General features: G+C 69.0%; 93 protein-coding genes, 3 tRNA genes and 3 pseudogenes (1 of these 99 running past the window's edge). 39 read left to right on the top strand and 60 right to left on the bottom strand.

Features of this window, described 5'->3' with window-relative positions; all coding sequences use genetic code 11:
• Nucleotides 1–483: 483 nt before the first annotated feature.
• The 4 genes from LAJ19_RS03185 to LAJ19_RS03170 all read right to left on the bottom strand — a co-directional run bounded on the left by LAJ19_RS03185 (nucleotide 484) and on the right by LAJ19_RS03170 (nucleotide 3,887).
• Nucleotides 484–1,749 (bottom strand): NAD(P)/FAD-dependent oxidoreductase, encoded by a 1,266-nt coding sequence (locus LAJ19_RS03185; protein ID WP_225476868.1) that lies wholly within the window; start codon nucleotides 1,747–1,749, stop codon nucleotides 484–486.
• Between the two features lie 121 nt (nucleotides 1,750–1,870).
• Nucleotides 1,871–2,707, bottom strand: a complete 837-nt coding sequence (locus LAJ19_RS03180) for a cytochrome c oxidase assembly protein (RefSeq protein WP_225476867.1) — start codon at nucleotides 2,705–2,707, stop codon at nucleotides 1,871–1,873.
• A complete protein-coding gene (locus tag LAJ19_RS03175) occupies nucleotides 2,704–3,378 on the bottom strand; it encodes an SCO family protein (RefSeq protein WP_225476866.1) in 675 nt (224 codons plus the stop codon). Before LAJ19_RS03175 ends, LAJ19_RS03180 begins: the two co-directional genes overlap by 4 nt.
• Nucleotides 3,375–3,887 carry a copper chaperone PCu(A)C gene (locus LAJ19_RS03170; RefSeq protein WP_225476865.1) on the bottom strand — a complete coding sequence of 171 codons (513 nt, stop codon included), beginning with the start codon at nucleotides 3,885–3,887 and terminating at the stop codon, nucleotides 3,375–3,377. Before LAJ19_RS03170 ends, LAJ19_RS03175 begins: the two co-directional genes overlap by 4 nt.
• Nucleotides 3,888–4,040: 153 nt before the next feature.
• Between LAJ19_RS03170 and LAJ19_RS03165 the strand changes: the two genes are divergently transcribed.
• The 3 genes from LAJ19_RS03165 to LAJ19_RS03155 all read left to right on the top strand — a co-directional run bounded on the left by LAJ19_RS03165 (nucleotide 4,041) and on the right by LAJ19_RS03155 (nucleotide 6,907).
• Nucleotides 4,041–5,042, top strand: a complete 1,002-nt coding sequence (locus tag LAJ19_RS03165; protein ID WP_225476864.1) for a LacI family DNA-binding transcriptional regulator — start codon at nucleotides 4,041–4,043, stop codon at nucleotides 5,040–5,042.
• 89 nt (nucleotides 5,043–5,131) lie between these two features.
• Complete coding sequence (gene trpS, locus LAJ19_RS03160; protein ID WP_225476863.1) at nucleotides 5,132–6,130, top strand: tryptophan--tRNA ligase; 999 nt, start codon at nucleotides 5,132–5,134, stop codon at nucleotides 6,128–6,130.
• A 6-nt stretch (nucleotides 6,131–6,136) separates the two neighbouring features.
• The gene (locus LAJ19_RS03155; RefSeq protein WP_225476862.1) at nucleotides 6,137–6,907 is read left to right on the top strand and encodes a segregation and condensation protein A; all 771 of its coding nucleotides are present in this window, start codon (nucleotides 6,137–6,139) and stop codon (nucleotides 6,905–6,907) included.
• 21 nt (nucleotides 6,908–6,928) lie between these two features.
• On the opposite strand, the gene LAJ19_RS03150 is transcribed toward LAJ19_RS03155, so the two are convergent.
• The 7 genes from LAJ19_RS03150 to LAJ19_RS03120 form a co-directional block, all read right to left on the bottom strand.
• A complete protein-coding gene (locus LAJ19_RS03150) occupies nucleotides 6,929–7,747 on the bottom strand; it encodes a shikimate 5-dehydrogenase (RefSeq protein ID WP_225476861.1) in 819 nt (272 codons plus the stop codon).
• A 66-nt stretch (nucleotides 7,748–7,813) separates the two neighbouring features.
• Nucleotides 7,814–8,770 carry an N-acetyl-gamma-glutamyl-phosphate reductase gene (argC, locus tag LAJ19_RS03145; RefSeq protein WP_225476860.1) on the bottom strand — a complete coding sequence of 319 codons (957 nt, stop codon included), beginning with the start codon at nucleotides 8,768–8,770 and terminating at the stop codon, nucleotides 7,814–7,816.
• The gene (locus tag LAJ19_RS03140) at nucleotides 8,767–9,093 is read right to left on the bottom strand and encodes a hypothetical protein (RefSeq protein ID WP_225476859.1); all 327 of its coding nucleotides are present in this window, start codon (nucleotides 9,091–9,093) and stop codon (nucleotides 8,767–8,769) included. Before LAJ19_RS03140 ends, argC begins: the two co-directional genes overlap by 4 nt.
• On the bottom strand, nucleotides 9,086–9,604 hold the full coding sequence (locus tag LAJ19_RS03135; protein WP_225477943.1) for an NUDIX hydrolase: 519 nt from the start codon (nucleotides 9,602–9,604) through the stop codon (nucleotides 9,086–9,088). Before LAJ19_RS03135 ends, LAJ19_RS03140 begins: the two co-directional genes overlap by 8 nt.
• A gap of 2 nt (nucleotides 9,605–9,606) precedes the next feature.
• The gene (locus LAJ19_RS03130) at nucleotides 9,607–10,125 is read right to left on the bottom strand and encodes a GNAT family N-acetyltransferase (RefSeq protein WP_225476858.1); all 519 of its coding nucleotides are present in this window, start codon (nucleotides 10,123–10,125) and stop codon (nucleotides 9,607–9,609) included.
• Nucleotides 10,126–10,175: 50 nt separating this feature from the next.
• Nucleotides 10,176–11,099, bottom strand: a complete 924-nt coding sequence (gene argF / locus LAJ19_RS03125) for an ornithine carbamoyltransferase (protein ID WP_225477941.1) — start codon at nucleotides 11,097–11,099, stop codon at nucleotides 10,176–10,178.
• A 298-nt stretch (nucleotides 11,100–11,397) separates the two neighbouring features.
• A complete protein-coding gene (locus LAJ19_RS03120) occupies nucleotides 11,398–13,392 on the bottom strand; it encodes a M14 family zinc carboxypeptidase (protein ID WP_225476857.1) in 1,995 nt (664 codons plus the stop codon).
• Between the two features lie 185 nt (nucleotides 13,393–13,577).
• Here LAJ19_RS03120 and LAJ19_RS03115 point away from each other — a divergent pair, with 185 nt between their 5' ends.
• From LAJ19_RS03115 to LAJ19_RS03100, 4 genes are all read left to right on the top strand, one after another.
• Nucleotides 13,578–14,447: an EamA family transporter gene (locus LAJ19_RS03115; RefSeq protein ID WP_432804234.1), complete on the top strand. Its 870-nt coding sequence runs from the start codon at nucleotides 13,578–13,580 to the stop codon at nucleotides 14,445–14,447.
• Between the two features lie 49 nt (nucleotides 14,448–14,496).
• On the top strand, nucleotides 14,497–15,489 hold the full coding sequence (locus LAJ19_RS03110) for an MBL fold metallo-hydrolase (protein WP_225476855.1): 993 nt from the start codon (nucleotides 14,497–14,499) through the stop codon (nucleotides 15,487–15,489).
• Nucleotides 15,490–16,123: 634 nt separating this feature from the next.
• Nucleotides 16,124–16,909 carry a histidinol-phosphatase HisJ gene (gene hisJ / locus LAJ19_RS03105; RefSeq protein WP_225476854.1) on the top strand — a complete coding sequence of 262 codons (786 nt, stop codon included), beginning with the start codon at nucleotides 16,124–16,126 and terminating at the stop codon, nucleotides 16,907–16,909.
• Nucleotides 16,902–18,620 (top strand): helix-hairpin-helix domain-containing protein, encoded by a 1,719-nt coding sequence (locus LAJ19_RS03100; RefSeq protein WP_225476853.1) that lies wholly within the window; start codon nucleotides 16,902–16,904, stop codon nucleotides 18,618–18,620. Before hisJ ends, LAJ19_RS03100 begins: the two co-directional genes overlap by 8 nt.
• Nucleotides 18,621–18,690: 70 nt before the next feature.
• Here the strand turns inward: LAJ19_RS03100 and LAJ19_RS03095 are convergent, their stop codons facing one another.
• Nucleotides 18,691–19,869, bottom strand: coding sequence for a tetratricopeptide repeat protein (locus tag LAJ19_RS03095; protein WP_432804226.1), 1,179 nt, complete (start codon nucleotides 19,867–19,869; stop codon nucleotides 18,691–18,693).
• A 217-nt stretch (nucleotides 19,870–20,086) separates the two neighbouring features.
• Here LAJ19_RS03095 and coaE point away from each other — a divergent pair, with 217 nt between their 5' ends.
• The gene (gene coaE / locus LAJ19_RS03090; RefSeq protein ID WP_225476852.1) at nucleotides 20,087–20,683 is read left to right on the top strand and encodes a dephospho-CoA kinase; all 597 of its coding nucleotides are present in this window, start codon (nucleotides 20,087–20,089) and stop codon (nucleotides 20,681–20,683) included.
• Nucleotides 20,684–21,013: 330 nt separating this feature from the next.
• Here the strand turns inward: coaE and pyrG are convergent, their stop codons facing one another.
• Both pyrG and recD2 read right to left on the bottom strand, forming a co-directional pair.
• Nucleotides 21,014–22,669, bottom strand: a complete 1,656-nt coding sequence (gene pyrG, locus LAJ19_RS03085; RefSeq protein WP_225476851.1) for a CTP synthase — start codon at nucleotides 22,667–22,669, stop codon at nucleotides 21,014–21,016.
• A gap of 305 nt (nucleotides 22,670–22,974) precedes the next feature.
• Nucleotides 22,975–25,110, bottom strand: a complete 2,136-nt coding sequence (gene recD2, locus LAJ19_RS03080; RefSeq protein ID WP_225476850.1) for an SF1B family DNA helicase RecD2 — start codon at nucleotides 25,108–25,110, stop codon at nucleotides 22,975–22,977.
• 669 nt (nucleotides 25,111–25,779) lie between these two features.
• Between recD2 and LAJ19_RS03075 the strand changes: the two genes are divergently transcribed.
• The gene (locus tag LAJ19_RS03075) at nucleotides 25,780–26,958 is read left to right on the top strand and encodes an exonuclease SbcCD subunit D (RefSeq protein WP_225476849.1); all 1,179 of its coding nucleotides are present in this window, start codon (nucleotides 25,780–25,782) and stop codon (nucleotides 26,956–26,958) included.
• The gene (locus LAJ19_RS03070) at nucleotides 26,955–29,690 is read left to right on the top strand and encodes an AAA family ATPase (protein ID WP_225476848.1); all 2,736 of its coding nucleotides are present in this window, start codon (nucleotides 26,955–26,957) and stop codon (nucleotides 29,688–29,690) included. Before LAJ19_RS03075 ends, LAJ19_RS03070 begins: the two co-directional genes overlap by 4 nt.
• A gap of 99 nt (nucleotides 29,691–29,789) precedes the next feature.
• On the opposite strand, the gene LAJ19_RS03065 is transcribed toward LAJ19_RS03070, so the two are convergent.
• Complete coding sequence (locus LAJ19_RS03065; RefSeq protein ID WP_225476847.1) at nucleotides 29,790–30,818, bottom strand: PIN/TRAM domain-containing protein; 1,029 nt, start codon at nucleotides 30,816–30,818, stop codon at nucleotides 29,790–29,792.
• Nucleotides 30,819–30,872: 54 nt separating this feature from the next.
• Nucleotides 30,873–31,196, bottom strand: coding sequence for a hypothetical protein (locus LAJ19_RS03060; protein WP_225476846.1), 324 nt, complete (start codon nucleotides 31,194–31,196; stop codon nucleotides 30,873–30,875).
• A gap of 267 nt (nucleotides 31,197–31,463) precedes the next feature.
• Here LAJ19_RS03060 and LAJ19_RS03055 point away from each other — a divergent pair.
• Nucleotides 31,464–32,472, top strand: a protein-coding gene (locus LAJ19_RS03055; protein ID WP_225476845.1) for an IS630 family transposase whose coding sequence is annotated in 2 segments (ribosomal slippage) — nucleotides 31,464–31,931 and nucleotides 31,933–32,472 — 1,008 coding nt in all. Because the reading frame shifts where the segments join, the coding sequence is not laid out codon by codon here.
• Between the two features lie 229 nt (nucleotides 32,473–32,701).
• Here LAJ19_RS03055 and LAJ19_RS03050 read toward each other — a convergent pair.
• Nucleotides 32,702–33,094: a hypothetical protein gene (locus tag LAJ19_RS03050; RefSeq protein ID WP_225476844.1), complete on the bottom strand. Its 393-nt coding sequence runs from the start codon at nucleotides 33,092–33,094 to the stop codon at nucleotides 32,702–32,704.
• A gap of 657 nt (nucleotides 33,095–33,751) precedes the next feature.
• Here LAJ19_RS03050 and LAJ19_RS03045 point away from each other — a divergent pair.
• Nucleotides 33,752–34,312, top strand: a complete 561-nt coding sequence (locus tag LAJ19_RS03045; protein WP_225476843.1) for a hypothetical protein — start codon at nucleotides 33,752–33,754, stop codon at nucleotides 34,310–34,312.
• 56 nt (nucleotides 34,313–34,368) lie between these two features.
• Here the strand turns inward: LAJ19_RS03045 and LAJ19_RS22030 are convergent.
• Nucleotides 34,369–35,332 (bottom strand): annotated as a pseudogene (locus LAJ19_RS22030) (transposase).
• 233 nt (nucleotides 35,333–35,565) lie between these two features.
• Nucleotides 35,566–35,850 (bottom strand): annotated as a pseudogene (locus tag LAJ19_RS22025) (minor capsid protein); the annotation flags it as partial.
• A gap of 314 nt (nucleotides 35,851–36,164) precedes the next feature.
• On the opposite strand from LAJ19_RS22025, the gene LAJ19_RS03030 reads away from it, so the two are divergent.
• Nucleotides 36,165–36,419 (top strand): tyrosine-type recombinase/integrase, encoded by a 255-nt coding sequence (locus tag LAJ19_RS03030; RefSeq protein ID WP_225476841.1) that lies wholly within the window; start codon nucleotides 36,165–36,167, stop codon nucleotides 36,417–36,419.
• 83 nt (nucleotides 36,420–36,502) lie between these two features.
• Here LAJ19_RS03030 and LAJ19_RS03025 read toward each other — a convergent pair.
• Nucleotides 36,503–36,577 (bottom strand) — tRNA-Val (locus tag LAJ19_RS03025).
• A 12-nt stretch (nucleotides 36,578–36,589) separates the two neighbouring features.
• Nucleotides 36,590–36,663: transfer RNA gene (locus tag LAJ19_RS03020), tRNA-Cys, on the bottom strand.
• Nucleotides 36,664–36,814: 151 nt separating this feature from the next.
• On the opposite strand from LAJ19_RS03020, the gene LAJ19_RS03015 reads away from it, so the two are divergent.
• A complete protein-coding gene (locus LAJ19_RS03015; protein ID WP_225476840.1) occupies nucleotides 36,815–37,837 on the top strand; it encodes a DsbA family protein in 1,023 nt (340 codons plus the stop codon).
• Nucleotides 37,838–39,058: 1,221 nt separating this feature from the next.
• Here LAJ19_RS03015 and thrS read toward each other — a convergent pair.
• Both thrS and LAJ19_RS03005 read right to left on the bottom strand, forming a co-directional pair.
• A complete protein-coding gene (gene thrS, locus LAJ19_RS03010; RefSeq protein ID WP_225476839.1) occupies nucleotides 39,059–41,008 on the bottom strand; it encodes a threonine--tRNA ligase in 1,950 nt (649 codons plus the stop codon).
• Nucleotides 41,009–41,654: 646 nt separating this feature from the next.
• Nucleotides 41,655–42,269 (bottom strand): hypothetical protein, encoded by a 615-nt coding sequence (locus tag LAJ19_RS03005; RefSeq protein WP_225476838.1) that lies wholly within the window; start codon nucleotides 42,267–42,269, stop codon nucleotides 41,655–41,657.
• A 636-nt stretch (nucleotides 42,270–42,905) separates the two neighbouring features.
• Between LAJ19_RS03005 and LAJ19_RS22020 the strand changes: the two genes are divergently transcribed.
• Entirely contained in the window at nucleotides 42,906–43,001 is a 96-nt protein-coding gene (locus tag LAJ19_RS22020; protein ID WP_432804233.1) for a phosphotransferase, read from the top strand.
• 265 nt (nucleotides 43,002–43,266) lie between these two features.
• Here LAJ19_RS22020 and LAJ19_RS03000 read toward each other — a convergent pair whose 3' ends face one another.
• The gene (locus tag LAJ19_RS03000; RefSeq protein WP_225476837.1) at nucleotides 43,267–43,710 is read right to left on the bottom strand and encodes a DUF805 domain-containing protein; all 444 of its coding nucleotides are present in this window, start codon (nucleotides 43,708–43,710) and stop codon (nucleotides 43,267–43,269) included.
• A 53-nt stretch (nucleotides 43,711–43,763) separates the two neighbouring features.
• Between LAJ19_RS03000 and LAJ19_RS02995 the strand changes: the two genes are divergently transcribed.
• Nucleotides 43,764–44,807 carry a metallophosphoesterase gene (locus tag LAJ19_RS02995; RefSeq protein WP_225476836.1) on the top strand — a complete coding sequence of 348 codons (1,044 nt, stop codon included), beginning with the start codon at nucleotides 43,764–43,766 and terminating at the stop codon, nucleotides 44,805–44,807.
• A 61-nt stretch (nucleotides 44,808–44,868) separates the two neighbouring features.
• Here the strand turns inward: LAJ19_RS02995 and LAJ19_RS02990 are convergent, their stop codons facing one another.
• Both LAJ19_RS02990 and infC read right to left on the bottom strand, forming a co-directional pair.
• A complete protein-coding gene (locus LAJ19_RS02990; protein ID WP_225476835.1) occupies nucleotides 44,869–45,114 on the bottom strand; it encodes a glutaredoxin domain-containing protein in 246 nt (81 codons plus the stop codon).
• A gap of 129 nt (nucleotides 45,115–45,243) precedes the next feature.
• On the bottom strand, nucleotides 45,244–45,846 hold the full coding sequence (infC, locus tag LAJ19_RS02985; RefSeq protein WP_225477935.1) for a translation initiation factor IF-3: 603 nt from the start codon (nucleotides 45,844–45,846) through the stop codon (nucleotides 45,244–45,246).
• Between the two features lie 123 nt (nucleotides 45,847–45,969).
• On the opposite strand from infC, the gene LAJ19_RS02980 reads away from it, so the two are divergent.
• The 4 genes from LAJ19_RS02980 (at nucleotide 45,970) to recR (ending at nucleotide 49,877) form a co-directional block, all read left to right on the top strand.
• Nucleotides 45,970–47,958, top strand: coding sequence for an amylo-alpha-1,6-glucosidase (locus LAJ19_RS02980; protein WP_225476834.1), 1,989 nt, complete (start codon nucleotides 45,970–45,972; stop codon nucleotides 47,956–47,958).
• Between the two features lie 97 nt (nucleotides 47,959–48,055).
• The gene (locus LAJ19_RS02975) at nucleotides 48,056–48,733 is read left to right on the top strand and encodes an NUDIX hydrolase (RefSeq protein WP_225476833.1); all 678 of its coding nucleotides are present in this window, start codon (nucleotides 48,056–48,058) and stop codon (nucleotides 48,731–48,733) included.
• A 150-nt stretch (nucleotides 48,734–48,883) separates the two neighbouring features.
• Entirely contained in the window at nucleotides 48,884–49,174 is a 291-nt protein-coding gene (locus tag LAJ19_RS02970; protein WP_225476832.1) for a YbaB/EbfC family nucleoid-associated protein, read from the top strand.
• A gap of 97 nt (nucleotides 49,175–49,271) precedes the next feature.
• Nucleotides 49,272–49,877 (top strand): recombination mediator RecR, encoded by a 606-nt coding sequence (gene recR, locus LAJ19_RS02965; protein WP_225476831.1) that lies wholly within the window; start codon nucleotides 49,272–49,274, stop codon nucleotides 49,875–49,877.
• An 82-nt stretch (nucleotides 49,878–49,959) separates the two neighbouring features.
• Here the strand turns inward: recR and LAJ19_RS02960 are convergent, their stop codons facing one another.
• Both LAJ19_RS02960 and LAJ19_RS02955 read right to left on the bottom strand, forming a co-directional pair.
• Entirely contained in the window at nucleotides 49,960–50,580 is a 621-nt protein-coding gene (locus LAJ19_RS02960) for a polysaccharide deacetylase family protein (protein WP_349774837.1), read from the bottom strand.
• 86 nt (nucleotides 50,581–50,666) lie between these two features.
• On the bottom strand, nucleotides 50,667–51,878 hold the full coding sequence (locus LAJ19_RS02955; protein ID WP_225476830.1) for an MFS transporter: 1,212 nt from the start codon (nucleotides 51,876–51,878) through the stop codon (nucleotides 50,667–50,669).
• A 50-nt stretch (nucleotides 51,879–51,928) separates the two neighbouring features.
• Between LAJ19_RS02955 and LAJ19_RS02950 the strand changes: the two genes are divergently transcribed.
• Nucleotides 51,929–52,603 carry a glycosyltransferase family 2 protein gene (locus LAJ19_RS02950; RefSeq protein WP_225476829.1) on the top strand — a complete coding sequence of 225 codons (675 nt, stop codon included), beginning with the start codon at nucleotides 51,929–51,931 and terminating at the stop codon, nucleotides 52,601–52,603.
• Here the strand turns inward: LAJ19_RS02950 and LAJ19_RS02945 are convergent.
• A complete protein-coding gene (locus tag LAJ19_RS02945; RefSeq protein WP_225476828.1) occupies nucleotides 52,563–53,744 on the bottom strand; it encodes a glycosyltransferase in 1,182 nt (393 codons plus the stop codon). The genes LAJ19_RS02950 and LAJ19_RS02945 overlap by 41 nt on opposite strands.
• Nucleotides 53,745–53,941: 197 nt before the next feature.
• Between LAJ19_RS02945 and LAJ19_RS02940 the strand changes: the two genes are divergently transcribed.
• A complete protein-coding gene (locus LAJ19_RS02940) occupies nucleotides 53,942–54,964 on the top strand; it encodes a YkoP family protein (protein ID WP_225476827.1) in 1,023 nt (340 codons plus the stop codon).
• Nucleotides 54,965–54,993: 29 nt separating this feature from the next.
• The gene (locus LAJ19_RS02935; protein ID WP_225476826.1) at nucleotides 54,994–55,545 is read left to right on the top strand and encodes a VOC family protein; all 552 of its coding nucleotides are present in this window, start codon (nucleotides 54,994–54,996) and stop codon (nucleotides 55,543–55,545) included.
• A gap of 15 nt (nucleotides 55,546–55,560) precedes the next feature.
• Here the strand turns inward: LAJ19_RS02935 and LAJ19_RS02930 are convergent, their stop codons facing one another.
• The 3 genes from LAJ19_RS02930 to LAJ19_RS02920 form a co-directional block, all read right to left on the bottom strand.
• The gene (locus tag LAJ19_RS02930) at nucleotides 55,561–58,461 is read right to left on the bottom strand and encodes a sensor histidine kinase (protein WP_432804225.1); all 2,901 of its coding nucleotides are present in this window, start codon (nucleotides 58,459–58,461) and stop codon (nucleotides 55,561–55,563) included.
• 16 nt (nucleotides 58,462–58,477) lie between these two features.
• A complete protein-coding gene (locus tag LAJ19_RS02925) occupies nucleotides 58,478–59,164 on the bottom strand; it encodes a response regulator (RefSeq protein ID WP_225476825.1) in 687 nt (228 codons plus the stop codon).
• A gap of 75 nt (nucleotides 59,165–59,239) precedes the next feature.
• Nucleotides 59,240–60,982, bottom strand: a complete 1,743-nt coding sequence (locus LAJ19_RS02920; RefSeq protein ID WP_225476824.1) for an ABC transporter substrate-binding protein — start codon at nucleotides 60,980–60,982, stop codon at nucleotides 59,240–59,242.
• 382 nt (nucleotides 60,983–61,364) lie between these two features.
• On the opposite strand from LAJ19_RS02920, the gene hslO reads away from it, so the two are divergent.
• Nucleotides 61,365–62,273: an Hsp33 family molecular chaperone HslO gene (gene hslO / locus LAJ19_RS02915; RefSeq protein WP_225476823.1), complete on the top strand. Its 909-nt coding sequence runs from the start codon at nucleotides 61,365–61,367 to the stop codon at nucleotides 62,271–62,273.
• Nucleotides 62,274–62,308: 35 nt separating this feature from the next.
• Nucleotides 62,309–63,649, top strand: a complete 1,341-nt coding sequence (locus LAJ19_RS02910) for a nucleotidyltransferase family protein (protein WP_225476822.1) — start codon at nucleotides 62,309–62,311, stop codon at nucleotides 63,647–63,649.
• Here LAJ19_RS02910 and LAJ19_RS02905 read toward each other — a convergent pair.
• Together LAJ19_RS02905 and LAJ19_RS02900 are read right to left on the bottom strand one after the other, a co-directional pair.
• Complete coding sequence (locus LAJ19_RS02905; protein WP_225476821.1) at nucleotides 63,588–64,478, bottom strand: hypothetical protein; 891 nt, start codon at nucleotides 64,476–64,478, stop codon at nucleotides 63,588–63,590. The genes LAJ19_RS02910 and LAJ19_RS02905 overlap by 62 nt on opposite strands.
• Nucleotides 64,475–64,726: a PqqD family protein gene (locus LAJ19_RS02900; protein ID WP_225476820.1), complete on the bottom strand. Its 252-nt coding sequence runs from the start codon at nucleotides 64,724–64,726 to the stop codon at nucleotides 64,475–64,477. The genes LAJ19_RS02905 and LAJ19_RS02900 overlap by 4 nt, the downstream gene beginning before the upstream one ends.
• 174 nt (nucleotides 64,727–64,900) lie before the next feature.
• Here LAJ19_RS02900 and LAJ19_RS02895 point away from each other — a divergent pair, with 174 nt between their 5' ends.
• Nucleotides 64,901–65,086 carry a hypothetical protein gene (locus LAJ19_RS02895; protein ID WP_225476819.1) on the top strand — a complete coding sequence of 62 codons (186 nt, stop codon included), beginning with the start codon at nucleotides 64,901–64,903 and terminating at the stop codon, nucleotides 65,084–65,086.
• Nucleotides 65,073–68,444, top strand: a complete 3,372-nt coding sequence (locus LAJ19_RS02890; protein ID WP_225476818.1) for an ExeM/NucH family extracellular endonuclease — start codon at nucleotides 65,073–65,075, stop codon at nucleotides 68,442–68,444. The genes LAJ19_RS02895 and LAJ19_RS02890 overlap by 14 nt, the downstream gene beginning before the upstream one ends.
• A 44-nt stretch (nucleotides 68,445–68,488) precedes the next feature.
• Here LAJ19_RS02890 and LAJ19_RS02885 read toward each other — a convergent pair whose 3' ends face one another.
• Nucleotides 68,489–69,502, bottom strand: a complete 1,014-nt coding sequence (locus tag LAJ19_RS02885) for a hypothetical protein (RefSeq protein WP_225476817.1) — start codon at nucleotides 69,500–69,502, stop codon at nucleotides 68,489–68,491.
• A 62-nt stretch (nucleotides 69,503–69,564) separates the two neighbouring features.
• On the opposite strand from LAJ19_RS02885, the gene LAJ19_RS02880 reads away from it, so the two are divergent.
• From LAJ19_RS02880 to LAJ19_RS02870, 3 genes are read left to right on the top strand one after another with little or no spacing between them, the layout of a single operon-like run.
• Nucleotides 69,565–70,842, top strand: coding sequence for a S1C family serine protease (locus LAJ19_RS02880; RefSeq protein WP_225476816.1), 1,278 nt, complete (start codon nucleotides 69,565–69,567; stop codon nucleotides 70,840–70,842).
• Complete coding sequence (locus LAJ19_RS02875; protein ID WP_225476815.1) at nucleotides 70,839–71,957, top strand: tRNA nucleotidyltransferase/poly(A) polymerase family protein; 1,119 nt, start codon at nucleotides 70,839–70,841, stop codon at nucleotides 71,955–71,957. The genes LAJ19_RS02880 and LAJ19_RS02875 overlap by 4 nt, the downstream gene beginning before the upstream one ends.
• Nucleotides 71,958–71,968: 11 nt before the next feature.
• A complete protein-coding gene (locus LAJ19_RS02870) occupies nucleotides 71,969–72,580 on the top strand; it encodes a site-2 protease family protein (protein ID WP_225476814.1) in 612 nt (203 codons plus the stop codon).
• Between the two features lie 122 nt (nucleotides 72,581–72,702).
• Here the strand turns inward: LAJ19_RS02870 and trhA are convergent, their stop codons facing one another.
• Both trhA and guaB read right to left on the bottom strand, forming a co-directional pair.
• Nucleotides 72,703–73,347 (bottom strand): PAQR family membrane homeostasis protein TrhA, encoded by a 645-nt coding sequence (trhA, locus tag LAJ19_RS02865; protein WP_225476813.1) that lies wholly within the window; start codon nucleotides 73,345–73,347, stop codon nucleotides 72,703–72,705.
• Nucleotides 73,348–73,421: 74 nt separating this feature from the next.
• Nucleotides 73,422–74,921, bottom strand: coding sequence for an IMP dehydrogenase (guaB, locus tag LAJ19_RS02860; RefSeq protein WP_225476812.1), 1,500 nt, complete (start codon nucleotides 74,919–74,921; stop codon nucleotides 73,422–73,424).
• A gap of 125 nt (nucleotides 74,922–75,046) precedes the next feature.
• On the opposite strand from guaB, the gene LAJ19_RS02855 reads away from it, so the two are divergent.
• Nucleotides 75,047–75,122, top strand: a tRNA-Ala gene (locus LAJ19_RS02855).
• An 806-nt stretch (nucleotides 75,123–75,928) separates the two neighbouring features.
• Here the strand turns inward: LAJ19_RS02855 and LAJ19_RS02850 are convergent.
• Entirely contained in the window at nucleotides 75,929–77,659 is a 1,731-nt protein-coding gene (locus LAJ19_RS02850; protein ID WP_225476811.1) for an outer membrane protein assembly factor BamB family protein, read from the bottom strand.
• An 86-nt stretch (nucleotides 77,660–77,745) separates the two neighbouring features.
• Here LAJ19_RS02850 and LAJ19_RS02845 point away from each other — a divergent pair, with 86 nt between their 5' ends.
• Entirely contained in the window at nucleotides 77,746–78,279 is a 534-nt protein-coding gene (locus tag LAJ19_RS02845) for a hypothetical protein (RefSeq protein ID WP_225476810.1), read from the top strand.
• 121 nt (nucleotides 78,280–78,400) lie between these two features.
• Here the strand turns inward: LAJ19_RS02845 and LAJ19_RS02840 are convergent, their stop codons facing one another.
• Both LAJ19_RS02840 and kamA read right to left on the bottom strand, forming a co-directional pair.
• Nucleotides 78,401–79,762: an acetyl ornithine aminotransferase family protein gene (locus tag LAJ19_RS02840; RefSeq protein WP_225476809.1), complete on the bottom strand. Its 1,362-nt coding sequence runs from the start codon at nucleotides 79,760–79,762 to the stop codon at nucleotides 78,401–78,403.
• Nucleotides 79,763–79,920: 158 nt separating this feature from the next.
• On the bottom strand, nucleotides 79,921–81,333 hold the full coding sequence (gene kamA / locus LAJ19_RS02835) for a lysine 2,3-aminomutase (RefSeq protein WP_225476808.1): 1,413 nt from the start codon (nucleotides 81,331–81,333) through the stop codon (nucleotides 79,921–79,923).
• Between the two features lie 169 nt (nucleotides 81,334–81,502).
• On the opposite strand from kamA, the gene LAJ19_RS02830 reads away from it, so the two are divergent.
• Both LAJ19_RS02830 and LAJ19_RS02825 read left to right on the top strand, forming a co-directional pair.
• Nucleotides 81,503–81,964: an Lrp/AsnC family transcriptional regulator gene (locus LAJ19_RS02830; RefSeq protein ID WP_225476807.1), complete on the top strand. Its 462-nt coding sequence runs from the start codon at nucleotides 81,503–81,505 to the stop codon at nucleotides 81,962–81,964.
• 380 nt (nucleotides 81,965–82,344) lie between these two features.
• Nucleotides 82,345–82,776 (top strand): DinB family protein, encoded by a 432-nt coding sequence (locus LAJ19_RS02825; RefSeq protein WP_225476806.1) that lies wholly within the window; start codon nucleotides 82,345–82,347, stop codon nucleotides 82,774–82,776.
• Nucleotides 82,777–83,433: 657 nt separating this feature from the next.
• Here LAJ19_RS02825 and trpD read toward each other — a convergent pair.
• From trpD to LAJ19_RS02765, 12 genes are all read right to left on the bottom strand, one after another.
• Nucleotides 83,434–84,438 carry an anthranilate phosphoribosyltransferase gene (gene trpD / locus LAJ19_RS02820; RefSeq protein ID WP_225477929.1) on the bottom strand — a complete coding sequence of 335 codons (1,005 nt, stop codon included), beginning with the start codon at nucleotides 84,436–84,438 and terminating at the stop codon, nucleotides 83,434–83,436.
• A 2-nt stretch (nucleotides 84,439–84,440) separates the two neighbouring features.
• Nucleotides 84,441–85,052 (bottom strand): anthranilate synthase component II, encoded by a 612-nt coding sequence (locus tag LAJ19_RS02815; protein WP_225476805.1) that lies wholly within the window; start codon nucleotides 85,050–85,052, stop codon nucleotides 84,441–84,443.
• On the bottom strand, nucleotides 85,052–86,476 hold the full coding sequence (gene trpE / locus LAJ19_RS02810) for an anthranilate synthase component I (protein WP_225476804.1): 1,425 nt from the start codon (nucleotides 86,474–86,476) through the stop codon (nucleotides 85,052–85,054). The genes LAJ19_RS02815 and trpE overlap by 1 nt, the downstream gene beginning before the upstream one ends.
• Before the next feature lie 177 nt (nucleotides 86,477–86,653).
• Entirely contained in the window at nucleotides 86,654–90,013 is a 3,360-nt protein-coding gene (locus LAJ19_RS02805; RefSeq protein ID WP_225476803.1) for a DEAD/DEAH box helicase, read from the bottom strand.
• Between the two features lie 148 nt (nucleotides 90,014–90,161).
• Entirely contained in the window at nucleotides 90,162–91,280 is a 1,119-nt protein-coding gene (locus LAJ19_RS02800) for a PQQ-dependent sugar dehydrogenase (RefSeq protein WP_225476802.1), read from the bottom strand.
• 58 nt (nucleotides 91,281–91,338) lie between these two features.
• Complete coding sequence (locus tag LAJ19_RS02795) at nucleotides 91,339–91,617, bottom strand: YiaA/YiaB family inner membrane protein (protein ID WP_225476801.1); 279 nt, start codon at nucleotides 91,615–91,617, stop codon at nucleotides 91,339–91,341.
• A gap of 247 nt (nucleotides 91,618–91,864) precedes the next feature.
• Nucleotides 91,865–93,190 carry a 3-phosphoshikimate 1-carboxyvinyltransferase gene (aroA, locus tag LAJ19_RS02790; RefSeq protein WP_225476800.1) on the bottom strand — a complete coding sequence of 442 codons (1,326 nt, stop codon included), beginning with the start codon at nucleotides 93,188–93,190 and terminating at the stop codon, nucleotides 91,865–91,867.
• A gap of 53 nt (nucleotides 93,191–93,243) precedes the next feature.
• A complete protein-coding gene (locus LAJ19_RS02785; RefSeq protein ID WP_225476799.1) occupies nucleotides 93,244–94,239 on the bottom strand; it encodes a 3-oxoacyl-ACP synthase III family protein in 996 nt (331 codons plus the stop codon).
• Nucleotides 94,229–95,554, bottom strand: coding sequence for a F390 synthetase-related protein (locus LAJ19_RS02780; RefSeq protein ID WP_225476798.1), 1,326 nt, complete (start codon nucleotides 95,552–95,554; stop codon nucleotides 94,229–94,231). Before LAJ19_RS02780 ends, LAJ19_RS02785 begins: the two co-directional genes overlap by 11 nt.
• Complete coding sequence (locus LAJ19_RS02775) at nucleotides 95,551–96,387, bottom strand: MBL fold metallo-hydrolase (RefSeq protein ID WP_225476797.1); 837 nt, start codon at nucleotides 96,385–96,387, stop codon at nucleotides 95,551–95,553. Before LAJ19_RS02775 ends, LAJ19_RS02780 begins: the two co-directional genes overlap by 4 nt.
• Nucleotides 96,380–97,360 (bottom strand): NAD-dependent epimerase/dehydratase family protein, encoded by a 981-nt coding sequence (locus LAJ19_RS02770; protein ID WP_225476796.1) that lies wholly within the window; start codon nucleotides 97,358–97,360, stop codon nucleotides 96,380–96,382. The genes LAJ19_RS02775 and LAJ19_RS02770 overlap by 8 nt, the downstream gene beginning before the upstream one ends.
• Before the next feature lie 71 nt (nucleotides 97,361–97,431).
• The gene (locus LAJ19_RS02765) at nucleotides 97,432–97,812 is read right to left on the bottom strand and encodes a hypothetical protein (RefSeq protein ID WP_225476795.1); all 381 of its coding nucleotides are present in this window, start codon (nucleotides 97,810–97,812) and stop codon (nucleotides 97,432–97,434) included.
• A 53-nt stretch (nucleotides 97,813–97,865) separates the two neighbouring features.
• Here LAJ19_RS02765 and LAJ19_RS02760 point away from each other — a divergent pair, with 53 nt between their 5' ends.
• Nucleotides 97,866–99,083, top strand: a complete 1,218-nt coding sequence (locus LAJ19_RS02760) for a saccharopine dehydrogenase family protein (protein WP_225476794.1) — start codon at nucleotides 97,866–97,868, stop codon at nucleotides 99,081–99,083.
• A 66-nt stretch (nucleotides 99,084–99,149) separates the two neighbouring features.
• Nucleotides 99,150–99,446, top strand: a complete 297-nt coding sequence (locus tag LAJ19_RS02755; RefSeq protein WP_225476793.1) for a YciI-like protein — start codon at nucleotides 99,150–99,152, stop codon at nucleotides 99,444–99,446.
• 12 nt (nucleotides 99,447–99,458) lie between these two features.
• Here LAJ19_RS02755 and LAJ19_RS02750 read toward each other — a convergent pair whose 3' ends face one another.
• The 6 genes from LAJ19_RS02750 to LAJ19_RS02725 form a co-directional block, all read right to left on the bottom strand.
• A complete protein-coding gene (locus tag LAJ19_RS02750) occupies nucleotides 99,459–101,033 on the bottom strand; it encodes a putative ABC transporter permease subunit (RefSeq protein ID WP_225476792.1) in 1,575 nt (524 codons plus the stop codon).
• Between the two features lie 112 nt (nucleotides 101,034–101,145).
• Entirely contained in the window at nucleotides 101,146–101,922 is a 777-nt protein-coding gene (locus LAJ19_RS02745; RefSeq protein WP_225476791.1) for an ABC transporter ATP-binding protein, read from the bottom strand.
• A gap of 49 nt (nucleotides 101,923–101,971) precedes the next feature.
• Complete coding sequence (locus LAJ19_RS02740; protein ID WP_225476790.1) at nucleotides 101,972–103,207, bottom strand: glucose-1-phosphate adenylyltransferase family protein; 1,236 nt, start codon at nucleotides 103,205–103,207, stop codon at nucleotides 101,972–101,974.
• A 64-nt stretch (nucleotides 103,208–103,271) separates the two neighbouring features.
• On the bottom strand, nucleotides 103,272–104,021 hold the full coding sequence (locus LAJ19_RS02735; protein ID WP_225476789.1) for a hypothetical protein: 750 nt from the start codon (nucleotides 104,019–104,021) through the stop codon (nucleotides 103,272–103,274).
• A 55-nt stretch (nucleotides 104,022–104,076) separates the two neighbouring features.
• Complete coding sequence (locus LAJ19_RS02730) at nucleotides 104,077–104,595, bottom strand: DUF402 domain-containing protein (protein WP_225476788.1); 519 nt, start codon at nucleotides 104,593–104,595, stop codon at nucleotides 104,077–104,079.
• Nucleotides 104,596–104,701: 106 nt separating this feature from the next.
• Nucleotides 104,702–107,275, bottom strand: a complete 2,574-nt coding sequence (locus tag LAJ19_RS02725) for a U32 family peptidase (RefSeq protein WP_225476787.1) — start codon at nucleotides 107,273–107,275, stop codon at nucleotides 104,702–104,704.
• Nucleotides 107,276–107,456: 181 nt separating this feature from the next.
• Here LAJ19_RS02725 and LAJ19_RS02720 point away from each other — a divergent pair, with 181 nt between their 5' ends.
• The 3 genes and pseudogenes from LAJ19_RS02720 (at nucleotide 107,457) to LAJ19_RS02710 (ending at nucleotide 112,320) form a co-directional block, all read left to right on the top strand.
• On the top strand, nucleotides 107,457–108,254 hold the full coding sequence (locus LAJ19_RS02720; RefSeq protein ID WP_225476786.1) for a TIGR00282 family metallophosphoesterase: 798 nt from the start codon (nucleotides 107,457–107,459) through the stop codon (nucleotides 108,252–108,254).
• Nucleotides 108,255–108,286: 32 nt separating this feature from the next.
• Nucleotides 108,287–110,781 (top strand): annotated as a pseudogene (locus LAJ19_RS02715) (phosphoenolpyruvate carboxylase).
• 84 nt (nucleotides 110,782–110,865) lie between these two features.
• On the top strand, nucleotides 110,866–112,320 hold the full coding sequence (locus LAJ19_RS02710; RefSeq protein ID WP_225476785.1) for an alpha-amylase family glycosyl hydrolase: 1,455 nt from the start codon (nucleotides 110,866–110,868) through the stop codon (nucleotides 112,318–112,320).
• Between the two features lie 71 nt (nucleotides 112,321–112,391).
• On the opposite strand, the gene LAJ19_RS02705 is transcribed toward LAJ19_RS02710, so the two are convergent.
• Both LAJ19_RS02705 and LAJ19_RS02700 read right to left on the bottom strand, forming a co-directional pair.
• A complete protein-coding gene (locus LAJ19_RS02705) occupies nucleotides 112,392–112,781 on the bottom strand; it encodes a hypothetical protein (protein WP_225476784.1) in 390 nt (129 codons plus the stop codon).
• 390 nt (nucleotides 112,782–113,171) lie between these two features.
• On the bottom strand, nucleotides 113,172–114,293 hold the 3' portion of the coding sequence (locus LAJ19_RS02700; RefSeq protein WP_225476783.1) for an AAA family ATPase. 2,184 nt of this gene lie beyond the right edge of the window; the window shows 1,122 of its 3,306 coding nt (coding positions 2,185–3,306); its start codon lies beyond the right edge, outside the window — the gene reads right to left on this strand; the stop codon is at nucleotides 113,172–113,174.

Here is a 114,293-nt window from a genome sequence, read left to right as displayed (position 1 = left end):
CCCTGGAACGCCGGAGGGTGGTTGTGCTGGGGCGCTGTACCGGAAGGAGCGACTGGTGCGGACGCCCCCACAGACGCGAACACGTTCAGTGTTCCGGTCGTCTGCGCTCCGCTGCGGACGGGAAGCACTCCGGAAAGCGTGGAATCAAAGGCCGGCGTCTGGGCTAGGATGGCGTGATGTGCATCGAGTGGTCCGGTCACGGCCTGACCGTCCAGGCTCCCCCGTTCCGGCAGTGGGCTGTTCCCGGCTGGGGCAGCTGGCGGTGAAAATCAGATCCACCCCGGCGGTGGCGCCTGTTGAGCCGGCTGTGAGTGTGCTGGTTCAGGTGCCGGTGAGCATGCAGGAGTCTTTGCTGACCCTGACGACCGGTGGCGTTTGTACGCGGCCGGCCAGGTCAAGGCCCGTCACGGAAAGAAGAACCCGGTGCATCACTGTCTTACGGTGTGGTCACGCGTGAAAGGCGGCGTGCCGGTTGACCGTCGTCTACGCGCCGCGGGGGCGGCTCATGCCGGCAGGGTCGTTCAGGATGATGGCCGCTGCCTTCTCGCCGCTTTCCATGGCGCCCTGAATGCCGCTCATGGCGGTGATCTCCCCCGCGAGAATCACGCCGGGCAGGGGCGTGGCGTGCCCGGGCAGGTGCGCGGCGTACCCGGCGGGCTGCGGGTACTGCGCATGCTGGATGCGTTCCACGCGCAGGGTGCGCAGGGCGGCCACAGGTGCGGGGCCGTACCACCGGGCCAGTTCCTGGCGGACCTGCGCGTCCAGGGCAGCGTCACCCGGGTCGGGCGTGCCCAGGACGGTGACGGTCAGGAGGTGCTGCCCTTGGGGGGCGCGGCCAGGGACGGCGTTGCTGAGCCAGTGGGCGTTGTTGATGAGCCCGTCTTCGGCGTTCAGGAGCAGGCGGGGCTCACGGTCGACCCGGTGGGCCGTGGCGTAGTGCAGGTACGTGCCGCCGAGGCTGCCGGGGAGGGTGGGCGCGCCGGTCAGGCGGGCGGTGGTGCTCGGGTCGGTGGCCACGATCACCTGCCGCGCGTCAAGGTCGCCGGCGCTGGTGTGCACGGTGACGTGCCCGGCGTGGACGCTCAGCCGTTGGGCGTGCACGTTCACGGTCACGTCAAGGTCCCGGGCGAGCTGGTCGGGAATGGCACTCATGCCGGCGCGGGGCAGGGCGGCGCCGCCGTCGATCAGCATGCGCAAGTAGTACCGGAACAGCCGGGCGCTGGTGCTCAGGTCGCGCCGCAGGAAAATGCCGCCGAAGAACGGCCGGAAGAAGTGATTCAGGGCCGCGTCGCTGAACCCGAACCGGCGCAGGTACTGCTCCGTGGATTCGTCCGGGCCGCGCAGCAGGGCGTGCGGGGCGGGTGTGCGCAGGCGCAGGGCCAGGGCCGCCACGCGGGCCTTATCGCTGAAGCTCAGGGCGGTGGCCCGGAGCGTGGCGGGCAGCGCGCCCGGGTCGCCGAGGGGACTGCCGAGCGTGTCGGTGCGTGCGCCGCGGCGGATCACGGCGGCCGACGGAATGGGCACGAGGTCCAGGGCGGCGAGGTTCAGGTGACGCTGCGCCGCCGGGTAGGCGGGAAACAGCACCTGGTACCCGGCGTCCAGCGTGAAGCCGTCCGTGACGCGCGAGCGGACGCGTCCGCCGGCTGCGGGCGCGGCTTCGAGCACGCGGACGCGCTGCCCGGCGCGTTTCAGGACCCGCGCTGCGGTGAGGCCCGCGAGGCCGCCGCCAATCACCAGAACGTCATGCATGCGTGCAGGCTAGCGCAGGGTCCGGGGCGGGGTGTGCCCGCTGACGATCCGGAGCGCCCCTGAACGGCACGCGGCCCCTGCCTTCCCCGGCAGAGGCCGCGTGCCGGGTTTCGGGTGCCGTTCAGGGGCGGGCGCCGCCCTGGGGAGGCTGGGGCGGCATGCCCTGCGATTCGGAGAGGTTCACGAGCCACGCGAACAGCTGAATGAAGGCCAGGGCCAGGGCGGGCAGGCCGGCGAGCATCATGACCCAGCCGCTCAGCTGCTGGTTTTGCAGGGGCGTGAGGTTCCACAGGCACAGCGCGTTCACGTACGGGGTGTACAGGACGCGGGGGGCGTACAGCCACACGCTGGCGACGGCCATCATGGGCAGCGCGGCCAGCAGCCCGAACCAGCCGCGTGAGCCGATGTCGGCGGGCTGCACGCTGGGCAGGGGGCGCAGGATGACGCTCCAGACGAGCAGGCTGCTCAGCAGGTACAGGCCGGGCAGCAGCGCGGCGGCGGAATTGGACACGACGCTGGCGTTGAAACCGGCGGGAACGTTCCAGAAGATGATCACGGCCGTCCAGAGCGCCAGCGCGACCCAGGGGTCGAGCAGGACGTTCAGCAGGCGGCCGGCACCCCGCTGCGGGTTGAGGGGCAGGCGCGGCAGGCCCAGGACCATCAGGGGCGGCACGAGTTCGGCCAGCAGCATCAGGCGGCCCATGTAGAGCGCCATGCTGCTCTGCGTGAGGGTCGCGGCGCGGCTCTGCGTGGTGAGGAGCAGCGCAATGACGCCCGCAGCGAACAGCGCGGCCTTCCAGGCGGGCCACAGCACCCGGCCGTCCGGGGTGCGGTGGGCGCGGGCGTACCCCCAGGCGTACGCGGCGGCCGCGAGCAGGGTGGGCACCAGGAACAGCAGGTCCGGGTGTGGGGTGAGCAGGTCGGCGAGGGTGGGGTTCAGGTTGACAGGCGCGGTCATGAGGCCTCCAGGACGTGCTGCAGGTCGGCTTTCACGCGGTCCACCTGTGGCAGCTGGGTGTAGTCCCACAGCACCCGCAGCTGGCCCTGGGCGTCCACAAGGTACGTGGCGGTCGTGTGGTTGATCTGGTATTCGGTGCCCTGCACGTCCGCCTTCTGGTAGGCGACGCCGTAGGCGCGGGCCACGCGGGCAAGCTGGGGCTCGGGAATGCGGACCCCCACCCCTTCCCGGCCGAAGTACGTGACGTACTTGTTGAGGCGCGCCGGCGTGTCACGGTCGGGGTCCACGCTGACCAGGATGATCCGGAAGCGCTGGCGCTGCTCGGCGGGCAGCGCGTCACGCACCTTGTTGAGGTACGAGAGGGTCAGCGGGCAGATGCTGGCGCAGTGGGTGAAGCCAAAGAACACCGCCGTGACCTGTCCGTTCTGCCCGGGCGTGAACGTGAAGGGCTGCCCGCCGAGGCCCTGCCCGCTGAAGGGCGCGGCGGCCGTGCCGGCGGGCAGCGCCGTCCCGAAGAACGGGTAGGGGCTGCGCACGCGGGCGACCACCCAGGCGCCCAGCAGCAGCAGCGTCACGGCCACCAGGGCCAGCACCGCGGACACGTACCAGGGCCGGGCCGGCGGCGCCGGGGGCCCGGCGGGAACCCCAAGGGGTGGCGGGACCGACGTCACGGTTTCACCACCGGCGCGTCGAAGGTCAGGGTCCGGCCGCCAGGGTCCGTGAAGGTCAGGCTGATCCGGTCGCCGTCGCGGAGGGCTCCGCGCAGGCCCGTGAGCATCACGTGGTCGCCAGCGTTGCTGAGTGTCAGGGTGCCGCCGGCGGGAACGGTGAGGGTCCGGGTGCGGCTCATGCCGGTCATGCCGTCATGGGTGTGCGTCTCCATCAGCATGCCGCGCGCCGCGGCGGGGCTGCTCACGGCGCTCAGCTGCAGGTCCTCCGGCCCGGTACTGGTGAACGTGCCGAACACGCTGGTCTCCTGAATGCCGGGCGGTACGGCCACCACCCGGACGTCCTGCACGGTGAGCGGCAGCGTGCCGGTGGCCGGCAGAGCGCCCGGCGCGGCCGGGTGGTCCGTGCGGGCCTGCATCAGCAGCGGGGCCGCGAGGGCCAGGGCGAGCAGCAGCAGGGCGGCGGTCAGCAGGGGCCGTGCGGGTCCGGTGGCGGGACGGGGTGAGGTCATCAGGGGCACTCCTTGTGCGGCGGGGTACCGGGGGTGGGCACCGTCAGGGGGCAGTCTAGGGCGCCGTGGGGGGCTGCATTGTCCCCGCGGTGACCGGGGGCTGCGCCCGCTGTGGAACCCGTTCCAAAAAAAGGGTACTCTGGAGAACAAATCATGCGGAAACCCACCATCCAGGATGTAGCCCGGCACGCCGGGGTTGGCGTCGGCACCGTCTCACGGGTGCTGAACAACCACGTGGCCGTCAAGGGGGCCACACGCGAAAGCGTGCTGAAAGCCATTGCCGAGCTGGAGTACACCCCCAACCCCCACGCGCGGCGCATCGCGGGCGGCCGCAGTTACACCATCAGCGTGCTGCTGCCCGTCCTCACCACCGAATTCTACGTCCGCCTGCTCGACGGACTGGAAACCGCCTTTCAGGAAGCGCGGTACGACGTGGCGATCTTCCCGCTGCTGGACCGCTCCCGCCTGGAACGCTACCTGGGGTCGCACACCCTTGCCTACCAGGCCGACGGGCTGGTCATGGCGACCTACAACCTCACGCAGATGTTCCATGAGCGGCGCCTGCGCACCCAGCAGCCCACCGTGCTCGTCGACGCGTACGCGGAGAATGTCGACTCGTCCTTCATGGATAACGTGGCGGGCGGCCGGCTCGCCGGGGAGTACGCCGCGCAGTTCCCCGGTGACCTGTACGCCGTGTGGGTGGAGACGGAACTCGACCAGCTGTTCACCACCCGTGTCTTCGAGGACCGCCGCAGCGGCTTCATGGGCGCCCTGCAGAGCGCGGGGCGCAGCGTGCGCACCGAGTACACCAGCAGTTTCGACTCCCTTGCTGCGCGCAACACCGCCGCCACCCTGCTGGACCAGGCCCTGGCGGGCGGCCTGCCGTGCACGGTCTTCGCGTCCGCGGACATGCTGGCCGGCGCGCTGCTTGACGAGATCCGCCTGCGCGACCTGAAGATCGGGCAGGACATCCGCGTGATCGGCTTTGACGACCAGCCATGGGCCGCCGAGCGGGGCCTGACCACGCTGCACCAGCCCGTCGAGAGCATGGGGTACGAAGCCGCGCAGCTGCTGCTCTCCCGCCTGAACGGCTTCAAGGGACCCGCCCGCGCCCGGCGGTTCGAGCCCCGGCTGGTGGTGCGCGGCAGCGCCTGAACCGGCCCGGGTGTCCCTCTCCAGCCCGGGCGCGTCTCGCGCCCCGGCAGGACCCTGACCAGGGGCTGGTGCTCTAGAATTGCGGGGTTATGCCGCGCGTCTTTTCAGGAATCCAACCGACCGGTGAACCGCACATCGGAAATTACTTCGGCGCCATGCGCAACTACGTGAACCTGGGCGAGGAGTACGGTAAGAATTCCCTCTACTGCGTGGTGGACCTGCACGCTATCACCAACCCCGCGGCGTTCGACCCGCAGCGGCTGGCGCAGCGGACCTTTGAGATGGCCGTGGCGAACTTCGCGGTGGGCCTCGACCCGCAGAAGGTGACGTTCTTCGTGCAGTCGCACGTGCCCGAGCATCAGGAACTCTCGTGGATCTTCACGACGCTGACCCCGGTCGGTGAGCTCGAACGCATGACGCAGTACAAGGACAAATCCGCGCAGCTCGAGAGTGTGCCCGCGGGCCTGCTGATGTACCCGGCCCTCATGGCGGCTGACATCTTGCTGTATAAGGCCGACACCGTGCCCGTCGGCGAGGACCAGACGCAGCACATCGAACTCACCCGCGAAATTGCCCGGAAGTTCAACCACGCGTTCGGGGAAACCTTCCCGGAACCCCGGGCCGTGTACAACCGCGACGCCCTGCGCATTCCCGGCGTGGACGGCAACGGCAAGATGGGCAAAAGCAAGGGTGAGACCAGCACCATCGGCATTCTGGAACCCCTGGACTCCATCTGGCAGAAGCTGCGCGTGGCCCCCACCGACCCTGCGCGGGTGCGCCGCACGGACCCGGGCGACCCCGAAAAGTGCCTGATCGGCGACTACCACAAACTGTTCAGCGACCTGGACACCATTGAACTGGTGTACGCGGGGTGCCGCACCGCCGGGATCGGCTGCATCGACTGCAAGAAGAAACTCATGGAGGGCGTCACGGCGCACCTCACGCCCATCCAGGCGCGCGCAGAGGACTTCAAGGCCGACCCGGACTTCGTGCGCGACGCCATCGCGCAGGGCGCCCGGGAGGCCCGTGCCCTGGCGCAGCCCATCATGGAGGAAGTGCGCGAGAAGGTCGGCTTCCTGAAACTCTAGAGGCCCGTGACTGCCGCGCCCGCCCGGCCTGCCTCTGCCCCGCCGTCCGGGAGCGGGGCGGTTGGCTTTACCGTGGCCTTGCCGGTCTTCACGGGCACACTGACGGAACTGGCGGCCGCCCTGCGCGCCGGGCGGATCCTGCCCGGCGAAGTGCCGCTGCTGACCCTCACGCGGGACGTGCTGCGCTGGGCGCAGGCGTTCACGGGGGCGGGCGCCGCGCAGGCCCACCCGGACCTGCTGCCCACGCTGGCCGCCGTGATTGCCCTGAAGGCCCGGCTCCTGCTTCCCCAGCCCGAGGAGGACGAAGCGCTGGCCGACGCGGACTTCGGTGATCCCCTTGACGATGTGCTGCAGGGTGTGGAAGCGCTGGCCGAACTGGACGCCCTGGTGGGATTCCTGTCCGCCCGGCGCCGCGAGCGGGAGGGCCTGATCCCGGCGCGGCCGGTTCCCGTGACCCTGCCGCGCCGCGAGCGCCCCCGCAACCCGCAGGGCAGCCTGTCGAAACTGGTGCAGGCGGCGCAGAACGCCGTGCGGCAGGTCGAGGTGCCCCTGCTGGCCCGCGAGCGGCTGTCGCTGGCGGACGCCCTGGGCGCCCTGCGCGCATTCGGGCGGCGCCTGCGGACCTTCACGTTCCGCGGCATTCCCACGCAGGACTGGGGCGAGCAGACCACCTACTTCGCCGCGCTGCTCGAGGGCGTCAAGGAAGGGAACTTCAGCGTGCAGCAGGACGAAACGTACGGGGACATCGCCGTCACGTCACACGTCACTGACGACTGACGCTTCTCCCGGAGGCGCGGCTCACGTGCGGGCGTACTGCACGGCCGCGGCCACCTGCTCGTCGGTGGGCCGCACGCCGGTGTACAGCACGAACTGCTCGAGCGCCTGCAACGCCACCACCTCCAGACCCGTGATCACGGGTCTGCCCTGCCGCCGCGCCTCTACGATCAGGGGCGTTTCGCTGGGCAGGGCCACCACGTCAACGACCGTGCCTGCCGCGGCAATGGCGGCGGGCGTGAACGCCAGCATGCCTGCGTCGGGGCCGCCAGCCATGCCGACCGGGGTAACGTTCACGAGCACGTCACCTGGCTGCACCGGGGGCGTGTCCGGCAGCCACTCCCACCCGCAGCGCGCCGCCAGTTCACGCCCGGCCAGGGCGTTGCGGGCCACGATCACGCCACTCGTGAACCCCGCGTCCCGCAGGGCGCTCGCGACGGCCTTGCCCATGCCGCCGCTGCCGCGCAGCACCACCCGCGCCGACCGGTTCAGCGCGTGCCGGACGATCAGGCGCTGCACCGCCGTGTAATCCGTGTTGAACGCCCTGAGGTGACCCTGCGTGTTCACGATGGTGTTGACAGAGCCGATCGCGGCTGCGGAGTCGTCCAGTTCATCAAGCAGCGGAATCACGCTTTCCTTGAACGGCATGCTGACCGCGCATCCCCGCACGCCCAGCGCGCGGATGCCGGCCACGGCGCCCGCGATGTCCGACACGCGGAACGCCTTGTACACGAAGTCGAGCCCCAGTGCTCCGTACAGGTGATTGTGAAACCGCGTGCCGAAATTACCGGGGCGGGCCGAGACGCTCATGCACAGCTGCGTGTCCTTGGTGATTCCAGGCATGCCTGACAGCCTAGCCCGGCACCGTCCGGCCAGGCCGCGACCCAGGGCGGGCAGTCTGGAACCGGTCTATTCCAGCGCTCCGTCGGCCCGCGTGCCGGCCTGGCCGTCCAGGCCCAGCATGAGGTTCAGGTTCTGCACGGCCGCGCCCCCTGCGCCTTTGCCCAGGTTGTCCAGCCTCGCGGCCAGCACCGCCCGCTCGCCATCCGCGGAGGCGTACACGAACAGCTCCAGCTCGTTGGTGCCGTTCAGGCTCTGCGGGTCGAGAATCTCGGGGTTGTCGGCCGGCTCGAAGACCCGCACGAACCGCTGTCCGGCGTAGTGGTCCCTGAGCGCGGCGTGAAGGGCGGCGGCCGTGGTGCCCAGGTCCTGCAGGTGCAGCGGTACGGTGACGGTCATGCCCTGCGCCCAGACGCCCACGTTCGGCGTGAAGATCGGGGTGCGGCTCAGCCCGCCGTACCGCATGGTCTCCGGAATGTGCTTGTGGCCCAGCCCAAGCGCGTAACTCAGGAACTCACCCTTCATGGGGTGCGCCGCGCCCTGCTCGTGGGCGTCGACCAGGGCGCGCCCGCCGCCGGTGTACCCGCTGTAGCCCTGAATGCTCACCGGGAAGTCCGCGGGAATGAGCCCCGCACCGGTCAGCGGGGCCAGCAGCGCAATGGCGCCGGTGCTGTAGCAGCCCGGGTTGGCGACGTAGCGCGCCGTGCGAATCCGTCCGGGCTGCGCGGCATTCAGTTCCGGGAACCCGAACACCCACTCCGGGTTGACGCGGTGCGCGGTGCTGGCGTCCAGCAGCCGGGCGGCCGGATTGGTGGTGAGCCTCACCGCTTCGCGCGCCGCGTCATCATGCAGGCACAGGATGCTCACGTCCGCTGCGTTCAGCAGTTCCGCCCGCGCCGCACTGTCCTTGCGCCGCGCCGGGTCGATACTCAGCAGTTCGATGTCCGCGCGGCCCTGAAGCCGCTGCCGGATCTGAAGACCGGTCGTTCCGGCCTCACCATCAATAAACACCTTGGGGACTGTCATGCTTGATTCTCCATCAGGGACTGCGTGACCTGCGCGTGCAGGTCTTCGGGTGTCATAGCCAGGGACGTTCCGGGCTTCAGGTGCGTCCAGAAGTCCGGCGTCTTGGGCACGATGCGGATCACCCCGTGCCTGCCCCGCCCGATGACCTCCGGGGTAAGGGTCTCCCACCACGCGTATGCGTTGACCGGCTCTCCGGCACGCTGGAAGCTGAAGATGCTGCCATCCATCGCACCGACGTTGTCCCCGAATCGCCGGTAGAGGAACGGGGTTGCTCGTTCGAACGGCAGGTGAACGCGGGCCAGCAGGAACGGCGCATCACGCATGGCCCACCCCGTAGCACCGCTGCACCAGGCGCCGGAGGTCGCCTTTGGCCGTGTCGCCCTGCTCTATCTGCGTGACGAGTTCGGCGGGCGTGAGCCACTGGGCACTGCTGAAGTCGTCCGGGTTGAAGTGGGGGGTGGCGTCACTGTGAATCTCGTACACGTGCATGAAGGCGCTCAGGCCGTCGCGGGGGGTGAAGGTGGCGATCTGCTGCCAGGGCAGATCGTTCACGTTCAGCCGCAGTTCCGCCTGCGTTTCGCGGCGGAACGCCTGCTCGTACGTTTCGCCGCGCTCAACGTGCCCGCCGACGCTCATGTCGAGGCAGCCGGGGAACATCCGCTTGTGCGTGGTGCGGCGCGGAATCCACAGTCTTCCTGCGCTGTCCTTCAGGAAGGCGTTGATGACCCGCACCGGGAGGCGCTGCGCCCAGGCCGCCCCGCGCGTGACCGCGCCCACGACCTCATCGTGCTCGTTCACGAGGTCGAGCCATTCCACCTCCCGCGCCGCGTGCATGGTCACGCCCTCCATTCTGCTGCGAGGACGGCGTACACGGCGTCGTCAGTCCACTGACCGCGGTGCCAGCAGCTCTGGAGGAAGGTGCCTTCGTGCCGGAAGCCCAGGCGGGTCAGGAGGGCCGTGACGGGCGTATTGCGCGGGTCAATGCTGGCGTGCAGGCGGTGCAGGCCCAGGCGGTGAACGGCGTAGCTGATCACGGCCCGCAGGGCCTCCTGTGCGTACCCGCGGCCCTGGGCGTGCCGGGCGAGCGTGACGCCCAGTTCGCCCTGTGGCCCGCGGGTGTTCAGCGCCACGTCACCCAGCAGGGTTCCGTCGTGGAGCGTCACGGCGCGCTGCACCCAGCCGGGCGCACCGAGAGGAGCGTCCGTGACGAGCCCCGCGGCGTTCGCCTGCGTGGCGGGAAGCGGCCACGCCTGGTACCGGGCGACGTCCGGATCATTGCGGTAGGTGATCACGGCGGCCAGGTCAGCCGGGGTGAGGGGCCGCAGGATCAGGTGGGGGGTCTGCAGGATGGTCATGGGGGTTCAGGGTGTCATGGGAACGCAGGAAGGGGCATGCGTGCGGTGGCTTACCAGCGGGGTCTGAGGTTGCCCATCAGGTGGTACAGGAGGGCTTTTTGCGCGTGCAGGCGGTTTTCGGCCTGGTCGAACACGCGGCTTTTGGGGTGCTCGGTGGCTTCAGGCACGGTTTCCTCGCCGTAGTGGGCGGGCAGGCAGTGCAGGAAGATGCCGTTTGCGGCAAGGGTGTCGAGCATCTCGGGGGTGACCTGGTAGCCGCGGAAGGCGCGGCGGCGGATGTCGGCTTCGGCTTCCTGGCCCATGCTGATCCACACGTCGGTGTACAGCACGTCGGCCCCCTGAATGGCGGCGAGGTCGTTGGTGAGGGTCACGTTCACGCCGGCGCGCACGGCGTCCATGAGGACGCCCGCGTTGGGTTCGTAACCGACGGGGGTGACGATGGTGACGTCGGTGCCGGTGAGGATGCCCATGTGAATGTGGCTGTTGGCGAGGTTGTTGCCGTCGCCGATGTACACGACGCGCCGGCCGCGCAGGTCGGTGCCGAATTCCTCTTCGATGGTCTGGTAGTCGGCCAGGAGCTGGGCGGGGTGCAGCATGTCCGACAGCCCGTTGATGACGGGGATGGTGGCGTGCTGGGCGAGTTCCTGAAGGGTCTGCTGGAGGTACACGCGGCCCATGACGCCGTCCACCCAGCGTTCGAGGTTCCGGGCGACGTCACTGACGCGTTCGCGGGTGCCCAGGCCAATCTCCTGGTTGGAGAGGGTGATGGCGTGGCCGCCAAGCTGGTACATGCCGACGTCGAAGGTGGTGCGGGTCCGCAGGGACGCTTTTTCGAACACCAGGGCGAGGCTGAGGCCGGCGAGGGGTTTGACGCCGCGCCACTCACCACGTTTCATGGAGTGGGCGGTGTCGAGCACGGCGCGCAGTTCGGCGGCCGTCATGTCGAGGTTGCTGAGGAAGTCGCGCCCGGCCATGACGGGGACGGGCAGGGTGTCCGTGGTGAGCAGCGTGGATGGAGCAACCGGCGCGGCTGCATCTTTTTTCGTGCCATTTTTTCGGCCCCTGGCGTCCGGCTGAGGCGCGGCGCTGGCTTTGGGCTTGGTTTTGGCTTTGCTGGCGACTTTCGTCATAGACGAGGAGTATACCGGCTCGGCATCAGGACAGGGCCGCGCCCCTAAGGAACGCATGATTATTCATCCGGAGTGGTTGGACATGCAAAGGCGCCCCTGCCCTGCCCGGTCAATGGGCAGAGCAGGGGCCCACCGCGCCCACCTACCGGGTTTCGGTCAGGGTGTAGCTGCCACTGCCGCTGTAGCCGTACACGCGCCAGCGGTAGGTGCCGCTGGTGGCCGCGTAATTGATGGCTTCGGCGCTGCTGCTGCCTTCACTGGCCGCCACCTGCGCCCAGCTGCTGCCGTTGTACTTCTGGAGGTACAGGTCAAAGTCGGTGCCCGACGGGCCACTCAGGTTGCCCTGCAGGGTGCCGCCAGCGTACGTGAAGCCGCTGCTGCTGGGCTGATAGGAGCTCGCGCCGCTGCTGACACTGCCGGTGTAGGTGGTGGTGCCGCTGCTGGCACCCACGGTCACGAACAGCGCGGAGACCGGCCCGTACGTGCCGCTGGCGTTCTTCGCGCGGACGTAGAGGGTGTGCCTGCCGGCACTCAGGCCGCTGGTCGACACGCTGGCCTGCACGCTCTCCCGCGTGCCGTTGAAGGCGCCGTCCGTGGCCGTCATGGCGCGCGCCGTACCGCCCGCCCAGGGGGGCGTATCGATGAAGTACTCCGCGCCGGCGACCGTGCGGGCGGGTTCCGCTCCGTTGCTGGTGTTGAAACGGGTGTTGTCGGCGCTGGCACCCAGCGTGAAGCTGGCGCCCGTGGCGACACTGGCGGGGGCATTCAGGCTCACGCTGTCCGGACCGCTGCCCATGGTGTACGGCTGACGGGCGACCCGCAGGGCGTACAGCAGCGCCGCCTGGTTCTGCGGCAGGGTGGTGCCCGTGAAGGTGCTGCACGGCTCGAAGAACGCGGTGCCCAGTTCGATCGTGAACGACGCGACGCCCAGTTCCCCGTACGCGAAGTCGTCGGTGGTGCCGCTCGTGGGGTACAGGCCGACGCTCTGCTCGGGGGTGTAGCCGTTGAAGTACGCGAGTTTACGGCCCAGTGACTGCATCTGCGTGCCGTTCGGCGCGACGGTGGTCGTGTCGCCCCAGGGCCACAGGACCAGCTGCGAGTAGCTGTGCACGTCGATGTACACGCCGGACGTGGTGTTGGGCGCGGCGTCGGTGCGGGCCGGGCCGCGGTTGCCGGCGAAGGTCGCCTTGATGAGGTTCTGGAGGTTCTGCGTTTCGGGTTCGGACCCGGCGCTGACGCCGCGGTACGTTTCGTTGCAGGGATCGGTGCTGGAGCCGCCGGTTCCCCACGCGTACGTGAAGTTGCGGTTGAGGTCGGCGCCGTACAGGCCGTTGCCGCACGCCTGCGTGTCGTTCACGTTTTTGCGCCACGACGCCCCGGCTTCAGCCTTCTTGCGGCCATCCGGGTTGCTCTGCAGGACCAGCCAGACCTCCTGGCTGTCGAGCATCCAGGTGACGTCGGCGTCCTTGCCGTAGTTGCTCAGCAGGTACTCCGCGAAGCGGGTGCTGAGTTCGGCGGGGGTGTACTCGCGCGCGTGAATGGACGCGGTGATCAGCAGGCGGGGTTTGGTGCCGGTCACGTTCCTGTTCGTGAGTTTCAGTACGTTCATGTCGTACCCGCCGCGGGCCTTGGTTTTCAGCCAGGTGGGCCCGATGGAGCTCCAGCTGGCGAGGTTCGGGTACTGCGCGGCGAGGTTCTGGGCGCTGGCGTACGTTTCCTCGACGGTGCGGTAGCAGCTGTACCCGCTGATGCTGAGCGCCCCCAGGGGGTTTTTCAGGCTGGCGCTGTGCCGCTCGGTCTGCGCCTGATCAATCCGGACGGTCCAGCCGCGGGAGAGGCCGGTCACGCGCAGCCGTTCGAAGTCGTCCCTGCCGACGTCGAGCAGCACGAAGCCTTCCTCCAGGCTCCCGCCAACGGGCTCGAAGGTCTTGACGATGTCCAGCCAGTCACGTTTCGTCTTGAAGTCCACGCGGGACACCACGACCGGATACTGCTGGAAGGTGCTGCACTCATCGGCGGTGGCGACGAGGGTGCCGCTCCCGGCGGTGGGTGGAACGGCCTGGGGTGAGGGGGTCTGCGAGCAGGACGCAAGCAGCAGGGCGGCGCTGAGCAGGGAGACGGACAGACCTCTGTTCATGGGACCTCCGGGGGGAGCGGCCGCAGGGTTCAACCTGGGTCAGGTCGCGGCGGCCGGTCGCTGGGTTGTGTGGTGCGGCTCCACTGTACCCCGTCCCCCTGCCAAGAGTGAAGTTGTTCACGATTGCCGGACATGGCCGCCTGCCGGGGCGTACACTCCCGCGCATGACGGCCGCCCCCGCTCCCCTGAACACCCGCGCCCTGCTGCTCGCGCTGCTCATCACGGGCATCTGGGGCGTGAACTTCATCGTGATCAAGTGGAGTGTGGCCGGCGCTCCGCCCCTGCTGGTCGCCGCGCTGCGCTTCCTGGTGGCGGCGCTCCCCGCGGTGTTCTTCGTGCCGCGGCCGCGCGTCCCTGCGCGCCTGCTGTGGGGCTACGGCCTGGCGGTGGGCGTCGTGCAGTTCGGGCTGCTGTACCTGGCCATTCAGCTGGGCATGAGCGCCGGACTGGGCTCGCTGCTGATGCAGATGCAGGCGTTCTTCACGGCGCTGCTGGCCGCGCGTGTGCTGGGCGAGCGTATTCAGCCGTGGCAGGTGCTGGGCATCACCCTGGCGTTCAGCGGCATGGGCGTCATCGGGGCGCTGTCCGGCGGGGACCTGACCCTGCTCAGCCTGGCGCTGACCCTGCTGGCTGCGCTGGGCTGGGCGGTCAGCAACCTGCTGGTCCGGGCGTCGGGCGGCGCGAACATGTTCTCCCTGGTCGTCTGGAGCGCCCTGATTCCGCCGGTACCCCTGGCCCTGCTCGCCGGACTCACGACCGGCTGGGACGCCGTGACCCGCACCATCACCCACAGCGGCGCCGGGTTCTGGGCCGCGGTGCTGTTCATGGGCCTGGGCAACACCGTCCTGGGGTTCGGGGTGTGGGCCGCGCTGATCCAGCGGCACGGCGCCGCCCGCGTCGCGCCCCTCTCCCTGCTCGTACCGGTGTTCGGCCTGCTTGCCAGCGCCCTGGCGTACCACGAGGCCTTCCCGCCCGGGAAGGTGCTGGGCGCGGCGCTGGTCTTCGCTGGCCTCGTGCTGCACGTGTTCGGCGGGCGGTGGTGGCGGCGCGCGTAGGCCAGCCGGCCCATGCCGGACGGCGTGAACGGACGCCATACTGCCCGGCATGTTACAGGCACGCGTGCTGGGCCGGCCGGCAGAGGACAACGCCCTGTGGGTCACGGCCGACCGCGGGCAGGGACAGACGAGGCTGCTGCTGGACTGCGGCGCCGGGACGCTGGACAGCGTGCCGTTCACGGAGGTGCAGGCCACCGACCACCTGCTGTTCTCGCACCTGCACATGGACCACGTGGGCGGCTTCGACGACTTCTTCCGCGTCACCTTCGACCGCCCGGGCCTGAATCAGGTGTGGGGCCCCCCGGGCACGGCCCGCATTCTGGGGCACCGCTTTCAGGGCTTCTGGTGGAATCATGCGCCGGACCTGCGCGGCTCGTGGACCGTGCATGACGTTACCGAGCACGAGATCCGGTCCTTCCGCTTCGAGGCCCATGAGGCGTTCGCCGTTGCGCACGACGCCGGCATCCGCCCGCACGACGGCGTGATTCTGAGCACGCCGGACGTGACCGTGCAGGCTGTACCACTCGAACACCACGGACGCACGCTGGGGTTCGTACTGCGCGAACCGGACCGCGTCACGGTCAACCCCGCGGCCCTCGCCGCCCTGGGGGTCCGGGCCGGACCATGGCTCGCCGCGCTCAAGGGCGGCGCGGCCGGGCCGCTCGACGTGAACGGCACCCTGCACGACGCCGCCACACTCCGCAGCACCCTGCTGAGACAGGAAGCCGGGGACAGCCTCGCGTACTTCACGGATTTTGTGCTCACCCCGGGCGAACATACCCGGCTCGCCGTCGCCCTGCGCGGCGTGCAGACCCTGTACGCCGAGGCGCAGTACGCGCCGGAGGACACGGCGCTGGCCGAGCGTCACCAGCACACCACGGTCACGCAGGTGGCCGCCCTGGCGCACGCCGCGGCCGTCAAGCACCTGACCCTGCTGCATCTGTCGCGCCGCTACCGCCCGGACCGCTGGCCGGAACTGCTGGGCGCGGCCCGCGAAACATTCCCTGCGGCGACCTTCCCGGACGGCTGGCTGCCCCGCTGAGCCGCATGTGCCCAGGCGGCCCACGCCCTCCCCACCCTCCGCGTGAGGTCCCGGCCTGTGGGGCACGCTGGTTCTCCTGCGTCTGGCCAGAATCGCCCTGCCAGCCACGTCGCCGAACCCACCATCGACTCTGCCGCCCGTGCTCCTGACGTACCGTCTGAAAGCGTGGCTGCACGGCGTTCAGACTGGAGGTGACGTGCCCGGGCGGCCTCTCCCTCGCGTGGGCGCTGTCCGGGGGGCTGCTGCCGGGTCTCGGGGGGGTAGAGGGTTGACGCAGGAACACTCTGGGGTGAATGGGGCCGTCTGTGCGGCTGGCCTGGGCTTTCTGGCTGTCGCGTGGCCGTGTCGCGGCCTGTGTCTCACGCCGGTTCAGCCCCGCACCGGCGCAGCCCTGAACCGATAGATGTAGGCAGCGGGCGCCCCGCAGGCCACTTTTCTGCTGGGCAGCGTGCCGCTGGCGCTGAGTCTCCTCTGGAGGAACATTCAGGGAACCGCCGGAACCATGCTGCCCGCGGGCCTGGAACCTGCTCAGCGGTTCATGGGGCGCCACGCACAGCCGTAACCTGCGCGCAGATGGCCTGAGCTGGGCGTCTGGCGCGGCGCACGCAGGCCATCCCTCGCTTAGGCTGGGGGCATGACATCGCCGCTGTTCGATTCGCACATGCACACCCCCCTGTGCGGGCACGCGACCGGTTCTCCCCGGGAGTACGCCCAGGCCGCGGTGGACGCCGGACTGTCGGGCATCTGCTTCACGGATCACATCCCCATGCCCGCGTGGTACGACGCTCCCTGGCGCATGCGCCACGACCAGCTCGGGCAGTACGTGCAGGACGTGCAGGAGGCTCAGCAGGCGTTCGCGGGCCGTCTGGAGATTCGCCTGGGTCTGGAAGCGGACTACCACCCCGGCACGGAACGGTTCGTGGAGGACGTGCTCAGCGCGCACCCATGGGATTATGTGATTGGCAGCGTGCACTACCTGGGCGCGTGGGGCTTCGACAACCCGGAGTTCGTGGCGGAGTACGACGCGCGCGACCTGCGGGAGCTGTACACCCAGTATTACGCCCTCGCTGAAGGCGCCGCGAAAACCGGGCTGTTTGACAGCATCGGCCATCTGGACCTGCCCAAGAAGTTCGGGCACCGCGACCCGGACGGATACGCAGCGCTGCACGCGCTGGACGTCATTGCCGAACGGGGCCTGAGTCTGGATTTCAATACGGCCGGATGGCGCAAACCGGTGGCGGAGGCGTACCCGGCGGCTGACCTCACGCGGGCGGCGGCGGAGCGCGGCATTCCGTTCGTGCTGGGCAGTGACGCGCACCGCCCTGAGGAAGTGGGGTTCCACTTTACGGAGGCGATCAAGCAGATTCATGACGTGGGTGGCCGCATCGTGACCTTCCAGGGGCGGGTGCGGCATGGCTGACGTGACCCGCAAGGACCTCGTGAACGTCCTGAAGACCACCGCGGACCTGCTGGACCTGCTGGGGGCCGGGGATGATCCGTTCCGCGCACAGGCCTTTCGCAGCGCGGCACGCAGCCTGGAGGGCCTGACTGAGGAGGTGGATACCCTGAGCGCGCGGGCGTTCGCGGGCGTGCCGAAAGTGGGCCGGGCCATCGCGGCCGACCTGCTGACCTTTATGCAGCACGGCGCGTTTGGGCCGCTGGAGGACGCGGCGAGCCTGATCCCGGCGGGCGTCCTGAGTCTGTTCCGGGTGCGGGGGCTGGGCCCGAAGAAGATCCGGGCCCTGTGGGACGCCGGCATTGATTCCCTGGAGGGCCTGCGGGAAGCGTGCCGGGACGGCCGGGTGGCGGCGCTGAAGGGCTTCGGGGCGAAAAGTGCCGCGTCGTTCCTGGCGGCGGTGGAGTTCGCGCTGAGCGCGCAGGAACGGCAGCACCTGAGCACCGCGTCCGAGATCGCCGGGGCACTGTGCACCCGCCTGGAGGGCCTGCACCCCCGCGTGGCCGGCGACGTGCGGCGCGGACTGGACACCGTGCGCGTGGCGCGCGTCACCGTGACGGCCCACCCTGACGAGGTGCGGGCGCGCCTCGCGGGACTGGTGGAGGACCTCGCGCCGGTGGGCACCAAACCGCTGTTTGCCGGGCGGATGGACGGCGTGCCCGTGGAGATCGCGTACGCGCCAGCCCCGGAGGTACGGGGTGCGCTGGACCTGATGATGGGGGGCGGCGCCGGGTACCGCGAGGCGCTGCGCGCGGACGCGACCGCCAGAGGGTTCAAGTTGAGCGGCCACGGCCTGACCCGCGGTGACGTGACGCTCCCCACGCCGCGTGAGGAGGACGTGACGGCCGCGCTGGGTGTGGCGCTGCGCCCCGCCGAGTACCGGGAGCCTGAGCACGACGACGTGTGGCAGACCCTCCCGCCCCCGGACGCGCTGGTCAGCCTGCGGGACCTGCGCGGCATGCTGCACACCCACTCCGTGTGGTCGGACGGCGCGGCCAGCATCGCGGACATGGCCGCCGCCGCAGTCCGGCTGGGGCATGAGTACCTGGGCACGGGCGACCACTCCGGCGCGGCGCACTACGCCAACGGGCTGAGCACCGACCGGCTGCGCGCCCAGCTGAAAGAAGTGCGGGAGTTGCAGGCGGCCGGACTTCCCCTGGTGGCCGGGGCAGAGGTGGACATCCTGGACGACGGTCGCCTGGACTACCCGGACGACGTTCTGGCCGAACTGGATTACGTGGTGGCGTCCGTGCACAGCCTGTTCACGCTGGACGCCGCGCGGCAGACCGAGCGGCTGGTGCGCGCCGCGGGCCACCCGCTGGTCACGGTTCTGGGGCACCCGACGGGCCGACTGCTGCTGCGCCGCCCAGGGTACGCTCTGGACCTGGACGCGGTGCTCGGCGCGTGCGAAGCCAACGGCACGGTCGTGGAGATCAACGCGAACGCCTACCGGCTGGACCTGGACTGGCGGGTCGCGTTGCGCTGGCGTGACCGGGTGAAGTTCGCGGTGAATACCGACGCGCACGTGCCTGCCGGGCTGGGTGACGCCCGGTACGGTGTGATGGCCGCCCGCAAGGCCGGCCTGACACCCGCGCAGGTGGTGAACACCCTCTCCCGCGAGGCGTTCCTGGCGTTCGTGCAGACCCTGCGCGCCCGGCGCGGCGTCACGGTCTGAACCCGGCGCCGCGAACCCACAGAGTGCGCCCCGGCCCCTCAAGTGAAGGGCCGGGGCGCGAACGTGACGCTCAGCGGACGCGGGCCAGGGCGTCCTGAGCGGCCTTGTACGCAGGGTTGAGTTTCAGCGCCCGTTCGTAGTTCTCGCGCGCTTTCAGGCGATCAGGGGCGATGGCCCCGGCGCCTCGTTCATAGCTGAGCCCCAGGTAGTACACGTACTCGGGCGTGGTGCTGCCCAGCGCGGCAGCGCGCGTGAGCTGCTCCCGGGCGGTTTTCAGGTCCCCGCTGTCCAGCGCGAGGCGGCCCAGGTAGAAGTAGAACTCCGGGTAACGCAGCGGATCGAGGGTTACGGCCTGGCTGAGTTGTGCGCGGGCCGTGACGTTGTCCTTGGCGAGGTAGCTCACCACGCCGTACTGCCCGACTGCGTAGGCGTTCTTCGGGGCGAGGCGCGCCGCCTGCGCCGCTTCAGGTTTCGCGGCGCTCACGTTGCCACTGAGGGCCAGCAGCTTGGCGTAGTAGGCGCGGTTGTACGCGTCACGCGGATCGAGAATCACGGCCTGCTGAAGGCTGTCGAGGGCCATGGGGATATTCCCGGTGGCGTAGTACATGTCTCCGAGGTTGTACAGCAGGATGGCGTTCTCGCTGTTCAGGGTGATGGCCTGCTTGAAGGCGTTGATGGCCCGGGTTCCGTCGCCCTGGAGTTTGTACACGTAGCCGCGTTCGTTCCAGACCCGGCTGAGCTGCACGTCCCGGCCCTGCGTCTGCACCTGCGCGATGGCCTCGGCGTCGGTCAGGACGCGCAGGGCCTCGTTCAGGTTGCTGCTGACGCTGGCGCGGTCACCGGCGCCGATGTACTGCTGCACGTACGCCTGTGACAGGGAGATGTAGCCGTCGAAGTTCCGGCTGTCCACACTGATCAGGCGCTTGAGCGTCTCGATTCCCGCAGCGTACAGGCGCAGCTTGACCTGGGAACGGCCCAGGCCGAGCAGCGCAGCCGGGTTACTGGGTTCAAGTTCAGCTGCGGCGCGGTACGCCACGTACGCCTGATCGAACTGCCCCTGTTCGTAGTAGTACACGCCCACTGCGACGTAGTTCGCGGCCGGAATAGGCCGGGCAGCCGGTGCCGCGGCGGGGGTGGCCGCCGGAGCGGGCGTGGGGGCAGGTGTAGCGGGCGCTGTGGTCTGTGCAGCGGCCAGGCTGAGGGTGGTCATGAAGCCCAGCAGGGCCACTGTCGTCTTGCGTCGATTCACTCGGAAACCTCCGTGGGGACCGCTCCGGCACTGTACGTCCGGGGTGACCTCACCCTGCCAGTAATGGGCATAAGTGCATAATACGTGAGAACGGCAACAGTCAGGGTGAAGTGCCTGTGAGAGCGGAAAATTCCGGGCGACCGGCAGCGTACACCTCCCAGTGTCCCGCTCGGGCGTGACGCGCGTCTGACCACCGGGCGCTGCTACAGTGCCGGGCGTGAGCCCCTCCAGACGCATCGGCCTGACCGGTAGTATCGGCGCGGGCAAAAGCACCGTCGCGGCCCTGCTGCGCGCCCGCGGGTACCCTGTGCTGGATGCGGACCAACAGGCGCGGCTGGCTACGCAGGAGCCCGGCACCCTTGCGGCGCTGGACGCCCTGTTCCCGGGCGTCGTGGTTGTCGGCGTGCTCGACCGGGCGGCCCTGGCGGCGCGGGTGTTCGGCGATCCGCAGGCGCTGGCCGCGCTGAACGCCGTGGTGCACCCACGCGTGCGTGCCCGCATGGCCGCGCTGGAGGAGCAGGCCGTGCGGGCCGGCGCCGCGGTGACGGTGCATGACGTTCCCCTGCTGTTCGAGGGCGGGCTGGACGCCAAGATGCACGGCGTGCTGGTCGTGGACGCTCCGCTGGCTGTGCGCGTGGCGCGCGTGATGGCCCGCAGCGGCCTGACGGAAGCTGAGGTGCTGGCCCGGGACGCCCGGCAGCTCTCCCCTGCCGAGAAACGCGCCCGGGCCACGGCCGTCATTGAGAACAGCGGCGACCTGAACGAGCTGGAAGTGCAGGTGACTGCCGCGCTGGCCCAGCTGGGACTGAAGTAAGGCCCGGGCGCGCGCAGGCGCCGCGAGTCGGCTCCGTTCCTGCTCCGCCGACCTCCAAGCAGCGCCCTCAGCGGTCCGTTGAGGGGAAGGCGAACAGACCGGGCCGTCAAGGCCGCAGGAGCCATCAGGTCGCACACAACGCAGTGATCACACGCACCGTCACCACGCCCCCAGGCCAGCGGGCCTGTCGAGTCCGCAGGGTGCCGTCCCGCCGGGCGATCACTCTGCGCCCGGAACGGTAAGGCGGCCGCGCTGCTCCAGGCCCCGCTCGACCGGCGCGGCACTGCAAACGGCGCCCCGGCCAATGCCAGGGCGCCGGAGTGAAGGAACTCAGGAATCCAGGGTGCTGTGCTGCTGGGCGTTCAGTGCAGCCTTGATGAACCCCGCGAAGGGCGGGCTGGGGCGCATCGGGCGGCTCTTGAACTCCGGGTGCGCCTGGAGGGCCACAAAGTAGGGGTGCTCGGGAATCTCGATGGTTTCCACAAGGCCGGCGCCGCGGCCGGCCACGCCGGGGGTGACGCCGCTGATCACCAGCCCGGCGTCCTGAAGCTGCCGGGTGTAGGCGGGGTTCACCTCGAAGCGGTGGCGGTGGCGTTCCCGGACGGTGCCGCCCTGGGGGACGCCGTACAGTTCGGCGATGGTGGTGCCTTCGCGCAGATCCATGGGCCAGTCGCCCAGGCGCATGGTGCCCCCCATGCCGGCAACCTCAAGCTGCTCGGGCATCAGATCGATGACCTTGTGCGGGGCGTACTCGTCGAACTCGGCGCTGTTCGCGCCGGTCAGGCCGGCCTTGTGGCGGGCGTACTCGATCACGGCGATCTGCATGCCCAGGCAGATTCCCAGGTAGGGGGTGCCGCTTTCGCGGGCGTACTGCGCGGCGCGGATCTTGCCTTCAATGCCGCGGATGCCGAAGCCGCCTGGGACGAGAATGCCGTCCGCGGCAGCCAGCTGGGCCTGAACGTCCTCGTTGGTGACGCTGGGGTCGGCGAGGTCCTCAGCGTTCACCCACTGGATGTTCACGCGGGCGTCGTTGGCAATGCCGGCGTGCGTGAGGGACTCCATGAGGCTCAGGTACGCGTCGGGCATGGCGGTGTACTTCCCGGCGATGGCAATGGTGACCTCGCGGGCAGGCTGCTTGATGGTGCGCACGGCGTTCTGCCACACGCCCAGGTTCGGGTGGATGCGTTCCAGACCCAACAGGTCCTCGACCACCTTCCCGAGTCCCTGTTCTTCCAGGGCGAGGGGCACCTCGTACACGTGAGAGACGTCAAAGGAGGAGAACACGCGGTTCTCGCGCACGCTGGTGAACGCCGCGATCTTGCGGGTAATTTCGGGCGGAAGCTTTTCCTTGCTGCGCACCATGACAATGTCGGGGCTGATGCCGACACTACGGAGTTCCGCGACGGAATGCTGGGTGGGTTTGGTCTTGAACTCGTTGCTGGTCCCCAGGTACGGCACGAGCGTCAGGTGCAGGTACAGGACGTTCTCGTCGCCCTCGTCGAACTTGAACTGCCGGATGGCTTCCAGGAACGGCAGGGACTCGATATCGCCCACGGTGCCGCCCACCTCAATCAGGACGATCTCGGCGCCTGCCGTTTCGCCGGCCGCGCGGATGCGGCGTTTGATTTCGTCCGTGACGTGGGGAATAACCTGCACTGTCTGCGAGAGGTAGTCCCCGGCGCGTTCCTTGCGGATCACTTCCTGATACACCTGCCCGGTGGTGATGTTGCTGCCCTGGGGAATATCAAGGTCCAGGAAGCGTTCGTAGTTGCCGATGTCCAGGTCCGTTTCGGCGCCGGAGGCGGTGACGAACACCTCGCCGTGCTCGTAGGGCCGCATGGTGCCGGCGTCGATGTTGATGTACGGGTCGATCTTGACGGCCGTGACTTTGTAACCCCGGGCGCGCAGCAGCGCGCCGAGGGAGGCGCTGGCCACGCCTTTCCCGAGGCTGCTGACCACGCCGCCTGTAACGAAAATGTATTTCATGTCTGACCGCGAGCGCCTGATTCCCACCGGGGAACCAAAACGAAAAACCGGGGCGCTCGGCCTCCGGGATTTCAGGATAGCACGCCTGGCTCCACGGACCAAATGGCAGAGGGGCCGGCCCAGGCGGGAGGCGGGCAAAACCGTTGCCACGCGCAGGCCAGGAAAACGGTGCGCCTTCCGGCAGGCAGGGCAGTGAGGTGAGGTGCCAGACAGGCAGCGCCTCAACCAGAGGAACAGCTGGCCGCTGCACCTGTGGCGGCCGTGATCAGCATGGTCAGAGGCAGGGTTTTTTCACGCTGGTGGGCCTAGCGGCCGCGAATGCGTTCCAGCAGGGCGGTGCAGCGCTCCTCGCGCTGCCGCCCGGCAGCGCGCTGCCACGCGGTGGTGGACCCCACCGCGTAGAAGCGCTCGCGGGCGCGGGTCAGGGCGGTGTACACCAGGTTGCGGGACAGCATGGGCATGTGCGCTTCGTGCAGGACGCCCAGCACCGTGCCCCACTCGCTGCCCTGCGCGCGGTGCACGGTCAACGCGTACCCAAGCTGCAGGTTGAACAGTTCTGCGCCGGCCAGTTCGACGACGTTGCCGTCGAAATCCACGGTGAGGCGGCTGCCGTCGGCCTTCAGGACCGTGCCCACCGTGCCGTTGAACACCTCGTTGGTGTAGTCGTTCTTGGTCTGCACGACCACGTCTCCCGGCCGGGCGTGACTGTCCCCGATCCGCACGCCACCCTCGCCAGGGTTGAACAGGGACTGCAGGTGGTGGTTCAGGGTTTCTACCCCCAGGGGGCCCTTGCGCATCGGGGTCAGAACCTGCACCTGCGTGGGGCCGCCCAGGTCCCGGACGAGCAGGGCCACGCGGCGGGCGCCGACATCCGGGTCGGTTTCGGTCAGGTTCAGGCGCGGATCGCCCCACATGGGCGCCCGCCCATGCAGCAGGTCATGCGCGGCGCGGATGATGGGGTTCTCGGCCGCCTGGCGGTACACCTGCGTGAGGCGCACGGTGGGGGCCGTCTGCGTCAGGGCGTGCAGGGGAAGTCCGGCGTCCACGGGAGGCAGCTGATCGGTGTCCCCGACGAGCAGCACGCGCGCGCCCGGGGCCACGGCCGACAGCAGCGAGAGCATCAGGCCGTCGCCGCACATGCTGACCTCATCAACAATCAGCAGGTCGTACGGAGCGGGTTCGAGATGATTGTGGCGGAAGCCGGCCGGACCGTAGCCCAGCAGGCGGTGGATGGTGCTGGCGGTGCGGCCGGTCAGCTCGCCCAGGCGGCGGGCGGCCTTGCCGGTGGGGGCGCACAGGCCGACTTCCAGACCGAGTTTCTCCGCGAGGTCCGCGACCGCGCGGGTGGTGGTGCTCTTGCCGGTGCCGGGGCCGCCGGTCAGGACCACCAGGCGGTGGTCGGTCAGAAGGTCCAGAACGCCGCCCTGCTCGGCGGACAGGCCCTTGGCGGCGCCTTTGGGGACGGTCCATTCGGTGCCGGCGGGGGGCGTGGCAATCAGGGTGCGGATCAGGCCGGCGAGTTTCTTCTCGGCGCGCAGCACGGGCGGCAGGTAGATGCGACTGGGGTCGTGCAGGGCATCTTCGGTGTCCAGGAGGGGCGGGGTGTCGTCGGCCAGCCGGCCGAGTTCCACGGCGGTGTCCACGGCCAGCCGGGCCTGCGCGGCGGTGACGCGGGTGTAGTGCGTGACGCCTTTCTCAGCGCGGGCGCGCGGCAGGTAGGAGTGCCCGCCCTGCTGCGCCGCCTGCTGGAGGGCGTACACGGCGGCGGCGGTCAGGCGGCGCGGGTCGTCCAGGGCGCCGCCCTGGGCCTGCCAGAGTTTGTCGGCGGTCACGAAGCCAATCCCTTCGACCTCGGTGAGGGCGAACAGGTCGGCCTGCAGGCGCTCCAGGGCGGTTTCTCCGAAGTGTTTTACGGCCCGCTGCGCCTGACTGATGCTCAGACCCAGGCCCTGCAGGCCCGCGAGCAACCGGCGTTCCAGACCCTGCTGTGACCAGCTCTGCACCATCTTGTGCAGCGTGGACGCTGTGACGCCCGGCACCTGAAGCAGCCGGTCCGGGTCCTGTTCGAGCACCTCGAAGGTGGCGGGCCCGAATGTCCGGGCAATACGGCCGGCGAGGACCTTGCCCACGCCGCCCACGCGCGCTTCGAGGTACGCGGCCACGCCCGCTTCGGTCAGGTCGGCAGGCTGCGCTTCGAGCACGAGGTTCAGCACACGGTACTGGTAGCCGTACTCGCGGTGTTCTTCCATCAGGACGTCGGCGCTGAAGGTGTCGCCGGCTTCCAGGGGTGGCATCACGCCGATCACGGTGGCGTCCGGGTCCTCACCCTCAGCGTTGCGGAGGCGGGCGGACATGACGGTGAAACCGGATTCGGCGCGGAACCGGACTTTGTTCACGCCGCCGGTCACGCGGAACGCCTCGGTGGGAGCGGCAGCAGACATCGACTGGCAGCATAGCGCGTGCCGGCTGCTTCGTCCGTGACGGAATACCGGGAGTGCGTTCAGCCGGCGGGCGGCCCTGTGGGGGCATGCCTGGGGCTGCACCGCTGAGGGTGTCCTCTTGACCGCCTGGGCGCGGTTTTCTGCTGGACACGGCAGGCCTTAGCCTGAGGACAAGAGAAGCAAGCAGCGGACAGGGAGGAAAAGATGGGGAGGAAGTAGGGCAGCGGCAGGATGAGGTGACGCTCCCTCACAGGTGAAAGACCGTGGACGAGCGTCAGGTATTGAGACCGGCCAGGCGCGCCAGCCGGCGAACCCAGCGTGGGGTGCGGTGGACGCGCGGATTGGAGGTGGTTTCATTAGCGTTCAGATGACTTTTTGTGATGAGGTCAAGGTCACTGCTATACATGAGACCAGGATTGACTTCCAAAGGTTTTTTAATATGTCAAATGGCCTTTTGAATATTTATCCAGGCTGCTGCTTTTTTACAATCAAACACAGTTAAAGCAATAAAAATACAGAGCGTTTAATCAGCCATACCCCGTTCTGCTTGATCATCTGACAGTCCCGCTGTATCACTGTCCAGCCCGCATCCGCGCAGGTGCTCATCCCGCTCTCTCTGCAGCGCTGGTGCGGCGGGCTCGGCTGACCCAGCGTGCTATTTTTTCCGTTATGCGCGTACTTCACACCGCTGATTTTCACGCGGGACGTTCCCTGCGGGGCTTTGACCGCACTCCGGAAGTACACGACGCCCTCGTGGAAATTGCCGCGCTGGCCCGCACCGAACGTGCCGATGTCGTCCTCGTGAGTGGCGACCTCTTTGACACAGCCAACCCCAGCGCCGAAGCCGAGCACGCCGTGTTCGACTTCTTCCTGCGCCTGCGTGACCAGGGCGTGCCCAGCATTGTCATCGCCGGAAACCATGACAGCGCCGCGCGACTCGCCAGCGTCACCGGCCTGCTCGGCTGGGTGGGCGTGCAGGTCGTCGCGCAGCCCAGCGCGAACCCAGCGCACATGATCCGCACGGTCGAGACGCCCAGCGGCGAGCGGCTCGTGGTTGGCGCCCTGCCGTACCTCTCTGAACGGCGGCTCGTGAAAGCGGCGGACCTGCTGGGAGGGGACACCGGCGCGTGGCGGCAAAAATACCGTGAGGGCATGGGCTTCTTCCTGCGTCGCCTCGGGGAGGGGTTCAGCGCGGGCAGCGTAAACATGCTCATGAGTCACGCCACCATGGACGGCGCCGTGCCCAGCGGCAGTGAGCGCACCATGCAGTTCGACCTGACGAACAGTTACACCCTGTCCGGCCTGCAACTGCCGCCCGGCGCGCAGTACGTGGCCCTGGGTCACGTGCACAAGCCGCAGCAGGTGTCCGACGCGCCACCCGCGTACTACCCGGGGAGTGTCATCCAGCTGGACTTCGGCGAAGGCGGCGAGAAGAAGCAGGTGAACCTTGTCGAGGTTGAGCCCGGGCGGCCCGCGCAGGTTCACGCCGTGCCGCTGGCCAGCGGCAGGGAATTGCGGACCGTACGGGTCGACCTGGAGCACGTGGAGTCCCGCCTCGCTGCCCTGACCGGGTTCGGCGGCCTGCTGAAGGTGGTGGTGCGCGCCCCGACCGGCACGGCCCTGCCGGGCCTGAAGGACCGCGTGCTGAAACTTGTGCCGAACACACTGGCTGTCGATCTGGAGGCCGTGCAGGAGGACCTGGCCGCCCCGGAACTCAAGCGTGAGGGGCTGAGCCTCATGGAGCTGTACGAACGGTACCACCACGAGAAACGGGGAGAGCTTCCGGATGACCTGCGCGCCGCGTTCCGTGAGGCCAACGAACTGGCCCGCACGGAGGAACCCGCGTGAAGCCCCTTCGACTGGATCTTCAGGGTTTCACGGCGTTCCGGCAGTACACCACCCTGGAGTTCGGGGACCTGGAACTGTTCGCGCTGGTGGGACCCACCGGCAGCGGCAAGAGCAGCCTGCTGGACGCCATGACCTTCGCGCTGTACGGGCAGACGGCGCGGCTGGGTGCGTCAGGGCTCGACGCCCTGATCTCGCAGGGTGAGCGGGGCCTGTCGGTCAGCCTGACCTTTGAGGTGGCTGGCCTCACGTACCGCGCCTCGCGCACCAAGGGCCGCAGGCAGGCGGAGAATGAGGTGCGTTTCGAGCGCCTGGATGAGGACGGCCGCTGGTCGAACCTGTCCGAAGGGGGCGCCAGGGACATCAACGAACGCATCCGGCGGGTGGTGGGCCTGGATTTCCGGACGTTTGCGCGCAGCGTCATGCTCCCGCAAGGTGAGTTCTCCCGGGTGCTGCACGGCACCGGCAGGGAGCGGCAGGCGCTGCTGGGGGAACTGACCGGCCTGGATCACGTTGCCGCCATGCAGCGCGTCGCGTCCGACCGGGCGAAGGAACTGAAGCACGAGGCGCAGAGCCTGAACGCCGTCCTGACGGGGGAGTACGAGGGCGTGACGCTGGAGGCGCTCGGCGCCCTGCGCAGCGAGCGGGAACGCACCGACGCGGACGCCGAACGCCTCACCGACGAACGTGAGCGTCTGCAGACCGCGCAGGCGCGCCTGCGCGAACAGGAACGCATCTGGAAGGCCCGCGAGGAGACCGCACGCCGCCTGACCGCCCTGGAGGCCCGCGCGGCCGGCGTGCAGCAGGGCGCGGAGCAGGCCGCGCAGGCGCGCCGCGTGGCCGGGGTGCTGCCGCTACTGGACGCCGCCGAGCGTGCCCGCATCGCCGCGGAACGCGAGGCGGGGGACCTGCGCGGCGCGCAGGGCGCCGTGACGGCCGCGCAGCAGCGCGTCACAACTGCCGCTGCCGCCCTGGAAGCCGCACAGGCCGCCGAGACCCGCATTCCCGACCTGGAGGCGCGCGCTGAGGCGCTGCGTGACGCAGAGGGCGATGTGGCCCGGCTGCGCCGCGCCGGCGGCAACGTGAACCTCACCCACGCCCGGCCTCTGCCCTGGGATGAGGACGCGTTCCTCACGGCGCGCGAAGGAGCGCAGCGGGCCGAGAAGAACCGGCAGGAACGCGTGCTGCTCCAGACTGAACGCGTGAGCCTGAAAGCTGCGCAGGACCGCTTCGCGGCCGAGGAACGCAGCCAGGTGCAGGAAACAGCCGAACTGGAGCGCGTAAAACGCGACGGCACCGACGGCAAGGTGGCCCTGGAAGCCACGCAGGCCGCGCTGGACGCCGCGCGGATCGAGGCGGGTCTGGCGTCGTACCGCACGCACCTGCACGTCGGGGACGACTGCCCCCTGTGCGGGCAGGTCGTGACCGCCCTGCCCGCCGCGCCCCGCGCGGACCTCGGCGAGCACGAACGCCGGGTGGACGCCCTGCGCGCCACGCTTGAAGAGCGCCGCGCCCGCTTCACGGACCTGCGCGCCGCACTGAAAGCCCGGCAGACGTGGCTGGACGAGAAACGCGCCGAGTACCGCAACTGGGAAGAGCAGCTCACCGCCCGTGAAACCGACCTGCGCGCCGCTGAAGCGCTTGTCACCGGCGATCCGCAGACCGACATGCAGCGCCTCCTGGCTGATCTGGCGGCCCGGGTGCGCGCCGCCGGACCCGACCCTGCCCGCGCCCGGCAGATCACCCTCAGTGAGATTCAGACGCTGAGGTCGCGCGTGCAGGACGCCCAGGCGGCCCTGTACCGGGCGCAGGGGGACCTCGCCGCGGCCGACGCGACGCTGCGTGGCGTTCAGGCCAACGCCACGCGCCGCACGCAGGAAGCCCAGGACGCTCACGCCACCCTGAACGCCGCCCTGACCACCCTGGGGTTGAACGCCGCCCAGGCCCGCGCGGCGGCTCTGCCCGAACCGGACATTGCAGCGCTGGAAGAAGCGGCGCGCACGTACGCCGCCAGCCTCGCCCAGCTGCGCGCGGCCCTCACCGACCTGGACCGGCAGCTGGGTGCCGCGCCGTTCGACCCGGCCGAGCTCGCCCAGGTGACCCGCGACCTGATCGCCACCGACGCGGCCCTCACGAACACCCGCGAGCAGGCCGGACGGCTCGCAGAGCAGGAACGGCACCTGCGTGAACGCCTGGACCGCAAGGCAGACATCGAGGCGCGCGCCCTGGCCGCCTCACGCACCTTCGACACGTGGCAGACCCTCACGAACAGCCTGAAGGCCAACGAGTTCCAGCAGTTTCTCCTTGCGGAAATCGAGGCGCAGCTTCTCACGCGCGCTGGCATTCTGCTGCACGAAATCAGCGACGGCCGCTACCGCCTGGCCCTCCAGACCGGCGAGTACGTGGTGCAGGATCTCTGGAATGCCGGCGAGGTTCGCGGCGTGAAAACCCTCTCCGGCGGGGAGACGTTCCTGGCGTCCCTGGCGCTCGCCATCGCCCTGAGCGATTACCTCGCGGGCAACAAGGTGCTCGGCGCCCTGTTCCTCGATGAGGGCTTCGGCACGCTGGACCCCCAGGCCCTTGAAGCCGTGGCGAACGCCCTGGAGAACCTGCGCACGCAGGGCCGTATGGTGGGCGTCGTTACGCACGTCGAAAGCCTTTCGGAGCGGCTGCCCAGCCGCCTGCTGGTCACCAAGAGCGTGGCGGGCAGCAGCATTCAACGCTTCGATCTGTAGCCGTCATAGACATCCGGCGCCCCGCAGGTGCAGGGCGCCGGAACCGTCCATCGATGCTCAGAGGGAACGTGGGACGCAGGCGCCCGGAGTCCCCGGGACTCAGGCCGCGCCTTCCTCGCGGTCCAGTTTCGCGAAGATCATGCGCCCCACGTTCGTCTGCACGTTGTTCACCACCAGGACACGCGCCGCCTTACCCCTCACCCGGATGCCGTCCTCAACCACCACCATGGTACCGTCCTCCAGGTACCCCACACCCTGATCCTTCTGCTGCCCGCCCTTGGTGATGGTGACCGTCAGGTGATCGCCCGCCTGCACCTGAGGTTTCAGCGCCACGGCCGCCTCGTGAATACTGAGGATCTCCACGCCATGCAGGCGAGCAATCTTGCCGAGATTCCCGTCGTTCGTCACGATCCGCGCGCCCGTCTCGCGCGCCAGACGGATCAACTTGTCGTCCGTGGTGGGCAGCGCCGCGTCATCCCAGTCCTCCACGCGCAGGGCCCGCAGCTCCCGCAGTTCCTCCAGAACGCTCAGGCCCCGCTTGCCGCGCGTGCGCTTCTGACTGTCGTGACTGTCGGACAGCACCTGCAGTTCCCTCAGAATGAACGCCGGTACCACCAGTTCCCCTTCCAGAAACCCGGCCTGCACCAGCTGCACGATGCGCCCGTCGATGATCACGTTGCTGTCCAGGAGCTTGCTGCCCGGCTTCCGGCGCACCTGCGGAAACGCCAGCAGCCCGAACGCCTCAGCATTCCGCACGGCGTACGAGACGAAGAACACACTGAGCACGCCCGTGATCACCAGGTTCCAGACCCAGGTGTAGAGCGGCAGGGTGCGCAGCAGACTGCTGAGCAGCACACTGACCAGCAGCGCCACAATCAACCCGAACGTCGCGGCCGCCACCGTCCGGGGTGACAAACCCGCGTACCAGTGGGTGAAGCGCCGGCTCCACCCACTGCTCAGCGCCTCAATGCGCGGAGCCAGCAGCAGCGCCATCAGGGTTCCGGCCAGCATCAGGCTCAAGGTATTCACCAGGCCCAGTTCACCAGGCTGCACGGCACTCAGGGCACGCCCGGCCGCGAGCCCCAGCAGCAGCCCCAGCAGCATGGTAAACAGCCGAATCACAAGCACATCACTTAGTGTAGCTGCTCCCCGGCTCCCCCCGTCTGAAGACGGCGTGAGGCCTTAAGGTCGAGACGGTCGGTCCGCCCCCCGGTGCGCCGCCTGAAGCAACCGGCGGGGGTTCAGGTTCATCCACCAGGCCACGCCCGCATTCACAGCGCCCAGTACCAGCGCGCCCCACAGGACGGCACTGCCCGTCTGCCGGGTCACGCCCCAGATCACCATTCCCAGGCTGAGCAGCGCCGGAATAAGAAGGGGGGCCGCCGTGCGCCAGAACCGGGGCCGGTCCCGGTAATGCATTCGCCGCGCCGTGCTTCGCATCGTCACCGCCATGAAGATCAGGGCTCCTATAGCAAGCGCCGCGAGAAGGAATTTCAGTTCACTCATGTTTGCAACCATTGTAAACCGACTGCTTCAGAGGCCGGCATACCCGGCGTACAACGCGAAGAGGGCGGTCCTCCCGCCGCTGCAGAGTGCCTCCTGACGGCCGCCCAGACGAAGGAACGCCCGCTGCCTCTTCGGTCCACGACCGGGAGAGCTCCCCCTGCCTGAGCAGGCAGCCGAGGCGGTCAGGTACGCCGCACACCCCTTACCCTACGAGGACGCACAGCGCTTATTGATAACGACGTAAATACGAGCTGGTATGCTGGAGGTGTGGCTGAATGGCATCCATCCAAATACTCCCGAGCGCAGCTGGAGGAACGTCGACTGGCGGCGACCCCCTGGCTTCAAGGGGGCCAGCATTCACAGCAGGTGATTGCCCAGCACTTCGGCGTGTCCGTACACACCGTCAGCAACTGGAAGAAACGCCTGAAGCGCACCGGCAGTCTCCAGGCAACGGTGACGACAGGACGCCCCTCCCGACTCACCACCGCCCAGCTCGAACAGGTCCGCACCCTCCTGAGGGAGGGTGCGCTGCACCATGGCTTCCCTGACCCGACCTGGAGCACCAGACGAGTCGCAGACCTGATCGGGCGGCACTTCGACGTGTGGTACCACCCCGATCACGTCCGGAGAATTCTTCGTCAGCTGGGGTTCACGCCCCAGATGCCGGATGGACGGGCAGCAGAACGCAATGAACTCCGGATCGCGTCCTGGAAAGAACAGGTGGCGCCGGAGTTGGGAAAAAAAGGTCGCGCAGGGCGCCACCCTGGTGGACCTGGATGAGGTTGGCTTCTCGCTGAACGGTGTGCGAAGACGAACGTGGTCGACCAGGGGCGTCACGCCCCTGGTCACACTCCCGGCCAACTGGGAAAAACGCTCGATTATCGGGGCGATCACTTCGGACGGTCGATTCTTCCAGCACACGAAGCATGGGGCGATCCGGGGTGGGGACGTCACCCGGTTCTTCCAGCATCTGATGCGCCATGTGCAGGGGGAGATCGTGGTGGTGCTGGACAACGCGGGCATTCACCGAGCGAAGGCAACTCAGGCGTTCGTGGATCTCCACGAACGCCTGTCGCTGGTGTTTTTGCCGCCGTACGCTCCGGAGTTGAATCCCATCGAGCTGGTGTGGGCGTACGTGAAGCGCAATGTGCTGGGGAACTTCTGTGCCCGCTCAGTGGGCGTGCTGAAAGCGAAGCTGACGACGGCCTGGCAACGGGTTCGGTACATCGACCTGCCTCAACGTTTGATGGACTTTAACTTATGCCGTTATCAATAAGTGTGGCGGGACACGCTCGCGAACATCATCGACAATGCTGATACCCGCGCTGGCAGGACATTCGATGTTCTGCTAATCGGCGCCATTCTCCTGAGGGTGTTGGCCGTCATGGTCGGCAGTGTCGGCCAGTGACACCTGTGATGCGAGAATGAACATGAAGGCCACAGTGCATGTCGATCCCGTTGGTTACCCCAGCTTCCGTAAAACACCTGTGCTTCTGAAAAGGCGGTCAGGATTGAGTGGTCAGTTCTAATCGTGGCGTACAACCGTCTTGCGTGATGGAATTAAAATAGTACGTGCCAGGCTTGAGGTCCTTCACAGTGAGCTGCGTGGTCTGCACGTTCCAGGTGAATTCCTCAACGACGTCTTTGCTCTCGTATCGCATCAGGGCCAACGACCCGAAGCAGCCACCGGGCAGGTCCTTGAGGACGGCGACGTAAGTGCCTCCCTCAAGGGTGAAGTACGGCGAGTCACCGGGAGGAACCTTCCCCAAGCTGAGCCGCTCGATCTTCTGTCCGCCCTCCGCGGTGCCCACGATCTCAGGTTTGACCTCCGTCGCGGCCGGTGCAGGCTTCTGGCAGGCGGTCAGCAGCAATCCAATCAGGAGCAGGGGCCATCGCATACCAGTAGCGTAAACCCCTGTGCAACCAGGATTCACTTCAAAATGTGGATTACCCCTGGGCGCGAACGTGCAATCAACCGGCCGCGCCTGTGTCCAGCAGCACGCCATTACCATGCCGGGCTCCAGCACCTGCGCACCAGGAGGAACACCATGAACTCAGGAGGCTTCCTCCAGTCACTTCTCTGCCTGCCACCTGCTGTCCTGGTTTCCCGGTTCTGCAACGCGAACAAGAGGTGCACAAGCCTCAGCGGCCAAGTGTCTCTTCGGAGGTCAGGCAGACAATGAGGAGCCTGGGCGCAAAATTTAGCCTGGGTGGCCCAGCAGGACACGACAGTCTCGATTGCCTCAACTGATCAGTGCCGCCTCAGCTCATATGTTGCCTCAGTGGTTCGCGCGGCGTGCAGAAAGGTCTCCACAGCGGATGCGTCGGCGCCGGTACTGAGGGAACGTTGGCGAGTCGAGCAGTCAGGAAGTTTTTGAACATAGAGCCTCCCTCCGTTGACGATTCATATCTCTCATCTCCCAATTACAAGGCCGATGGGTGGGCCACAAAAAACCGCCCATTGCGGAGCGGAAGGGATAGGAAGCGAAAACTGCTGCACGACTGGCCTTGGTTCTCATCCATATATTCATGGAATTCCTATACATTTCTTAGGAATGATGAAAGCCGAAAGCTGGAAATATGTGATTTCTGCCGTACTGATCACAGTGGTCCCAAACGTTTTCCTCAGCATCCCAGGTAAGGATCTACCCGGAGGCGGCGTATGGGCTCCTCTCCTGGCACTCCTTGGAGTACCCGTGTACTGGTGGCTGATCTGGAAGCTCGCACAACTGCCTGATCGCTCTCGATCGACCCTACTCCTTGGTACTATGCCGGTCCTTGGGCCACTTCTCCTTGGACTCACCTGGGTGGACGACTCGTCAAAATCTACGATGCGAGCTCTTGGAACGGCTCTCGTGGCACTTCCCCTTCCCCTCCGCATTCTCGGAATTAGTGCTTTCCCCGAGGCCAATGGAGAAGCCAGTTTGTTTACCTCACTTTTCCTTGTCGCCGCCATCCTCTTCGGCCTGAATGGTGGAGTGCTGTATGCCCGAAGCAAGCATCAAAGTCCGCTTACAGGGTTGCTTGGTGTATTCAGCCTTGTGGGGTTGATTGCCTTGTTTCTTCTTCCTGATAAGAGTCTGCCCACACAACGCGTGCCTGCCAAACCCACGTGACGCCAGCCCTCGTTACCCATTAAACCTTTCAGGTTTCTGTACCGGACATCTCACCTTCAAGCCGCGCCTGGCGCTTGAAATGGCGTGCTGAGCAGCCTCATCAGTTCGGGTAACTCGGGCAGTCCCCAGCGCAAGGCATGACAGAGCTGTTTGGCGCCGTATCGCACGAGGCTCATGGCCGGTCGGCCATGAGCCTTCACCTTGATCGGGCCGTGCGCCTGGAGCCACACGCCCACCCGCAGGTAGCTGACCCACGCCAGGATGAACAGCCCGAACAGACGTTCCAGACGTTCAGGTTAGGTGATGCCGGTGCGCATAAGAATCGAACCCACGGACCTTGAGGCTGGCGAACGTGCGCTCTACCGACCAGCGCGCCCGGTACAGCACACACGTGTCCCAGACGCTGAAATCGGTGGCGATCGCGACCAAGTCACCTGCAGGTGACCTGGTCGCCACGGGCGTGCATGACCTCACCGTAGACGTTGGCCCGCTCGGCGAGGCACCGCGCTTCCCCGATCTTCAGGTCACCGAACCACGCCTCCACGCGCAGCTCATCGACAACGGCAGTCTTCCGGATGCGGATGTTACGTTTGATGCCCTTGCGTCTCAGGAACTGGAACCACTCGCCGCCAATGAACTCTCGGTCGGCGACCAGGCCCTTCCAGCGTGCCGCTGGAAGGGCCTTCAGCATCCTGGAGACCAGTTGGATGCGCCGCACCGTGCCGCTGTTGCGGTCGTGATCCAGAGCGGTCCAGACGAGTGGCACTGTGGACCCGTGGAGGACGACGCCAAGGACCAGGAGATTCACGGGCGACTCGCCGCGCTCCCAGGTGGTGCGGTCTATGCGGAGCAGCAATGTCCCTGGGGGCAGCAGCGCCAGCAGGCAAGTCAGGAAGACGGATTCGGTGAACTGGGGATCACGGCACCCTCGTTCCATCCGGCGTTTCTTTACGTCGACGGAGCTCCCCAGGGGAGGTGAGCGCACAGATCACTGTGATTCACGCTCCTGGCGGTGACCATCGCGAAGATCACGTCCACGACACGCTGCAGCGTGTCGTGGCGCAGGAAAGGCACGCAGGCTGAAGTAGCGGTTGAGTTCGGTCCGCTGGAGATCGGCGGGTTTTGGAGTCGTCACACCCCCGAAACACCGCCGTGTGTCGTGCCGGTTCGCGACCGCTCACACGTTCAGGGAGTTCCCGTCCAGCACAGCTCCAACCTGAAGATGTCCGGTACAGCGCTTTCAGGCAATACCGTCAGCGCATCACACCGGCAGAGAATGGGCTGGCTAGGGTGCCCATCTGGGGTGGATCGTTGCAAGCGAAAGTCTTGCCGTGACGCGCCCGACGCGCGTCACGGACGCGGAAGTCTTGAGCGGTCAGCCAGATGTAGTGGGTGACGCCCGCCTGCCGCTGACCTTTCCGCTGGGCGTACACGCTGGCGTTGCCCAGTTCATTCCGGACGATTGTGGCCGCACAGTTGCGGCTTACGTCGACCAGGTCTCGCAGGCCGGCCACTATCTGCGGCGAGCTCTGTCCGGACTCCCGGCCTCTAGCAGAGCGGCCTGCACTTCGGCAGGCGCTGTGCTCAACTCCCTATTGATGACGACGGAGCTTTGAATCGGTTGCCGTCAGACTTCAGGTGTCTGGGTGAGTTTGATCGCTGCCGGGTCTGGACGGGAGCAAGGCGAACCCGTGTCGTTATCAATAGTACCACTCGAGGCGCTGGACGGTATGCTGCGTGAACTGCGTCTCGGCATCCGGGCAGACGCGGTCGGTGAGGACTGGGAAGAGAGCGGCCTGGTATTCACGACGGCCGTTGGGACCCTCTACCAGCCCCGTAACCTCCTGCGGGATTGGTACGCCCTGCTGGGTCGAGCCCAGGTCGCCGCATCCGCATTCATGACATCCGGCACACTTACGCCTCGCTGGCCATCTACCAGGGCCTGGACCCCAAGGCGCTGGCAGACCGCCTCGGGCACAGCCGCGCGAGCCTCACGCCGGACGTGTACGGGCACGTGTTCGAAGAGCAGCGCGAGAAGGCCGTGCTGATCCTCAAGAACCTGAGCACCCGGCCGGACCCGTTGGACCTGGATCCACTGGAGTTGTAGACAGTTGCTATCAGCGCTGCTACCAAGCGCCCTCAGTGATGAACATGCAAAAGAAAAAACTCCCGCCTAGACGAGAGTTCTGCTGGTAGAACCGAGGGGATTTGAACCCCTGACCCCTACCGTGTCAAGGTAGTGCTCTACCCCTGAGCTACGGTTCTACGGGTAAAGTTTGGAGGCGCTGACCGGACTCGAACCGGTGGTGGAGGTTTTGCAGACCTCTGCCTTACCACTTGGCTACAGCGCCGTGCCGTCTGGCTTTTGCTGTCGCCTGCGGGCGGCTGGTGGGTCCTTCCTCTCCAGCGGAAGGAATGTTAGCACGGACGTTCAGACCTGTAAACAGGGGTGGGGCTCTTCTCCTGCTTTGCTGGCCCCGCGCGCACTCTAGACTGCTTTTCATGAGCAGCACTCTGCGTGGACCAGCCCGCATCATGATCCTCTCTGTCCTGTTGGGAACAGGCGCTTCCGCCCAGCTGATGGCGACGCCCGGCGCGACGGCCGCGCAGCCACTGCTGTCCGGGTTTAACCTTCAGGGCCTCACGTTTCACAGCGCCAGTTCCACGGTGACCCTGGACGTTGTGGGCGGGCTGGTGGTTGGTGTACTGACTCAAACCGACTCGATTGAAGGGTTGGCACGGGGCATTGGCGCCGGTTGGGGGCTGGAGGCAGCCAACCTCCCAAAGTTGCAGCAGAGCCTGTCCGACCCAAAACTGCTGACGGCGGCCCGCCAGGGGTTTGTGGACGTGACTGATGAGGGCGCGACCGACCTGATCGCCCTGAAAGTCACTGGGGACGCCAGTGCGCCGCGGTACCTGGGGTATGTGGCCATGAAGGTCTGGCCGGACAGCGCCTTCCCACCCGCCTGGGCCGTCACTGGAAGTGCCGAGGCGCCGAATGTGCTGCGGATCTTCAGTGATTTCCAGTGTCCGTACTGCAAGCTCATGTGGGACAAGGCGATGCCGGCGTGGCGCAAGGCCAGTGGCACCTACCGCGTGGTGCACTACGAGTTCCCGCTGTCGTTCCACCGCAACGCCCTGGGCGCCGCTGAGGCGAGTGAGTGCGCGCTGGCGCAGGGGAAGTTCTGGCCGTTCGCAGATCAGCTGTTCGCCAATGCGGCCACCTGGACACCTTTAAATCCGAAGGATGCGCCCGGCAGGTACAGCGTCTACGCCAGGGCCGCGGGCCTGGACACGGCGGCGTTCAAGACATGCCTGGGGCAGCGCACCTTCAAGACCAGCGTTGACGCGCAGTACCGGGTGGGCCTGAGCTTGGGCGTCCAGGGGACACCCACTGTGTTTCTGAATGGCATGAAACTCACTGATTATGGTGACATGCAGGAGTTCGCGCGGATCCGTGCAGTCACCACCGCCAGGCCTGGTGCGGCCAGCGTGATCGAGGAACGTCTGCGCCTGTTCCGGTAAAGCGGGCTTTTCCTGGTGAACTGAACCTCTGCGACTTCCCGGAGGCGCCATGCAGCAATGCAAAGTAAGGGGACAGAACGCCACCTCCTCTTGGGATCGGTGAATTTCCTGTCTCTCGCCACCTTTTGACGGCCTGCGCCTCATTCAGCAAGTGCAGTGCTGTACCGGCGGCCAGTTCAGCTTCAGGCAAGGCACCCTGTCCCCTGCCCGGCACCTCTGGAAGGACGTACCTGCTGGTGGCTGAAACGCGTCCCATTGACGCTGGCGGACTAAGACACAGGTACAACCGCCTCACGGACAATGGGCATGTTGGACTCATCTTTCAGCGCGAATCCCAGCATGTGCCCTGCGGTCCGTCCTGAAGTTCAGGTCTGCCTGGAACGAAGCCACGTCCGGGCGGCAACCGGAGACCTGCGCGGTCAGGATTGCCAGGGGGCTCGGCACCAACCCCTCGGCCACAGGCGAATTCCAGCAACTGACCCTGGGCGACCTCACCGAGGCACAGGCGTACAATCAGGCCCTGCAGGAACTCAGGCCTGCGGCTGTGGTGGATCAGAGGCTTCTGGGGGAGAGCATATTGCCCCTCCCCTGCGGCCGCTGGCCCTTCTTGTTGCGGGGACCGTCCTGTTCCGGTCTGTACCGGAGTTCAGGCTTGAACGTCAGGAGCAAAGCAAAAGCAGTGGAACAACCAGCCGTTTAATCCTGTCATTGCGCCAGGACGGAGACATGACCGCCAGGGAGGCCTGTCGCAGCTTTCAACGCTATGAAACTGCGTCATCAGAGGATGACTGGCAGCTCCGTCCTGCTGGCTTTGGGGCAAAGGGACTCGACCCTCTCTGCAGGTCACAAGTCTGCTCCACCGCGGAATGACCCGCCGCGCTGCTGGCCGGGCCATCTTTGTGGTCGACGTCAGCCTGACAGAGCTTCTTGGCGGCACGAGTCAGGGGCTGGTCGCTACGCTGACTTCTGCCCGCCCAGACAACCGGATGAGTGCAGCTGCCAACTCATCTTGGTCTGAATCACCCTCCGGTGCCCCCATCCACATGACCTCCGACCTACAGGCCCGGCAGTCAAGGCCACCAGTCTGACCCGGCAGTGCGGGTGGCTTCGTGCGATCAAGTTGTTCAGCTCATTCTCCCTGTGCCTCTGAAAATCGGGGCGTATGCAAAAAAAAAAAGACGCCCGGTCACCATGACCGGACGCTCGATTGTTCCGCTCCTGTTACGCGCGGTTCTTGTACCGTTCGAGCAGTTCGCTCTTGAGGTCGTTAAAGGCAATGCCCTTGCGTTCCTTATGTCCTTCAGGGGTCCGTTCGCGGACGCTGACCTCGCGGCCTTCCTGTTCCTTGTCCCCGACGATAAGCATGACGGGAATCTTGCTCAGTTCAGCGGTGCGAACCTTCGCGTTCATGCGGTTGCTGGAGTCGTCCACCTCGGCGCGCAGGCCCGCGGCGTGCAGCTCTTCACGCAGGGCCCAGGCGTACTCGTTGTGCCGGTCGGCGATGGGAATGATCATGATCTGGCGCGGCGCGAGCCACAGCGGGAAGTCCCCGGCGTAATGCTCGATCAGGATGCCGGTGAAACGCTCAATGCTGCCGAAGGGCGCGCGGTGAATCATGATCGGGCGGTGATCCTGGCCGTCCTCACCGACGTAACTGATGTCGAAGCGTTCAGGAAGGTTGTAATCCACCTGAATGGTGCCCAGCTGCCACTCCCGGCCCAGGACGTCCTTCACCACGAAGTCCAGTTTCGGCCCGTAGAAGGCGGCGTCACCGGGTTCGATGGTGTACGGCAGCCCCACTTCCTCGACCGCCTCGATAATCTGGCGTTCCGCAAGGTCCCAGTTGCCCTCGTCACCGACGTACTTGTCGCTTTCGGGGTCGCGGGTGCCGACGCGGAACCGCACCTCGTTCATGCCGAAGGTCTTCAGGACGAGCACCGTAAGGCTCAGCACGTCCAGGAATTCTTTTTTCAGCTGGTCGGGCCGCACGAACAGGTGGGCGTCGTCCTGCGTGAACCCCCGCACGCGGGTCAGGCCGTTCAGTTCGCCGCTCTGCTCGTAGCGGTAGACCGTGCCGAACTCCGCGAGTCGCACCGGCAGGTCGCGGTACGAGCGCGGTTTGCTGGCGTAGATCCGCACGTGATGCGGGCAGTTCATGGGTTTGAGCATGTACTCCTCGTCATCCACCTCAATCGGGCGGAACTGTCCGTCGGCGTACTTCTCGTAGTGTCCGCTCGTGCGGTACAGGTCCAGGTTCCCGATGTTCGGCGTGATGACTCCCTGGTAGCCGCGCTGGAACTGCTGCTCTTTCATGAAGCTGGTCAGTTCCTCGCGCAGCACCGTGCCGTTCGGCAGCCACAGGGGCAGGCCCTTGCCGACCAGCGGGTCAATCGTGAAAAGTTCCAGTTCTTTGCCCAGTTTGCGGTGGTCGCGCCGCCTGGCTTCTTCCAGGGCGTGCAGGTGGTCGTCCAGTTCCTTCTGCGTGGCGAACGCCACGCCGTAAACGCGCTGGAGAATGGGGTTTTTCTCGTTGCCGCGCCAGTACGCGCCGGACGTGCTCATCAGCTTGAACGCGCCGGGCAGGCGGCCCGTGTTGGGGAAGTGCGGACCGCGGCACAGGTCCACGTAATCGCCCTGCTGGTAGAACGTGATGGGCTCGTCTTCAGGAAGGCCCTGAATGAGTTCCTGCTTGTACGGATCGTGCGGGAACTGCGCCAGCCCTTCCTCTTTGCTCACTTCGCGCCGCTGGAAGTCGAGACCGCGCGCGATGATGTCCCGCATGAGCCGCTCGATTTCCGGCAGGTCTTCCTCTTTCAGGGGTTCCGGCAGATCGAAGTCCTGGTACCAGCCGTTCTCGATGCTGGGGCCCACGCCGCGCTTGACGACGTCCGCGCCGTACCCCTTGGCCTGGTAGTACTCTCCGACCGCCTGGCTCATCACGTGGCCGAGGGAGTGCCGGAACAGCGGCGCGGCGTCTGCGGGGTTTTTCTTGGTGATCAGCGTGATGCGCGCGCCGTCGGGCAGGGGCGTCATCAGGTCCACCAGGTCGCCGTTGGCGGTGGCGGCCAGCGCGTCCTGAGCGAGGCGCGGACCGATGGCTTTTGCGGCGTCCAGCGCGGTCGCGCCGGCGTTCAGTTCGAGTTGTTTACCATCAGGGAGAATGACGTGCATCGTGAACCTCTCGTGACTGGCCGCAGCTGTCTGCTGCTGGCCGTGAATAGAACAGACCCGGTCTGGCCTCAAGCCCAGAGAAACGCCTGAAAACCGCTACTGGGTTCTCAGGCGCTCAGAGTTCGGGTGCTCAGACCGGGCCGCGCAGGCATTCGGTGCAGCTTACTGCCTCGCATCACCAGACCGGAGTGACGGGGCGCAAGCTTCATGAACGCAGGATACTGCCCGCCGCCGCACGCGGCAACCCGCCAACTGGCTCACCGTTCGCAGCACCAGGCCGCGAGTTCCTGCCCGAGGGAGCCTGTGAGCGGCTTGCGGGGTCAATGCGGCTCGCTTCCAGTGGATCGGGCAGACGGTCTGGTCCTCCATGCCCCATGATCCAGAAGAGGTGCCAGCGACTGCTTCGGCCCGCTTGGTGCAGCTGAGCCAGATACGTATCCGCGTTGGACGGGTGGGAGTTCGTTTTCCAGGGATCGAGTTGCTCAGACGGAGGGAAATGGCTCCGCTCCCTTACCGGCGTAGCAAGGGCAGTGTCGTTCTGGGAGCGTGCAGCCCAGGTTTGGCAGACACGCTGCTTCTGCCGACTTCGCGGCTAATGGCATGTCAACTTTGGTCTGTCGTTTTGTGGTGTGGATCCCGAGCATTGTTATGCAGTCTGGACGACAGTTTCAATTTCTCCCGTGCCCTTCCACATAAACACGTACACCTGAGCATTATCGTGCAACAGGCCGTTCAACGACAGCTGTCCGACAAAAATGAGAGGATTGCCTTCGCGAACAGGCCAGCGAGGTGCCTGCAACCACTTTGGAGGATGCGACACGTATCTGAAGCGCCGACGGACCTCGGCTTTTAACCATGCCCTCAACTCTTGGCCATGTCGGTTCCCCGCATCCTGAACGAGACGATTGAAGTCATCTTCGTCGAGATCCAGCCATTTCGGTTGCACGTTCAGGAGAAGGTGCGCTCTTGATGCGAGCGCCTCTGACTTCGCGTGTGGCTCTCCCATAGCTGAGAGCAGTGCAGACAACGCGTCCTGCGCGTTTCGAATATCACGTGTCCTTGTGAAGTTCAGCTCGATAAGAAATTGGAACAGGTTGTTTGCCTGGGATGTCGAATAGGGGGGTATGGATTTTGCGTCGCGCAAGAGCTGTTCAAGTTCGGAATCGGTGTACAGCGCGGCGGCAAAGTCAGATGGATTCAGCTTACCATTCACAAACCCTTTTATGGGTGTCAGCGGGTCAGACGAAGGCACATTCGGCATCGAACCCATTATATAAACGCCGCCGAGGCACCTGAAAAACCATTGCTGACAAGCCACTAATCAAGCATTTGGTCACTTGTGCATGGGCAGCACGCCTGGCGGCCGCGTCCGGTCTTCCCTGCTGATAGGCGCGAGGTCCGCTGGAGGTGCGCGACCTGTCGCTGCTGAATCACGGGTACAACACGACGTTCCGTGTCGACACCGCTGGAGGGGAGCGGTTTGCGTTGCGGCTGACTGTGAATGCCTTGCGCAGAGCGGGGCGGAAATGGCGGGGCTGACCCGGGGGACCCCGCTGAACGTGCCTGTTCCGCAGCCTCGCCGGGACGAAGTGCTGGTGAGTTTCGTGTGGAAGGACGCGCGCTGAGCCGTGAATTGCCTGCGGCATTGTTCTCGTGGCTGTCGGATCGAATCTGGATCGGACCGGCCCGGCGGAGCAGGAGTTTGCGGTAGGGGGAGGTGCGGCGCAGTTGCATGAGCACGCGCGGAGTTCCGCGCTCCGCCGGGGACGACGCTGCTGTCCATGCGCGGTCCGATGATGAATCTGGGGGACCACCTGAAGTCTGATGAGTTCCGCACGCCGGTGAGCCTGAGCGTGGTGCTGAAAGCGCGGCACAGGATGGGCGAGGTGCTGGTCAGCTGTATGCGGACCTGCATAGCGGGAACCTGCGGTGGTGCCGGGGCCGACTGAGCGTGTTTGACTTTGATGACAGTGGCCTGGGGCTGCCGGCTTAAGGCCTGGCCATCAGTGCCTTTTTCCTGCGGACGCAGCCGGGCGTGGGTGGCACCCCGGCCGGTGGTGGCGGGGCGCGCAGTGCTGAGGCCGGGCTCGCTGCGGCAGACCACCACGGGGGATTTCCGGGCGCTGCTGCCGCAGCTTGTTCGGAACACGGTCACGAACTTTGGGGAAGATGGAGACCGGCGGATTCCGTCGCGAGTGCCGGCCTGCTGGGGTAACGGCAGCCGCCCCGCTCTGGGCGGGGCGGCTGGAGGCGATGTCTTACCAGTTCTGGGCGGGCGTGGGGCCGTCGGAGATCCCTTTGGGGTTGGGGCCCCACTTGTTGCCGCCGGGTTTGCTGTCCAGGATGCACAGGACCAGCACAACCAGACTGCCCACGGGGATCAGGTTGAGCAGGTACAGCCAGCCGCTGAAACCGGCGTCGTGGAGGCGGCGGACGGTCACGGCGATGCTGGGGATCATCACGGCGAGGGCGTAGATCAGCAGCAGCAGGCTGAAGATCAGGGTGATGCCGGTGAAGCCCGCGCCGGGCGCGCCGGTGGAGTCGGCCTGGACGGCCATGCCGATGGCGGCGCCATAGACGGGAATGCTGAGGACCATGGCAATGATCGTGGAGATCAGCGTGAACATCCAGTACTCGCGGCGGCGGGCGCGGCCCTGGAAGTTGGCGTAGTTGTTGCGGATGACATTAATAAAATCGTTCATGTGGTTCTCCCTGTTCCCTTGCGTGAGCTCAGTCTAGGAGAGAAAGTAGACGCATGATGCCAACTTTGGGGCGGGGACTGCTGGGCGTGGTGCTGCTGGCCGGACTGGCAGCGTGCGCTCCGGCAACGAGCAGAGCGGTCACGGGTCCGGACGTTCAGGCCACGCTGCCGGCACTGCCCACAGAGCACCTGCGGGTTCTGGTTATGGGGGATCAGGGCACGGGCACGGAAGTGCAGCGGCGCGTGGCAGCCGCCATGCGGCAGGTGTGCGCGCGTGAAGGCTGCGACCTGGGGGTGGGGCTAGGGGACAACATCTACCCGGCCGGACCGCGTGACCCGGGTTCGCCGCTGCTGCGGGAGCGTTTTGCGGACGTGTACGGGCCGCTGGGGGTGCCGTTCCTGATGATTCCCGGGAATCACGATGAGTCGTGGCAGGTGGGGGGGGACGGTGCAGACCCGCGGGGTGCCGAGGCGCAGGTGGCGTACGGGCACCTGAATCCGCAGTGGGTGATGCCGGCGCGGACGTACCGGGCTGCGGTGGGGGCGCTGGTGGAGTTTTTCGCGGTGGATACGGCGCCCCTGGCGGCGTATGTGCCGGGGGTCCGGCCGGAGGAGCGGCCGGGCGGCGCGTGGGACACGGCGCAGCGGACGTGGCTGGCCGGCGCGGTGCGGGGCAGCGGCGCGCGGTGGCGGCTGGTGCTGGGGCATCATCCTCTGTTCAGCAATGGGCGGCATGGGGACGCCGGCGCGTATGACGGGCTGCCGTTCGCGTTCCAGCGGGGTGACGCGGTGCGTGAGCTGTACGGCGTGGTGTGTGGTCAGGCGGACGCGCTGCTCAGCGGACACGTTCATGCGCTGGAGGTGTTCGCGCCGCAGGCGGGGTGTCCCGGCACGTGGACGCTGGTGTCGGGGGCGGCGGGCGAGGTGGGAGGCGGCCCGGTGGGCGCACGGCCGGCGGCGTTCTCTGCGTTCAGCGCGCCGGGGTTCCTGCGGCTTGACGTGACGCCGGGAACGCTGGTGGTCTGGGCCTACACGGTGAGCGAGGATGGAACGGTGACGGCGCGTGAGGCGGCGCGCCTCACCAAAAGCCTGAAGTGAAAGCGCGAGGGTGGGCGGGCTGGACTCTCCAGAACGCTCACCCTGGCGTTTTCGGTGGGTTTTACAGGCCGGCCTGGGCCAGGAAGGCGTCGAGCTTCTGGGGGCGAAAGCCGCTGAGGCTGGCGGCCACCTCGCCGTGAACGAGGGTGGGGACGCTGCGCCTGCCGCCGTTGACGCTCATCACGTACTGCGCGGCCTGCTCGTCCTGCTCGATGTTGATTTCCTCGTAGGTGAGGCCCTTGCTGGTCAGGGCGCGTTTGGCGGCGTGGCAGTCAGGGCACCAGCTGGTGGTGTACATCTTGATCATGGGGACCTCCGGGTGGGCTGGGTTGCCCACCTCTTCAGTTTACAAAATAAAGCGTTGGCGTGGTGTGTGGTGTCCAGAAAGAACGGCCCACCCCCAGTTGCAGGGTGGGCCGAACAGGCGAGCAGCGGCTCAGGCCGTGGCAGGCGTGGCGGGGGCCTCGGCCGCCACCTCGGCAGACACCTCGTCAGCCGGACGGTCTTTTTTCGGCGCGGGTGGCGCTTTGGGGGTCATGATCATGTTCATGTCCATGCCCATCATGCTGGGGGTGCCTTCGGGCGCGCCAATGTCCGCCAGGACCTCGGCGACGCGCACCAGAATGCGCTCCCCGAGTTCCGGGTGGGTGCGTTCGCGGCCGCGGAACATGATGGTGACCTTGACCTTGTGCCCTTCTTCCAGGAAGCGGCGCACGTGCCCGGTTTTGGTGTTGAAGTCGTGGGCGTCAATCTTCACGCGGAACTTGATCGCCTTGACTTCCTGCGCGCGGGCACGCTTGCGGTTTTCCTTCTCGTTCTGCTGCTGTTCGAAGCGGAACCGGCCATAGTCGAGCAGGCGGCAGACGGGGGGAACGGCCTGTGGGCTGACCATGACCAGGTCCATCCCGGCCTCGCGGGCCATGTTCATGGCGTCACGCGTGTCGATAATGCCCACCTGCTCGCCTTCCGCGCCGATCAGTCGAATCTGGCGCACGCGAATCTGCTCGTTGACCTTGTGTTCTTTCGCTATGTTCATCACCTCCGCCGCGCTCCGGGGCACGCTGGCTCTCCGGGCGGCTTCACCCGCCACGCTGGGCAGGCCGATACCCCCCAGTCTACCACGGGCAGCCTGCCCGGGCGCCCTTCTGCCATGCTGAGCCGCATGACGCGCTCCGCCGCCCTCCCCGTCACGCGCCCGTTCGGGCCGCTGAGCGCCCGCCACCCGGACCTGGAGGTCCTGCTGACCGACGGCCTGGGCGGCTTCGCCCTGAGCAGTCTCGCGGGCGTCCCCACCCGCTGCTACTCGGGCCTGGTGGTCAGCCAGCAGCCGCCCGTGCAGCGGCACACCCATTTCGTCGCGCCGCACGAGCTTCTGCACGTCCGCGGCCGTGACGTGGCGCTGCACGCCCTGGAACTCGCTCCGGACGTGTTCGAGGGCCAGGGTCTGGAAGTCCTGACCGGCGCGACGCTGCGGGACCTGCTGCCCGAACGGGAGCAGTTCGCCGCGGGCGTGCGCGTCCGCCGCCGCACTTTCACTCCCCGCGGATCGGGCGCCGTGGTGTTCCTGTATGACGTCAGCAGCCGCGAACCCGTCACGCTCACGCTCGGCGGGTACTTCGTGGACCGCGACATGCACGCCGTGCACAGGGCTATCCCGGCGCTGCACTTGCAGGCGGGGCCCGGTGCCGGTGAGGTGACCGTGCAGGGCGAACGCACCACGGTGGCGGCCGTGCACGCCCCGGCCGCCACCGTGCAGGCCCTGACGCCGCGGCCCTTCCCGCAGCGGGTGTACTACCGGCATGACGCGGCGCGCGGCGAACCCGATCATGAGGTCGCGCTGGGCGCCGCTCTGTGGACCCTGGGTTTCCCGGCAGGCGGAGGCCGGGCGGCGCTGGTGATCCGGGGGCAGTCACCGGCGACAGACGGCATGACGCTCCCCGACCCGTGGGCGGCCTGGGATGAGGAGGTGGAGCGCCGGCGGGCGCTCGCGACCCTCGCGCAGGACACGACCGGCGTGCGCGATGACCTTGTGAGCACGCTGGCGGTCGCGGCGGACGCCTACCTGGTGCAGCGCGCCCAGCCGCAGGGCGTGAGCGTGATCGCCGGGTACCCCTGGTTCGCGGACTGGGGCCGCGACTCGATGATCGCCCTGACCGGCCTCACTCTTCTGACCGGCCGGCACGCGGAGGCCCGGGACCTGCTGCGCACCTTCCTGGCGAGCCTGCGGCGCGGCCTGACCCCCAATAACTTCCACGACGACGGAGGCGGCGCCGGGTACAACACCGTGGACGGCGCCCTGTGGCTGGCTGTGGCCCTGGACCGTTACGTGCATGCGACCTCCGACCTGTCCTTTGCCCGCACGGCGCTGCCGCAACTGCGGGCCCTGCTGGACTGGCACGTGCGCGGCACCGACCACGGCGTCCGCATGGACGAAAGCGACGCCCTGCTGCTGGCGGGCGAACCGGGCGTGCAGCTCACGTGGATGGACGTGAAGATCGAAGGCTGGGTGGTGACCCCCCGGCACGGAAAACCCATCGAGGTGCAGGGCCTGTGGCTGGCGGCGCTGGGGGCCGAAACCCGCCTCGCCGGGGCGCTGGGCGAAGCGCCGCAGTTTGCGGCTGTTCTGGCCCGCGCCCGCGCCAGCTTCCCGCAGCTGTGGGCCGGTGCCGGGTACGCCGACACCCTCAGTCAGAACGGCGGGGCTGACCTCAGCGTCCGGCCGAACGCGCCCATTGCGCTGGCCCTCCCGGACACGCCCAGCACCCCGGAGCAGGTGGCCCGCACCGCCGCGCAGGTGGAGGCCGAACTGCTGACGCCCGTGGGCCTGCACACGCTCTCCCCGCTGGACGCCCGGTACCGTGGCAATTACGGCGGGCCGCAGGTGCAGCGGGACGCGGCGTACCACCAGGGCACCGTGTGGCCCTGGCCGCTGACCGCACACGTGGAACTGCTGCTCCGCCAGGGCGAGGTGACGCGCGCCCGCGAAGCCCTGACCGGCCTGCTCGGGCATGTCTGGGAAGCCGGGCTGGGGCACGTGTCGGAGGTGTTCAGCGGCGGCAGTCTGCGCCCGGGCGGGTGCCCGTTCCAGGCGTGGAGCGTGGCCGAGCTGCTGCGGGCCCACGTGCTGGTCACGCAGGCCGAGGGCACGTAAATCCCCGGCTGAATTACGCGCGGGGGGGCTGAAACGCCGCGCCGTCAGGACACTTATCCACTTGACGTACCGGTGACACAAACCTCATCATTTCAGGATGAGCCGCCTCACTCTGCCCCCACAGGCCACCCAGGTTGGGCTGGCCGTGGACGTCGCGGCCTTCGCCATGCACGCCGGAGAGCTCCGCGTCCTGCTTGTGCAGCGCGGCCAGCTGCCCCACGCCCGCGCCTGGGCCCTGCCCGGCGGGTTTGTGCACCCCGGCGAGGAACTGCACGAGGCGGCCCTGCGCGAACTGCGCACCGAAACCACCGTGGAGCTTGAACCACGCCACCTCGAACAGTTCTTCACGTTCGGAGAGGTGAACCGCGACCCGCGCGGCCGCATCGTCAGCGTCGCGCACCTGGCCGTGCTGCCCCACGGCACCGTGCGCGTCAGCGGCGGCGGGCACACCCTCGGGGCCGAGTGGGTGCCCGCCCACCAGCCGCCCCGCCTCGCTTTCGACCATCAGGCGATTCTGGACCGCGCCCTCGCGCGGCTGCAGCTTCGCCTGGAATACGCCAATCTTGCGCTGGAGTTCCTGCCCGACACCTTCACGCTGCCGGAACTGCAGGGCGTGTACGAGGCGATCCTCAACCGCAAGCTCGACAAACGCAACTTCCGCAAACGCCTGCTGGCGCAGGGCACCCTGACCCCCAGCGGCGAACGCCGCAGCGGCGTCGGGCGACCGGCCCAGCTGTACCGCCGCGCCAAAGGCACCCGCACGCCAGCGCTGTAACCGGACCCGCCCAGGGCCCGGCGGTTGTTCCACGTCATGACGGCCAGCCCGGACCACCCTGGCGCGGCCGGAACACGCCGCCCGCGACGCCGCCAGCGCCTGTGGTCGGCCGCTACCTTCTGTGCCGCGCCCGCCCGGTAGACTGCGGGCATGGACATGAAGAAGCTCATGAAGCAGATGCAGCAGGCGCAGATGGCCGCCTCCAAGATCCAGGAGGACCTCGCCGCGCAGTCGGTCGAAGGCAGCGCCAGCGGGCTGGTCACCGTGACCATGAACGGCCACGGTAAGGTCACGGGCCTGAAGATCAAGGCGGAAGCGGTGGACGCCGACGACGTGGAGGCGCTCGAGGACCTGATCCTCGTGGCCCTGCAGGACGCCGGCGCGAAAGCCGAGGCCCTGCAGCAGGACGCCACGCGCGGTCTGGGCATCCCCGGCTTCTGAATCGCCAGCGGACCTTCCGGCCACACACCCGCGCCCACCGGGGTGTGGCGACCCCTTCTGTGCCGGCCGCAGCTGGCCCTGACCTGACGAGGTGTTCTTGAAGTACCCGCCTTCCCTGGTGGCCCTGATCCGCGAACTGTCCCGCCTGCCGGGCATCGGCCCGAAAAGCGCGCAGCGGCTTGCCTTCCACCTGTTCGAGCAGCCGCGTGAGGATATCGAGCGGCTCTCCCGGGCGCTGCTGGACGCCAAACGCGACCTGCACACCTGCCCCATCTGTTTCAACATCACCGACGCCGAGCGCTGCGACGTGTGCAGCGACCCCGCCCGGGACCAGACCATCATCTGCGTGGTCGAGGAACCCGGAGACGTGATCGCCATTGAGCGCAGCGGCGAGTACCGCGGGCTGTATCACGTGCTGCACGGCGTCCTGAGTCCCATGAACGGCGTCGGGCCGGACAAGCTGCATATTCGTCCGCTGCTGCCGCGCGTGCAGGAGGGCCAGGAGGTGATCCTGGCGACCGGCACGACCGTGGAAGGTGACGCCACGGCGCTGTACCTGCAGCGGCTGCTGGAGCCGCTGGGCGCGGTCGTGAGCCGCATCGCGTACGGCCTGCCGGTGGGCGGCGCGCTGGAATACGCCGACGAGGTGACGCTGGGCCGGGCCCTGGCTGGCCGTCAGCGCGTCAGCAAACCGCCCAGCTGACCTTCACCCCCACACAAGTCCACGTTTCCTCATGGAGACGTGGCCTTGTGCGTGGCCGAGCGCGCCGTGACGCCCTGGCGGTTCAGGCGCCGTAACTGCTGCGCAGACGACGCAGGCCTCGGGCGAGCGTGATGCGCCGGGGCGGCAGTTCATGCAGCGGCGCGGCGTGCAGACCGCGGGCCCGCAGACCGGCGAGCAGCTGCTCCAGCAGGTCAGTCGTGACGGCCGGACCGTCATGCAGCAGGATGATGCTGCCCGGCCGCGCGCGCGCCAGCGTCCAGTCCGCCAGCGTGGTGGCGTCGGCGTCAGTCCAGTCGCGTCCTTCGGTGTCCCAGAGGGCCACCTGACGGCCGGCGAGGCGCGCGAGCACTCGGGTCAGGGGACTGTGCCCGCCGTAGGGCGGGCGGTACAGCAGCGGCCCCGGCTGCGCGGGGCGGGGGTGCCAGCGAACCTGCGCCCATTCCTGCCAGGGAAGCAGCAGCAGCGCGTGACGGTGCCAGCGGCCGTGCGCCTCCAGGCGGTGCCCGGCGTGTTCCAGGGCACGCAGGGCGTCCGGGTGCGCGGCGCAGGCGGGGGCGGTCACGAAGAACGTGGCGCGCGCCTCGTGCCGGGCCAGAACGGCGAGGAGTTCTGATGTGCGGGCGCTGGGGCCGTCGTCGAAGGTGAGCGCCACGCGCCGCCCGTCGGGGTCTCCGCCACCCAGGGCGCCCCACCCGGCGGCGCGGCCCAGCAGTTCCGCCAGCAGGGGGGCCAGCAGCAGGGCGGGCAGCAGGCGCCGCAGCGTGCGGTTCAGGAGGCCGCCTCCGGCTGCTGCCCGGCCGCGAAGACGTGCCGGGTCAGCAGATAGAAGGTGGTGGTGATCAGGGCGAGCGTGGCGCCCAGCGCGAAGGGACCGCCGGCGCCCAGGTGCGTGAACGCCAGGGCGCCCAGCAGGGGACCCACGGCGGTGCCGGTGTTCTCCATGGTCATCAGCGCACCCCAGGCGGTGGGGCGTTCCGCGGCGGGCAGCGTGCGGGTGACCAGGGCCGCCCAGCCGGGCTGCACCCCGGCGAAACCCACGCCCACCACGGCCGCCAGCGGGTACATGGCCCACAGGGGGGGCACCAGGGCGAGTCCGGCCATACCTGCGGCGATCAGGGCGTACCCGGCGGTGAGGGTGAATACCGCGCGGCCCCGGTCGGCCATGCGGCCAATGATGGGCAGGCACGCGAAGGCAACGGCGCCCCCGACGATCAGGACACTGATCAGCTGCCAGTACGGGAATTTCAGGGCGTCGGCGAGTTTGTACAGCACCTGCCCGAACAGCGACAGGGTGACGGTCTGCATCAGCGCGGCGGGCAGCAGCGGCCGCACGCGGCGCAGGGTGCGGCGCAGGCCCTCGCGGGTCAGGGGGGTGCGCGCCGGGCCGCGCACGGCGCGGGCAGGCAGCAGCACGGCGGCCAGCAGTGAAAGGCCGAGCATCCCCAGGGTGATCAGGTACGTGGTCTGCAGGGGCGCGCTCCGCAGGGAGCCAAACACGAAGTACCCCAGGCCGATCATGGGGGTCACGAGCATGCCCACGGCGGTGAGGGTGCGGCCCTGGGCGTCGCTGCGCGTGACGTCGGCCGTGAGGTTCATGGCGCCCGGCCACGCGACGCTGAACCCCACGCCGTGCAGCGCCGCAATCAGGAGCAGCGGCACGGGTCCGTGCGCGAGGGGCAGCAGGCTCACGCTGATCAGGCTCAGGGTGGCGCCGGCAATCATGGCGGTGCGCAGGCCCTGCCGGGCGATGAGCAGCCCTGCGGGGCCACGCATGAGCGTATCGGCGGCAATGTGCGTGGCCCAGGCGAGGCCCACGGCGGCGTCCGGGAGGCGCAGCTGGGCCTGCACGGCGCCGCTCTGCCCCAGGTAGGAGAGGTACAGGCCGCTGCGCACGAATTCCGCCGCCGCCAGGGACAGCAGGGCGATCATCACCACCCGCAGGGTGCCGGGCTGCATGGGCAGGCGCGCGCGGAGGGTCAAGTGGCGCACTCCTGATGCGGGCGGGACGGGACTCCTGCTAGGTTGATACGGTGCCCGCGTTCACAGTTGTCATTCCGGCCCGCAACGAGGCGAAGTACCTGCCCCTGACCCTGCGGGCACTTGAGCTGCAGACGGAGCGCCCGGCGGAAGTGATTGTGGTGGACAATGGCAGCCGTGATCACACGGTGAGTATCGCTCAGGCGTGGGGTGCACGCGTTCTGAATTGCCTGGAGCCCGGGGTGGCGCGCACGCGCCAGCTGGGCCTGGAGGCCGCCCGCACGGACTGGGTGGCGACCACGGACGCGGATTCGCTTCCGGTGCCCGGGTGGCTGGAGGCCCTTTCGGGGGGCACGCCGGGCCGCGTGGCCCTGTACGGGCCCATGCGCTTTACCGGGGTGGCGCGGCACTGGTCGGTGCTGTCGGGCGGAGCGTACAGCGCGTTCCTGCACGGCGCGCGGCTGACCGGCCGGCCGAACCTGGCGGGCGCGAACATGGCCTTCTCGCGTCAGGCGGCGCTGCTCGTGGGCGGGTACCCGGATGTGGAGGCGTACGAGGACGTGCTGCTGGGCGAGCAGCTCGCGCGGGTGGGTGAGGTCGCCTACGTGCGCGGCGCGCTGGTGGAGACCAGTGCCCGCCGCCTGGAGCGGGGCGCAGTGCCGTTTTTGTGGCAGCATCTGCGCAACATCACTGGTCATACGCGAGGGTACTTCGAGGAAGACTGCTAGCGTCGGCAGGAAACGCGATCTCGCGGGGCATGCCCAGCGCGTGGCTGTACACGTCGAGAACCTGCTGGGCCACGCCCGCAGGGGTGGTGCTCGCGCCGAAGGTGCGGGCACCGGCGGAAAGACGCGCCCACAGAGCGGGGTCGGCCAGGACCTGCCGGGCGTGGTGGGTCAGGGCGTTCACGTCGGCGGGGTTGACGAGGTAGCCGCTGCGTTCGTGGGCGACGCCGCTGAGGGTGCCGCGCGCGCCGACAGCCACGACGGGCACGCCCATCAGCTGCGCCTCCTGCAGCACGAGCCCCTGCGTTTCGGTGTCGCTGGCGAACAGGAACAGTTCCGCCAGGCGGTAGTACGCGCCGATCTCCGTCCAGGGGCGCACGCCCAGGAACGTGACGCGGTCGGCCACCCCGATGCGCTGCGCGTGCGCTTCCAGGTGGTCGCGTTCGGGCCCCTCGCCCAGAATCACGAGGTGGGCGTCAGGCAGGCCGGGCAGGGTGTCAAGCACGTGATCGAAGCGTTTCTCGCGGGCGAGCCGGCCCACACTGAGCACCCGGCGTTTCCCGGCCGGCCAGGGGTTCCCGACGGGCGGCGCGGCCTTCAGGACACGCGGGTCGATGCTGGTGGGAATCACGACCGGGTGGTTGACGCGCATGGCGCGCAGCACGTCCATCATGCCGGCGGTGGGGGTGATCACGGCGTCCGCGCGGCCGTACAGCAGGCGCATGGCGCGGGTGACGACGCCGGTGTGGCGCTGCAGGGTCGTCATGCCGGGCACGTAGTGAGTGTACGCCTCGATGTGCGTGTGGTACGTGGCGACGTGCGGTACGTTCCACTTGCGGGCCAGTCGGGCGCCGGCCATGCCCAGTGTCAGGGGCGTGTGCGTGTGCACCACGTCGTATTTCTGCGTGAAGTCCTTGCGGGTGGGCCACGCGAGGCGGTACGTGGGCAGGAACATGTAACGGACACTCTCGACCCGCACGACGTCCGCGCGGGTATCCACGTGCTCCGGGAAGTCCGGGGCCACGACGTCCACGTGGTGCCCCTGGGCGCGCAGCTCATCGCTCAGGAGCCCGACGCTGGTGACGATGCCGTTCTGATCGGGCAGGAACGTGTCCGTGAACAGCCCGATGCGCAGCGGCTTCATGCGGCGGCCCTGCCGGCCAGGGGCAGGGTGACGCGGCCCCGGAGAAAGTTTAAGGAATCCTGAAGCATCACTAGACAGGAGCATACGACGCCAGACATGAGAGTAGGGTCAGAACGCCAGCCTGACACGCCGCCCAGCTCACGTCCGGGCCTCATGCTTGTGGGGCATGCGGGGGTAACGGCGCTACAGTCAGAGCCATGCTCAGCGCCTCCATATCCGCCGCAGTGACCCGGGCCGCCCTGCACGCAGGCGCGTGGGGCGCGTGGCAGGGCGGTCACCCCGGCGATCCCCGCGTGGGCCTGAGCATTCCCGTACGGGACGCGGCCACCCTGAGCGCGGTGCTCGAAACCCTCGCGGGGGCGGGCGTGCGGGCCACGCTGCTGCTCTCCCCCACCCTGGCCTCCACGTGCGGGCCGCTGCTGCGCGCCCACCCGGAGCACGAGGTGGGGGGTCACGGCCGCCCGGACGGCGTGGCCGCCCTGGAGGTCAGTGCCGGGCAGCCCGTCCGCACCTGGAGCACCCCGGAGCACCTGACCGGACTGCGCGCCCTGGGCCGGCGCGGCCTGCACGCCCTGCCGGTGGCACCGCCCGCAGCTGCGCCGGGTGCCCTGCTGCAGGTCCCGCCCGAGCAACTGGCCGGGCGCCTCGCCGACCTCAAGCGCCTGGGGTACCGCCCGGTGCCGGTGCGGGACGTGCCGGACCTGCGCCCCGGAACGGGCCGGGACCTGCTGCTGCGCGGCTACACCCGGCTGGTGGAGGATCGCTTTGCACGGCAGCACCGGGTGATTGACCTGGCGCAGCGGGCGGACGCGGTTATGCGTGTGGCGCCGCTGGATCACGCGCCGGCGCCGCTGCCCCTGCCGCCGGGAACGCCCACGGCGGAGCTGCACCTGCACTCGCCGCGCATCGTGGGCCTGGCGTCGCGCGGCGCGCTGGGGGCGTACCGGGCGTACCTGCGCAGCCTCCGGGACGTGGGCGCCGCGCTGCAGCAGCGCCCGGAACTGCTGGGCGCCCAGGCGGTGTTCGCGGTGACGTTGTTTCACGGTCCGCTGGAACAGGCGGGGTTCACCCTGCTGGACCTGCCGCCTGCCCGGGCGCGCCTGTACGGCCTGGGGTTCCGGCTGCTGCGCGTGGCGTACGGCACCACCCGCTCGCCCAGTCAGGACACACCGAAGATGGCGTGGCTGCCCCGGGAGGAGTTCCTGGCCCGTTACGGTTGACGCCGCCCGTTTCGGTTTACGCTCGCGGCATGGCACACCGGATTCAGGTGCAGGGCGTTCATCACATCACCATCGTGGGGTCCACACGTCAGAGTGCCCTCGACTTCTGGGAGGGCGTGCTGGGCATGCCGTTCGTGTTCGAGCAACCGAACCTGGGCAACCCGGCGGAAAATCACCTGTACTTTGATCCGGGCGACGGCCGCCTGCTGACGGTCTTCACGGACGAGGGGCGCCAGGACGCGGGCCGGCCCGCACCTCGGGAGCCGGGAACGGCGGAGCACCTGGCGTTCAACGTGTCGCGCGCCACCTTCCAGCAGGCGCCGGCGCGGCTGCGCGCCCGCGGCATTGAGGTGCTTGAACGCGACCGGGGGTTCATGGACTCCATCTACTTCCGGGATCCGAACGGCATGAAGGTTGAACTCGCCTGCTACAAGTTCCAGACGCCGGAGGGGTTCCGGGACGCGGACGTGCTGCGCCGCGCGTACGAACTGCGCGTCGAGCGGGGCGATGAGCACATCACGGCCGAGCACCTCGCCGACGCCATCGAGACCCTGATCGGCCCGCGCCGCCCCCGGTCCTGACGGGGGGCGCCCGCGTCAGCCGGGAATCGTGAACGTCAGGGTGGTGCCCTCCCCGGGGTGGCTGTGGACGTCCAGCGTGCCGCCCGTGAGGGCCACGCGCTCGCGCAGGCCGGTCAAGCCCAGGTGCCCGGCCTGCGCGCGCGCCTGCGCCTGATCCGGCGTGAACCCCCGCCCGTCGTCGGTGACGGCCACCTGCACGTGCCCCGCCTGGAACGCCACGCGAATTGCCGCGGAGTGCGCGCCGGCGTGCTTGTCCACGTTGTTCAGGGCCTCCTGCGCCAGGCGGAAGAGCGTGAGTTCGGTGGCGGAGTCCAGGCGGCGTTCGGCGCCGCTGACCTCCAGGCGGGTGGGCGTGGCGGCCTGCGTGGCCAGCCACTCCAGGGCGGGCAGGAGGCCCAGGTCGTCGAGCACGCTGGGGCGCAGGTTGCGCGCGAAGCGGCGCACGCCGTCGATCGCGGCGTTCAGGTCCCCCAGGATGTCGTCGGCGCGCGTTTTCTGCTCGCCGTTCAGGTCCCGCGCGAGCCGCGCCACGCGGCGGGTGGTGGCGGTCAGGACCTGGGCGGTGTCGTCGTGCAGTTCGCGGCTGATGCGCCGGCGTTCCTCCTCCTGCGCCTGCGTGAACAGCGTCAGGAACGACCGCATTTCCACGGTGCGGCTCGTGGCGGCTTCCAGCGCCTGCCCGCGGCGCGCGATCTCGTCAGCCAGCGTCTGCAGTTCCGAAAGGTCGCGCCCCACGGTGAGGACGCTGCGCCCGCCGTCCACGACCCCCACGCGGAGTTCCAGGCGGTACGGGCCGATCTGGATCTCGGCGCGGCTGCCGCGGGAAGCGCGCCGCGCGGCACTCCATGCGCCGCGCAGGGCCGCGCGGGTCTCCCGGGTGGGCAGTTCCAGCAGGTTCGCGCCTGGCAGCGGTCCGGTCAGGGGTTCGAGCAGTGTTCCGGCCGCCGGGTTGGCGTAGGTGATCACGCCGTCCGCATCGGTGCTGATGATCAGGTCGTGCGCGCCCTCGGCCAGCTGCCGGTAGCGGGCCTCCTGCCGTTCCAGTGCCGCCAGCAGCCGCTCGCGCGTGAGGGTCTGGGTGATCTGGTCGGCCACGCTGCGCGCCAGGGCCAGCAGGTGCTCGCCGGGCGCGTCGGTGCTGGGGTCATCCAGGTACAGCAGGCCCAGCAGGGGCGCCTCGGCGCGCGTTCCGGAGTCTGGCCGCAGCGGCACGATCAGCCCGGACCCGGCCGTCGGCAGGGTGTAGCGGCGCGTCAGGGCGCGCGGGCCGCGGCCCAGCTGCGCGGCCAGGGCGCTCAGGTCAGCGGGGTCCGGGACGTGCAGGTTGTACGTGGCGCAGCGCGTGAAACTGCCGGCATCGTCGGTCAGCGCGATCAGGCCGCGCGCGGCGTTCATGGCGTGCGTGACCAGCCGGGCCGCGTCGGCCAGCGCGGCGTCACCCTGGTCGTCGCCCAGCACGCGGGCGACGTTCAGCAGCAGGCCCGCCTCGTTCTCACGGCGCAGTTCCTCCTCGTACAGGCGGGCGTTCTCAATGGCGAGCCCCGCCTGGGAGGCGAACACGGCCGCGAGCGCCAGGTCATCGGCGTCCAGCGGCAGCGGCGCTTCCCAATACAGGGTGAGCGCCCCGAACACGCCCGCGCGCGTGACGAGCGGCAGACTGATCACGCCCCGGTACGGGTAGCGGCCCCCGGCCAGCAGCTGCCGGGTGTAGCGGCTGCTGCCGCCGTAATGCTCGGTGGTGAGATCCCGCGCCGCGACGGGTTCGCAGTTCGCAATGGCGCGCCCGGTGACACCCAGCCCCACCTTGGCGCGCACGCGCAGCATGTATTCGCTGGGCAGGCCCACCGCGGAGCGGATGTTCACGGTCCGGCCGTCCGGCTGCCGTTCGTACACGGCGGCGGCGTCAGCGTGAAAGAGGCTGACGGCGCGTTCGAGCACGCGCGCCAGCGTATCGCTCAGGTGCAGGCTGCCCGCCAGCGCCGCGCCCGCCTCGCGCAGCGCCTCGGCCGCCTCCCGTTTGCGGGTTTCGATGCCGTACAGCCGGGCGTTGTCGATGGCGAGTGAGGCCTGCTCGGCCAGGGCCAGCACCAGCCGCGCGTCGTCCTCACTGGCCGAGGCGCCGGCCTGCTGCGTGTCCACGTAAAGCAGCCCGAGCGCCTGCCCACGCGCGGAGAGGGGCGCGATGACCGCCGCGGCCGGGTCGAGTTCCGCGAGGCCGCGTGCCAGAGGGGACTGCGCGTCCCGGCCCCGCTCGAAGCGGATGGCCTCCCCGCGGCGCACCAGCGCCTCGAACGTGACGGGGCCCACCCCGATGCCACCCTTGAACTCCTCGGTGAACCCGTACGTGAACACCTCACCGGTGCGGGCGCCGCCCTCGCGCAGTTCGCTGAACAGCGCCACGAACGCCCGCCGGAACCCCAGGGCCAGGGCCGCACTCTGCGCGGTGACGGTCAGCACCTCCGGCAGGTCCAGGCTGCCGCCCAGGCGCCGCACAAGGCCTTCCACGGTTTCCGCGATGCGGCCGTGCCCCCGCCGGGCTTCCCTGGCCTGCACGCCCTCAACCGCCAGGGTCAGCAGGGGCGCCGCGCCGGCCAGGGCGCGCAGCCCCTCGGGCGCGGCGCCCACGGCTTCCAGAACCCCGCACCCGAAGGGCAGGGCGGCCAGCATGCCGTCTTCGAGCAGCGTCCCCACCGTGAGCGCCTCGTGCGCCAGCGTGCCGTCACTGAGGGCCAGCCCGCGGCCTTCCTCCGCGGCGGGGCTCAGCTGCGCGTCCTGCACCACCCAGACCCGCACGCCGTGCGCGCGCAGCGTCTGGCAGGCGTACTCGGCGAGCGCCCGCGCGAACTGCGCAACGTTGCCTGCCTGCGACAGCGCAGGCGGGAACGGCGGGAGAAGCGCGGGCACCTGGGGGGTCACGGTCAGGCCTGAGCGGTTACAGGTTCTTCGGGTCGATCCAGCCGCGCTTGATGCCGTACAGCACCGCTTCCGTGCGGCTGCCGACACCCAGTTTGCTGAAGATGTTCGCCAGGTGCACCTGCACCGTGCGGGGGCTGATGTCGAGATCCCGGGCGATCTCCTTGTTGGTGCGTCCGGTGGCGGCGACGCGCAGCACTTCCAGTTCCCGGGGACTCAGGTCGTCTTCAGGGGGCGTGGGCGTCGTGTGGGTGCTGAAGCGCTCCAGGACCTTGCGGGCCACGCTGGGGTGCAGGGCACTTTCCCCGGCGGCCACGGCGCGCACGGCGCCGAGCAGGTCGTCCTCACTGGCGTTTTTCAGCAGGTAGCCGGCGGCGCCGGCTTCCAGCAGCGCGAACACGTACGCGTCATCGTCGTAGCTGGTGAGGACCAGCACGCCTACGCCGGGCCGCTCGGCCTTGATGGCGCGCGTGGCGTCAATGCCGTTCATGCCGGGCATGCTGACGTCCATCAGGATGACGTCCGGCGTGAGTTCCCGTGCCCGCAGGATCGCTTCCTCGCCGCTGCTGGCCTCGCCCACCACGCGCAGGTCCGTTTCGCTTTCCAGCAGTTCACGGGTGCCCTTGCGCACGACCGGGTGGTCGTCCACGAGCAGCAGCGTGATGGGGCGCGCGGTTCCGGCGGCGATGGTTTCGGCGTCAAGCATGGGTGCAGGATAGCCCGCCTCAACAGCAGACCGCCCCGGCCGCACGGCCGGGGCGGGAGTGAAGCAGGCGGACGGTTACTTCTTGCTGAGGTTCTTCCAGAAGGTCCCGGCCGTGAAGGACATCATCGGGTTGAAGGCCTCTTCGCTCACGCCCTCGATGTCGTCACGGTACGTGAACACCGTGGGGCTGGAGGGCAGGATGATGTAGTACGCCTGCTCCAGCGCGCGTTTGGCGACCTGGGCGTACAGTTCGTTGCGGCGCTCTGTGCTGGTGGTGCTGCGCGCCTGCTTGATCCAGGTGTCGATCTGCTCATCCTTGCCGTTGATGCGCGGCTGGTAGTACCCGGTCGAGGAGTAGAAGGTGGACACGAAGTTGTCTGGGTCGGCGTAATCCGGCGCCCAGCCGGAAACGATCATGGCTTCTTTCGGGGTGTTCTCTGCCTTGATCAGCTCACTCCATTCCTTGGCGACGATGTTCACCTTGAACTTCGGGTTCAGGGATTCGATGTTCTTCTTCAGCAGTTCCATGGCGGTCTGCTGGGCCTGCGCGCCAGCGCGGTAGGAGATGTTGACGGTGAAGCCGTTCTCCCAGACCTCGCCGCCCCACGCGCGCTGGAACGCAGCCTTGGCGACCTCCGGGTCGAACTGCGCCGCTTCCAGGTTCGTGTCGTAGCCGGGAAACGAGTCGGGCAACAGGAAGTTGCGGGCCTGGCCCTTGCCTTCCTGAACCTGCTCGATGTACGTGGGCACGTCGAAGGCCGCCACGAAGCCGCGGCGCACGTCGGCGTCACTGAAGAAGTTGGCGGGAATGCCCTGCCCGTCGAGCTTGCCGCTGCCGAGCGCGCCGCCCTCGGCGATGTTCTGGTTCATGGCAATGCCGGACGCGGAGGTGTTGGGCAGGTCGTCCAGGACGGCCACGCCAGGCTTGTCCTTCAGCTGCGTGCTGATGATCGAGCGGCCGCCTTCCTCAATGAAGTCCGCGTCGCCCTTCAGGAACGCCTGGATGCGGGCGGCCTGCTCCGGGACCTTCTGCAGGATCACATTCTGAATCTTAGGCTTGTCCTCACCCCAGTACCCTTCAAAGGCGGTGAGGGTCATGGCGTTCGCCTCGCGGCTGACCAGTTTGTACGCGCCGGTGCCGCTGGGCTTCTGCGACAGCTGGCTGCCCATGATGTCCTTGCCGACCCAGTCCTTCCAGGTGGCTTCGGTGCCGTCCCACTCGCCAATTTTCTTGGCGTGGGCGCTGTCCACGATGCCCTGGCCGGTGTAGGCCAGTTTGGACAGGAACGCGGGGTCCACGCCCGGCAGCGTGAAGACCAGGGTGTCGCCGTCGCAGCGCACGGCGCTGCTGATCTTCGCCCAGGTGATGCTCTTGTCGTCGCTGGCGTTGCTGGCGGTGCCCAGCAGGCTCTCGGACAGGAACCAGTTGCCGCTGTCGCCGGTGTTCGTCACGAGGTTGCGGCGGAAGGTGTACTCCGCGTCGGCGCAGCTCATGGTGTTGCCGGAGTGGAATTTCACGCCGTCACGCAGCGTGAAGCGGTATGCCTTGCCGCCGCTGCTTTCCTTCCATTCGGTGGCAAGCACGGGAACGAGTTTCTCGATGTCGTTGCCCTGGTAGCCGAGCAGCGTCTCGTAGATGTTCTCCACGATCTGGCCGCTGGAGGTGTCGTACGTGGTGCCGGGGTCGAGGGTGGGAATATCCGCGGACTGCTGAATGACGAGGGTGCTGCTGGCACCTTTCCCACCCTGTTTGTTGCAGGCGGCCAGGGTCAGGGCCAGCGTGGCGAGGGCCACGGCGCTGAGGGTCTTGTTGTTCATGCTTCTCCTTGAAACGGTTTCGGGGGCAGCGCCGCGCCAGACAGGGCGGCACCGTCCTTGGGGACGGGATGGGGGCAACGGTCCTGTGGCGGGAAGTGCACTGTCCTCCGGTTCACCGGGTCGTCGTGACCTCTCATGCTAGGAATTCCGGATGAGGGCCTCCCGCCAGAACCCTGAAGGTACTCCATTGCCCAGCAGGCCTTTTTTACCGGTCTGTCTCTGCGTGGGGGACGCGGCTGGGACGGCATTTTCCGCCCCAATCCAGTGAGAGAAATTCCACACTTTATGGTCGTCCTCGGCGAGCCGCAGGAGGAGCATTCCTGGCCTGCCGAATGAGAGGCCACCCACAGCCCACCGGACCTGATCCGGCTAAGGTAGCGGGATGACTGCTTCGCTGCCTGACTCCTTCCTCCTGCGCGGCACGGCCGCCGGGGGAACCCTGCGCCTGGTCGGCATGGACTCCAGCCGGCTCGTGGAGGACGCCCGTGTGCGCCATCACCTGTCCAAGACTGCCACGGCCGCCCTGGGCCGCACCCTGACCGCCAGCGCCCTGCTGGCCGTGGTGCTGGGCAAGAAAACCGACAGCCGCGTGAATATCCGCGTGGAAGGCGACGGGCCTGTCGGCTGGATCGTTGCGGAAGGCAGCGCCGACGGCCGCGTCCGGGGCTACGTGCGTCACCCAGACGCCGACCTGCCCCTGAGGGAAAGTGACGGCAAGCTGGACGTGCGCGGCATCGTGGGCACCCAGGGGGAGATCAACGTCACGCGCCTCCTCGACAACGGCGAGCCGTACACCGGCAGCGCCCACCTCGTCAGCGGTGAGATTGCCGAGGACATCAGCACGTACCTGGGCGTCTCCGAGCAGATTCCGAACGCCGTGCTGCTCGGGGTGTACGAGGAAGGGGGCCGCGTCGCCCACGCGGGCGGCCTGCTGATCCAGGCGATGCCCGGCGTGACGGACGAAACGCTCGGGAAACTCGAAGCGAACATCCGCGCCATGGGCCAGATCACCGACAACCTGCGCCGCGGCGGGCTGCTGGAAGCCATTCACCGCGCCATGGACGGCCTGGACATCACCCTGGCGCCCGACGCGCAGGGCGCACGCTTCGAGTGCCGCTGCTCCCGCAGCCGCGCGGCCGACAGCCTGAAATTCTTCACCGCGCAGGAACGGCAGGACATGATCGACTCAGGCGGGCAGGAAATCGTGTGTCACTGGTGCGGCGAGCACTACCAGCTCAGCCCGGACGAGATCGCCGCACTGGACGAACAGGCCCAGCACGCCCGCGCCTGACCGTCCGCGCCGCTCAGCCACTACCCTGAAGGCCCATGCCCCTGCCTCCTGCTGATCTCACCGCGCTCACCCGGGCCCTTACGCTGGCCCCGGACGCACTCACGGACGATCTGCTGCCAGCGGTGCGGCGTGCCGGGCTGGGCGGCGCGGTGCGCGCCCGGCTGCCGCACGGGCACCCGTGGCGCGCTGCGCTGCGCGCAGACGCGCTGGCGCTTGCCCTGCGGCATCAGCAGATCCGCTCGGAGCTCCGGCCCCTCCTGACCGCCTGGGCCGAGCAGGGCATCCCTGCCCTGCTGTTCAAGGGTTTCGCGCTGAGCGAGTTCATGTACGGCACCCGTGGAGAACGCTTCTACGGCGACGTGGACCTGCTGCTCCCCCCAGACCCCAGCGTGGTGCAGCGCGCCGTTCAGATCGCCGCGGACCTGGGCTGGCGTAACGACGGCCAGCACCTGACCCCGGCACACTGGCGGCATGAAAGCGCGCACCTGTTCAGCCCGGCCGGCGCGGCGCGGGTCGACGTTCACCGCTGGCTGGTCAGTCCGCTGTTCGTGGGCCGCGCGCGCGCCGCGCACCTCACCGCCGGCCTGTGGCAGCGTTCGCGCACGGTGGACTGGGACGGCGTCCGTGTGCTGCGCCCCGATCCCCGCGATGAGTTGCTGCTGACCCTGATGATCTCCCGCTGCTGGGGAGGAGATCTGGGGGGCCTGAAACCGGCAGACAGCCTGGACCTGGCACGGCTGCGCCAGGCGTCCGGGTGCACAGCCGCTGAGCTCGACGCCCACGCCTTCCGCCTGGGCGCACGGCACACCTGGAGGGCCTTTCAGGTCCTCTGCGACCCGCACCACCTGGAAGTCCGCGTGGAGCACACCCGGCCGGTCCTGCGGCGCGCGGCGGGCGCCGACCGGGTGCGTGTGCACCCCGGGCCGCTGAACCGGTTCAAGCGCGTAGCGCAGGTGCTGCCTCACCTGCCCGCTGCCTTCGCGGACGCCCTGTGGGCGGTCTGGACCGTGCGGCGCGGCGGTGATCCGAGAACGCACCTGCGCCGGGCCACCCCGCCCGGCGTGCCCCGGCCGCTGGGGCCGCCTCAGCAGGACCCGGTCCTCGCTGCGCGCCGCGTCGTCACCCGGCTGCTGCACCCGCGCCAGTACCGGAACGGGGTGTGCGTTCCACTGGCGTATGCCACGTACCGGGGATTACGCCGGGCGGGGCACCCCGCCGTGTTTGTCAGCGGAGTGGCCCGCTCCCCGGGCGGTCCGGTCGGGCACGCCTGGGTGGAAGACCACCTGGGGCCCATGGATCTCTACGGGCAGCCATTTAACCGGCAGACGTTCCGGGTGCTGTTTCAATACCCGGACGCTCCGCGAGCAGCGCCATGACCCTGGCCGGCACCTGATCGCGGCGGACAGCCTGCCAGGCGGACTGGCGCAGCAGGGCCTGAATGCCGGTCGCGGTCGCCTGCCGGCCCAGCGCCGTGAGGGGCACGCCGGTCATCTCCCAGGCCAGCTGAACCCGCCGCGGGCCGCTGGGCGTCTCGCCGGACCCCAGCATCAGCACCGCCTGAAGGGCCGCTGCCCCGCCAGGGGAAAGGGGCAGCATGAACTTGCCATGCACGTCGCGGGGCAGCTCAGGCAGCGCGGCCGTGAGGTGCGGGGCAAACCGGTCCACGCTGTCACGGTGGGCGCGCAGCGTCCGGTCCATGCCGGTCACCGGCCCGCCAGGCGTCCACCAGACGCGGTCCTCGGCGAGAACACGGAGGCCGTGGGCGCGCAGGCGCAGGCAGGCGGTGCTTTTTCCGGCGCCGCTGGGTCCAGTGACCAGCACGCCGCGCGCCTCATCGGCCGCGCCGATCAGCGCGGCGTGCAGGGGCAGCCAGCCGGCAGCGCGGTGCAGTTCCGTAAGGGCCAGCACCCAGACGTCCCGGTCGGTGGTCTCCCGGGCACACGTGATGAGGCCTGCGTGCACATTCACGTGCAGCTGCCCGGCAATCCAGAGGTCATGCCCGCGCACGATCACGGGCAGCGTCCGCTCCGGCAGCGCCACCGGTTGCGCCAGCCCAGCGGGTTCAGGCGGCAGAGGGCCGCGTGAGACCTGAATGTCGCGGCCGGGCCCGGGGGCTGCAAAGGCCCAGTCGTGCGTCAGCACGGCGCGGTCCGCTTCAGACAGGCCGGGGGCGTGCAGGGAGGCGTCAAGACTGCGCAGCGTCATGTGGAGCGCAGCAACCCCCGCCCGCCGAGGTCGCTCAGCCAGGCGTTTACGTCCTGCGCGGCCTGCTCCGGGCTCAGCCCATAGGTGCCGCGCAGCAGCGCGCCCAGAGCTTCGGTGCTTGCCGGCAGGGCACGCCACAGCAGGCGGCCGCTGGCATTCAGACTGAACATCTCCGCCTGCGCAGCATGCATCAGGATCAGCTCGTCGTCCAGATCAGTTTCCAGTACATCATCCGCCGTGGTCCACATAACCCCAGGCTAGGGGATGCCTGCCTATCCAATTCTGATACTCAGAGAGTTACAGCAATGAAGCACACTAGGCTGACTGTTGCGCGAGATAGTCATGCACGCATCACCTCATTCCTTCCCAGCGCAGCTGGCCCCGCCTCAGGCGCGCGGCCCGCTCCACGCCACAGGAGTCCCTTGACGAACCTCAAGCCCGTCCAGAATCCCGAGCGTCCCCACGCCCAGGACGCCCCCACCACCCCCTATACGCCGCCCACCCTGACTCCACTGGGCCGCTGGCAGGCCGTCACGCTCATCGGCTCCGTCCCCTTCAACGGCCTGCCCGGCCTGCCCATTCCCGGGAGCACCAATGAAACCCATTAACGCCCTGCTGCTCGGCGGCCTGCTCACCCTCAGCGCCTGCTCCGCACCCACCGCCCGTGCCCCCACGCCCGGCACGGCCCCCACCGCCCGCACCGCACTGGGCCTGTACGAACTGAGCATCAACGGCCTGACCGGCCCGGCCGCCCAGGCCACCGTGCAACGCTACGGCGCCGGCCTGAACACCCAGGCAAGCGAAATTCCCACCGAGCAGCTCAGCTTTGTACGCACCAACCTGGTGAACCTCGTCGACCGTGAAACCCGCACGGTGCACATGAGCGCCACCTTCCGCGTCACCAACAACACCGGCGCGCCCATCACCGTCCCTACCTTCGTGCCCGTCGACACCGACGGCCAGAACGCCACGGACGGCACCACCCCCTTCAGTCAGGTCCGCACCCGCACCGGCGCACCCACGACCGCCACCGGCATGAAAGTCGAGGCGGCCTATCAGTCCTCCGGCGGCGTGATCCAGCCCGACCCAGGCGCCACGCCCCTGAAAACCGACCTCAACACCGGCGGCCTGCAACTCAGCGCCCCAGCCGGAACCACCGTGCCCGGCATCGCCCACCAGGGCTGGCAGACGGCGCCGCTTGAAAATGGTCAGTCGCAGCTCGTGACTTTCGCCGCCAGCGTGCCCCTGCAAGGCGACGACATCAGCGACGCCGACCCCTTCAGCTTCAAGCTGGTGTTCGCCGTGGCCGACAACCCCGGCACGCTCCCGCTGACCAACATCGCCAGCGTGCAGGGCGCCACGCCCAGTGGCGACGCCGCCAGCCCCAAGAGCGGCCAGACCGTCACCGTGGAAGGCGTCGTGACCTCCGTGCACACGGCAAACGTCACCGGCTCCCTCAAAGGCTTCTTCGTTCAGGAAGAAGGGATCGACGCTGATGATGCCAGCACCACGAGTGACGGCATCTTCGTGTACTGCAACACCACCTGCCCGGCCCTGAACCCCGGCGACCGCGTGCAGGTGGCAGGAACCGTTTCTGAGTTCACCACCACCACACAGATCACCAGCAGCAGCGTCACCACGCTGACCAGCAGCGTTCCCCTGCCTGCCGCGCAGCCCCTCACGCTGCCCCTGCCGGTCAGCAGCCGTGAACGGTACGAGGGCATGCGCGTCAGTGCCAGCGGCGTGGTGACCAACAACTTCACGCTGGGCCGCGGCGCGAGCTTCGACATCGCCCCGCAGCGCATCATGAACTTCACGCAGCTGAATGCCCCGAATACCGCTGCCTACACGGCGTTCAAGGCAGACGTGCCCAACCAGTACATCCGCATTGACGACGGCACCCGGGCCCAGAACCCCGATCCTGAAATTTTCGCGCGCGCTGGCCAGCCTCTGAGTGCCAGCAACACCCTGCGTGGCGGCGACACCGTGACCGCCACCGGCGTTCTCACGTACAGCAACGACGGCTGGACTGGCAGCGGCAGCCTGGACACCTACCGCATTCACGCCACCCAGGTGAACGTAAGTGTCACCGACACCAATCCGCGCCTTGCAGCTCCTGAAGCCGTGGGCGGCGCCCTGCGCGTGGGCAGCATGAACGTCCTGAACTACTTCACAACGCTCCTAACCAGCAACGACGGCTGCACCACCAACGGAACGAGCTCCAGCGCACGCGGCGCGAATAACTGCGAGGAGTTCCTGCGTCAGCAGACCAAGATTATCAAGGCCATCGCAGGCCTGAATCCTGACGTGCTGGGCCTCTTGGAAATACAGAACGACTTCGACAAGGGCACCAACAGCTCCGTGGCGAACCTCGTGAATGCCCTGAACACTGAAGTTGGCGCGGGCACCTTCGCTTACATCAACCCAGGCACCAAGATCGGCACGGACGTCATCAGCGTCGCGATGATCTACAAGCCCGCCGTGGTTGATCCAGTCGGCAAGCTTGCCATCCTCGACAACAGCTTCGACCCGAATTACGCCGATACCTGCAACCGCCCCACCTGGGCCCATACCTTCCAGAGCAAGGCAAATGGCGGCCGTATCACCGCCGTGATGATGCACCTGAAGAGCAAGGGCAGCGCCTGCGCCGCCACGAACGACGCGCAGTCCACTGCATCCGACGACGGCCAGGGCAACGGCTACATCGCCCGCCGCAACGCCGCCACCGCGCTGGTGAACTGGCTTGCTACAAACCCGACCGGCGTCACCGAAGACGACCGCCTCCTGATGGGCGATTACAACGCCTACGCCATGGAAGAACCCCTCTCGATCCTCGCAGCGGGCGGGTACCAGAACCTGTTTGACAAGAACGTCTACTCGTACCAGTTCGACGGCCAGTGGGGCAGCCTCGACCAGGCAACTGGCAGTGCCAGCCTCGCGGCGCAGGTCGCCGGGCGCACCAAGTGGCACATCAACAGCGATGAGCCCACCGTGCTTGACTACAACAAGGAATTCAAGTCCGCGGGGCAGCTCAGCAGCTACTACAACGCCGATCCCTTCCGCAGCAGCGACCACGACCCGATCCTGATCGGCCTGAACCTCACAGCGCAGGAACCCCTGCCGGTCGGCGTCCAGCCCAGCATCAGCCTCACCCCGGCCAGCACCACCGTCAGCGTCACCGCCGGGCAGAGCAGCAGCACCACGGTCAACGTGAACCGCACGAGCTTTAGCGGGAACGTCACACTGGGCAGCAGCGTCAGCGGCGCCGGCACCCCCCCCGTGATCACCGTGACCAGCCAGCCCGGCACGGGCACCAGCGGCACCCTGAGCGTCGACGCAAGCAGCGCCACGGCCGGCACATACACAGTCACAGTTACCGGCAGCGGCAGTGGCGTCAGCGACGCACAGACGACCTTCACTGTGAACGTCACAGCGGTACCTGTCGCCGGGACACCTTGGATCAATGAGTTCAGCTACGACTCCTCAGCTACCAATGATGTGGGCGATGAATATGTCGAAGTGATCGTGCCTGCCGGGTACAATGTAAGCAACCTCTCCCTGGCGCTCTACAACGCAGGAGTAACCACCAATCAGGTCTACCGCACGGACGCCTTTACAAACAACACTATTGTGACGTCCTCGGCCCTTGCCAACGGATACACCGCCTATCTCTTCAGTTATCCAGCCGCTGGAAATATCTTCCAGAACGGCGGACCTGATGGCCTTGCCATCTGTAATGGTACGCAACCTGTACAGTTCCTTAGCTATGAAGGCAGCTTTACTGGGGCAGGCGGCTGTGCGAACGGCGTCACCAGCACATCGGTGACTGTCAGCCAGGACAACAGCACGGCACCTGGGACGTCACTCCAGCTCTCAGGAACAGGCAGCAAATACGCCGACTTCATTTGGAATGCTCCTGCTACAAATACCAAGGGCGCTGTAAATACAGGACAGACCCTCAATTAATTTCCGTTTTCAGAACCACCCTCCTTCGTGAGGGTGGTTCTCTATTACAACCCTTGCAGCCAGGGGTGATCGGGCCTGGCGAGGGTAAGAGCGTCGCGCAGCCAGGCGCGGGCGTCCTCATTGAGGGTTGGCCGGACGCGCTGGAAGTCGGCTTCGTCCTTGCCGCGTGGGTCGCGGCCCGCGGTGCTGGCTTTGAAGAGGAGCACGGCTTCCGGGGTGAGGTACGGCAGGCCTTCCGGGCTGAGGCGGCGGGCACGGTCGAGGGGGAGGGTGATGCGGGGGTCGCGTCGGTAGTGCCAGGTGTCGCGGCTCAGGTCGGTGAGCAGCAGGTCAAGCAGCTGCACGCCGGGCAGGTCGGGGTTCCGGGCATGAATCTGGTGGTGTGGGGGCTCGATGGACTGCGTGAAGGGGTGGTAGGTGCCGTCGATGGGAACGTCGAGCCGCCAGTCTCGCAGCAGGGGGAGCAGCTGGAGCTGGGCGTTGCGGGGGATGATGACGTCCAGGTCATCGTGAGGGCGGGCAACACAGCCGAGGTGAAGGTCGAGGGCAGTACCCGCAGCGAACATCCAGGGGGCGTTCAGGGGGGTGAGCAGCCGGGCGACGTGGTGCGCGGGGGCCAGGCCGACGGTGTGGGCGTGGTGGGTGAGAGCGGCAGCCTGGAGTGCCGTGTCGGCAGCGTTGCGGCCGCGCTGCTGGTACGTGGCGCGGTACATGCTGGCGGCGTCCGGGTCCGCGAGGAGCAGGTCGCGGAGGGTGCCCTGCTGGGCGCGCCAGCCGCTGCCGTGGTCGCACAGGATCAGGTGCCACCCGCCTGGGTGCGTCCAGGTGTGGGGCCCCGCGGGCACGTACCCCAGGGTGTGCAGGGCGCTCTGTTGTTCGGGGGTGGGCGTGCGGGGCAGGAGGTCGAGGTGCAGTTCGGGGAGGCCGAGGTCCTGGAGAGCGGGAACGGTGGCGGGGCCACCGGGTTGCAGGTGGAACACGCCGGTCTGGCGGTGGCGGTCGAGGTAGTTCCCGAGGTGCTCGCGGAGGTCGCGCTGGGCGGCGTTCAGGTCGGGCATGCATGAAGCAGAGCACAGGGGGCGTTCAGCCTGCATGCGCCTGCTGGCGGATAATGCGCGGTATGAGGGGTCAGGGTGTGGGGGTGCTGCTGGTGCTGGTGGGCTTGGGACTGGGCGCGACGTTGCTGCGGGACCAGGTGCCGTTTGGGGCAGCGCAGCCGGCCGCGCCGGTGACCGGGGCGCCGCTGTCTGAGGCGGGGGCGAGGCTGCAGAACGAGCAGAACACCATTGACGTGGTGGGGCGTTTCGAGCCGGGGCTGGTGTTCATCAGTACGGAGGCGGTGGTGCCGCAGGATCCGTTCGCGATGATGTTCGGCGGGGCGGAGGAGCAGGTGCAGCAGGGCGTGGGGAGCGGCTTTTTCGTGAATGACGCGGGGGACATCCTCACGAATTACCACGTGGTGGCCGGGGAGTCTGGTGACGGCGCGGCGCAGAAGATCACGGTGCGGGTGATGGGGCAGGAGGCGAGCGTGCCGGCCGAGGTGATTGGGCTGGCGCCGCAGTACGATCTGGCCCTGATCCGCGCGCCGGGTCTGAAGACATCGTTGATCCGGCCGATTCCGCTGGGGAACAGTGACACGTTGAAGGTGGGGCAGAAGGCCATTGCGATGGGCGCGCCGTTCGGGCTGGATTTCAGTGTGACGGAAGGCATCGTGAGCAGCACGGCCCGGCAGATTCCGATCGGGTTTGGCGGCGTGGGGGGGCAGGGCATCACGCAGAAGGCCATTCAGACGGACGCGGCGATCAATCCGGGGAATAGTGGTGGGCCACTGCTGGACAGTGGGGGGCGCGTCATTGGGATCAACACGCAGATCTACTCGCCCAGTGGTCAGGCGACGGGGGTGGGGCAGAGTGCGGGGGTGGGGTTCGCCATTCCGATCAACACGGCGCGCAACCTGCTGCCGCGCCTGCTGGCCGCGGCGGGCGGGGAGGTGTCCGCGCCGGACATCGGGGTGCGGGCGGGGCTGGCGGTGCAGAGCCGGCAGGGGTTGCTGCCGGTGGGGTTGAGTGTGCTGTCCAGCGCCGGGAAACGGCAGCTGGGTCTGCCGGAGCAGGGGCTGGTGGTGGGGCAGGTGGCGCCGGGCAGTCCGGCAGACCGGGCGGGCCTGAAGGCCGGGACGGAACGGCAGTCGTTCCGCGGTGGGTTGATTCTGCTGGGTGGGGACGTGATCACGCGCGCCGGGGGTGAGCCGGTGGACGCGCTGGAGGATCTGCAGGCGGCGCTGATCGACAGGAAGGAGGGGGACGTGATCACGCTGACGGTCGTGCGGGCGGGTGAGTCCCGAGAAGTGCGGGTGACCCTGGACGCGTCGTCCTTTACGGTGCGTACGGGGTCGTGACGGCGGGAAGCGGGGAGGACGCGTGGGCGCAGCTGAGTCCGCCGGACCGTGCGTGGCTGGCTGAGCTGGCCGCGCTGGCCGCTCCGGGGGGCGTGGCGCTGGTGGGTGGAGCGGTGCGGGACGCGCTGCTGGGCGGAACGCCGCTGGATCTGGACGTGGTCGTGCCGGAGGCGGATGTGGAGGCCCTGGCGCGCGCGACCGGGCTGCCGTTCGTGTTTCACCCGGCGTTCGGGAATGCCACGCTGACCCTGCCGGACGGGCGGGCGGTGGATCTGGTGCGGGCGCGCCGTGAAGTGTATCCGGTGCCGGGCGGGAATCCTGTTCCGTTGCCGGGCACGCTGGCCGACGACCTGCGGCGGCGGGACTTCTCGCTGAACGCGCTGGCGCTGCGGGTCTCCCCTGCCGGGACGGTGCGGCTGGTCGACGTGACGGGCGGCCTGGATGATCTGCGCGCGCGGGTGCTGCGGCCCCTGCACGCAGCGTCGTTCCGGGAGGATGCCAGCCGGCTGGTGCGGGGGGCGCGGCTGGCGGCGCGGCTGAAGCTGCGGGCGGACCGGGCGCTGCTGGCGCAGGTGCCGGACGCGCTGGACATGGCGGAACGAACGCCGCGCCTGTGGGCGGAGGTGCGCCTCCTGCTGCATGAGCCGCGTCCGGGGCTGGCGGCGGCGCAGTTGCGCGCGTGGGGGGCGGGAGCGCTGCTGCCAGGTACAGGGCTGCTGGACGCCCTGGACCGGCGCCGGGACGCGGGCGCGGTCATTCCCGTCACGGCGTACACGGCGGCGCTGCTGCACGCCGCGCCGGACCCGGCCGCACTCGCGGAGCGTCTGAACCTGGGGGAGAAACCGGGTGCGCTGCTCACCCGCGCGCGCTCGGACACCTTCTTTCCGGAGGGCAGTCCGGAACGGGAACTGCGGGTCCTGCTGCGCCCGGACACGTACACCCCCCTGACGGGAAAGGACGTGCTGGCGCTGGGCGTTCTCCCCGGACGGGCCGTCGGGGACGCGCTGGGGCACCTTTCGCAGTTGCGCCGGGCTGGTCAGGTGCGCAGTTCTGAAGAGGAGCGTCAGGCGCTGAAGGCATTCCTGGCGACCAAAGGCCCGGACGAGACCCCCTAGAATGCCGGGGTATGGGTCTCCTCTCTCTGCTGACCAGCGATCCGCTGGCGTTCGTGATTATTGCGGCGGCGCTGGTGTTGTCGCTGGCCTTTCATGAGTTCGCGCACGCGTGGACGGCGGACCGGCTGGGTGACCCCACCCCCCGCCGGTACGGCCGTGTGACGCTCAACCCGGTCAGGCACCTGGATCCGTTCGGGACGCTGCTGCTGCTGCTGGTGGGGTTCGGGTTCGCGCGGCCGGTGCCCATCAACCCGAACAACCTGGGCCGCTGGGGCACGATGTGGACGGCGGCGGCCGGGCCGATCAGCAACCTGCTGATCGCGCTGGTGTGTGCGGTCATCCTGAAGTTCGCGGGGTCCGGGGGCCTGATGGGCACGATCCTGATGACGGTGCTGAGCATCAATGTGGTGCTGGCCGTGTTCAACCTGATTCCCATTCCGCTGCTGGACGGCAGCCGGATCCTGGGGGCGCTGGTGCCTTCGCTGGGGCGCAGCCTCGCGCAGTTCGAGGCGCAGCCGTTCAGTTTCGTGATCGTGATGGTGTTCATCTATCTGTTCGGCGGGCAGATTGGCACGCTGATCAGCGCAGTGCGGGGGTGGGTGTTCGGGGCCATCGGCGCCTGAGGCACACGCAGCGGGCCGGAAGGGATATGTTCCTTCCGGCCCGCCTGGTCTATCAGTGGTGTCCCGGGGCCTTTCTGAGTGGCAAGGTCAGCTTCGCCCCTCCCGCCTGAGGCCTTCGGGCCTCAGCGCAGGTGGAACATCATGACGATGTGCGCGGCGGTGCCGCCCAGCACGAACAGATGCCAGATCTCATGAAAGCCGAACACGCCGGGCCGCGGATTCCAGCGTTTCGTGGCGTAGATGACGGCCCCGATGGAATACAGCACCCCGCCCGCTGCCAGCCAGAACAGCGCGCCGGCGCTGAGTGTGTGAATGAATTTCGGCATGAACAGCAGGGCCAGCCACCCCATACCCAGGTACAGCGCGGTGCTGACCCAGCGTGGCAGGCGCATAGTGACGAGCTTCAGGCTGATGCCGCTCAGGGCGATGCCCCACACGAGCCCCAGGACCACATTGCGCCATACGCCTTCCAGACCGAAGTACGCGACGGGCGTGTAACTGCCGGCAATCAGCAGGAAGATGCCCGCGTGGTCCAGTTTGCGCAGCCACAGCAGACCCCGTTCGCCCGGCTGGAACGAGTGGTAACTGGCGCTGGCGGTGTACAGAACGATCATGCTCACGCTGAACACGACGAACGGCCACAGGGGAAGTCCGCGCGCGTGCGCCCAGGACAGCAGCGGCCCCAGAACCACCAGCGCGGCCAGTGCGCCGCCCCAGTGGGTCAGGGCGTTCACAGGTTCGCGCGGCGAGGTCAGCAGGCGCTTCATGCCTTCAGGGTACGCCCGCCGCATGACGTCTTGCTGTGCATGGGAACGCGGTGTACTGCCCGTCGACCTGGTTTTCAGCGGCCACCGTAGTTCGGGGCTTCCTTGGTGATCGTCACGCCGTGCGGGTGACTTTCCACGAGGCTCGCCCCGGTGATCCGCACGAACTGCGCGGTGTCCCGCAGCGTCTGCAGGTCCGGCGCGCCGCAGTACCCCATGGAGCTGCGCAGGCCACCCACGAACTGGTAGATGACCTCCCCGGCCGTGCCCTTGTAGGCCACGATGCCCTCGATCCCTTCAGGCACGAACTTGCGGCTGCCGCTCTGGAAGTACCGGTCGGCGCTGCCCTGGTCCATGGCGCCCAGGGAGCCCATGCCGCGGTAACTCTTGTAGCGGCGGCCGTCGCGCAGGATGGACTCGCCGGGTGCCTCGTCCGTGCCGGCGAGCATGCTGCCCATCATGACAACGTTCGCGCCGGCCGCGATGGCCTTGGGCACGTCGCCTGTCTGCTTGATCCCGCCGTCTGCAATGATGGGAATGCCCGCCTCGAGAGCGGCGTCGCTCGCTTCGAAGATCGCAGTGATCTGCGGCACGCCCACGCCCGTCACGACGCGCGTCGTGCAGATGCTGCCCGGGCCGATACCGACCTTCACGGCGTCGGCGCCGGCCAGGATCAGATCCCGGGCGCCGGCGCGGGTCGCGACGTTTCCGGCGATGACATCCACGTCAAAGTGCTCCTTCACGCGGGCCAGGGCGTTCAGGATGCCCTGGCTGTGCCCGTGTGCGCTGTCGAGCACCAGCACGTCCACACCCGCCTGAACAAGCGCGCCGGCGCGGTCCATCAGGTCTGCACCCACGCCGATGGCAGCGGCGACGCGCAGCCGCCCCATGCTGTCCTTGGCGGCGCGCGGGTACTTGACGCGTTTCGTGAGGTCCTTGATGGTGATCAGGCCGCGCAGCAGTTCGTTCTCCACGACGAGCAGCTTCTCGATGCGGTGCCGTTTGAAGATTTCCTGGGCCTCTTCCAGCGTCGTGCCCACGGGGACCGTCACGAGGTTCTCGCTCGTCATCACCTCACGGATCGGGGTGCTCAGGTCCTCCACGAACCGCATGTCACGGTTCGTGATGATGCCCAGCAGCCGCCCGTTCGGGTCGGTGATGGGGACGCCGCTGATCCGGTACTCGCCCATCAGGCGGTCCGCGTCGCCCACGGTGGCGTGGGGCGGCAGGGTGATCGGGTCGACGATCATGCCGCTCTCGCTGCGCTTGACCTTGCGCACCATTTCCGCCTGGGCGTCCACGGGCATGTTCTTGTGCACCACGCCAATGCCGCCCTCGCGGGCCATGGCGACAGCCATGTTCGTTTCCGTGACGGTGTCCATCGCGGCGGACACGAACGGAATGTTCAGGCGGACCCGGCGGGTCAGCTGCGCTCCCAGGTTCACCTCGTGCGGCAGCACGTGGGAGTGCCGCGGCTGCAGCAGCACGTCATCGAAGGTGATGCCCTCCTGGCCGAACTTGTAGGCAAAACGGTCCTGCTGCGCTTCAGCGGGGGCGGGTGTGGCGGGCGCACTCATGCCCGCGAGTGTAAGGCCTGACGCACCCCCATAAGGTGACGGTGTCCATGCCACCTGACCGCCCGGCCACCCCCCGCGCCCCTTGCACGCCTGGCAGGTGCGTGATACATTCCCTCTCGCCTCATGGGGTCGTAGCTCAGCTGGGAGAGCGCGTCGTTCGCAATGACGAGGTCAGGGGTTCGATCCCCCTCGACTCCACCACCAACAGCCCGCCTGCACAGCGGGCTCTTTTCATGCCGGTCCTTGCGTTCACACAGCGCGAAGCGAGGCAGGCGGCACTCCCATCAGGGCAGGGGCGCGCGGCCTCACGCTCCGGCAGGCAACGGTCCCTGCGGCGGAATGGGACTGCCGTCAGCAGAGCTGTTCGGTCCGGGGCGCGTGACACCTCCGCGACCAGCAGGCCGGGCTCGGGCGTGAGTGACTCCACGTGGGCTCCGCGCCCCGCTGACCGGGGCCTGTGCCGGTCATGCGTGTGCCCGCGGGGTGTGGTGAGGGTACTGCCAGTCACGTCCAGACGCGACTCGATCCGCACGGACCCCGAAACAGGCCTGCGACGACGCCCGGATCGAGTTGCGCCCCGGACCGGGCCGGTGACTGAACAGGTGAAGCTGGCCTGCAGGCCGCACCTGAAACGGCTTGAGCGCACAGGCCCCACGCGGGAACGGCCGGGAGATCCTGCCGGACCTTGAGAGGCTGGCCGCCTCGTCCGTGACCTGCGGTGCCCGGCCGCGCAACGGGACTCGCCATTCCCACCTCTGGAACCGTCAAGGGTTCAGCTCCTTCGTGATCGGGCCGTCAGGCTCAATGGTCTGTGCTGCCTGAAGCGGGGCGTGGTCCTGCGGGCCACGGCTCAGCTGATTCACGCGGTCGTCCGGATCAGGTGGGCAGCTGAGTCGTCTCCGCGCTGGTGCGCCGCTCAGCGCCCGTCCCTGGCCTGACCCATGGAGCGCCCTGCAGCCCTGCCGAGCGGGCGCGTGGACAGGCGGGCCGTGGCGGGCGTGCCTGTCTTACTGGGACAGGACGCCCATGTACTCCGGGCTGCGCAGGGGCAGAAGCGGCACGAGGTTCACGGGCAGCGTGATTGTCTGACCGTTCACGCTGAGGGTCACGGCGCGTGCAGGGGTGCTCGTCAGGCGCGCGGTGGCGCCGGGCAGGGCGCTGAGCGCGGCGAGAGGCACATACGCCGTCCGGTCGAAGCTGCGGACGGTCAGGGGAATCAGCTGACTGTTCAGGCGAATGGTGGCCGTCCGGGCAGTGACGTTGCGCACGTCGAGACGCAGGGCGGTGGCGAGGTCGTTGAGGGGAAGGAAAACCTGCCCGTCGGCCGTACGGACGTTGCGCGCGGCGGCCTGCGCGGCTTGCGCGGGTGTCTGGGCAGGCTGCGGCGCGGGTGCAGGCTGTGGGGGTTGAGGGGCGGTGGTGGCCGGCGGGGTGCCGGTGGCTGACGCCGGCGGGGTCTGCCCGGCGGGGACGGGAGCCGGGGCCGGCCGGGTGGGCTGGGCGGGGGCAGTGGTGGTGGGCGTGGCAGGTTTGAGGGTGGCGATAACGGCGGTGGCGGCGGCCCGGCGGGCCTGCGTCTGGGTCTGGATGTCCACGCTGGTGGGAACACGGCCCACAGGGTTTGGGGCGGCGTGGAAGGTGGTCCAGGGCCCCACGGCGAGGGGACGTTGCTTCTGGAGGATGTTCAGGCCTCCGCCTTCCGTGACGAAGTACGCGGCGCCCTGGTCGCTGACGCTGAGTCCGGTGTCGATCTTCTTGCCGGTCTTGATCTGCCACAGCGCCTGTCCGGCCTTGCCGATGGCGTGGACGGTGCCGTTCAGGTCGGGGATGATGAGGGTGCCGTCGCTGAGTTCCACCGCAGACGCGGCGATACCGGCACCTGCACGGTAGGTCCATTCGCTTTCGCCGGTGGTGTTCACGGCGTACACGCTGCCGTCATAGCTGCCAACCACGACGAGGCCCTGGCTGGTGATGATGGGACTGGCGTTCACGAACAGGCCGGTCGGGACTGTCCATTTGGGTTGTCCGGCGGGTGTGACGGCGTGAATGCGGCGGTCGCTGGAGCCGAAGTACACGCTGCCGTCGGGCCCGACGGCCGGGGAGCTGAAGATGAGGGACCCGGCGGCGTACGTCCATTTCAGCTGGCCGGTGGGGGTCAGGGCGTGCATGCGGTTGTTCTGCGCGCCGAAGTAGATGGTGCCGTCCGGGCCGATGGCGGGGCTGCTGAAGACGGGGGCGCCCACCTTGTAGGCCCAGAGGGGTTTACCGTCGCTGCTCAGGGCGTGCACGGTGCCGCCGGCGGTGGCGACAATGACGCTGCCGTCGGCTCTCAGGGCGGGGGTGGCGAAGATGTCACCGTCGAGTTTCTGTTTCCACAGGAGTTTCCCGGCAGGATCGAGGGCGTACACGGTGTCGTCGTAGGCGGCTGCAATGGTGACGCCCTGGGGTGTGACGACCGGGTAGGCGCGTCCGATGTCACCGACGGTGAAGGACCATTTCTCGCTGCCGGTGGCGTCGGTGCGGTGGACGCGGGCGTCGGAGCCGAGGAAGGTGAGGTCGCCGGACCCGGAGATGGTCACCCCGGAAAGGACGCGGAGTTCCTTGAAAACGTCCACCTTCGGCGCGGTGAACTGAGGCGCGGTGAACTGAGGCGCGGTGATGGTGGTCTGGGCGCTGGCCGCACTGAATCCGGCCAGAGTTCCCAGGAGAAGCGTGGGTAAAACGTGGGTGTTCCTCATCTTTGAATAAGCTCCTTTACGGACCCTTTACGGTGGGCGTGGCGGCGTGGACGCCTGTCAGGGTAGAGCCTAAGATGCGAACTGTTATGAAGAACATTCTCATGCTGACCGCGTTCGCGCTGAGTGGCCTGGCCGCCGCGCAGGACACCACCACTCCCGCCACCACGACGACGACGACCACGACGACGACGACGGAAGACATGGCCGCTACGACCGGGCCGGCCAGCATGAGTGCCAGCGAGAACTTCGCTAAAGCTCAGGAGTTCGCCGTGCAGGCTGACGTGGCCTACCCCATTCCCTTCTACGACCGCACGCTGTGGAAGGCGTCCGTGGATCACGCGTACTACGCCGCGAACATGGAAGCCGGCAACCGCGACTACAACGCGTACCTGGCGCAGCTGTACACCAAGACCCAGTGGTGGATCAACGCGTACAACGCCTGGACCCGTCTGGGTGACCTGACCGACCAGGAGAAGCAGTGGGCGTCCCTGAGTGCCGCGAAGCTCGCCTACCTGGCGCTGCAGCGTGGCGACCAGGCCAGTGCCCGCACGTACGTGCAGCGCGGCATGGCCTGGGCCGACAGCGCCAGCCTGCAGTCCATCGCCAAGCGTCTGCAGTAAGGGCTGAACCGCCAGCTTGAGGAGGGGAGGCGTGTGCGTCTCCCCTCCTCGCTTTGCCGCCAGCCCAACAGGAGGGGCCTGGGAACGAGGTGTTCCCAGGCCCCTCCTTTCTGCCTCCCGGTTACTGCAGGGTGCGGAGCGTCTCACGCATGATGTTCAGGCCCGTCTCGGCCTCTTCACGCGTGAGGATCAGGGGCGGGCTGATGCGGATGACGGCCTCACCGCAGTCCAGGTTCAACAGGCCGCGCTCGAACATCGCCATGGACGCGCGGTCCCGCAGCGCGCCGTCCGGACTGCCGTCAGGCTTCACGAATTCCAGACCAATGAACAGGCCCTCGCCCCGTACGTCACCCAGGAACGCGAACTCCGCCTGCATCGCCTTCAGCGCCGACATGATGAACGCGCCGACCTGCGCGGCGTTGTGCATCAGGTTGTCGCCGCAGCCGGGGTGCCGGACCTTGCCTTCCAGCAGGTCCAGCGTGGCGTGCGCCGCGGCAGCCGCTACGGGGTTCCCGCCGTACGTGCTGCCGTGTGACCCGACCGGCCACGTCATGACGCTCTCCTTGGCCAGCAGGGCGCCCAGGGGCATGCCGGAGGCGATGCCCTTCGCGGAGGTAATGATATCCGGCTGAACGTCGAAGTGCTGGAAGGAGAACATCTTCCCTGTACGGCCCATTCCGGCCTGCACCTCATCGAAGATCAGCATGATGCCGTACTTGTCGCACAGGGCGCGCAGGCCCGGCAGGAAGTCTGCGGGGGGCACGATGTACCCGCCCTCACCCTGCATGGGTTCCACAATGATGGCCGCGACCTCATCGGCCGGAAGGATGCCCACGAACAGGGACTCGATGTGCTCCAGTACCGCCTGCCCGCAGGTTTCCGGGGTGCTGCCCAGCGGCGGCCGGAAAGGGTTCGGGTACGGGACGTGCGACACGGCAGGCAGCAGCGGTCCGAACCCGCGCTTGTATTTCGTCTTGCTGCCCGTCAGGGTAATCGCGCCGTACGTGCGGCCGTGGAAGCTGCCCATGGTGGAGATGATGTGCGGCCGGCCCGTGTGGTTGCGCGCCAGTTTCACGGCCGCCTCGACCGCCTCCGCGCCGGAGTTGCTGAAGAACACGCGCCACTTCTCGCCGGGTCGTTCCACATGCCTGACCAGGCGCTCGGCGAGACTCGTGGTGATCTCCTGAGGGTAGTCCGTCAGGCACACGTGCGTGAACTTCGTGATCTGCTCCTGCACGGCCTTCACCACGTGCGGGTGGGCGTGCCCGGTGGTGCTCACGGCGATACCCGCGAAGAAGTCGAGCATGGTGTTGCCGTCCACGTCGGTCAGCCACACGCCTTCGCCGTGATCCGGGACGAACGGGTACGGCCGCATGTACGACGTGGAGAGGTGCTGCCGGTCGCGTTCCATGATGGCGGCCGTGTGCGGGCCGGGAAGCGAGGTTTTCAGTTCAGGCTGACGGGCTTTGGGCAGGGTGGTCATGCGGACTCCATTCAGGTGGTGGGCGAAAAGGCGGGGTGGACCAGGGTCGTGGGCCGGCGTGCCGGCAGGAGGCAGGGTGTGACCGCGTTGCCCTGTGACAGCTGAAAGTCAGGCTTCAGGGCTGCCCGGCCGGGCGCGGCCGGAGGGTGCGGGTGAACTCAGTCGCCGCTGATGGGCGGGGACGTCTGGGGCATGCCGTCGGGCGCGGTATCGGTGAGCTGCGTGCCGATGCCGTGGGCAGCCCACTTGTCCTCGCGGCTGTTCAGGCGGTGCTGGGTGGCCCCGGGGCGGTGACGGCTCTCGCTGAACTCCTTGGGTTCAATGCTGATGCGCTCGCCTTCCATGAGACCGAAAATACCGGTCTGTCCGGGTTCCTTGCGCTGCCATTCGGTAGGAACGACCATATCCGGGCCGGTGTAGTCGGTGGGTTCGCTGTACGCGGCGATGTACCCTTCGAAGTTCCGCAGGATGAGTTTCTCTGGGCTGTGCGACAGGACGTAGTTGGGCGCAACCGGGATCTTCCCGCCGCCGCCGGGCGCATCGACGACGTAGGTGGGCACCGAGTAACCACTGGTGTGGCCGCGCAGGCTTTCCATGATTTCCAGGCCTTTGCTGACGGTGGTGCGCAGGTGCCCGGCGCCGTGCACGAGGTCACACTGGTAGATGTAGTAGGGGCGCACGCGGATTTTCACGAGTTCCCGCACGAGTTTCTGCATGATCACAGGGTGGTCGTTCACGCCGCGCAGCAGCACGCTCTGGTTCCCGAGCGGCACCCCGGCGCGGGTGAGGCGGTCGCAGGCCTCGGCAACTTCCGGCGTGATCTCCTTGGGGTGGTTCACGTGAATGTTCATCCACACGGGGTGGTTCTCGGCGAGCACGTCGCAGAGTTCCTGCGTGACGCGCATGGGCATGAACACCGGAACGCGCGTGCCGATGCGGATGATCTCGATGTGCTCGATTTTGCGCAGTTCGCTCAGCAGGCGGCCCAGAACCTTGGGAGCCAGGGTCAGGGGGTCCCCGCCGGAGAGCAGCACGTCACGCACCTGCGGGGTGTTGCGCAGGTAGTTCAGCTGCTGCTCGTACTCGGCCAGGTTGAACGTTTCGCTGGGGTCACCCACGATGCGGCTGCGCGTGCAGTAGCGGCAGTAGCTGGCGCACTGCGTGGTGACGAGCATCAGGACCCGGTCGGGGTACCGGTGCACGAGGCCCGGCACGGGGCTGTGCTTGTCCTCCGCGAGGGAGTCTTCCATCATGCTGGTGAACGGTTCGAGTTCGTGATGGGTGGGAATCACCTGACGCCGCACGGGGCAGGTGGGGTCCTCGGCGTCCATCAGGGACGCGAAGTACGGCGTGATGTCCAGGCGGAAGATGCCTTCGGCGCTTGCGCCGGCACGTTCGGATTCGGTCAGGCGGATGACTTCCTCGAGTTCATCAACCGAATTGATGCGATTTTTCAACTGCCATTTCCAGTCGTACCACTGCTCGTCGGGCACGTCCGCCCATTTGGGTGCGCGGTGGTTGCGGGGCAGCATCATCTGGCTGCGGATGGTGGCCTGTGGATGAATGGGCATGGTCGTCCTCCGGTGTGAACTGCAGGTGAAACGTGAACTTATGTGCAGTTCATTTTCGTTGTCGAGCCCGGCATTTTGGAATGCCCGTCGCTTATCAGTTGCGCAGGGTTCACGGCGCACGGAGGTCATAAACGACACTCCTAACCTTCCAAATGCTAAGGTGGGTGGAATGAGACAGTCCGGCGGCCACCTCGACCCCCTCGACCACCGCATCCTTCAGGAACTCCAGACGGACTCCAGACTCAGCATGCGGGAACTCGGCCGCCGCGTCGGCCTCAGCGCCCCCGCCGTGACAGAACGAGTTCGTCGCCTCGAGGACGCCGGCGTCATCCTCGGCTACGGCGTCCGCGTCGCCAGCAAGCCCCTGGGCCGCACCATCACGGCCTTCATCGGCGTGCAGGACAGCGGCCGGAACGATCCCACACTTGTCCGCTGGGCCACCCGCCATGACGGCGTCCTCGAGTGCCACTCCGTGACCGGCGACAACTCATGCATCCTGAAAGTGGCCGTCCCGGACGTCGGCGCCCTGGAATCCATGCTGACCGAACTGATCAACATGGGCTTCACCTGCGATACGAGCATCGTGCTCAGCACCCCGCTGGAAGGCAAACTCCTCCTTCCACCCAAATAGGTGCCCTGGAGAGAGTGCTCTCGCTGAGGCCCGACAGGGACCCAGCAAATACTGTCTGCCCGCGACCGACACCAGGGCCAGCCTTGCTCACATGCCCTCCAGCCACAGCACAGTCCCCCAAGAGGCCCCTGCCTCACCCACGCACGGCCGGTTGACCACCTGGAAGATGACAGCCAGAAGAGCTCCAGGCAGCACCGCCTCCTGCGCACTCTGCTGGTCGTCCCGGGCGGTGGGTCACGTCGTTTGAGCCGGCCACCCAGGGCAGGATCACGACCTGGAGACTGAACGGGGCCTTGGGTCGGCTCCCAAAACGTCCCCCGGCTCTTCCAGACGCCTGCGCCCCTGGCGGTTGCAGGTAAGCTGCGGGTAGGCTTCCTGAATTGCGGACCCTGTTCACGCGCGACCTGGAGCGGCTGATCACAGAACTGGAAGCCTACCCGGACGAGGCGAGCATCTGGCGGGTGCGGGGCGACATCCTGAATCCGGCGGGGACGCTGGCGCTGCACCTGATGGGCAACCTGTCGCAGTTCGTGGGCGATGACCTGGGCGGCGTGCCCTATGCGCGGAACCGCCCGGCGGAATTTGCAAGGCGTGACGTGCCGCGCTCCGACCTCGTGGCGGAGCTGCGGCAGGTCACGGCGCTGGTGGCGGGCACACTGGAGCGCCTCAGCCCGGTCCGGCTGGACGATCCTCACCCAAGGCCGCTTCCGGACTTTCCGCAGGGAATGACCATCCGGTACTTCCTGCTGCACCTGTACGGTCACCTGGGCTGGCATCTGGGACAGGTGAACTACCACCGCCGGCTGCTCTGATTGCACGAGTGCACCGGCGCGCCCGGGCAGATCAATGCCGCCTGTCCGCTCGCCGTTGACGTGCTGTGCGACGTCCACGGTGAAGCATCGAAAGTTCACGCTGGACACCGCATCCGTCAGCCACGTCAGGGAACGCCTGATCCTTGCGGAGCAATGGCATGCTCCTGCGGAGATGCATGGTCAGCGCCTGAACCGGCCCGGAGCGTCGCAGGACCAGACCGCCCTGCCCGGAGCCGTCCTGCCGCTCGGTGCAGGTGCAGCTCACCTTCAGGCCGGGCCTGCCTTCAGCCGCGTGCGGGATGAAGCAGGCGTTCTGCCCATCTGCAGGCCTTCACGTCATTCCTGATGAGCGGTGCGCCGACCAGTGCGTCTGCCTGGGCCGGGCGGGGGGGTCAGGCGTGTTCGCCCAGCGCCCTGTGCAGGGCCGCGACGTGTCCGCAGGCCATGTTCCCGCCAGTGGTCTGCGGCGCCCCTGGCCCAGTCGGAGGTGCGCCCGGAGTGGCCGTCCGGCATCGGTTCCAGGGCCAGTAACGATGTTGGAGTCCACTCCTGTGCAGTTGCCCATTCAGTGCGGCAGACGTCGCCGCGTACAGGCCCATCAGCGCGTGTTCGTCGTGGGTGCGCGCCGCGATCGGCCCTGGCGGAATCTCGTCCGGTTCAGCGCCGGGTGTGGGCGGCGTAGCGTTGCAGGACTGCCCAGCCCTGGCCGCCCGTCATGATTTCGCGGGCCTGCTCGACGCCCTCGCGGATGCTGGCCGCGCGGCCGGCGGTGCGCAGGGCCGCGCCGGCGTTCAGGGCCACGATGTCCTTCTGGGCGGGCGTGCCGCCCCCGGTGAGGAGCGCGCGGGTAATCTCGGCGTTCTCAGTGGGGCTGCCGCCCACAATGGCTTCGCGTGGGTGCACGTTGACCCCGGCCTCCTCGGGGTGCAGCGTCCGGTCGACCACCACGCCGTCGCGCAGGCCGGAGACGGTGTTCACGCCGCACACGCTGAATTCGTCCAGACCGTTGCCGTGCACGACGGTGGCGCCGCGGGCGCCGAGGAGGCGCAGCACCTCGGCGAGCGTGCGGGTCAGTTCGGGTTTGAAGACGCCCACGACGAGGTGCGTGGCGCCGGCAGGATTGCTGAGCGGGCCAAGGATGTTGAACACGGTGCGGGCGGCGAGGTCCGAACGGACGGCCGCAGCGTGCCGCAGGGCCGGGTGGTAGTTGCGGGCGAACATGAAGCCGATGCCGAGGGTGTTGACGGCGTCGGCGACCACGTCAGGCGTGGCGTCGAGGTTCACGCCGAGCGCTTCGAGAACGTCGGCGCTGCCGGCGCGGCTGCTGGCGGCGCGGTTGCCGTGCTTCGCGACGGGCACGCCCGCGCCGGCCACCACGAACGCGGTGGTGGTGCTGATGTTGAAGGTGTGGGCGCCGTCCCCGCCGGTGCCGACCACGTCGAGCAGCACGTCGCGCGGGGCGACGTTGACCCGCACGGCGTGTTCCCGCATGGCCTGCGCGAAACCGGCGATCTCCTCGGGGGTCTCGCCGCGGACGCGCAGCGCGGCGAGGGCCGCGGCGAGGCGCACGCCGCTCATCTCGCCGGTCATGACCTCGCGCATGAAGGTCGCCGCTTCCAGTTGCGACAGGTGCTCGCCGTTCATCAGCCGGGCGTGGACCATGGTCACGCGCGGGCCCCCGCCGCCTGGTGGGCGCGGACTTCGGTGAGGAAGTTGCGGAGCATGTCCATGCCGGCCTGCGTGGCGATGCTTTCCGGGTGGAACTGCACGCCGAACACCGGGTACTGTCGGTGGCGCAGTGCCATTACGATTTCCTCTTCAGGGTCGCTGGTCCAGGCGGTCGCCACGAGTTCGGGAGGCAGGTCACGCACCACCAGGGAGTGGTAGCGGGTGACGGTGACGTCACTGGGCAGGCCGGCGAACAGGCCGGTGCCGTCGTGCCTTACGGGGCTGGTCTTGCCGTGCACGGGCTGCCGCGCGCGGTCCACGCGGGCGCCGAACGCTTCACCGATGCTCTGGTGGCCCAGGCACACGCCGAGGGTGGGGTAGTGCGGGCCGAGTTCGCGGATGACCTGCACGCTCAGGCCCGCCTGGGTGGGGGTGCATGGTCCGGGGGACACGATGATCGCGTCGGGGTTCAGGGTGCGGACGTCGTCCAGGGTGAAAGCGTCGTTGCGCCAGACGGTCAGGTCCGCGCCGAGTTCACCGAAGTACTGCACGAGGTTGAACGTAAACGAGTCGTAGTTGTCGATCAGCAGGAGTTTCGGGGGGGTCATCAGAGGCCTCCGGCGGCGAGTTCCACGGCGCGCATCAGGGCGGCCGCCTTGTTGCGGGTTTCGAGTTCCTCACTGGCGGGGTTGCTGTCAGCGACGACGCCGGCGCCGGCCTGGATGTGCACGCGGCTGCCGGTGATGACCATGGTGCGCAGCGTGAGGGCCATGTCCATGCTGCCGTTCAGGGCGATGTACCCGAACGACCCGCCGTAAGGGCCGCGCCGGGTGGGTTCGAGTTCGTCGATGATTTCCATGGCGCGGATCTTGGGGGCGCCGCTGACGGTGCCCATGGGTTGCACGCTTGCCAGGGCGTGCAGCGGCGTCTGGCCTTCGCGGAGTTCGCCGGTGACGCTGGAGACGATGTGCATCACGTGGCTGTAGCGTTCGATGGTGAACGCGCCGTGGACGCGCACGCTGCCGTAGCGGCTGACGCGGCCGATGTCGTTGCGGCCCAGGTCGACGAGCATGAGGTGCTCGGCGCGTTCCTTCTCGTCAGCGAGCAGTTCGGCTGCCAGCGCCTCGTCCTGCGCCGGGGTGGCGCCGCGCGGGCGGGTGCCGGCGATGGGGCGGGTGGTGACGGTGCGGCCGTCACTGGCGAGCAGGCTTTCGGGGCTGCTGGCCACGAGCGTCACGGGACCGAGTTGCAGGTAGCCCAGGTACGGGCTGGGATTCACGCGCCGCAGCGCGCGGTATAGCGCAAAGGGGTGCAGGTCGCCCAGGTCGGCGCTGAAGCGCTGGCTGGGCACCACCTGGAAGATGTCGCCGGCGCGGATGTACTCCAGGGCGCGCTCCACGGCCGCCTGGTAGGACCCGGGCGTGAAGTTGCTCGTGAAGGTGGGCGGGGGGCTGGGGGTGCGGCCGGGCACGGCGGGCAGCGGGCCGCGCAGGCGCTGCGTGAGGCGCTGCACCTCCTCCTGCGCGCCGGCCTGCGTGCTGGCGGTCGCGACGGCAATCAGGCGGTGCTTGAGGTGATCGAAGATGACCATGCCGCGCGGCGCGATGAAGCACGCGTCCGGGACGTTCAGTTCGTCCGGGTTTCCGTCGGGCAGGCGTTCGTAGTTGCGGATCAGGTCGTACGCGGCGTACCCGATCGCGCCGCCGATCAGGGCCGGGAGGCCCGGGGGGAGTGGGGCGGGGCGCACCGTGGCGTGGTACAGCCGGGCCAGCGGGTCGTGGTCTGCGCCGCAGAAGTCACCGAACACGCCGCTGCTGCGCACCTGCGGGCCGCGCGCCTCGAAGCGGCCCTGTTCGCCCACCCCGATGAACGAGTACCGGCCGAGTTTCTCGCCCGCCTCGACACTCTCGAGCAGGAAGGTGACGCTCTCGCCCTGCGCGACTTTCAGGTAGGCGGTAACCGGCGTGTCCAGGTCGGCGTTGAGTTCCTGCACGGCGACGGCCAGGGCGGGAAGGGTGGTGGGCTGCGTCATGGGTCTCCTGTGGGGGCGGGGTCATGAAAAACGCGCCCGGGTGGGTTATTCCACCTGGGCGCGCGTCCGGTTAGGGTACAGCGGGGTCAGACCCAGGCTTGACTGGGCCACCACCACGCACCGTACACGGTCATGCCCGGCAGCATAGCGCGCCGGGGCCCGGGGGTGCGGGCGTGTTTATACATTCAGCGCCACCTCGCCCGCCCTGCCTTCCTCGTCTTCCAGCGGGGCGAACAGCCGGTCGAGGTCAGCGGTGGTGAGTTGCGTGGCGTCGCTCAGGCCGCCGTCGAGAATGCCGCGGGCCAGGGACGCCTTGCGGGCCTGGAGGTCCAGGATGCGTTCCTCCACGCTGCCCGCCGCGATCAGCTTGTACACGAACACCGGTTTGTCCTGCCCGATGCGGTAGGCGCGGTCGGTGGCCTGCTCCTCCGCGGCCGGGTTCCACCACGGGTCGTAGTGGATGACCGTGTCGGCGGCCGTGAGGTTCAGGCCCACGCCGCCCGCCTTCAGGGTAATCAGGAACACGTGGGTCTTGCCGTTCTGGAACGCATCGATCTGACTCTGGCGGTCCTGGGTGCTGCCGGTGATCATGGAGTACGGAATGCGCTGGTCGCGCAGCCAGTCTTCCAGGTGGCGCAGCAGGGTGGCAAAGCCGCTGAAGATCAGCACGCGGCGGCCCTCCTCGAGCATCTGCGGCAGGTGGGTCTGCAGCCAGTCGAATTTGGCGTTGCTCTGCACGCCGCGCGCCGCGTCGAGTTTCACGAGGCGCGGGTCCGTGACCGCCTGCCGGAGTTTCAGCAGGGCGTCCAGGATGGCGATGGTGCTGCGGGCCAGGCCGCGCGCGCGCAGTTCCTCACGCACCCGGGACTCGGTGGTGACCCGCACCGTTTCGTACAGATCGCGCTGGTCGCCGTCCAGTGTGACCCGCACCGGAATTTCAGTTTTGGGCGGCAATTCGCGCGCCACGTCCCGCTTCTCGCGCCGCAGAATGAACGGCCGCACCCGGGCGGCCAGGGCGGCGCGCCTGGGCGCCTCGCCGCGCTTCTCGATGGGCGTGCGGTACAGTTCCCGGAAGGTCTTCTCGTCGTGCAGCAGGCCCGGCGCCAGGAAATTGAACTGCGACCACAGTTCCCCCAGGTGGTTTTCCAGGGGCGTGCCGGTCAGGGCCAGGCGGTGGCGGGCGCTGAGGCTCCCGGCGGCCTTCGCGGCGGCCGTGCGGGTGTTCTTGATGTTCTGCGCCTCGTCCAGAATCACGAGGTGGTACTCGAAGGCGCCCAGGTCCGTGATGTCACGCGGCAGCAGCGGGTACGTGGTGAGGATCAGGTCGTGCTGCGCGATCAGCGGGAACTGCGCGCGGCGGTCCTTGCCGTGCAGGGTCAGGACCCGCAGGTCCGGCGCGAATTTCGCCGCTTCCGCCTGCCAGTTGCCGATCACGCTGGTGGGCGCCACGACCAGGCTGGGCCGGTCCGCGCGGCCGGATTCCTTTTCCAGCAGCAGGTGGGCCAGGGTCTGCACGGTCTTCCCGAGGCCCATGTCGTCAGCGAGGATGCCGCCCATGTCGTACTCGCGCAGGAACTGCAGCCAGGCCAGCCCCTGGCGCTGGTAGGGGCGCAGGTCGGCGTGCAGGCCACGGGGGAGCTCCACCTCGCGGATTCCGCTGAAGTCCCGCAGGCGCCGCCCGAGTTGCAGCAGGCGGTCCGCTCCCAGCCAGCGGGCCTGCACGGCCTCCTCCAGCTGCGCGACGCGCGCGGCGTCCAGCAGCGGCAGGCGCAGCGGGCCGGGCGGCAGGTCGCGCAGGTTCAGCTCGACCAGCACGCCCAGGATCGCGCGGATGCGCCCGGCGGGCAACGCCACGCGGCGGCCGTCCCCGAGCGAAGCGTGAAGGGTCTCGTCGTCGGGCAGTTCCGCGAGCGCTTCGGGCGTGAACAGGTGGGGCTGCCGGGCGATCAGGTCCGCCAGGATCGGAATCAGGCTCAGGCGCTGGCCTTCCACGACAATGCCGAGGTCCAGGGTGAACCAGCCGCCGTGGCTGTCGTCGGTCTCGCCGTACCAGTCGGTGATCTCGGCGTAGTTCAGCGGGAAGTCCGGGTGGACGTGCACCGTGAACCCCTGCGCTTCCAGATCGGCGCGCCCGCCCCGCATGAAGTCCATCCAGGCGGCCTCCTCACCGAGCGTGAGCAGGGCGTGGTCGCCGGGCACGGTGTACTCCTGCCCGAACGCGTCCTCCAGCAGCATGAAGCCGCTGAGCGCGACGGTATGCGTCGCCTCACGTTCGGCGTCCAGGTCGCGGGTCACGCGCGTCAGGACTCCACTGCGGAACACCGCCGGTCCGGCGCCCCCGTCTGCGTGCGTGTCGGGCACGGTCAGGCCCGCGTAGGCGTGACGGACCTCCGCGACCGGCAGCGTCACCTGGCTGCGCGTGCCGCTGTAGGGGTGGTGCGTGGCGTCGCGCGCCATCAGGTGCAGCTGAGGGGTGTACGGCAGGCGCTCCTCGCGGACCTGCACGGTCTGCGGGATGGGCAGATTCAGGCCGGACGCCGTGATGGCGTGCGCCAGGGCGACCGCCTGCGCGGGCGGCAGCACCGGGCCGCTGAGGAACCGGGCGACGACCTCGGCAGGCGCGTCGGTCTGCACGCGCGACAGCTGCAACGCCGCAGGCCGCACTGCCCAAGGGTTCGGCATGGGCAGCACCACGGCGTCCGGCGCGTCGGGCAGGTGCAGGGTGGGGGTCTGCGCGCCTCTGGCGTCTGCCATCCACGCCAGTTGCCCGCTGAGGTCCGGGCCGCGCGTGACCGGGGCGTCCACGCGCTCCCAGCACAGGCGGCCGCTGCCCAGCAGGTGCTCCAGCAGCAGGTCCGCGGCGGGATGGTCGGTCAGGGCGTGCAGTTCGTCCTGCCAGCGCCCCGGTTCGTGCGTGGCAGTGGCGGCCATCTCCAGCAGGCGCAGCAGGTTCATGTCGCGCCGCACGAAGGCGGGGGCGCTGCTGAGGTTGCGGGGCATGGCGTAGCGTTCAGCGCCTTTCAGGTCCGGCTGCTCGCCCCGCAGAGGCACCCGCATGAGCTGCAGGGCCACGCGCCGCTGCCCGCCCACGCTGCTGCCGGGCGGCAGGAAACGCAGGACGTAACGCAGCTCGAACTGCCGGCCGCGGCTGGGCGTGCGGGTGTCCGTGAAAGAAGCCAGCCACTGCTGCGCGCGGGCGTCCAGGGGTTCCTCGGCAGGGTGGGCGGGGTTGGCCGGCACGTCCCGCGGCGCGGGGCGCGGCCCGGGGGGCGGGTCGGTGGCAAGCACCAGCGCCGCCACGTGCCGGCAGCGGTACCGGCCGCAGGTGCAGCTGGAGCCGCGCAGCTGCGGGTCCGGCGGCGGCAGGAGGTCCACGGTCGCGTGGTAGGGCACGCCGGCATCCAGCACGGTCGCCTCGGCGTGCCAGCCCAGGTCCGTCCACTGACGCTGCACGTCCTGCACAGCGTCCTCACGCAGCGCGAGGCCCTGCGCGGCAGTATCCAGAGCGAAGCCGGGGGGCAGTCGGCTGAGCTTCATGCGCGGCCCGCGCGGACGCCCGGTTCAGGCGTCCGGCCCTGAGGGCGGGACGGAAGGGGCACGTCGGGAACAAACACGCCCTCCAGTGTACCGCGCCGTGCCAAAGCGTGAATCCGCAGAGCGACACAGACTGCGCGGCCGGCAGAGCCTAGCGGACCTGAATGCGCCAGACGCGCCCGGCGCCGTCGTCGGTGAGCAGCAGCGCGCCGTCCTGCGCCACGGCGAGATCCACGGGACGGCCCACGACGGTGTTGCCTTTCAAGAAGCCCGTCAGGAAATCCGTCACCTTCCCGCTCTGGGGGTCCACGGTCACCACCTTGTACCCGCTCTTCTCACTGCGGTTCCAGCTGCCGTGCAGCGCCACGAACAGCTGCCCGCGGTACGCGGCGGGAAAGGACCGCCCGGTGTAGAAGGCCAGGCCCAGCGGCGCGGAGTGCGCGGTGGTGAGCGCAAAGGCGGGCGTGGCTGCCTTGCAGGTGCCGGCCGTCCTGCGGCCGAAGTCCCGGTCCCACACCTGCGGCTGGCCGGGCCGGGTGGTGTAGCAGTACGGCCAGCCGTAGAACCCGCCGGCGTTCACCTTGTAGAACCCCTCGGGTGGCAGGTCGTCGCCCAGCTGGTCACGGCCGTTGTTCGTGGCGTACAGCTGGTTGCCGGACCATTCCAGGCCCACGGCGTTGCGCAGCCCGGTCGCGTAGGGCTTGCCGTTCCGGCCGTCGGCGTCGTACACCCAGATCGCGGCGCGCCTGGGGTCGCTTTCCTCACACACGTTGCAGGTGCTGCCCACCGCGACGTACATCCGGCCGTCGGGGCCGAACTCCACGGTGCGGGTGGAGTGCCCGCCGCCGCCCGGCAGGGTCACGACCTGCTGCGGCGTGCCGCTCGCTTTCGTGTCGCCCGCCGTGAAAGGGTAGCGGACCACGCCGTCGGTGTTCGCCACGTACAGGTAACCGCCGTGCAGGGCGAGGCCGTGCGGCTGGTTCAGGCCGCTGGCGTACACCTGCTTCGCGTCGGCCTTTCCGTCCCGGTTGCGGTCCGGGAGGACATACACGGTGCCGGCACCGGTGTCGCTGAGCAGGACGTCGCCGTTGCCGGCAACCACCATGAACCGGGGGCGCTCGAAGCCTTCGGCGTACAGGGACACCGTGAAGCCCGCCGGGACCTTCAGGCTGGCGGCCACGCCGCTGGCATTCTGCGCGCTGGCCGCGCTCGGCAGGGCGAGGGTGGAGGCCACCAGGGCCGCAGGGAGAGCGGAACGCAGGGAGGGCATGTGCTCAGCAGAGCAGACGCATATGAGGCCTGTATGCCAGCGCCGTCAAGGGCGGCGCTCAGGTGTCGTACTTGCTGAGGACCTGCTCGGTGCGGGCCGTCTTGACGCGGTTCACGAGGCGCTCGTACTCGTGGCGGTCACGCAGGCTCTTGCTGAGCGTCAGGGTGCTGGCGGTCAGGAACAGGGTGCCCATGTACAGGTAGCCTTTGACCCACCAGTCCACCGGGATGAAGTAGATGCCGAGCAGCATCATGCCCATCGCTGCGCAGAACGAGAGCCAGATGAAACTCAGCCACGCGGGTGAGTCGCCGACAAGATCCGGGGCGCTTTGGGTCACGGGACACCTCCAAGGTGCAGGACAGGACGAGGGGCGGTCGCCTGACCGGGACAGCCGGGCGGAGCGTCGCAGGTCCGGTGCGCGTGTGCCGCGCGGCCTCCGGCGTCAGGTGACCCGCAGTGTAGCCGGGGCGTTCCCGCGTGCCCGAGAATTCTGAACGCAGTGCAGGAAATTCCCGCCGCGGGGAAACAGGCCCCCGCAGCGCGGCGCACCCCGCTGGGCACGCCCTCCCCTCCCGGGCCAGGGTTCAGGCGCGCGTGGCTTCCGGGTACTCGAAGCGGGCACCCAGCGCCTCCAGGTGACGGAAGAACATCGGGTAGCTCTTGCGGATGTGGTGCGCGCCCGTGATGCGCACGGGCGCCGCCGCGCTGAGGCCCAGCACGGTGAGCAGCATGATCATGCGGTGGTCGCCGTGCCCGTCGGCGGTGACGCCGCCGGCTAGGGCCGGCACGCCGGTCACGGTGAGGCTGTCGCCGGTCTCGCTGACGCTCAGGCCCAGGCGCCGCAGTTCACGCCGGGTGTCACTGATCCGGTCGCATTCCTTCAGGCGCAGGGTGTAGACGTTCTCCCAGGTGGTGGTGCCCTGCGCGAGAGCCGCGGCGGCCGTCAGGGCCTGCACGGCGTCCGTGAAGCCGTCTCCGTCCCGCGTGACGCCGCGCAGGGGCTGACCGCCGCGCACGAGCACCACGTCACCCTCGCGGCGCAGATCGGCGCCCATGTCCCTCAGTACGCTCAGCGCCTCGCGTTCCCCCTGAAGGTCATGCTCGCGCAGGTTCGACAGGCTCACCTCGCCGGGACGCGTGACGGCCGCCGCGAGAATCGCGGCGCTGCCCGGGTAGTCCCCCGGCACCAGCACCCGCCCCGGCCGGTACGCCTGAGCGCCGGGGATGGTGACGCGGCTCAGGTCGTCGCTGGCGCTGGCCTGCACGCCGAATGCCGCGAGGGTGTCCAGCGTCTGGCGCAGCGGCGCGTGGCTCTTGATGTCCCCGGTCAGACGCAGTTCCAGGCCGCCGGGCAGCAGCGGCGCGAGGAACATCAGCGCGGAGGCGTACTGGCTGCTGCGTTCGGCGCTGACCTCCACCACGCCGCCCCGCACCGGGCCGGAGATGGACACCGGAAACATCCCGTCCCGGCTGGTGACCCGCGCGCCCAGGCGCGAGAGGGCTTCCAGCAGGTCCCCCTGGGGGCGCCGGCCGAGTGAGTCGGGGTAGTCAGTCACGAAGGCCGTGCCGGTCGTGAGCGCCGCGACGCCCATCAGGAAACGTGCCACGGCGCCCGCGTTGCCCGGGTTCAGGGTCACGACCGGGCGGGGGTGCGCGCCGAAACCGCGAATCACGGCGTCCTCACCGACCCGCTCGACGCCGGCGCCCCAGTCGCGCAGGCAGCGCAGCATGGCCTCGGCGTCCTCGCTGGTCGCCACGCCCACCACGCGGGACTCGCCGTCCGCCAGGGCCGCCGCAAGCAGGTAACGGGTCGTGTAGTTCTTGCTGGGCTGCGCCCGCAGGGTCCCGCGCAGTTCAGGCGCAGGGTGCACGATCACGTCAAATGTCTCCGGCAGGCCATCGGCACTCATGCCCGCCAGCGTAGCCCGCGCGGGGCGAGCAGGCAGGGCCGCTGTCCAGCACGTTACAGCCGCCAGATCATGCCGCCTGCGATCAGCCCGGCGCCGGTCCCTACCAGCAGCGCCGTGTCTCCTTCCCGCAGCCGCCCGCCGGTCAGGGCCTGGTGCAGCGTGAGGGGCAGGCTCGCGGCAATCACGTTGCCCAGGGTGCGCAGCGTGACCTCCACGCGCTCCTCGGGCCAGCCGTACCGGCGCAGCAGATCCAGGCCGGCCTGACTCGCCTGGTGCGGAATGACGTGCGTGATGCCCGGCAGGCCGCGGCTCAGGCCGGGCCGCAGGCGTTCCAGGAAGCCCGGTACGACCCGGCTGGCCAGCTTCAGGACCTGGAGGCCCCGCATGTCGAACGTGAAGTCCGAGGCGCGCGCCGCCGGGTTCTGCGGGGTCAGCAGCGTGCCGCCCCCGCGGATGCGGGTGTGATCGGCGCCCTCCGGGTACGTTTCGATGCGCGTGGCGTGCAGCCCCTGCCCGGCGCGCGCGGCCGGACCGAGCAGCACAGCGGCGGCGCCGTCTCCGATCAGCAGGGTGCTTTCCGGCTGCTGTGGGTTCAGGCCGGGACTGCCAGCCTCGCTGCTGATGATCAGCACGTGCCGCGCCTGCCGGGTGTGAATCAGCAGCGCGGCGTGCTGCGCGGCCAGCAGGAAGCTCAGGCAGGTGCCGTGCAGGGAGTACGTGGCGGCGCCGCGCACCCCCAGTTCGCGGGCGTACAGGGCCGCGCCGTCGGGGATGGGCTGCAGCTGGCTGCCGCTGGCGTTCAGCACGACGTCCACGTCCCTGATGGTCAGCCCGGCGCGCGCGATGGCGGTGCGGGCCGCCTGAGCGCCGAGACTCAGGGCTGTTTCGTCGCCGGACAGCCAGCGGCGTTCGTGCACGCCACTGCGCCGGACCGCGAGCGCTTCAGGAACGCCGCACAGCGCGGCCACCTCGGCGGTGCTCACCACGCGCTGCGGAAGGGCCTGGGCGGTGGCCAGAGGGCGCATGCCCAGCACAGGTTCAGGGGTCATTCGGGCCTCCGTGTGGGGTCCAGGAGCGCGTGACACGCCGGCGCTTCACGCCGGGCGCGGGGGGCGGCAGGGAGCGGGCGGACAGGGTGAGCAGCTCCGGGTCGGCGCCGCTGCGGCGCAGGGCGCCCTGCACGGCCCGAACGGCGGCGGGCGTCACGGCGGGTCCAGCAGGGTCCAGCAGGAGCGTCAGGTCGCGCGGGCCGGTCTGCTCGGCGCGGTACTCGCGCAGGCCGGGCACCCCCGCCAGGGCGCCGCGCAGGAAATCCGGCCAGACCGTCACGAGGGCGCCGCCGGGTGCGGGAAGCAGCAGCGCGTCGTCCTGGCGGCCGGCGATGGCCTGCACCCGCCGCGCGGCCCGGCCGCACGCGCAGGGGTCCGGGTGCAGGCGCAGGGCGTCGTCCAGGCGGTGACGGATGAACGGCTGCGTGCGGCGGCGCAGGTCCGTGATCACCGGGCGCACCAGGCCGTCGCCCAGGGGTTCCAGGTCGAAGTGCACATGCGCCTCGTTCAGGTGCAGCTGCCCGTGCGGGCACGGCAGGGCAAGGAGGCCCTCGGTGGCCTGGTACACCTGCACGACCGGCCCCCACGCGCGCAGGGCCTCCTCATCGTCCGGGTCGAGGACCTCGGCGACACTGATGACCCGCTGCACGTTCAGGCGCACCCCCTGCCGGTGCAGGGCGCGCAGCACGCCGGGAGGACCGACGATCAGGGTGGGCGCGAAGGCCTGCACGGCCTGCGTGAGGTCCGGCAGGGGGCGCAGCAGGTCGAAGAACGCGAAGTGCAGCGCCGCACGCTGCACGCTGCGGTACAGGGCGCTGTCGGCGCGCAGGAGGAAAGCCACGCGGTGCCGGCGGGTGAGGCCCAGCAGGCCGCCGGGCAACAGGGCGCGCAGCACCGTGCCCGCCCAGCGGGCCTGTTCGGCCGGGCTGACCAGGAACACGCCCTGCGTGCCGCTCGTGCCGGTGGACAGGCCCACCGTCACCGGGCCGCGCGGGGTGGGCAGCGCCGGCGTGAAATCCCGGGTGCGCTCAGCGTGCCGGCCCACGGCGAGCGCGTCCTCCAGCGTGACGCCCGCCGTGTTCAGCGTGCCGAAGGTGGCGAGCATGGCGGCCTTGGTGGTGGGGGGCAGCTCCCGCCAGCGGGCCAGTGGCAGGTCCGCCTCGCGGAAACGCGCGGCCACGGCCGGGCTGTGCGCCGCGACCCAGCGCAGGTGAGCCCGTCCGAGCCGCTCCTGGTGAGCGTCCAGGGCGGGACGCGTCCGGAAGGTCAGGCGGGCGTCATCCAGGGCGCCGAGCAGGACCGCAAGGGCGTTCACGGGTGGGTTCCCGTTCCGGCCCAGGGCTCCGCCGCGTCGTGACTGACGTGCAGGCGCGCCCCCGGATGGGCGTGCAGGAACGCCCGCAGGACCCGGCCACTGCGGGCTTCCTGCGCCACGTCGTGAAACGCCACCCGCGCCAGGGGATGCACCGGCCGCTGCTGGCGGGCCGCGCGGGTACTCCAGGCAGCGTCGGCCGCCAGGACCGTCAGGCCGGCGCTTTCCTCAACGAGCAGGCCGGTCATGCCGGGCGCGTGCCCGGGCAGCGGCACGGCCTGCACGAGGCCGTCGCCGAACACGTCCGCCACCTGGGCGAAGGGATGCAGGCCGGGGGGCGCAGCGCGGAAGTCCAGCCAGCGGGCCCGCGCCTCGAAGTCCTCCGGGAGAAGTTCAGGCAGGAACGCGCGGCGCACCGCCCGCACGCCCCGCAGCGCCCGCAGGGGCGCCCAGGCGCGGCGGTCGAGGTGAAACGTGGCGTTCGGAAAGTCCCGCAGGCCGCCCACGTGATCGGCGTGCAGGTGCGAGACGATCACGTGCTGCACGTCCCCGGGCGCGAATCCCATGAACTGCAGTTGTTCCCACGCCGCCTCGCCCGGCAGAAGACGCACCGGGGTGACGAGGCCGTACAGCACGCCCGGCCAGCGCTTCATGGCGCTGAGCACGCCGGCGCCGTACCCGGTGTCGAACAGTACCGGGCCGCGCGTGGGGTGCAGCAGCAGCGCAAAGCCCGCCGGGTACGCCTGCACGCGCCACGGGGCGCCACGCTCGGTGATGCCGGCGAGATTCAGGCACGCCCCGGCCTGGAGCGGCACGACCCGCACCCGTTCACTCACGCCCGGCTCCTGGTCCGGCACGCAGGTGCTCCAGCACGGTCCCGAAGCCCTGCCCGGGCGTGACGACCGGCACGTAGCCCAGTAGCCTGCGGGCGCGCGTGAGGTCCAGCGTCATGGGCCGCGTGAGCAGCCGCACGCCGCTGGCCGTGAGGGCCGGTTCAGGCCGTGCGGGGTGCAGCCGGGCGCCGAATTCCAGCAGCGTGGCGGCGCCCTCCAGCAGCCGGGGCGGCACGAACCGCCCGGGCCGGGGCACGCCCAGCGCGTCGGCGAGCCGGTCGATGGTGGCCCACAGCGGAACGGCCTGCCCGTCCGTCAGGTTGAACACGCCAGGAGCGGGGCGCGACAGGGCCAGTGCCGCCGCGTGCGCGACGTTCTGCACGTGCGTGAGGTCCGTCCAGACCTCCGTGCGTGTCAGGCGGGGCAGGCGGCGGGCGCGCAGGGCGCGGGTCAGGCGCGGCACGATGCTGGTGTCCCCCACGCCGTAGATCCCGCGTGGGCGCAGCACCGTGGCGTCCGGCAGGGCCGCGCGGACCGCCTGTTCCGCCTGGAATTTGCTGCGGGCGTACAGGCTGTCAAAGTGCGGCCCGACCGGCGTGCTTTCCGGCAGCGCGCACGTGAGGCCGGTCGCGTTGTACACGCTGGGCGTGCTCACGTGCACCAGCCGCGTGCCGCGCGCGGCGCACGCGCGGGCCAGCGCCGCGCTGGGCTGCACGTTATCCGCGTAGAAATCCGCTGCGTGGCCCCACAGGGTCGAGCGGGCGGCGGCGTGCACCACGCCGTCCACGCCCGCCAGCAGCGCTTTCCAGTTCGCGGCGCGCAGGTCGGCCGGCACGAAGGTCACGCCGTCCCGGGCGAGCGCCGCGCCGCGCGCCGGGTCACGCCCGAGGCCGCGCACCTCGTGGCCCGCCCGAAGAAGGGTCCGGGCCGTGACCCCGCCCAGGAACCCGGTTGCGCCCGTCACCAGAATGACCATCACCCTGAATTATCGGCTCTTCCGGCCGCGGAGGGCGCCCTTTCTGAACGGCGTTCAGTCCGCGCGCCGTGTCAGCGGACCAGCCGGTACGCCCGGTCGCCCTGCACGCGGACCGTGACCGTCACCCGGCCGCCGTCCACCTGCACGTCGCACGTTTCCGCGCCGGTCGGCAGCGGGCCCTGCCGGGCCTGCGCGCACGGCTGCGTGAATCCTGCGTTCGCGGAAGGGTGGGTGGCGATTACGGCGTCGGCCACGCGCGCCGCGTAGTCCCGCACGGCGCGGCCCTGCAGCGACAGGGTGGCCACCACCACGCCGATCATCACGAAAAACGCCACCAGAATGCCCACGAAGGTCCGCACGCTGCGCGCCCGCATCTCGGGCGTGACCTCCCGCACTTCCCGCGGCGCGCCGGGCGGGGAGGGGGGGGCCGGGTTCGCGGGGCGCTTGCTCACGCCTTCACCCTAGCGCGCGGGAAGCGGGAGGCGCGCACGGTACACTGGCCTGCATGAGCAAGGTCATCATCATCGGAGCGGGCGGCGTTGCCAACGTCGTCGCGAAGAAGTGCGCGCAGAACGACAGTGTCTTCACGGAAGTCCTGATCGCCACCCGCACGGTCAGCAAGGCGGACAAGATCGTCGCGGAGATCAGGGAGCACTTCCCGAACAGCAGGGCGGTGTTCACGACCGCCACGGTCGATGCGGACAACGTGCCGGAACTCGTGCAGCTGATCAACGGCTTCAAGCCGGTGATGGTCATCAACGTGGCCCTGCCCTATCAGGACCTGACCATCATGGACGCCTGCCTGGAAACGGGCGTGCATTACCTGGACACGGCGAACTACGAGCCCAAGGACGTCGCCAAGTTCGAGTACTCCTGGCAGTGGGCCTACCAGGACCGCTTCCGCGAGAAGGGCCTGATGGCGCTGCTCGGCTGCGGCTTCGACCCGGGCGCCACGCAGGCGTTCACGGCGCATCACGCCAAGCATCACTTCCAGGAGATTCACTACCTCGACATCGTGGACTGCAACAACGGCAACCACGGCAAGGCCTTCGCCACGAACTTCAACCCGGAAATCAACATCCGCGAGATCACCGCCAACGGCCGCTACTGGGAGAACGGCGAGTGGATCGAGACGCAGCCGCTGGAGATCGCGCAGGACATCTACTACCCCAAAGTCGCCACGCGCAGAAGCTTCGTGCTGTACCACGAGGAGCTCGAATCGATCGTCAAGCACTTCCCGACCATCAAGCGGGCGCGCTTCTGGATGACGTTCGGCGAGTCGTACATCAAGCACCTGAACGTGCTTGAAGGGATCGGCATGACCAGCATCGAGCCCATCGACTTCCGCGGGCAGAAGATCGCCCCGATCGAGTTCCTCAAGGCCGTGCTGCCCGCGCCCGAGTCCCTGGCGGCCGGGTACACCGGGCAGACCTGCATCGGCGTGCAGGCCAAAGGGATCGGCAAGGACGGCCAGCCGAAAGTGCACTTCGTGTACAACGTCAAGGATCACGCCGAGTGCTTCCGCGAGGTGCAGGCGCAGGGCGTGAGCTACACCACCGGCGTGCCCGCCATGATCGGCGCCATGCTGATGCTGCAGGGACACTGGATGCAGCCCGGCGTGTGGAACGTCGAGCAGCTTGACCCGGACCCCTTCTTCGCGGCGATGAACCAGTGGGGTCTGCCCATTGATGAACTTGCCGGCATCGAGCTCGTCAAGGACTGAACTTCGCCCTTCCCTGTGCGCCGCGGCCCGTTCTGCGGCGCACACCTGCATCCCCCGGAGGCCCCCATGCACCACCTGCTGTTCTACCGTGACCTTGTGCCGGACTACGTGACCCGGCGGGAACCGCTGCGCCCGCTGCACCTGGCGCACGCCCGGGCCGCCGCCGACCGCGGCGAGCTGGTTCTGGCCGGCGCCCTGGCCGACCCGGCTGACTTCGCCGTGCTGCTGTTTCAGGGCAGCGGTCCGGAAGCCGCCGAGCAGTTCGCGCGCACCGACCCGTACGTCCTGGGTGGGCTGGTCGGCACCTGGGAGGTGCGGCGCTGGCACACCGTGGTCGGTGAGGGCGCCGCGCACCCCACCTGAGCGCGGCGCGGGTCACTCCAGGCGGTCCAGCCGCTGCCAGCCGGCGCGCAGGCTGAGGGCCGTCCCCAGCGCAGTCACCAGCCCCAACCCCACCAGACCCAGCGCGCCTTCGGGCGTGCTGAGCACACTGTAGCCGGGGTACAGGTCAGGCCGCAGCACGCTGGCTGCGGCGGGCCGCGCCAGCAGCAGCAGGCACAGCACGCTGTACGCCAGCGAGAGCCCCATGAACGCCAGCCCGCCTGGACTCACGCCGATTTCGGCGGGGTTGTCCGCATCGAATTTGGGTGCGGCGGCCCCCAGTCCCACCCCGAGCGCCGTGATCACGAACGCGTTGCTGAGACTGACCAGCGCGCTGAGCAGCACCAGAGTGGGGCCCAGGTCCATGGCGCGGGCGCTGGCGAGCCCCATCACCAGACCCAGCGTCACCGTGACCGGCAGCACCCCCAGGAACTTGCTGAGCACAATCTGGCGCGGCTCGATGGGCGCCGTGCGCAGCAGCCAGTACGCGCGGCCCTCGGTGGACACCGACGGAAACGCAAGCCGCACGGCCACGCCGCTGATGATGAACCCCTGGAAGGCCAGCTGGATGTACCCGAGGATCCCGCGAAACTGCGGCACGGGAATCGGCACGGCCCGGACGCTCACGAGGTACACCCCGGCGAGGGCCACCACGACGAGCAGCTGGCTCCACTGCGTGGGGTCGCGGAACGTGACGCGCAGATCCTTGCTGGCCAGCGCGCCCCCTGCACCCAGTCGGGCCAGCCGGCGTTCGGCCGGCCCGGCGCGGCGGGGGCGCGGGTCCAGCCGGGGCGTGCTGGAATCCAGCGCGCGCGCCCAGCCTTCCTGGTACGCCCGGGCGGCCAGCAGCGTCGCCGCGGTCAGCAGCGCGCCGGTCAGGAGGGCCAGAGGCAGCAGCGGCCGGGCCAGTTCCCCGTGCGCGGCCTGCCAGATGCCCTGCGCCGCCCATGCGGGCGGCAGCAGCGGGTTGCCGGGCCCGGCGAAGTCGCGCAGCAGCGCCTCCACTTTCGTGGGGTCCTGAAGTTTCTGAACGAGCACCTCGGGGCGCAGCGCGCGGATGGCGTACACCAGACCGGCGCTGATCAGCACGCCCAGGGCGGTGCTGACCTCCCGCACGCGGCCCACCGGCGCGAAACGCATGAGGCCCACGGCCAGCAGGGCGCCCAGGCCGACCGGCGCGGCGAACACCAGCAGCGCCGCGGCGGCCATGACGGGGTACGCCCACCCGGGTGCGCGGAAGTACACGCCAACCGTGACCAGCAGCGGCAACGTGAGCAGCAGCGGCACGAGCGCCGCGTTCAGGAACGTCTCGGTGACCTTCAGCGCGAACACCCGCACGGTGGAGAGCGGCTGCGCCAGCAGGAAGTTCAGGTCGTCACTCAGGTACAGCGTGCTGATCGCCGCGGTCGTGGCGCTGAAGGTCACGCCGCTCGACAGGGTGATCAGGCCGATCTCCAGCACGCGGGCAAACACGTTCAGGCCGATCTCCCCGAAGCGGCCCAGGAACGTCAGGGCCGCCCAGGCGCCGTAGATCTCCCCCAGCAGCAGCAGCGTGGCCAGCGCGCCCACCAGCGCGTACCCCCACTTCGGGGCGCGCTGTACGGTGTGCCGCAGCGCCTGGAGCTTCAGGCGGGTCAGGCTGGCGCGCGCCGGCGGGGCGGGCGGGGGGCGGGCGTGACGGTCACGCGGGCGTCCCTGCGTCCGCGCCGCGGCGCTGCGCCTCCAGTTCCTCTTCCAGCAGCCGGAAGAAAATGCGCTCCAGACTGTCGCCGTGCACGCCGCCGGCTGCCGTGCCGGTGCGGGCCCGCAGGTCCTCCAGGGTGCCCTGCCCGAGGACCTTGCCGCGGTCGAGCACGACCAGCCGGTCGCACACGGCCTCCGCGACCGGCAGGGAGTGCGTGGTGAGCAGCACCGTGCGGCCCCGGTCGGCGTGGGCGCGCAGCAGTTCCCGCACCTGCCGCGCGGCGTGCGGGTCGAGGCCCACCATGGGTTCATCCACGATCAGCACGGGCGGGTCGGGCAGCAGCGCCGCGATGATCGCCACCTTCTGCCGCATGCCGTGCGAGTACGTTTCGATCAGTTCATTGCCGAAGTCGGTGAGGCGGAAGAACTCCAGCCAGCGGTCAATGTCCGTATCGGTGTCCGGAACGCGGTACAGCTGGCCGACGAAGCGCAGCAGTTCGCGCGCCGTGAGTTTGCCGTACAGGTACGGCCGGTCAGGAATGTACCCGAACGCCGCCTTGGCCTGCACGGGGTTCTTCCACACGTCGAAGCCCGCCACGCGGACGGTGCCGTGGGTGGGGCGCGTGAGGCCCACCAGGGCGCGGATGGTGGTGGTCTTGCCGGCGCCGTTGCTGCCCAGCAGGCCAAACACCGCGCCGGGCTGCACGGTGAAACTCAGGTTGCTGACCGCCTCGTGCCGCCCGTAGCGCTTCGTGTACCCCTGAACCTCGATCATGAAGGCGAGGGTACCGGCCCCGGTCTGACGGAACGGTTACGGCGCCCCCCTAGCGGCGCTGTCCGGGGTTCACCTGCGTGTTCCCTGCAACCGGCGAGCGGACGCGGGCGCGGGCGCCGATCACGCTCAGGCCGTGCGGGCCGCCGTCCACCCGGGCCGCAATGTCAGCCTCCTCATCCACGATGGCGCGCCGGACGCGCGCGCCGCGCCGCACGGTCACGTCCCGCAGGATCACGGCGTCTTCCACCACGGCGCCCGCCTCGACCGTCACGCCCGGCGACAGCACCGAGCGGGTCACGGTTCCCTCGATCCGGCAGCCGTACGCGATCAGGCTGTCGGTCACGCGGGCGCCTGCGGCGATCCGGGCAGGCATGCGCGGAATGCTGGAACTCAGCACCGGCCACTCCGGACGGTCCAGCTTCACGGACCGTCCGGCCAGCAGATCCTGATGCGCTCGGAAGTACGCTTCGGGCAGGCCCACATCCCGCCAGTAGCTGTCCAGCGGGTAGGCGTGCGCTGTTTTTGCTTTCACGAACGCCGGAATCAGGGCGTGCCCGTAGTCGCCCAGACCCTGGCCGGCCGGCGTGTCGCGGCGCAGGTCGTCCAGGGTGCGCAGCAGGGCCGGCGCGTCGTACACGAACACCTCGGTCGTGATCGGCCCGCCGCGTGGGCGTTCGGGCTTGTACTCGAAGCGGTTGACACGCCCCGCCTTCGTGACGGTGACGTTCCCGAAGCGGCGGGCATCCTCACCGGCGGGCAGGTCAGCGGTGACCATCGTGACCTCGGCGCCCACCTTCAGGTGGTGTTCGATCACCTGGGTGTAATCCAGGGTGTACACGTGATCGGCCGACAGGACGACCACGATGTCCGGCGCGTAGGACCGGATCAGGTGCCGGTGCGCGTGCAGCGCGTCGGCGTTCCCGGCGCCGTCGAGCTGTCCGGTGAGCGTATCTGCACTGGGCGGCAGGACCTCCAGGCCGCCGTATGTGCGGTCCAGGTCCCAGGGGCGGCCGTTGGTGAGGTGGTCGTTCAGGGAGTGCAGTTCGTAGGCTTCCAGCACCCAGACGTCCGCCACGCCGCTGTGCATGCAGTTGCTCAGCGCGAAGTCAATGAGGCGGTACGTGCCCCCGAAGGTCAGGGCCGGTTTGGCGCGTTCCTGCGTGAGGACCCCCAGCCGCTCGCCTTTCCCGCCGGCGAGAATCAAGACCAGCACCTTGCGCCCGTTCACGCGGGTGCCGCGGGCACTCGGGCCACTGCTGAGGCTGTGGGCAGGAAAGCGGGGCATGTGCCCGGCAGTGTGCCTGCCCGGCCCCGCCGGTGGCTGAGCGGCGCCTGAATGCCCTTGAGGTTCAGTTCACCAGCTGAGGCTCGCTGCCGCCCTCCTGGTACGTCAGGTCACCGGTCACGCGCACGGCGAGGGCTTCCAGGGCCGTCTGCCGCGCCGTGGGGTCCGGCGCGCTCAGGAGGGCGTGCAGGTCACGCGCCGCCTGCGGGTCACGTTCCGTGAGCTCCGGCAGCCAGCGCTGCGCCTTGACCTTCCACCAGCCGCGCGCCTCGAACAGGGCCTCCACCGCCAGGTGCGCGGCGCGGCAGGCGATCAGCACGTGCAGCGGGTCGTGACGGTCAGCCAGGGCGCGGGCGTCCATCACCTCCTCCAGCAGCCGGAACCGGCCCTGCGGGCTCAGGGGGCGCGGCGCCGGGCCCGCAGCGTGCAGGGGGCGCGGCGCCGCGCCCGCAGCGTGCAGGGCGCGCGCCTCAGCCATCAGCGCCTCCAGGTCAGGGTGGGGCAGCGCCACGCGGCCCTCCGCGAACATCCCGATGGTGTCGCCCTGCCCGGCCGCGAACATCGCCCGGACCTTGCGGGCGGGGTTGTGAAACACCTCCACCGGTACGCCCTGCACCACGTAATTTGCGCGCCAGCGGTGGTCGCCGCGGACCAGGGCGTGAAAGTCCAGGTCGCTGTGCGCGTTCCCCTCGCCGCGCGCGGCGCTGCCGCACCACAGGGCGGCGTACACGCCCGGCGTGCGGCGCAGGCGGTCAAGGGCGGCCGGCAAGGCAGCTTCCAGCTGGGCCTGAGGGTCAGTAGGGTCGGCAGGCATGCACCAGGGTACCGGCCTGGGCCGCAACGGCCAGCCGCAGGTGAGGGACCTGACTTCAGGCGGGAATGGGGTCCTGCCAGTGCAGACTCACCCCCTGGGTGTCCAGCCAGTCGGCGAGGCTGTAACGCGCGCGGGCCAGACCCGAAAGGGTGCGGTGCGCGACGGTGACCGCCCGGTGCATCTCGCTTTCGCTGATGAACTCCACCTCGCGCGCGGCGAGCAGTTCGTCGGTGTCGACAATCTCGGCCATCAGACCGTCGTGCACGATCAGGTCAAGGTACAGGTCGCGCACTTCCCACACGTCGGCCCTGCAGGTGATGTCCGCGACATCCAGGTAGTAGTCGTGTTCGCGCCGGTCGTGAAAATCGTACCGGCACGCCACGAGGTGCAGGGCGGGCAGCAGGTGCGCCTGCCAGTGCCGGATGCGGGGGTGGGCATCGAAGCTCCGCGCGACGTACAGGCCGTGGGGCGTCAGACGGTAGGTGTGCACGGCCCGGACACCGGTGTTGGTGTGGTGCTGCCGGCGCGGAACGTCATGGCGTTCCACCTTCAGGGAATGTGCCCAAGCAACCATGACCCAGCGTACTGAACCCACCGGAACCAGCGTGAGAGGGCCCGCAGCCGGGGCGCGGCCAGCGCGCCCCGGCCCTTCACGGTTCCTGAAGTGAACGCAGCGGGCCTTACAGAACGGGCAGCGCGTCCAGCGTACCGAAGTCGTGCGGCACGAACAGACTGCCTTCGGTAACGCCCTGATCGATCAGCGCGTCCAGCGCGTCCTGCAGTTCCGCGGCACTCAGGGTGCCCCTCAGGTGCGCGCGGTGCAGGCGAATCACGTCCGCGACCTGCTCCGGCGTTTCGTGCACGAACTCCAGCCGGAAGTCCCGGATGCCCGCCGCGCGCCACGCGCGCAGGTGCTCACCAGCCACCTGTGGCCGGCCCTCGAACACGGTGTTGCGGCAGCCGACGTCCGCCATGACCGGGTGCACGCGGCCCCGCTCGTCGCGCAGCGCCACGCGGTGCGATTCGCACGGGTGCCCGCAGTTCGTGTAATCGGTGCCTTCGCTCAGGAACCGGCAGAACACGCAGTGCTCGGTGTGAAACACCGGCAGGTGCCCGTACGCGACGGGTTCCAGGGCCGCGCCCCCCACCAGGAGGGCCAGCTCGGTGATCTGCTGCGCGTTCAGGTCGTACGTGGGCGTCAGGCGGCTCAGGCCCAGGTCCAGCAGCGCCCGGGTGGTCAGGACGTTCGCGGCGTTCAGGCTGAAATCACCCGTGAGTTCGGCCGGGGCGCCTGCCGAGTGCAGGCCCTCGAGCAGGCCCCCCGAACGCACCAGAATGCCGGCGTCCAGGGACAACAGGAACTTCTGAAGGTTCTGCTCGGTGGGTTTCAGGATGCGGGGGCTGGCCACGCGCACGGGCAGGCCGGCGGCCTTCACGCGCTCCACGCTGGGTTTCAGGCCGTACAGTTCCAGGTAATCCAGCGTGACCGAGTCCGGACGGGCCTCCAGCGCGGCGCCCAGTTGCTCGGGCGTGCGGACCAGCACATGCAGGCGCGGCTCACCGGCAGGCGGCCCGTCCGGGCGGGCCAGGGTCCGCAGCGTGTCGTCCAGGCGCGGCGCGACACGCCGGTCCGGGGCCTGCGCGCGCCGCTCGGTGAGGGCCGCCGCGGCCTCTCGCCGCAGGGCGTTCAGCGCGCTGACCGGCAGGAACCCCGCGCCGCGCAGGTCCACGCTCAGGGCGCCCAGGTGGAACGGCGTGCCGCCCAGCTTGCCCAGCTGTTCGCGCAGGCCCGCTTCATCCAGCGCGCGGTTGCGCGCTCCGGACAGCGGTTCGCTCAGCGTGACGGTCACGCTCACGCGGTGCTCGTCCGTCAGGGTCAGGGCAGGCGGCTCGCCCACGTGCCCCACGAAGTGCGCGTCCACCGGGCGGGTGTGCACGGGGTCCGCCGCGTCCAGCAGGGGTTTCACGCGCGCGGCCAGGGTCGGGTCGTGCGTGCGCCACACCGGGTCCCCGGGCCGCACCCGCGTGGGGTCCACGGCGCCGCGGCCGAAGCGCAGCTCGAACACCCCGCCGGACCGCACCGCCTGCAGTGCGCCCTCGTCCAGCGGCTGGCCGCCCTGCCACAGGCCGTACAGGAAACCGCCTTCCTCGCGGCCTTCCGGGGCGCGCCAGTTGGCCGGGTCGAACACCAGGCCGTCGCCGGGTTTCACGGGTTCGCTCAGTTCCACCAGCACGCCACGCTCGGTGACGCCGCGCACGGTGCCCACCCGCACGCCGCGGTGCCGGGGCGCGCGGCCACGCACCACGGTCTGGTGGTTCGTGCCGGCCATGAAGTGCGGGGCCAGGCCGCGCGAGTACACCTGCTCCAGGTCGCGTTCCTCCTGCGCACTCACGCTCAGGGGCCGGCCGGCCCAGGCTTCATCCACCGCCCGGCGGTACGCGGCGGTGGTGAGGGCCACGAACTCGGCGTCCTTGTAGCGGCCCTCGATTTTCAGGCAGTCCACACCGATCCGCACGAGGTCCGGCACCTGATGCAGCGCGTACAGGTCGCCGGGAGACAGCAGGTACCGGGCGTCGCCCAGGTCGCGGTGCGCGCCGTCCACGAACAGTTCGTACGGCAGCCGGCACGCCTGCGCGCACTGCCCGCGGTTGGCGCTGCGCCCACCCCAGGCTTCACTGGAAAAGCACTGTCCGGAATAACTGACGCACAGCGCGCCGTGCACGAAGGTCTCCAGTTCAATGTCCGTGGCGTTCTTGATGCGTTCAATGTCGCGCAGGCTGAGTTCGCGGCCCAGCACCACGCGGCTCGCCCCGAACCGCCGCGCCAGTTCGGCCCCCTCGGCAGACGTAATGCTCATCTGCGTGCTGCCGTGAATGGGCAGGTCCGGGCAGATCTCGTGCGCGAGGCGCGCCACGCCGTGATCCTGCACGATCAGGGCGTCCACACCGGCTTGCGCCAGGGCCATCAGCTGCCGCTCGGCCTGCCGAAGCTCCCGGTCGAACACAAGCACGTTGAAGGTCACGAAGCCCTGCACGCCCCGCGCGTGCAGGCCCCGCATGATGTCCGGCAGGGCCTCCAGTTCAAAGCCCACCTTGGCGCGCGCGTGGAATCCCGCGCCGTCTGCGCGGCCCGCCGCCGCCCGGCCCGGGTTCACGCCGAAGAACACGGCGTCTGCCCCGGCTTCCACGGCGGCGCGCAACTGCGCCTCACCGCCCACCGGACTCATCACTTCAGGTTTTCTGACCGCCGCCATAACGCGCCAGTCTACCGAATCCCCGCAAGGCGAACGGTGACCGGCGCCCCCAGTCGCACCGGGGGGTCACGGCCGTCCGTCGTGACCGGAAGGCGGGTCAGGGCGTGACTTCCACTCTCAAAGGTCCGCTGGGGCCATGGCCCGGCCATGACGGGCGGGGCGACGCGCTAGCCTGACCCTCATGATTCGCTTGCTGTTTGTGGGAGATGTGTTTGCCGCGCCGGGAAGGCGGGTGCTGGGCGCGCATCTGCCCACCCTGCGCTCCAGGGCGGATTTCATCGTGGTGAACATGGAGAACGCCGCGGGAGGCTTCGGCATTCACCGGGAGGCGGCCGACGGCGCGCTGAAGGCCGGGGCAAACTGCATGACGCTGGGGAACCACGCGTGGCATCACAAGGACGTGTACGTGATGATGCAGGACGAGGGCACGTACCCGATCGTGCGGCCCCTGAACTACAGTGACCCCGGCACGCCCGGCGTGGGCTGGCGCACCTTCGACGTGAAAACCGCCCAGGGCACCGAGCGTCTCACGGTCGTGAACGTGCTGGGCCGCGTGTTCATGGAAGCGGTCGCCAACCCCTTCCGGGCGATGGATGAGCTGCTTGAGCGCCCGGACCTGGGGAGCGTGTTCGTGGACTTCCACGCGGAGGCCACCAGCGAGAAGCAGGGCATGGCGCGGTACCTGGACGGGCGGGTGGCGGCCGTGATCGGCACGCACACCCACGTGCCCACGGCTGACACGCGCATCCTGCCAGGCGGCACGGCGTTCCAGGCGGACGCGGGATTCACCGGGCCGTACGAGTCGATCATCGGGAGCGCGCCGGAAGGCCCGCTGGAACGTTTTGTCACGGAGCGCCCCCACCGGTACGGCGCGGCGGACGGCCCGGCGGAACTCAATGGTGTCTTTGTCCAGATAGAGGCGGGCCGGGCAGTGGGGGTGGAACGGTACCGTTACGTGGAAGAACGGGAAGGCCGGTAACGGTTCGTCCTTCCCGCTGAGGGGAGACAAACATGAGCATTCGGAGTGATGTGAACCTGCTGGGCCGCACGCTGGGCCAGGTGCTGAAGGAACAGGAAGGCGAGGCGTTCTTCGAGCTGGTGGAACGCACCCGCGCCCTGGTGCGTGAGGTGCGGGCCGGGGGGAGTGACGCGGCGCTGCGCGAGATGCTCGCCGGACTGTCCGGGCAGGATGCCGGGAACCTCGCGCGGGCGTTCACGTGGTACTTCCAGCTGGTGAACCTGGCCGAGGAGTACGAGCGGGTGCGGGTGCTGCGCGCGGCCGCCGGGGTGCGGCCGCAGAGTCTGGCGCAGGCCCTGCAGGAGCTGCGTGCGCAGGGCCTGAGTGCCGAGGACGTGGAGGCGCTGCTGGCGCGGCTGGACCTGGGCCTGACCTTCACGGCGCACCCCACGGAGATGCGGCGGCGGACGGTCCGGCGGCACCTGGAACAGGTGGCACGCGCCCTGCCGACCCTCAGCGAGGGTGGCGTGGATGGTCCCGAAGTGGCCGAGATCGCGGCGCACGTGGAGGCGCTGTGGCGCACGCCGGAACTGCGCCGCCTGAAACCCACTGTGCTGGATGAGGTCAAGGGCGGCCTGACGTACGTCTCCAGCATCGCGCAGGCCCTTCCGGCGTTGCAGCGGGACCTGCGCGGCGCGTTTCGCGAGGTGTTCGGGCGGGAGACGGCGGCGACCCTGCCGCTGAGTTTCTCCTCCTGGATGGGCGGGGACCGCGACGGGAACCCTTTTGTCACGCCGGACGCGACGCGCGAGACCCTCGCGCTGCACCGCGAGCGGGCGCGGGAAGTCATGCTGGGCCTGATCCGGCAGGGTTTCGCAGACCTCAGCCAGGAGGAGGACGGCGAGGAAGGCTACCGGGAGGAACTCCAGGCGCTGTTCAACGCGGTGCGTGATGGCCAGACCGTGGATCTCGTGGGGCGTCTGGAGGCCCTGGAGGGGCGCCTGATCGCCGACGGGCAGCGGCGCAGCGCCGAGCAGCTGCTCACGCCGCTTCTGACGGTGGCGCGGGTGTTCGGGCAGCACCTCGTGAGTCTGGATATCCGGGAGCACAGCGCGCAGACCGGCGCGGCCGTGGCTGAACTGCTGCGCAGTGCCGGCGTGGAAGCCGATTACCTGGGCCTGCCGGAGCATGCAAAGCAGGAACTCCTGACCCGTGAACTGCGCTCACGCCGTCCCCTGTGGCCGGCAGGGGCGGCGCTGCCTGAAGCGCTGGAAACTGCCATCGGACCGGTCCGGGAGGTGCGCGACGCGGTGCAGCTGGGTGGGCCGCGCGCCTTCGGGCGCTACGTGATCAGCATGGCCGAGTCCGTCAGTGACGTGCTTGAGCCGCTGATCCTGGCGCGCGAGGTGGGGCTGCGGATCCTGCCGGTGCCGCTGTTCGAGACGCTGGATGATCTGCAGCGCGCCCCGCAGGTGGTGTGGGAGCTGCTGTCGCTGCCCGAGTACCGCGCGGTGCTGGGCGAGGACGTGCAGGAGATCATGCTGGGCTACAGCGACAGCAACAAGGACGCCGGGTTCCTCGCGGCGAACTGGGCGCTGCACGAGGCGCAGCGGCAGATCAGTGACGTGTGCCGCCGCGCCGGGGTCCGCTGGCGCTTCTTCCATGGGCGCGGCACGAGCATCGGGCGGGGGGTGGCCCGGCGAGCCGCGCGATTCTGGGCCAGCCGGCCGGTACGATCGACGCGGGGCTGCGCATTACCGAGCAGGGCGAGGCGCTGGCCGACAAGTACAGCCATCCGGTCCTGGCGAGACGTAACCTCGAACAGGCGCTGTATGGGCTGCTGCTGTCCGCGGCGCGCCCGGCCGGGGACCTGAACCCCGCCTGGACGGAAGCCATGACCCGCGCCGCGCGGGCGAGTGCCCGGGCGTACCGCGCGCTGGTGGACGACCCGGCGTTCCTGCCGTTCTTCGAGCAGGTGACGCCCATTCACGAAATTGCGCGGCTGAACATCGCGTCCCGCCCGGTGAGGCGCCCCGGCGCGCCGACCCTGGGGAATCTGCGCGCCATTCCGTGGGTGATGAGCTGGACGCAGAACCGCGCGAACCTGCCCGGGTGGTACGGTCTGTGCGAGGGCCTTTCGGAGATCGGCGTGGAGACGGCGCGCGAGATGTACGCGGCGTGGCCCTTCTTCCGGACGGTGCTGGACAACGCGCAGATGAGCCTCGCGAAGAGTGACGCCATGATCTTCGACGAGTACCTGCGCCTGGTACCCGGCGGGGACACGCACCCGCTGGCGGAGCACCTGCGCGCCGCGTTCGCGCGGACCACCGACCTGGTGCAGGCGGTGGTGGGGGCCGAGCTGATGGCGAACGAACCGCGCCTGAAAGAAAGCATTGGTCTGCGCAATCCCTACATTGATCCGATTCACCGGATTCAGGTGGAACTCCTGCGCCGCAGCCGCGGAAAAGAGGGCGGCCTGGATGAGTTTGAACGGCCGCTGCTGCTGAGTATTCAGGGCATTGCGGCGGGGGTGCGCAACACCGGCTGAGCCCCGCGTTGGGTGAAGGGCGCTCTGGCACCTCTGCCGGGCGCCCTTCCCTCATGGCCAGGTCTGGAAGCGGTACCATAGGGCATGCGCAATCTCGCCCTTCTGGGCGCGCTGCTGACTGCCCTTGCGGGCAGGTCGGGCGCGCAGACGGCCACTCCCCTCCCCCATCTTGAGGGGCAGGTGATCTACCAGGTGATGCCCGACCGGTTCTTCGACGGGAATCCCGCGAACAACCAGGGCGTGAACCGCGCCGACCCGCGCGCCTGGCACGGCGGGGACCTGCCGGGCCTCACGCAGAAGCTCGGGTACATTCAGAAGCTCGGCGCGACCGCCGTGTGGCTCACGCCGGTGTACCAGCAGCAGACCGCGAATTCCTTCGGCACCGCCGCGTACCACGGGTACTGGCCCGCCGATTTCCGGAACGTGGACCCGCACTTCGGAACCCTGGCGGACTTCGGGACGTTCGTGAAGGCCGCGCAGTCGGCTGGCATGCCCGTGATTCTCGATCAGGTCATCAATCACTACGGGTACGAGGCCGCCACGGTGCGCCTGCGCCGGGACTGGTTCAACGGCGAGGCGCAGTGCGCCGCGGCCACCAACAAGGACGTGGACTGCGCCCTGTCCGGCCTGCCTGACCTGCGCCAGAGCAACCCGCAGGTGCGCGAGCTGCTGCTCGGCAACGCGAACTTCTGGCGGGAGCAGGGGGTCACGGCCTTCCGGTACGACGCGATCAAGCATGTCGAGCGGCCCTTCCTGCGCGACCTGCTCACCGCTGACCGCCGCGCCGGCACCTGGACGCTGGGCGAGTGGTACGGCGCGGACACCGGCACTGTCGCTGACTGGCAGAAAGAAGGCTTCGACAGCCTGTTCCTGTTCAGCCTGCAGGAGGCCATGAAAGGCAGCGTGATGGGCGAAGGCAGCCTGGACGCCGTTCGCAGTGTCCTGGCCCGGCAGGACGAACTGCCGCGCCCGGGTGAGGTGGCGCTGTTCCTGGACAACCACGACGTGCCGCGCTTTGCCCAGGGCACCCTGTTTGAGGACCTGGGGCAGGAGCGCACGAAGTACGGTCTGCGCGCCCTCATGACCCTGCGCGGCGTGCCCGTGATCTGGCAGGGCACCGAGATCGCCATGCGCGGCGGCGCTGACCCCGACAACCGCCGCGACATGCGCTTCGAGGACACCTGGACGCCCGCCGAGAAGGCCGTGTTCAGCGCCGCGCAGGCCGCCATTGCCGCCCGCAGGGCCAGCCCGGCCCTCAGCAACGGCGCGCAGCTGCTGCTGCCCACGCCCGACCCCGTCAGCAGCACCCTGCTGCTGTTCACGCGTGAACTGAACGGACAGACCGTGCTCGCGGCGTGGCACGGCGGCAATGCCCGGCGCACGTACTCCCTGAAGCTCAGTGGCCTGGGCGTGAACTGGCCGGCACTGGCGGCCACCCCATCCCTGTTTACCGGGCAGGACGCGAAGGTCAGTGTGAGTGGCGGGTACCTCCACCTGAGTCTTCCCCCCAAAGACGCCGCCGCCTTCCGCGTGCAGTAGATGTGCTCACGTGCAGGCGGTCCGGGATAACGTCCGGACCGCCTGCGTGCCGCTCACTTCAGAGCCGCGCCTCAGGCACGCAGGGGTTTCGGAACGGGCAGCGTGTACGTCGCGAACGGCTTCCACTGCCCGCCCGGATGGTGCCGCGCCAGCGGCTGGTCATCAAGGTCCACGTACACCATGCGGTACCGCATCCGACCGAGTTCCAGCCCGCCCCGTTGCCGCCAGAGCACCTGCACGTCCACGTTCGTGGCTGCCGGGTCCGTATCCCGCGCAGAGAGAATACTGAAGTCACTGAGCGTGCCCGGGTACGCCCGGCGCACCTGACGCACACTGCGGCGGCCTTTCGGAAAGATTCTCGCGGGCAGCGCCTCGGCCATCGCGCGGTACTGCCCGCCCTGCCAGTGCGTCAGGAACGCACTCAGCGCCTCCTGAGGCGTGGGGGGAGGGACCGTGTTCATACCCCAAGCATGCCACGCGCCGCGACCGGCACACCACTGTGCAAAGAGCGCAGTCGTCCTTCCCTCATGCGGCGTAGGGGCGGCCAGCTCCGCTGACCGGGGACCGGACCTGCTGCGCTTCAGCCCGGCGTCATGGGTGTTGGCGGCCGGACGAGCGGCAGGCTCGCCAGGTTCTGCCGTTGCGTGCGGTGTCTCCGCCCGGTCAGGGGTTCGCGGGCAAAGCAGACCGCCGATTATTGCGACTGTCACTTCTCTACTCTGGCCGCGTGGCGCCCACCCGGCGCGCCCTTCAGCAGCCGCTGTGCGGGAATGTCGGCTGTGTTCCAGCGGCGTCGCGTGGCCCTGGCAGCCGGGGCCTGCTCCTCCACTGCGCAACTGCCGGAGTCTTCTCTAGCCGGCGCGGGCGTCGTCGTGCTGTTTGATGCTCAGGACGCGGCTGGCGCCCGTCTGGTCGGTGGTGACGCCCCACAGGGCGTGCGCGATTTCCATGGTGGCCTTCTGGTGGGTCACGAGCAGGAACTGCGCGCCCCGCGCCGCGAACAGGCTCAGGAAGGCAGTGAAACGCCGGATGTTCGCCTCGTCCAGGGGGGCGTCAACCTCGTCGAGAACGGCCAGGGGAAGGCCACCGGCGCTGCCTTCGCCTCCCGCGTGGTTCAGCGCAAACAGGAAGCCCAGGCCGGCCATGGTGCGTTCCCCGGCGGAGAGCAGGGTCATGGAGCGGGTGCGTTTCCCCCGGGGCTGCACCGCGAGGCGCAGGCCGCGCAGCCGGCCCTGATCGTCAAGTTCACGTTCGAGTTCGCCCTGCCCGCCGAGCAGTTCGGCGCTGTACTCGCGGAACGCGGCGTTCACCCGGTCGAAAGCAGCGTTCGTGGCGTGGCCTTCAGCCGTCTCCAGGTCATGCAGGTGGGCGCGCAGTTCGGTGGCGGCAGCCTCGGCGTCGTGCAGCTCGGCGCGCTGGGCGTCCAGCACCGCCTGTGCCGCCGCGTGGTCTGCCTCGGCGCGGGCATTCACCGGCCCGAGGGCGTCCAGGGCGGCGCGGACGCGGCCCAGCTCGGCGGTCCACTCGCGGGGCGTGCCGGGGGGCAGGCAGCCGTCGGGAATGGGGGCCAGGCTGCCTTCGCGCCGGGCGATCAGCAGCCGCAGGTCTTCCAGACGGGCGCGGGCCTTGTTCTGCGTGCCGATCAGAGTGGCGTAGGTCTGCGCGGCCTGCTCGCGGGTGAACTCGGCGCGGGCGAACTCGTGCTCGTCCAGGGTGCCGAGCGCCGTTTCGCGGCGGCTGACCTCGGCGCGCGCAGCCGTGAGGGCGGCGTCCTGGGCGGCCAGGGACGTGGCGTTGGTGTCCAGGCGGGCGCGCAGGTCGCCCGCGCGGGCGCGGCCGGTGCGGTAGGCGCGCCACGCGGCGTCCGCCTCGCGGGCCAGGGCGAGGGTTTCGGCGGCGGTGCGTTCGGCGCCGCGGCCCTGTTCGGCGGCGTCCCGGGCGGCGCGCAGCTGCGCCTCCAGGGCGTCGACGTC

Origin of the sequence: Deinococcus taeanensis (assembly GCF_020229735.1) — a bacterium.
GTDB classification, from domain to species: domain Bacteria; phylum Deinococcota; class Deinococci; order Deinococcales; family Deinococcaceae; genus Deinococcus; species Deinococcus taeanensis.
The sequence above is the reverse complement of the archived record's forward strand: the minus strand, read 5'-3'. Positions and strand labels throughout refer to the sequence as shown.

Coding starts and splice junctions, on each gene's coding strand:
- LAJ19_RS03185 (WP_225476868.1), bottom strand. CDS start 1,749: ATGCATGACGTTCTGGTGATTGGCGGCGGCCTCGCGGGCCTCACCGCA.
- LAJ19_RS03180 (WP_225476867.1), bottom strand. CDS start 2,707: ATGACCGCGCCTGTCAACCTGAACCCCACCCTCGCCGACCTGCTCACC.
- LAJ19_RS03170 (WP_225476865.1), bottom strand. CDS start 3,887: ATGACCTCACCCCGTCCCGCCACCGGACCCGCACGGCCCCTGCTGACC.
- LAJ19_RS03165 (WP_225476864.1), top strand. CDS start 4,041: ATGCGGAAACCCACCATCCAGGATGTAGCCCGGCACGCCGGGGTTGGC.
- trpS (WP_225476863.1), top strand. CDS start 5,132: ATGCCGCGCGTCTTTTCAGGAATCCAACCGACCGGTGAACCGCACATC.
- LAJ19_RS03150 (WP_225476861.1), bottom strand. CDS start 7,747: ATGCCTGGAATCACCAAGGACACGCAGCTGTGCATGAGCGTCTCGGCC.
- argC (WP_225476860.1), bottom strand. CDS start 8,770: ATGACAGTCCCCAAGGTGTTTATTGATGGTGAGGCCGGAACGACCGGT.
- LAJ19_RS03140 (WP_225476859.1), bottom strand. CDS start 9,093: ATGCGTGATGCGCCGTTCCTGCTGGCCCGCGTTCACCTGCCGTTCGAA.
- LAJ19_RS03135 (WP_225477943.1), bottom strand. CDS start 9,604: ATGCACGCGGCGCGGGAGGTGGAATGGCTCGACCTCGTGAACGAGCAC.
- LAJ19_RS03130 (WP_225476858.1), bottom strand. CDS start 10,125: ATGACCATCCTGCAGACCCCCCACCTGATCCTGCGGCCCCTCACCCCG.
- argF (WP_225477941.1), bottom strand. CDS start 11,099: ATGGCCGGGCGCGACTTCCTCAGCAACCTCGACATGACGGCCGCCGAA.
- LAJ19_RS03120 (WP_225476857.1), bottom strand. CDS start 13,392: ATGAACAGAGGTCTGTCCGTCTCCCTGCTCAGCGCCGCCCTGCTGCTT.
- LAJ19_RS03110 (WP_225476855.1), top strand. CDS start 14,497: ATGTTACAGGCACGCGTGCTGGGCCGGCCGGCAGAGGACAACGCCCTG.
- hisJ (WP_225476854.1), top strand. CDS start 16,124: ATGACATCGCCGCTGTTCGATTCGCACATGCACACCCCCCTGTGCGGG.
- LAJ19_RS03100 (WP_225476853.1), top strand. CDS start 16,902: ATGGCTGACGTGACCCGCAAGGACCTCGTGAACGTCCTGAAGACCACC.
- pyrG (WP_225476851.1), bottom strand. CDS start 22,669: ATGAAATACATTTTCGTTACAGGCGGCGTGGTCAGCAGCCTCGGGAAA.
- recD2 (WP_225476850.1), bottom strand. CDS start 25,110: ATGTCTGCTGCCGCTCCCACCGAGGCGTTCCGCGTGACCGGCGGCGTG.
- LAJ19_RS03075 (WP_225476849.1), top strand. CDS start 25,780: ATGCGCGTACTTCACACCGCTGATTTTCACGCGGGACGTTCCCTGCGG.
- LAJ19_RS03060 (WP_225476846.1), bottom strand. CDS start 31,196: ATGAGTGAACTGAAATTCCTTCTCGCGGCGCTTGCTATAGGAGCCCTG.
- LAJ19_RS03050 (WP_225476844.1), bottom strand. CDS start 33,094: ATGCGATGGCCCCTGCTCCTGATTGGATTGCTGCTGACCGCCTGCCAG.
- LAJ19_RS03045 (WP_225476843.1), top strand. CDS start 33,752: ATGATGAAAGCCGAAAGCTGGAAATATGTGATTTCTGCCGTACTGATC.
- LAJ19_RS03015 (WP_225476840.1), top strand. CDS start 36,815: ATGAGCAGCACTCTGCGTGGACCAGCCCGCATCATGATCCTCTCTGTC.
- thrS (WP_225476839.1), bottom strand. CDS start 41,008: ATGCACGTCATTCTCCCTGATGGTAAACAACTCGAACTGAACGCCGGC.
- LAJ19_RS03005 (WP_225476838.1), bottom strand. CDS start 42,269: ATGCCGAATGTGCCTTCGTCTGACCCGCTGACACCCATAAAAGGGTTT.
- LAJ19_RS03000 (WP_225476837.1), bottom strand. CDS start 43,710: ATGAACGATTTTATTAATGTCATCCGCAACAACTACGCCAACTTCCAG.
- LAJ19_RS02995 (WP_225476836.1), top strand. CDS start 43,764: ATGATGCCAACTTTGGGGCGGGGACTGCTGGGCGTGGTGCTGCTGGCC.
- LAJ19_RS02990 (WP_225476835.1), bottom strand. CDS start 45,114: ATGATCAAGATGTACACCACCAGCTGGTGCCCTGACTGCCACGCCGCC.
- LAJ19_RS02980 (WP_225476834.1), top strand. CDS start 45,970: ATGACGCGCTCCGCCGCCCTCCCCGTCACGCGCCCGTTCGGGCCGCTG.
- LAJ19_RS02975 (WP_225476833.1), top strand. CDS start 48,056: ATGAGCCGCCTCACTCTGCCCCCACAGGCCACCCAGGTTGGGCTGGCC.
- LAJ19_RS02970 (WP_225476832.1), top strand. CDS start 48,884: ATGGACATGAAGAAGCTCATGAAGCAGATGCAGCAGGCGCAGATGGCC.
- LAJ19_RS02945 (WP_225476828.1), bottom strand. CDS start 53,744: ATGAAGCCGCTGCGCATCGGGCTGTTCACGGACACGTTCCTGCCCGAT.
- LAJ19_RS02940 (WP_225476827.1), top strand. CDS start 53,942: ATGCTCAGCGCCTCCATATCCGCCGCAGTGACCCGGGCCGCCCTGCAC.
- LAJ19_RS02935 (WP_225476826.1), top strand. CDS start 54,994: ATGGCACACCGGATTCAGGTGCAGGGCGTTCATCACATCACCATCGTG.
- LAJ19_RS02925 (WP_225476825.1), bottom strand. CDS start 59,164: ATGCTTGACGCCGAAACCATCGCCGCCGGAACCGCGCGCCCCATCACG.
- LAJ19_RS02920 (WP_225476824.1), bottom strand. CDS start 60,982: ATGAACAACAAGACCCTCAGCGCCGTGGCCCTCGCCACGCTGGCCCTG.
- hslO (WP_225476823.1), top strand. CDS start 61,365: ATGACTGCTTCGCTGCCTGACTCCTTCCTCCTGCGCGGCACGGCCGCC.
- LAJ19_RS02910 (WP_225476822.1), top strand. CDS start 62,309: ATGCCCCTGCCTCCTGCTGATCTCACCGCGCTCACCCGGGCCCTTACG.
- LAJ19_RS02905 (WP_225476821.1), bottom strand. CDS start 64,478: ATGACGCTGCGCAGTCTTGACGCCTCCCTGCACGCCCCCGGCCTGTCT.
- LAJ19_RS02900 (WP_225476820.1), bottom strand. CDS start 64,726: ATGTGGACCACGGCGGATGATGTACTGGAAACTGATCTGGACGACGAG.
- LAJ19_RS02890 (WP_225476818.1), top strand. CDS start 65,073: ATGAAACCCATTAACGCCCTGCTGCTCGGCGGCCTGCTCACCCTCAGC.
- LAJ19_RS02885 (WP_225476817.1), bottom strand. CDS start 69,502: ATGCCCGACCTGAACGCCGCCCAGCGCGACCTCCGCGAGCACCTCGGG.
- LAJ19_RS02880 (WP_225476816.1), top strand. CDS start 69,565: ATGAGGGGTCAGGGTGTGGGGGTGCTGCTGGTGCTGGTGGGCTTGGGA.
- LAJ19_RS02870 (WP_225476814.1), top strand. CDS start 71,969: ATGGGTCTCCTCTCTCTGCTGACCAGCGATCCGCTGGCGTTCGTGATT.
- trhA (WP_225476813.1), bottom strand. CDS start 73,347: ATGAAGCGCCTGCTGACCTCGCCGCGCGAACCTGTGAACGCCCTGACC.
- guaB (WP_225476812.1), bottom strand. CDS start 74,921: ATGAGTGCGCCCGCCACACCCGCCCCCGCTGAAGCGCAGCAGGACCGT.
- LAJ19_RS02850 (WP_225476811.1), bottom strand. CDS start 77,659: ATGAGGAACACCCACGTTTTACCCACGCTTCTCCTGGGAACTCTGGCC.
- LAJ19_RS02845 (WP_225476810.1), top strand. CDS start 77,746: ATGAAGAACATTCTCATGCTGACCGCGTTCGCGCTGAGTGGCCTGGCC.
- LAJ19_RS02840 (WP_225476809.1), bottom strand. CDS start 79,762: ATGACCACCCTGCCCAAAGCCCGTCAGCCTGAACTGAAAACCTCGCTT.
- kamA (WP_225476808.1), bottom strand. CDS start 81,333: ATGCCCATTCATCCACAGGCCACCATCCGCAGCCAGATGATGCTGCCC.
- LAJ19_RS02830 (WP_225476807.1), top strand. CDS start 81,503: ATGAGACAGTCCGGCGGCCACCTCGACCCCCTCGACCACCGCATCCTT.
- trpD (WP_225477929.1), bottom strand. CDS start 84,438: ATGGTCCACGCCCGGCTGATGAACGGCGAGCACCTGTCGCAACTGGAA.
- LAJ19_RS02815 (WP_225476805.1), bottom strand. CDS start 85,052: ATGACCCCCCCGAAACTCCTGCTGATCGACAACTACGACTCGTTTACG.
- trpE (WP_225476804.1), bottom strand. CDS start 86,476: ATGACGCAGCCCACCACCCTTCCCGCCCTGGCCGTCGCCGTGCAGGAA.
- LAJ19_RS02805 (WP_225476803.1), bottom strand. CDS start 90,013: ATGAAGCTCAGCCGACTGCCCCCCGGCTTCGCTCTGGATACTGCCGCG.
- LAJ19_RS02800 (WP_225476802.1), bottom strand. CDS start 91,280: ATGCCCTCCCTGCGTTCCGCTCTCCCTGCGGCCCTGGTGGCCTCCACC.
- aroA (WP_225476800.1), bottom strand. CDS start 93,190: ATGAGTGCCGATGGCCTGCCGGAGACATTTGACGTGATCGTGCACCCT.
- LAJ19_RS02785 (WP_225476799.1), bottom strand. CDS start 94,239: ATGACCCCTGAACCTGTGCTGGGCATGCGCCCTCTGGCCACCGCCCAG.
- LAJ19_RS02770 (WP_225476796.1), bottom strand. CDS start 97,360: ATGGTCATTCTGGTGACGGGCGCAACCGGGTTCCTGGGCGGGGTCACG.
- LAJ19_RS02760 (WP_225476794.1), top strand. CDS start 97,866: ATGAGCAAGGTCATCATCATCGGAGCGGGCGGCGTTGCCAACGTCGTC.
- LAJ19_RS02755 (WP_225476793.1), top strand. CDS start 99,150: ATGCACCACCTGCTGTTCTACCGTGACCTTGTGCCGGACTACGTGACC.
- LAJ19_RS02745 (WP_225476791.1), bottom strand. CDS start 101,922: ATGATCGAGGTTCAGGGGTACACGAAGCGCTACGGGCGGCACGAGGCG.
- LAJ19_RS02740 (WP_225476790.1), bottom strand. CDS start 103,207: ATGCCCCGCTTTCCTGCCCACAGCCTCAGCAGTGGCCCGAGTGCCCGC.
- LAJ19_RS02735 (WP_225476789.1), bottom strand. CDS start 104,021: ATGCCTGCCGACCCTACTGACCCTCAGGCCCAGCTGGAAGCTGCCTTG.
- LAJ19_RS02730 (WP_225476788.1), bottom strand. CDS start 104,595: ATGGTTGCTTGGGCACATTCCCTGAAGGTGGAACGCCATGACGTTCCG.
- LAJ19_RS02725 (WP_225476787.1), bottom strand. CDS start 107,275: ATGGCGGCGGTCAGAAAACCTGAAGTGATGAGTCCGGTGGGCGGTGAG.
- LAJ19_RS02720 (WP_225476786.1), top strand. CDS start 107,457: ATGATTCGCTTGCTGTTTGTGGGAGATGTGTTTGCCGCGCCGGGAAGG.
- LAJ19_RS02710 (WP_225476785.1), top strand. CDS start 110,866: ATGCGCAATCTCGCCCTTCTGGGCGCGCTGCTGACTGCCCTTGCGGGC.
- LAJ19_RS02705 (WP_225476784.1), bottom strand. CDS start 112,781: ATGAACACGGTCCCTCCCCCCACGCCTCAGGAGGCGCTGAGTGCGTTC.